The sequence below is a fragment of the Runella sp. genome (genome assembly GCF_965279615.1).
Classification (GTDB): Bacteria; Bacteroidota; Bacteroidia; order Cytophagales; family Spirosomataceae; genus Runella.
Genome location: NZ_OZ257252.1, coordinates 5,856,617 through 5,971,959, shown reverse-complemented (window position 1 = coordinate 5,971,959; position 115,343 = coordinate 5,856,617). Strand labels below are relative to the sequence as shown.

Sequence of the window (115,343 nt, the reverse complement as noted above, 5' to 3'; positions counted from 1 at the left end):
AATGGATGGTGATTTTCAACGGCAAAATGTATGGTTGGGGGGTTGATCTTAATCAAAAAGCCAGTCGGGAAGCTGATGCTGACGTGTTGCAGGTAGAAATTCCTGTGGAATCGTTAAGCAATGTTCAGGAGCAATTTCTGATCTCTTTCGACGAGGCAACTCCCGCTATGGTGCTGGCTTGGGACATGACCAAGATTACTGTTCCCTTCAAATAATCTAATGCAGTAGCTTTATCTTGAGGTGGCAAGGGCCGTTTTCTTTGACTTCAAAGGCGCAATCTTCAAAGTCCGGCCCTGACAATACCGGGTGAAAATTGTTGCTGAACCCATAAGGTTCTTTGGGATAACCCACAATGTTTTTGTCCAGTTTCCAATTATCATTCATGTCGTGATACAGCGCCAACGCGTAGCGGCCCGGTGGTAAGTTCATCACCGTACGCGCTTCTCCCTTGCCTGTTACGGCAACCATCTGCCCAAAATCGGGTTTGGTATACGTGCTTCCAAACGTATTCCCCTGCCGAAATACACCCAACCGCAATGTGCCTTTCGGATGACGAATATTGGTTATTTCAATGGTAAGGGCAATTTCGTCAGCGGGCAGAAAAGAGGTGATAAAGAAAAGAAAAAACAATAGCTTCATAGCAGGCTGTATATTAACAGATTGATACCATTACGATTCGGTTCACAAGGATTAGACAACTGAGGTCGGCGCAACCCTTATTCAAGAACTTATGGCACGCAACTTTTATTACTTTCATCCAAATTTTTCGCTCTTAAATGTAAGATAGAGGGTTTGCAATTCGTAAGTAATTGTCTATACTTGCGATATCAGTTTTCTAATTTAACCTATGTAATGAACGAAAAACCCAAACTATCATTTTGGCAAATCTGGAACATGAGTTTCGGATTTTTAGGGATTCAATATGGCTTTGGATTACAACAAGCAAATATGAGTCCAATTTTTCGCTATCTCGGTGCTGATGAGGCTTCCATTCCGGGCCTTTGGCTCGCCGGCCCGCTTACCGGTTTATTGCTTCAACCTATTATCGGAGCCGTCTCTGACCGCAGTTGGTCGCCAACTTGGGGACGCCGGCGCCCATTTATCCTTGCCGGAGCACTTTTAGGCAGTATTGCCATGATCCTGATGCCTAACTCTTCTGCCGTTTGGATGGCGGCGGGTTTGATGTGGATCTTGGATGCCGGGCTCAATTCAGCCATGGAACCTTTTCGGGCGTTTGTGGGCGATATGTTGAATGAAAAACAACGTCCCGTTGGGTTTGCCGTTCAGTCCTTTTTTGTAGGTTTCGGCCAAACGCTTGCCAATTTAATGCCTTACATTTTGCCGCTTTTAGGCGTTTCGATGGTTTTATCGGATTCTCAGTTGGCCAACGGCATTCCCAATTCCGTTCGGTATCCATTTTATATTGGTGCCGGCTCTATTCTTTTGGCGGTATTTTGGACCATGCGCACCACCAAAGAGTACCCACCGGAAAATGATGATTATAAAAAAGTGCATGTTTTTTCGGAAGAAGAAAAAAAGTCTATCTCCTTTTGGCATTTATCATTGGCCGTTGGAGCCGCCATTTTGGGATTCGGATTTGCTTATTTCTCCGGCGGCCTTGCCAATGGCCTCAAATGGGGCTTGGGAATTTTGATCGGAGGCTACCTGATATTAATGTTGCCTGTTTTCAAAGAGATATTGGCTCCGCTTTCCTCCATGCCTACCGTCATGCGTCAGTTGTGGTGGGTAAAGTTTTTTACGTGGTATGGTTTACCGTTGATGTGGCAATATCTTTCTTTAGCCACTGCCAAATATGCATTCAATGCCCCCGATGCGGTTTCTAATCCAATCGGTTTTGAAGAAGGTACCAAATGGGGCGGGCTTTGTTTTGCCATGTTCAGTATTTCGTGCGCGGTTATTTCATTTTTCATTCCCCGCATTGCCAAAGCCATTGGCAGCAACCGAGGTACTCACGCCCTTTTTATGTGCATCGGCGCCGTTGGCTTTTTTATGACGCTGCTGTCAAATGATAAAATGATTTACCTGGCAGGTATGACAATCATCGGTTTTATGTGGGGGTCCATCATGTCAATGCCTTATCTGATGTTGGCGGCAGCTGTACCTAAAGAGCGTATGGGTGTTTATATGGGCATTTTTAACGGTTTTATCTGCGTTCCGCAGTTTATAGGCATGCTTACCGTTCCGCTTTTCTACAAAACATTGTTAGGCGATGACCCTCGCAATGCCCTTGTTTTGGCAGGCGTTTGTATGCTCTTGGCGGCCGCTTCCTGTTTTTTGGTGAAAGAATCAAAATAATGTAAAATGATAATAACCGTAAAAGCCCCGACAGTTTCGTGCTATCGGGGCTTTTACATAAATTGGGAATAAGCTTCTTCCGTTTACTTTCTTCTGAAATTATACCCTAAGGTTACGAAGAAGAGTTTAGATTCTGTGCCGTTGTAAGGTTTTATTCCACCTTCTGAAAAACCTTGGTTCAGGAAGTCATTTAAATAATACTGCACTTTCAAACCAAATCCGCTTTTAGATTGAAATCCGACAAACACCGCAGGCATAAATTGGTTGGTTCTATCGCTGAACCATTCGTTGAATTTATCTGTCTTCTCACCGTTAATAAAGGTTTTTTGTTTGTAATTGACGGCAAACCCCGCTTCCGCTCCACCATACACGTAAAATTTACGTAAATCGCCGATCTTGATCCCTACCGGAATGCCGATGGCGTACACCCGTTGTTTGAGTTTGAATTTATCGGTTCTGACGGTGCCTACGATTTCTTCCTCCGTAATCATCCCGATATTGGTCAAATTTAATCCTCCAAATACGCCAAAATTATTTCCTAAGTCCAGGTTGGCATTTGTGCCTATGTTAAAAAATAAGGTGAACCGAGGAATACTGTTTACGTCCTTTCCATTGCGACTCACTCTGGAAAGTGATAACAGGGCACCGTTACCTCCATGTGTGTAATAGACCTTTGAAGGTTTTTTGTCTATTGTTTCTTCAACACTGTCTTGGGCAATAGCCGTAATGGATGTCAAAAGGGCGATGGCGAAAATGATCTTTTTCATGGCTGTTGATTTGTTTAGTTAAGAACTGATTCTCGTAAACAAGATGCGTTCAACCCGTCAAAAAGTTACTTGATTGAGGTTAAATGGCTAAAAAAAAGGACAAACGTTCCAAATAAGCTTCCAAACGGCAAAGTACAGGCTGATTGCAAAATAAATACCTGAGTTCTTATTTGTAAAAGCGAGCATTTTGGACTCAACCGGATTAAAATCTAAGATAAACTTTTTTAGACTTGCGAATTTTAATAAATACTGCTAACTTTGCAGCCCATTTTGATAGAAAAGTGAAAGCGCTAACACAGTACGACATAGGCATTTACGGTTTGAAAGACAAACAATATGTCTATAATTTTGAATCAGGCCGCGAATTTTTCGAGGAACTGGAGCAAGATTTAATTCAGAACGGTCATTTTAAAACACATTTGACCATCGATAAGTCTGCTACGATGCTGATCCTAAATTTTCGCATCGAAGGAGTTGTCGAGTTGGTATGTGATCGTAGTTTAGAAAATTTTGAAGAGCCGATCGACCTAACAGAGAAGCTCATTCTGAAATTTGGCGACCACGATGAAATACTGGCCGAAGATATTGAGCTCATTCGTCACGAAACGGTTCGAATCAATGTAGCTCAGTATATTTTCGATTTCATTGCGCTCTCTTTGCCGATGAAAAAACTTCATCCGCGTTTCAGAACCGAAGAGGATGAGGAAGAAGACGGCTTACTGGTCTATCAATCAACGGATGAACCCGAAGAGCAGCAGGACGATGCAGACTCTTCCGATAACGGAGAAGTGGACCCACGTTGGGCTGCTTTACAAAAATTAAAAGGAAAAGAATAAGTATTTTTTAAGAGTAACGATAGATAACGAACAAACAATTAAAGACATAAGGCAATGGCACATCCCAAACGAAGACATTCAAGCACTCGCCGCGATAAGCGCCGTACACACGACGCACTGCAAGGTAAAGCACTTTCAACGGATCCTACAACGGGCGAAGTACACTTGATGCACCGTGCACACGTTTTTGAAGGAAACTTAGTTTACAAAGGTAAAGTAGTGGTAGAAGGCTATAAACAAGTCTAATCCATAACTCTCTGTATGTGAAAGCATTTTATAACAACTTATATATAAAGTTGTTATAAAATGCTTTTTTAGTATCGGTTATCTGCTATTTTTACAGCCTCATTTTGAGTATAACGATACCTTCTTGATACCCAACACCTCTGAAGTATAATGAAAATAGGAATAGACGCAATGGGAGGGGATTTTGCCCCCGATGCTATAATAGAAGGAGCCGTCAATGCCGCGTCCCAATTACCGCCCGAGATTCGTATCGTATTGATTGGTAAACAGGATGTGGTAAATGGTTTGTTGAAAAAATTTGACTATCAAGGCGACCAAATCGAAGTTGTACATGCCGAAGAAGTGGTTGAAATGGGTGAGCACCCCACAAAAGCACTCTCTCAGAAACCCCATTCAAGCATATCGATAGGTTTCAAATTACTAAAAGATAAACAACTGGATATTTTTTGCAGTGCGGGAAATACAGGCGCAATGCACGTAGGAGCACTGTTCAGTATCAAAGCGATCGAAGGAATTATCCGTCCGGCCATTGTAGGGTTTGTGCCTCAGAAAAAAGGAGGTCATGCGGTCATGCTTGATATTGGTGCCAATGCCGACTGCAAGCCGGAAGTATTGGAGCAATTTGGTGTTATAGGCTCTATTTTTGCCCAACAAACCTTTCAGATCGAACGCCCGCGTGTTGCTTTAATGAACATTGGAGAAGAAGAGCAAAAAGGTTCTGTTGTAGCGCAAGCCGCTCACCAATTATTGAAAGACAATACGCGGATTCATTTTGTAGGCAACATGGAAGGCGGCGATCTGTTTGACGACAAAGCCGATGTCATTGTTACGGATGGATTTACCGGAAATGCCCTTTTTAAGTTGGCAGAATCTTTCTATGATGTAGCCAAAGAGCGTGGTATTCAGGATGAGTTCATTGACAAAATGAATTATGAATCGGTCGGAGGAAGCTCCATCATCGGAGTCAATGGCAATGTGATGATCGCGCACGGAATATCGTCGGCCATCGCCATCAAAAATATGATTACCTGGGCGCGTAAACAAGTGGAATCACACGCCTATATTCAGATCGCAAAAGCACTAAGTTAAAACTGCGTTAGCTGTTAACAGTTAGCCGTTGTCCGAGTATAAAAAAGGACCTCGGATAACAGATACGCAGGTAACTAATAACTTTTACAAAGTAAAAATGAGTCAAATTCGAGCTGCTATTACGGGGATACAAGGATACGTACCCGACTATATTTTGACCAATGCGGAATTGGAAAAAATGGTTGATACCAATGACGAATGGATTACCGCCCGCACAGGTATTAAAGAACGTCATATCCTTAAAGGAGAAGGGCTAGGCACCTCTCACATGGCAGTTGAAGCAGTAAAAGGTTTATTAAAAAAGACCAATACCGCTCCTCATGAAGTCGATCTGCTTATTTGTGCAACCACTACTCCTGACTTTATCTTTCCAAGTACGGCCAACCTTATCTGTGATATGGCGGGCATCAAATCCATCGGCAGTTTTGATATCCAAGCGGCCTGTTCAGGATTTGTATATGCCTTAACCGTTGGTTCTCAGTTTATTGAAACGGGAAAATACAAAAAGGTCATCGTTGTGGGAGCCGATAAAATGTCCGCAATTGTTGACTACACCGACCGTACTACCTGTGTGCTTTTCGGCGACGGTGCCGGGGCAGTAATGCTTGAGCCTAATAGTGAAGGCTATGGCGTGTTGGACAGCATTATCCGCTCTGATGGAGCAGGGCAGCCTTTTCTTAACCAAAAAGCAGGAGGAAGCCGCTATCCGCCCACCCACGAAACCATTGATAAGCGTTGGCATTATGCTTACCAAGACGGTCCTTCTGTGTTTAAATTTGCCGTCACAAACATGGCAGATGTGGCCGCCGAAATCATGGAGCGCAATCACCTTACCGGCGATGACGTAGCATGGCTCGTACCGCATCAGGCCAACAAACGCATCATTTCCGCTACTGCCAATCGGATGAAAGTAGGAATGGATAAAGTGATGCTTAATATTCAGAAATACGGCAATACCACCGCTGCTACCATTCCGCTTTGTTTATGGGATTATGAATCCCAACTCAAAAAAGGCGATAACCTCATTCTGGCTGCTTTTGGCGGCGGTTTTACCTGGGGCTCGGTATACGTTAAATGGGGTTATTAATGTATTCAACAGATGTATAACTATTTTTCATTAACCTATATTTTGTAAATAATCGTCAGTTTTAAAGGTATGACTACGTAAGTTTTATTCATTTTATCAACTTACTGCTCAACCGAAAACTGTAACTCAAAAAAGTATGGCAACAACCGCAGACATCCGCAATGGATTAGTCATCAACTTCAACAACGATTTATTCCAAGTCATTGAATTTCAACACGTAAAGCCCGGGAAAGGCGCAGCTTTCGTACGCACAAAGATCAGAAGCCTTACCAGTGGAAAAGTGTTGGATAATACCTTCAACTCGGGAGTAGCTATTTATCCGGTTCGTGTTGAGCGTCGCTCCTTCCAGTATTTGTACAAAGATGAAACCGGTTATAATTTCATGGATAATGAAACATTTGACCAGATTTCGATCCCTGAAAAACTCGTTACGGCCGCTGATCTGATGAAAGAAGGACAAGTAGTGGAAGTACTCATCAACACCGAGAACGACACGCCGCTGACGTGTGAATTGCCCTCTTTTGTAGAGCTTGTTGTAACCTACGCCGAGCCCGGCATCAAAGGTGATACCGCCAATAACCCCCGCAAAGCAATCGAAGTCGAGACCGGAGCCCGTATCATGGTGCCGATGTTCATCGAAGAAGGAGAAAAACTCCGCATCGATACCCGCACGTACGATTACGTAGAACGGGTAAAATAATCGCTTCGAATTAAGGCACAGGGTCGGAATTGAAATAAAAGTGACGATTGCGTACAAACGACTAAAAAAATGGAAATTAAAGACATTCAAAAATTGTTGGACTTCATCGCTAATTCAGGCTTAGATGAAGTTAATATCGAAACCGGAGAATTTAAAGTAAGCGTTAAAAGAAATACAGCAGCTACGTATGTAACTGCGGCGGCACCCGCTCCCGTGGCTCAAATAGCTCAGGCATCAGCACCTCAACCGGCGGCTCCCGCAGCTCAACCTGCCGCCCCTGCCGCTGCAAAAGCCGACGAGTCAAAGTATTTGACCATTAAATCACCAATGATCGGCACATTTTACCGTGCAGGCGGCACTGACAAACCATCGTTTGTTGAAATAGGTGATGATATTACGACGGGCAAAGTAGTATGCATCATTGAAGCGATGAAGCTGTTCAACGAAATTGAGTCAGAAGTGTCAGGCCGTATTGTAAAAGTACTTGTTGAAAATGCCACTCCTGTTGAATACGACCAGCCGTTGTTTCTGGTAGAACCCAATTAAATCATCGGAGTTAGTCAAGTTTTGTTATAAAAAGTCATAAATCGGCAAGCTCTAATCGCTTTCGGATTTTATGGCAATCTCTTGACTATCAATGAATACTCAATGACTCAAAACTATGTTTAAGAAAATACTTATTGCCAATCGCGGGGAAATTGCCTTACGGGTAATTCGGACCTGTCGCGAAATGGGAATTCAGACCGTGGCGGTATATTCAACGGCCGACCGTGAAAGTCTACACGTACGTTTTGCCGACGAAGCGGTTTGTATTGGACCTCCTACGAGCCGTCAGTCATACCTGAATATTCCAAACATCATCTCGGCTGCTGAGATCACCAATGCCGATGCTATTCACCCGGGCTACGGATTTTTGTCGGAAAACGCCGAATTTTCACGGATCTGTGCCGAATACGGCATCAAATTTATCGGCGCTACAGCCGAGCAGATCAATTTCATGGGCGATAAAGCCACGGCCAAAGCGACCATGAGAGCCGCCGGTGTACCCGTTATTCCGGGCTCGGAAGGATTGCTGGAATCGGTAGAGCAGGGCAAAGAATTGTCCAAAAGCATTGGATACCCTGTCATTGTAAAAGCAACGGCCGGTGGCGGTGGACGCGGAATGCGTATCATCAAAGAGGAAAGCGAGTTTCAGAAAGCGTGGGACGATGCCAAAATGGAATCGGGCGCGGCCTTTGGAAACGATGGTCTTTACCTTGAGAAATTTGTAGAAGAACCCCGTCACATTGAAATTCAGGTGGTGGGCGACCAATACGGTAAAGTTTGCCACCTCTCGGAGCGCGACTGTTCTATTCAACGTCGTCACCAAAAATTGGTTGAAGAGACTCCCTCTCCCATCGTTACGCCCGAACTTCGGGAGCGTATGGGACAGGCCGCCATCAAAGGCGCTTCGGCTATCGGCTACGAAGGTGCCGGTACCATTGAATTTTTGGTTGACAAATACGGTGAATTTTATTTCATGGAAATGAATACCCGTATTCAGGTAGAACACCCGATCACGGAGGAAGTAACCAATTTTGATCTTATCAAAGAACAGATAAAAGTAGCTGCCGGTGAGCCTATTTCGGGCCTCAATTACACGCCGCAACGCTACGCGATGGAGTGCCGTATCAATGCCGAAGACCCCGCCAACGGATTTCGGCCAAGCCCCGGTAAAATCACACAATTGCATTTCCCGGGCGGTCATGGCGTGCGTATCGACAGCCACGTTTATGCGGGCTACACCATTCCGCCGAATTACGACTCAATGATCGCGAAGGTCATTGTGAGCGGACAGTCACGCGAGGAAGTGATCACGCGCATGAAGCGGGCTTTGCAGGAATTCGTGATCGAGGGAATCAAAACAACAATTCCGTTCCACATTCGACTCATGGACGATCCCGGATTCAAATCGGGCATATTTACCACTAAGTTCTTGGAGTCGTTTGATTTCAGTGGCTTATAGTAAGAAACTGAAAAATGTAAAACTGAGAAATAATAAATGTAAAAGGGAAATGTAACCTGTTTTGTGTATTTGTATTTCCTTTTGCGGTTTGACATTTTTCAGTTTATCATTTTTCGGTTATACAAACAAAAGAAGCGAGCAGGGATGCTCGCTTCTTTTGTTTGTACTGTGCCTTTTTGGGTAGTTGTGTCTCCGACTTGGTCGCAATTTGAGGCTGTTCTTTCCCAAGATACCCTGTGTTTTAGGTAGCATGATTCTTTTACTGTTTAAAGCACAACATATCTTATTACTTAACTTTAATCATCAAGTCATGAAAACGCAAAACATTAGCCAAGAAATGAAAGAATCGCCTCTTCATCAGTTCTTTGTAGAAGAAATTAAAGACATCTATTGGGCAGAAAAGCATTTGCTGAAAGCACTCCCTAAAATGGCCGAAGCGGCCACCTCTACAGAACTTCGGAAAGCTTTTGAAGACCACTTGGACATTACCCAAATGCACGTAGAACGTTTGGAAAAGGTATTTGAATCATTGGATGAAAAACCTGAAACCAAAACCTGCGAAGCTCTCAAAGGCTTGGTCAAAGAAGCTGAAGAAATCATTGACGATACCGAAGACGGAACCATGGTGCGGGATTGTGGATTGATCTTGGCAGCTCAAAAAGTGGAACATTATGAAATTGCAACATACGGTACATTACGTACATTGGCTGCGATCATGGGACACAAAGATGTACAGGAGCTTTTACAGGCTACGTTGGATGAAGAACATGATGCCGACAAAGGGTTAACCGAGGTAGCAATGTCTTTTGTTAATGAAGAAGCTAAAGCTGAATTCTAAGTACCGATATTCATATGATTATCTGAAAAGCAGAGGCCTGAAAGCCTCTGCTTTTTTATGCTCATTTCATTTCCAATTGGGCAACTATTTCTACGTATTTACTACAATTATATGCATGATTTACCTTGTTTTCCCCAATCTTCTACGTGTGTTTCATGGTATCGTAGTTGTAAATGAATTACCCGTAATAGATAATACTATCTGATTAATATGAAAAAGTCGTCCCAAAAACAGGTTTCAGGGTTCGAGAAGATTTCGATAATTGCCACTAAGGCAGCCGGCAGCACGTCTGCTTTTATTGTTGCTTCTCTTTTAATTGTCGGGTGGTTGGCAAGTGGTCCCCTATTTGATTATTCTGATACTTGGCAACTCGTTATCAATACCTCCACAACCATCGTTACCTTTTTAATGGTATTTTTGATTCAACGCAGTCAAAATAAGGAATCCATGGCAATCCATTTAAAACTGAATGAGTTGATATCTGCCAATCAATTTACGAGCAACCGACTCGTATGCGTTGAAGACCTGACCGAAGATGAATTGAAAGTCCTCCAAAAGTTTTACAATAATCTGGCAGCATTGACCGAAAAAGATGAAAGTATGCAGGAATCTCACTCTATTGAGGAAGCAGAAGATCTGCATAAATTCAAAAAGAAATTAGAAAGAAAAGCTAAAACAGAGCCTGCTTAATCTACCAAAGTTTACGAACAACACAAATGGAAAAAGATGCTGTAGAGCTGCCTGTCTACGCCAAAATGACGTTGGTAATCGTCGGAATTATTGCCTTATTTTACGTTTTATACGTCGGTCAGGACATCCTTGTCCCGCTTATTTTGGCAGCCCTGCTGGCCATGTTGTTAAATCCTGTAGTTAATTTTCTGTCAAATCGAAAAATCAATCGCACACTGGCTATTTTTCTGGCCATTCTGGCGGCGGCTTTATTAGTGGCGGTTTTATTGTACTTTATAGGTTCACAACTGTCGCGATTTGGTGATTCTCTGCCAATATTTAAACAAAAATCGGCGGAGTTGTACAAACAACTGCTTCAATGGGTTGCCGAAACTTTTAATATCCCTCCCGACAAGGTCAGTGGTTGGATAACAAAAACGCAAAAAGAAATCATGAGCCAAGGTACATCGGCCATGAGCCAGACCCTTGGCACCTTAAGCGGTATGTTAGGACTCTTTCTGCTGCTGCCCGTATATATCTTTTTGTTTCTATACTATAAAACACTGCTTTTGACCTTTATCGCGCAACTCTTCGAGAACGCTCCTTCCAAAATGGTCAATGAAGTATTGGCTGAGACAAAATCACTTGTGCAAAGTTATCTGGTCGGCTTGCTGACCGAAGCGGGCATAGTAGCGGTATTAAATTCAGCCGGACTACTGATTATCGGTGTCGAATACGCCATTGTGCTCGGTATTATCGGAGCTTTACTGAATATCATTCCTTACATTGGCGGCTTAATTGCTACCGCATTGCCCATGTTGGTGGCTATTACTACTCAAAGCCCGTCGGCTGCTTTATGGGTTTTGGTCCTTTATCTGGTGGTACAATTTGTAGATAACAATCTGATCGTCCCCAAAATTGTAGGCAGCAAAGTAAAAGTTAATGCGTTGGTTTCCATCGTTGTAGTTTTGATCGGCGGCGCGTTGTGGGGCGTTTCGGGCATGTTCCTTTCTATTCCGTTGGTTGGCATACTTAAAGTGGTCTTTGATCGTATTGATCCCCTCAAGCCCTTCGGATATCTTATCGGCGACGACCAGCCTACCGTTGCAAAATCGCTTACCCGTCGTACTAAAAAGCCCGCAATGGCGAAATAGTAGCAGTGTACTTATTCTGCTTTTTTAAACACCACGCGCTGTAAATTATCGACGGTATAATTAATTAACGATTGATTATCACCTGTTTGCTTTTTACCGGAAGTAACTTCAAAGATGATCTCTTTTGCTTTCAGCTCGTAGGAAGAAGTAAGCGTAACGCCGGATGTTTCAAAAACGCAGTAAAGCTTGTTCCCAAAGAGATAATTTACCAATTCAACTCCGTTGCCTTCATCAATGATATATATTCCTTTAGAGGCATCTTTAAGGCGTAAAACATACTCTTTCGCCATCGGCATTGTAGCCGACAGGTATTCTGTTTTCCATGTCCATGCTTTAATATCAGACGTTTTTGCTACAGTCAATTTTACCGATACACTGTCTTTAAGAGTACCTCGGCTGTAGATATACATCGTTCCTTTCCAATTTCCCGTACATCCTTCAACAAATGCTGTTTGTGCTGATGACGAAATGGAAATTGTCAAAATACAAAAAACAATTAGCCCAATTTTTCTCATTGCAAAAGGTTAATTCAATTCCTCAACTGAGTCAATAAAATAACAATGCGGATGGTGTTTCATCCCTATTCTCGGATAATATTCCACCGCTTTAGGCGCTGACAGCAATATGAGTTTTGCCCGTGGCGCAGCCAACTTTGTTTGTCGAATCAACTCCTTCCCAATACCTTGCTTCTGATACATTTCATCCACGGCTAAATCCGACAAATAGGTACAAAAAGCAAAATCACTGATGGCTCGTGATACGCCGACAATTTTGCCATTATCGCGGGCTGTCACGATCAGGTTGGCGTTTTGAAGCATGGCACCTATTCGCTCAACATCATGTATCGGTCGGCGTTCACCCAAGGTAGAGCGCTCAAGTACTGAAATAAATTCTTCTACAGACAGATCGTTTTCCGTTTGGTACGTAATTGAAAAAGTCATTGAATAATTCGTTTTGAGTTATATGTGAACAGAAAGCAATTATCACTACTTTTTGGCACATTCCGGTAGGAATGGTTAAAATTTCGTTTTTTTATCTATTCAGGACAATTTCAATCCCTCATGAGCGCAATTGCTTTTATTTAGCAACACAATTCCTTTTTTAAAGGTAGGAATCCAATTTTGCTTTCTTTCTCGTTCAATCCCTTAACATACAATTTAACTTTTTAACCCTGATAACCTTTTACCCATGTCACAAAAAAAGCAAAGTCTGGCCGCCATCATCGCCGCCTCTTCGGTAGGTACGATGATCGAATGGTATGACTTCTACATCTTTGGCAGCTTGGCTACTATCATTGCAACCAAATTTTTCCCCGATGGCAACCCCACTGCTGCCTTTCTTTCAACGTTGGCTACCTTTGCGGCAGGTTTTGTAGTGCGTCCTTTTGGCGCTATTTTCTTTGGCCGCCTGGGTGATCTGATCGGGCGTAAATATACCTTCATGGTTACGCTCCTTTTAATGGGTGGAGCCACTTTCATGATCGGTTTGATTCCAAGTTATGAAACCATCGGCTTTTTAGCGCCTACCTTAGTGCTTCTGCTTCGACTTTTGCAGGGGTTGGCCTTGGGCGGTGAATACGGCGGTGCCGCTACTTACGTGGCCGAGCACTCCCCCGCCGACAAACGCGGTTTCTGGACTTCCTGGATTCAGATCACGGCTACGGCGGGTTTGTTTGTATCGCTCATCGTGATTCAATTGACCCAAAACAGCATGTCAAAAGAAGCATTTGCCGAATGGGGTTGGCGCGTGCCTTTTTTGGTTTCCATAATAATGGTCTACGTATCGGTGTTGATCCGTAAAAATATGCATGAGTCGCCGCTGTTTGCCAAAGCAAAAGCTGAAGGAAAAACGTCGACCAATCCCCTGAAAGAATCATTTGGGAATCGTTATAATTTCAAGTTTGTGTTGTTAGCCTTGTTGGGAGCAACAATGGGTCAGGGAGTGATATGGTACACGGGTCAATTTTATGCGTTGAGCTTTCTGCAAAAAGTAATGGCCATTGACCTCCAGCAATCCAACGCTTTGATGACCTACGCGCTGATTTTCGGAACGCCTTTCTTTGTATTTTTTGGTTGGTTATCCGATAAGATAGGCCGTAAAGGCATCATGTTGGCAGGGATGCTGATCGCGATTTTATCGTATCGCATGATCTATGAGAAAATGTATCAAACAACCAACATCAAAAACAAAACCGAGCTTACCGAAAAAACATCCATAACAACAACCCGCGTTTTAGACAAAAAAGACGGAATAGAAACCAAAGATTCGCTCATTACAACCACTACAAAAAAGGAATTCAGCGACGGTACGCAGTACGAAGAAAAGAAGATCGAAAAAATCCATGCAGATGCTTCCATTACAGCCGCCAAACCTGAAATCAAGAAAACAGTCACGATCAACGACAGCGACAAATGGACGTTGATCTGGTTAGTATTTATTCAGGTGATCTTTGTAACCATGGTGTACGGTCCAATTGCGGCTTTTTTGGTTGAGATGTTTCCAACCCGTATTCGCTACACGTCTATGTCGTTGCCTTACCACATCGGAAATGGCGTATTTGGCGGTTTATTACCCACGATTGCAACTGCGTTGGTAGCTTCGGCCGGGAAAGCCAATGAGGTTGCTCAGGAAGCAGGTCAGGTATTGCCCAATGCGGCTCCTTATTTGGAAGGTCTTTGGTATCCAATTGTCATTGCGGGTATATGTTTCCTGATCGGATTGCTGTACATCAATGGTAAAGATCGCAACACCGAAGATTAATTACTTAACTATCAATCAAATAATTGACAGAATTATAAAACGCAATAAAACAATGAATACAATAAAAAGACTGGCGGGAATTCTCTGGCTACTGATAGGAGCCGCTGCCGGTTACTACCTTTTGATCAATCAAGCCATTCCAAAATTTGGTACAGGTAAACCCGAAGATTTGATTCCGGCAGGAATTTATACGTTTATTTTATGCCCGCTTATTGTTGGAAGCTTGGCAACGTTTGGAATTTACGCCCTTAAAGGAGAATACGACAGTAAGGAATAAATGGAAGATGCATTATTCTATCTTCCTTTGCACAATTCTATCTTCTTAATGCTTTACATGTACTTTCCATGATTTTTTCACTCAAACGGGAAAATGTTTTGCTATTTTTAGGCCCTGATTTTATCCACCCGGTTGCCTCTTAAAAACTAAACTCTTTTTGAAAATCATGCGTATCCGTACATTTGAAGATTATCAAACCGCCTATCAGCACAGCGTAGAAGACCCTGAAGGGTTTTGGGCCGAAGTTGCTCAGGAATTTAAATGGCATAAGCCTTGGAAAAAAGTACTGGAATGGAATTTTACAACTCCTGATATAAAGTGGTTTGTAGGAGGAAAAACAAATATTACCGTAAATGCCCTCGACCGCCATTTGCGCGAATTGGGCAATCATCCCGCCATCATTTGGGAACCCAACGACCCTTCTGATCCCAGCGTGACGCTTACCTACAAAATGCTTCACGACCATGTGTGTCGTTTTGCCAATGTGCTCAAACGCAACGGTGTTGTGAAAGGCGACCGTGTCTGTATCTATCTGCCGATGGTTCCCGAAGCTGCCATTGCCATCTTGGCGTGTGCGCGCATCGGCGCGGTTCACTCCGTAGTATTCGGTGGGTTTTCGGCACAATCACTCACCGACCGTATCAATGATTCTAACTGTAAAGTCATTGTTACTTCCGACGGTGCCGCGCGCGGCAATAAGAATATCCCCATGAAAGATACTGTCGACGATGCGCTGATTGCGTGTCCGTCGGTAAAAAAAGTGATTGTATTGACCCATACTCGTACGCCTATTTCTATGATAAAAGGGCGTGATGTATGGTGGGAAAATGAAATGAAACAGGTCACGTCTGATTGTCCTGCCGAAATAATGGACGCCGAAGATCCGCTGTTTATTCTGTATACATCCGGCTCTACAGGCAAACCCAAAGGAGTTGTGCACAGTACGGGAGGTTACATGGTCTATTCGGCCTATACTTTCCAAAATGTTTTCCAGTACGAAAAAGACCAATTGTTTTTCTGTACCGCCGACGTAGGTTGGATCACCGGACACACCTATATCGTTTACGGGCCATTGTTGAGCGGCGCTACTTCTTTGATGTTCGAAGGAATTCCGACTTATCCTGACGCCGGACGCTTTTGGGATATTATTGACAGACACAAAGTAGACATTCTTTACACCGCTCCTACTGCCATTCGCTCTTTAATGGGCTTTGGTCTGAAATACGTTGAAGGAAAAGACCTTAGCTCGCTCAAAGTATTGGGCTCGGTTGGTGAACCCATCAACGAAGAAGCGTGGAATTGGTACAACGAACACATTGGCAAGAATCGCTGTCCAATCGTGGATACTTGGTGGCAAACCGAGACGGGCGGCATTATGATCTCGCCACTTGCGGGCATAACCAAAACCAAACCCACTTATGCTACGCTTCCGCTTCCCGGCGTGCAGCCGATATTGGTAGATGAAAATGGAAAAGAAATAGAAGGAAACGGCGTAAGCGGCAATCTCTGCATCAAATACCCTTGGCCCTCCATTATTCGCACCACATGGGGCGATCATGAACGTTGCCGTCAGGCGTATTTCGCCACTTATCCGGGATTATATTTTACCGGCGATGGCTGCCTGCGCGACGAAGACGGCTACTACCGCATCACCGGACGCGTAGATGATGTACTCAATGTATCGGGGCATCGTATCGGAACCGCCGAAGTTGAAAACGCCATCAACATGCACACCGACGTCATCGAAAGTGCTGTGGTAGGTTATCCGCACGACATTAAGGGGCAGGGTATTTATGCTTTTGTCATTTGTGAAAACACCCTTGATGATACAGATCTTTCACGCCGTGATATTTTAGCCACTGTTACACGTATCATCGGACCCATTGCCAAACCGGATAAAATCCAGTTTGTCAGAGGCTTGCCGAAAACGCGTTCGGGCAAGATCATGCGTCGAATTTTGCGCAAGATCGCCGAAGGAGATACTTCCAATCTGGGCGATACCACTACACTTTTAGATCCATCAGTGGTGGATGATATCAAGGATGGAGCTTTATAAGAAATAATCGTTTGATTAACTAAAAGGCTGCTCACAATGGGCAGCTTTTTTCATTTTTTAGCGTCTAACTTTTGAATCACATAATCAATTTTTTCATGCAGCAGTCTGATTTCCAGTTCGGCACGAAGGTTAATCTCATAATCACTTTTAGCGCGCTCACGGTCTTTTTGCTCCTGACGGTTTTGGCTCATCATAATGACCGGCGCTTGCAGAGCCGCCAAACACGACAGAATTAAGTTTAGCAAAATGAACGGATAAGGGTCAAAACCTTTGTTGACGAATAATAACACGTTAGCCGTTATCCACACAGTTATAAAAAGACCGAAAGAAATAATAAATGTCCAGCTTCCGCCAAATTCGGCGATCTTATCCGCAACTCGTTCGCCAAAAGTTGATTGCTGATTAGAATCATCAAAGTCGCCCGCCATTATAACGCTGGTAATGCGCATTTTTTCCAGGGCTTTTAATTCTTCTTCCGACAGTTCGCTCAAATCCTGTTGAAGAATTCTTTCCAGATGCTTTATTCTTTCATTCTTTAAACTTGTTTTCATCTTTATTGGTTTTATGAGGGTCTTAAACGCTTGATAATAATGCAAAAACGACCTTTAGGAAACAGTTCTCTTACCATTTCCGCGATTGGCTTAGGCTGCATGGGAATGTCTGAATTTTACGGTGCTACCAACGACGCCGAGTCCATTCTCACTCTCAATACCGCACTCGACGAAGGTATTAATTTTCTTGATACTGCCGATGTTTACGGGCCATTTAAAAACGAAGAGTTGGTAGGCAAAGTAGTGCGTAAGCGCCGTGACGAAGTAGTCATTGCTACTAAATTTGGCATTGTGCGTGACCCGAATGAGCCGGCAAAACGCGGTTTCAGCGGCCGTCCGGAATACGTAAAAGCCTGTTGTGATGCCAGCCTCAAACGTCTGGGCATTGACACCATTGATCTGTATTATCAACACCGCGTTGACCCCACTACGCCTATTGAGGAAACGGTGGGAGCCATGAGTGATCTCGTCAAAGAAGGAAAAGTTCGTTATTTAGGACTTTCGGAAGCTTCAGCGCAAACCATTCAACGTGCCCACGCTGTCCATCCCATTTCAGCGGTACAGTCAGAATACTCACTTTGGAGTCGCGACATTGAGGAAGCAGTTATCCCAAAGTGTAAAGAATTAGGCATTACCTTGGTTGCTTACAGTCCCCTGGGTCGAGGTTTTCTGACGGGGCAATTTCAAAAATATGAAGATTTAGCACCCGATGATTTTCGCCGCAACTCACCTCGATTTATGGGTGAAAACTTCGATAAAAACATCGCTATTGTTCAGTTGCTCACCCGTTGGGCCGAAGCGCGCGGGATTACGCCGTCTCAATTGGCGCTGGCGTGGGTTTTGGCGCAGGGCGAAACCATCGTTCCTATTCCGGGCACCAAACGAGTTTCTTATCTAAAACAAAATCTGGAAGCCGTCGACATTATGTTGTCGAAAGAAGAATTAGCCGAACTGGACCGAATCAGCCCTAAGGAAGCCGTTGCCGGTACACGTTATGTTGAGGCGATGATGAAATTTCTGAATGGATAATGGGCATTTTCAAATTCTTGAAAATATCCTAAATTTCACTCAGTATACTCTATATTCGTTTTTTGTATAAAATAGCCACATTTTCGTGTTTTATACTTTTTTATCTTTCATAATATTCCAATATAAATGCTAAAAATTAAAATATATCATTTTTAACTTTTTATATGGAGTAGTAACCGTCTGGCCTTTTTTGTCAAAATTCGTTAAATAATTCAACATTTTTATAACTTTACCACGCAAAAACTAGAATTAATCATGTTTTTTTAAATTTATTTGTAGATACATCAAATTTTATATTAGCTTTGAACATTCAATCATGAACAGAAATGAATTTTATTTGTTTTGTTCTAAATTGAAACACATTTCATCAACCATCAAATAGTGATCACCCCCTTTTTGTGTGAAAGCAAAAAGGGGGTTTTTTGTAGTTTTAAAGCAGAGGTTCACTCTCTTCGTTTTGGTCATCTTCTGTTTTATTAACCGGTGTGTATATTCTTCAAAGATTTCTTTTTAACATAAAAGTCCGATTACGTGTTGAAAGTGAAACATGGCAAACTATTTGCTGCAATCTTAATGATGTATACTTCAATGTTTTGGCAATAAAGCAAAGGAAATACACGTATTTCACGTTTGAATAAGACACTCTACCCTATGTATCCTAACTCATTCATTCAGGCCGCTTGGCTCGGCCGAAACAAATTTGGCATATATGCAGCCGTATTTGTATTGGTATTTATTGCAAATCTGTTAGGCTCCGTTCCGGGCGCCTGGGCGCTGGTTTCCTGGAAAGATAATCCGCAAACATTGCCCGTATACCTCATTACAGCGCTGATGCTCATGGGCTTTGTGGCTTCACTGATCGTGCTCTGGCTAAGTGTAAAACACATTCACAAACGCGATCCGCTAACCATGATCGCTCCCACAGGAGTTGTCAATTGGATGCGTATCCTAAAATCAGCCGGCCTTTGGATGCTTTGCTCCATAGTGGTGGAGACAACGACGTACTTAGCCTTCCCGGACAAATACCAATTTACGCTCAATTTGAAAGATTTTTTGCCGTCGTTGGTAGTTGCCGTCGTTTTGCTTCCTTTACAAACCTCTTTTGAAGAAATCTTTTTTCGAGGCTATCTGTTGCAGGGAATCGGTTCGTGGAATTTTTGGGCAGGAATTATCATCACTTCGACAGTTTTCGGACTTGCTCACAGTTTCAACGACGAAGTTGAGGCTGTAGGTTCGCTGGGTCTGGCGATGGTTTACTATATTGGAGTAGGCTTGTTTTTCGCCTTATTGGCAGTTATTGATAAATCGTTGGAATTGCCGTTGGGAATCCACTTAGCCAATAATATCTATGCATTTCTTCTGGTAGGCTACCCAAGCAGTTCAGTACCCAGTTCTACGATCTGGATGACCACCGAGCTCAACTTTCCGCTGATGGTTGGTCAATGGTTGGTCGTGCTGATCCTGTATTTATTATTAGCCAAAAAAGTGGTCGGACTTCAGTTGACAGAGACGCCTACCAATTGATTCCGTTTTCGCCGAGGCCCAATTTTTTGGTAAACTGAGACGACATTTTTGCCTTACTGGTAATGTAGCGAACACTTGCTCCGATAAAGGGCGCAATGTTGGGTTTTTGGGTAACCAGATTTTCGTGCGCGGAGTTGAACGTACGCAGTTGGCGAAAGGTACCCAAGCCTGCTTCCAATGATACATTAAATACCGTAAACAAATGCGCATTGGCTGCAATGGAAAGCTTAACGTGTTGATAGTTGCTGCGACGAAACATTTTTTCAGTATTCATCACCTGTTGAAAACCGGCGCTATACCCGTCAAACGCACCGATCATGTCTATGTTGAACCATTCGTTGAAACGTCGATTGACATCCACTCGAAAAGGCAATAAAGCCGATACACGCCAATCTTTACCGAGGCGTTTGTTAATCCCGAAGACGGGAATCAGTCTGAATTTCTGACTGTAAATGATGGCCGTACCATAAGCGATCTGGGTATGCAAGCCTAAAATTCGCATGCGCGCAGCTCCTCCCCAAAAGAAAGGTTGTGGGGTAAAAAACGTTTCGTTTGACTCCGTTACACCCAGTCCTCCGCCATAGATCCAGAGCCGGTCGCGCAGGCTGGCCTGAAGCATAAGTACACCTACCGAAGCGGTTTTGTAGCCGTTGTCAGGGGTAATGATGCCGTTTTCGGTGGGTTTAAGCTGGGATACGTTGGCCAGCATCAAAAAATGGCGCGCGCGGAGATCAAACTTTTTACGCAGACTAAAAGACACATCCACTTCACTTCGCAGAGGAATGATCGCGTTGAATGACGTACGCGAAAGACCGTAGCGTTGATTATTACCCATATTCGATTCGGGCATATAATCGGCGCGAAGCGTAGCGTTGGGGTAAAAAAGGCGGCTCAGGGCAAAGTGCTGAGCGCAAAGGGAAGTGGAAATAAGCAGCGAACCAAAGAGTAAAAAACCGGCGCGAAAAAACATATTGTAGCGTATTTGGTGGAATTAACGCGCAAAAATGGCCAATATTGCAGAGAAAAATAGAATCATTCCCTCATTCTGAAATCAGTTTCTAATGAACCTAACCGATAAAGTAGTTTGGATCACAGGTGCCTCTTCGGGCATTGGAGAAGCCCTGGCGCACGAATTTGCCAAAGAAGGCGCGAAATTAGTTCTTTCAGCAAGAAGATTGGAAGAATTGGAACGTGTTAAAAAAAGCCTGAATCTTCCCGATGCTTCCGTGATGGTATTGCCCATTGACATGCTTAAACCGGAAGAATTTGGAGCAAAAACAAAATCAGTACTTCAACATTTTGGCAAAATAGACGTGTTGGTTCCCAATGCCGGCATCAGCCAGCGCGAAAAACTTCTTGATATTGCTCCCGCCGATTTTCAGAAATTAATGGATACCAATTTCACCAGTGTCGTGTTCCTTACCCGCGAAGTACTTCCGCACATGTTGGCCCAAAAATCAGGCGCTATTTTGGTTACGAGCAGTGTAAGCGGTAAGATAGGCACGGCGTATCGAACGTTCTATTGTGCTTCCAAACACGCCATTCAAGGCTTTTTTGATTCATTACGCGGCGAAGTTTGGCGCGATGGTATTCAGGTAACGGTTGCCTGTCCCGGTTATATTAAAACCAATATTTCATTGAATGCCATTGGCAAAGATGGAAAACCGTTTGGCAAAATGGACCAAAACCAAGCCAAAGGAATTGCTGCTGATGTATGCGCCCGTAAAATGGTGAATGCGTTGAAATCAGGAAAACACGAGCTCATTATTGCCGGTTTTAAAGAAACACTTGGTACATATCTCAAACGCTTCGTGCCGGGTCTTTTGTGGCAATTCACTAAAAATTACAGCATTAAAGCAGTGGAAGAATAACTTTTTGGCTTAGTTTTATTTGAGAGGGAGTGCCAATCGCGGTTTTGAGAAACCGCGTTCACATTCGCGTGTGAGCGGTTTCTCAAAACCGCGATTGAACGCAGAAGAATCAGCCTATTTGCATCTTTCAATTGTTGGTCACTAATTTTTTATAGACGGCTAAGTATTGCTTTGCCACTGTTTCATACCGATTCCGTTGATAGATAACATGTAAATTTTTTTGAGCAATCTGCTCATAATCAGCATCTTCTAATACAAATCGAATCCCTTTAGCCAAGTCTTCCGAAGAATATAGTTTGGCAACATAGCCCGTTTGCAGGTGCTCAATTTGTTCGGCAATTCCACCGGAATCAAAACCTACTACGGGCGTACCACAAGCCATTGCTTCAATGACGGTATTGGGATAATTATCTTCCAACGACGGCACCACCATAACATCGGCTGCTTGGTATACGTTGACCACTTCGTGTGCGGGCAGGCTTCCCAACGATTTTACTTCCAGCCCTAAATCTGCAAGAGCTTCCGGTTCGGTTTTTCCAAAAACGACAATTCCCCATTCTTCGCGTCGGTCGCTGAGTAATTGGGTCGCTTCTTTAAAATAAGCAAAGCCTTTGCGCGGATCTTGCGTATTGACCCCCGCGAAAAGAATCCATTTTTTAGTGGGTGTCAGCCCTAAATCCTTTTTGGCAGAGGAAGGTTTGAACACATTCGTATTGATCGGGTTAGGAATAGCGAACGATGTCAAATGTTTGGTTAATGCCGCCCGTTGTGCCAATCCCGCCAACCATTGACTGGGCGATACGAGCGTCAGTGGTGCGTTTTTAAATAACTTTTGTTTTTGTTCAAACACACGGAAAGACAGATCATTATCGCTTGGCCTACATAAATAAGGGCAATGTTGACAATGTGAAAGATACCGTTCGCATTCCCGGCTATAATGACACCCTCCCGTAAAAGTGGACATATCGTGCATTGTCCAAACGACGGGTTTACCCAATGCAAAAAGCTGTTCCAACGAATACAGCGACAAAAATCCAAAATTGATCCAGTGTAAATGAATCACATCTGCCTCCCGGACGAGCGGATGCTTAGATATATCAACGCCCGCCCATAACGGGGAAAAATGGAAGCGAACGCTTTTATCTTTTTCGTGCAATACGAAATAAGCCCGTTCAGTGGCAAAGCGCGCAAAAGCTAATTTCTTACCAATAAAACTGTTCGCAACTCCCTGAACACCTTCTTCCTGCCGTTCAGTTTCCTGCACCAATACCGACGATTTTACGCCTATAGATCGCAATGCATGATGCAGGCGCAACGCGGCAATGGCAGCTCCGCCAAAGGTATGATAAGTGCTTATATGAACAATTTTCATACCCGCCAGGCAGAAATATTGAGTTGCAGATCCATTACGTCATTATTGCGATAACGACGATTCACAAAAGGTGCTTTACGGTGCTGATTGGTATCAATATAATACCGAAAACCCGCTTTCTCAATGACGCCAATGACATCTCCCAACGCCTGCGGCTGAGCGATATAGGCATGAAATTCTACAAACAAATGTTGTACGCGGTCGAGTACATCAGCGCAATCGGGAAGTACATCGGTTTCGGCCCCTTCGATGTCTATTTTTAGAAAATCGACGCGTTCTTCCAATGCCAATTCATCCCGTAAACGTACGGAAGGAATCAGTTTTTTGACTCCTTGGCCATAAATTGAAGCATCATCGGCTTGGCCTTCGCCAAACCACACGCCGGCGTCATCTTTCCAAACGGCTTTTCGAATAACCGTTACATCATTGATTCCGTTGGTTTGAAGGTTTTTGGTAAGATAATCTGCAATGGTCGGTTCCGCTTCGTAAGCTTTGATGCGCGCCTGCGGATAGAGTTCTTTCAGGTAAATAATACTCATTCCCACATTCGCCCCGCAATCGTAAATAACAGGTGCAGGCGTGGAAGCGTTGAATTTATAGAATTCTTCCATGTAGATCTCTTCATACTGCCAAGTCCACGAAAAAGCATCAGGAACTTCCAGTCTGTAACGTCCAAAGGTAACGTTCGTGGGCTGATAACGCGGTTTATCACCATAGCGCCAAAACAGTCGAAGCAGCTCCCTTCCTGCGGGATTGCGAAGAATATGAAAAGGATGCTTGAGTAAATATTTTAATGCCAACATGGGACAAAGTTAGAAAAAACCGGTTGATTCCTGCATCTCAACAACAACGCAGAAATCAACCGGTTTTCTTTCCATTCAGCCTTCGAACTTTGTTGGATTCAGACTCGTGTAACGTCTGAGTTTTTTATTCGGCGGCAGTTCTCATGATGTGAATCACATCAAGCGATGACAATTGCTGAATTTCATTAAAATTGTTTTTGGTCTGAAACGCTGTAATTTGAGTCATCACGGCATTATCATCGTCAAACGCTTCCCGCAAGTCCTTGATGGTAAGCGGGTACAACGGTCCGGAAGCTTCTCTGCTGAAATACATTTCGTTTTGAACCGTAGATGTATTCGTTTTTTCGTAAATAAAGAACCCTTCTTCTTTACCAACCGCGTATTTATCGCCTTTGTAGAATCGATAATCTTTAAAGTTATCGCGGAAACCCCAGTACTCACTTGGATCAACTTTCATTGAATTTCCGGGAGATTTGATCAGAATACCTTTGTAAAAAGTGGGATATTTGACGATTTTCTCTTTCGAATCAGCATCAAATTCGTGCGAAATTCGGCCTGCCGCAAAATCATCGGCTGATTTGTAAAGTCCGTTTTGAGCCACATGTTGTTGGGCACGACTAACGAAGGAAACTGCGACGAGCGCAATCATTACTAACTTTTTCATGGTTTGGATAATTTAAAAAGTGAACGAACTGATTTTTAATAATTTAAATTGTCGCTTCGAAAGCATTGACACAAACATTGGTAGTGATCCTGCGCAAAACGCTCATAACAATAGTTTTTAAGTTCTGCCCGTTCGCTGATCGAAAGAACGGTTATTGCTTTTTCAAGTTCATGCCGAAATAACTCTTTTTGAAAACTTACTTTCTCCAAAATCATTTCAGTATACTCAAGCATCGAAAGATGCGGCATTGGCTCCATGTGGTCTTTGCATTTCACTGCAAGTGTAGGTCCTGTGCATTAAAATAGGATTATAATGAGATTATATTGTGATGAAAATTTATAAAGACGACAAAAACGCTCATATGGGCAGAAATCATTCTGCTGTAAATGAAGTTAGAGGAAACCTTTTTCGGTCATTGGAAGCAGATTTTGCTGTTTCAGTTTTAACCTAAAAACACGACCTTTGGCAAAAACTGCGAACGTATGCTTATTTCTCTCATCGTGGCGGCGGCCCAAAACGGCGTCATTGGGCACGATAATCAACTTATCTGGCACTTGCCCGACGATTTAAAGCAATTTAAACGCCTCACCACGGGTCATCCTATCATCATGGGACGCAAGACCTTTGACTCTATCGGAAAGCCATTGCCCAACCGAACCTCTATCGTCATTACACGCAGTACTGACTGGCAATCTGAAGGCGTGATTGTGGTCAATTCGGTAGAAAAAGCCGTAGAAGCCGCCCGTGAAACAGAAACCAATGAAGCCTTTGTGATCGGTGGAGCCGAAATTTATGCATTGACTCTGCCCGTAGCCGATAAAATTTACTTAACCGAAGTAAAAGCCGATTTTGAAGGAGATGCCCGCTTTATGATTCCCCATAAAGAAGAATGGAAGGAAATAAGTCGAGTACCCCACGCCACCGACGAAAAACACACCATAGCGTTTGATTTTGTAGAATTGGCGCGACAGGACTAAGACACTATCTGTCAAACGGCTACAGCGAACAACTCACTTGTTAAAGTCAAGTATATTTTCGATTTTGCAAAGCACTTTCGCAACCGAAAACCTTCCCGTATGAAAAAAACAGTTAAGTGGCTTGGCATTGCTTTGGCTTTACTGATTAGTATATTATTGATCAACACGTTTCGCATCTCTTCAAAGCAAATACAGGGTGTAGCGCCCGCCCCGGCCTTGGCCATAAACGATTCCGTCATTACCCACTTGTCCAATGCCATTAAAATCCGCACTGTTTCGTTCGAAGATTTATCGCTTATGGATAGTACGCAGTTCGAAAAATTCATTGTTTTTCTGGAACAAACCTATCCCCTGACCCATGCGCGCCTAAAGCTCGAACGCATCAGCAATTATGCTTTGCTATTTGAGTGGAAAGGCAAAAATACATCGCTCAAACCTGCGCTTTTGATGGGTCATTACGACGTTGTCCCCGTGGTTCAGGGCACCGAAAAAATGTGGAAACACCAGCCTTTTGCGGGAGATATTGCCGATGGATTTTTGTACGGACGCGGCACGTTGGACGATAAGGTAACGGTCATTGGCGTACTGGAAGCAGTTGAATATTTACTTAAACAAAACTACCAACCCGAACGCTCATTTTACCTGGCATTTGGTCATGACGAAGAAATATCCGGACGGCTGGGTGCTCAAAAAATAGCCGCATTGCTGGAAAGTCGAAAAGTGCAATTGGAATACGTTATGGATGAAGGCGGCACTGTCAAAATCGACGGGGTTTCAGGCATTACCACCCCTGTTGCGTTGATCGGAATTGCCGAAAAAGGATACACTACGCTCCAATTGACCACGGTCGGCGACGGCGGCCACTCTTCCATGCCACCGCCACAGACCAGCATCGGAATCTTGGCCGAAGCCATTGACAAATTACAGAAAAACCCCTTTCCTGCGCGTTTGGGAGGTGCCGCAAGTTATTTGCAAGACTACCTCGCTCCCGAAATGCCTTTCGGCACAAAGTTGGCAATGGCCAATCGCTGGCTTTTAAAATCGGTGATCATCGACATTTTAACCAAAACAAATGCGGGCAACGCCATGGTGCGAACAAGCATTGCACCCACAGTAATTCATTCGGGAGTGAAAGACAATGTACTTCCTGTGGAAGCTATGGCTAAAATCAACTTCCGCATTTTACCGGGCGACTCGGTCAAAGGAGTGGTAGAATATGTAAAGAAAACCATTGGCAATGATCGTATTACGGTTGAAACCATCAGTCAGTTCGATACTGAGCCCTCTCCGGTATCAGATACGGCTACCATTGGTTTTCGGGCGTTGCACCGCACCATCAAAAGCTGTTTTCCCACTGCGATCGTGGCACCTTATTTGGTATTAGGGGCAACTGATGCCCGTTACTACCGAAATGTTTGCCCGAATATCTACCGTTTTATGCCCGTTCGCATGAATGAAGAAGACCTCAAACGTGCACACGGAACCAACGAACGCATTAGTGTAGAGGATTTTAAGAATGTAGTCAAATTCTATGTTGAATTGGTAAAGGGAAGCTGATTTTTTTTAATATTTACTGAATTTTACGATTTGGTTTCCGGCCAAAATGCCTTGAACCTCTTTCTAAGACTATGATAATTCAGTTAATTTCCCCCTTTATTCTCATATAACCGCAAACTTAATCTACACGTAATATTACCTCAGTGTTAAGTTAAGACAATAAGCTTACTTTTGCAGAATAAATTTATAATGTGATGATTTCAAAATCGTTGCCAAATTTTGATGAAGCTTTTGTTTGGGATTCCTTTAGAGGCGGTGATAAAAAGGCTTTTGCTGAAATCTATGAACGTTTTGTAAAAGTCCTTTATAACTATGCTTACAAGCTTACACACGATCCACAAATCGCCCAAGATGCAGTACAGGAGCTTTTTGTAGAAATATGGGAAGCCCGGGAGCGACTGAGTGCTACCAACTCCATTCGATTTTATTTGTATCGCTCTCTAAGACGTAAGATACACCGGTCCTACCAAAACGAACGGTATAGCGAGCTTACTTCTTTGCAGGATCATGAACTGCCCGATAGCCATTTATGGCCTTCCATTGAAGAGATGACCATTACGGAAGAATCATTGGAAGCAAATGTAAAATGGCTTAAATCCGAACTTGCGCAATTGTCAACCCGCGAATATGAAGCACTTCAACTGCGTTTTTACGACGGGCTGGAATATGACCAAATCGCCGAAATTCTGCAGATAAACGAGCAATCGGCCCGAAATCTGATCACGCGTGCCATTCAGCGTTTGCGCCGAAACCTCCCCGATACCTTGCTCCATATGCTGCTGTATTATGTCTTTCAATCCGCTGTTTAACTATTTTTAAAAAAAATTTCAGAAAAAGTGAGTTACGAAATAAATTTCCTGCTTTTTCTAAATGAGGGGTAAACTTTCGCCGTTTACACACCATTTCACTATAAAAATATGAAACCCCTTTCCGAGTTCTCTGCGCGTGATCTTGCCGAACATCCGGATTTCAGAAACTGGGTCCAAAACCCAACCACTGAATCAAATGTTTTTTGGGAAAATTATCGCCGGACTTATCCACACCAACAATCTCATATACTGAGGGCTAAAGCTTTGGTTAGATCCATTGCTGAAAGCCCTCAGTTTTTTCCTTCCGATTCGCAAATTTCCGATATGTGGCAGTATATTGAAAAAAATACTCCACAAAATGCCGATACTCCCGCACCGATTGTACGTCCGTTAAGAATTTGGTGGGCGGCTGCCGCCTGTATTTTGGTAACGGCTGCTACCTTGGTTTGGTGGCAACAACGTCAGCAAACCCTCACGTATGATTCCATTGTTGCTACTTCTGACAGCCCTTTGGAAGAGCAGAAAAATACCACCGATCAAATTCAGGCCTTTCCGCTTTCCGACGGAAGTCTGGTACGATTGGCACCCAAAAGTCGCTTGAGTTACGGCAAAAAATTCGGAAATCTGAGAGAAGTTTACCTGGATGGAGAAGCTTATTTTGAAGTAAAACGTGACCCCGAACATCCATTTTTGGTATACGCGGCTGAAACAGTTACCAAAGTTCTCGGTACAAGTTTTACCGTCCGCGCCTTTCCCGGCAAACCGAGTGTAAATGTATCGGTAAGGGAAGGGAAAGTTTCGGTATCATCCAGAGAAGATTTATCGAGTGATGTCAGGAATACGGTTTTACTGACAGCAAATCAACAGGTTACCTTTGAAAGAAACGGAGAGAATTCGGTGAAGTCACTCGTAGAAAATCCCGGAACGATTACGCCCGTTATGAAGGAACTGGTGTACAGAGACCGTTCGGCAGCAGATATATTACACGACTTAGAACAACAGTACGGAGTTGAGATAGTATACGATGAAGCAGCCTTAAAAAAATGCTTTGTTACCATAAGCTTTTCCGACGAAGTATTTTATGAGCGTGTACGTTTATTATGCCGTACCATTGGTGCTCAGTACGAAACCGTAGACACTCAAATTGTCATTAAATCAAACGGATGCCAATAAAATTTTTAAATTTGCATTCGAATAGAAATTTCGTATTCACCCTTGCATCTTAAAAGCAAAAAAGGCCGGTGAAGGACCAGTTCACCGACCAAACTCGCTAAGCCCTCAACCTTCTGCAATACGGTTGAAGCCGGGCTATGTTTGTCTTGCCCGTAGCACCGAACAATACAAAGCAAAAGTATAAAATTTTTTCGACAAAAATTGGTTGTACTTAGCCTTGAGAGTTTCTACGAATCAATACATTTTAGTGCTGCTATTGTTCGGCATTTGCTGTGCCCGACAAACCGTAGCTCAAGATTTACTCAACCAGCGGGTCTCGCTTAAGGTTGAGAATCAGTCCTTACGTCAAATCCTCAATAAAATCGAACGGCAGGCCAAAGTTCGATTTTCATATCGCTCCGAGGTTTTAAGGAGTGTACCTTCTGTCAATCTGATCGTAAAAGAAGAGCGCTTGGAAAGCGTTTTTGAGAAACTGTTTCAGCCGTTGCAGATCAACTATGATATTGTAAGCCGCAAACAAGTCATACTCACCAAAAAACCGCAACGAATTACTTTTGCGCCCTTAGAAATTCCAAAACATACCCAAAGTACAGTAGAGGAGATAACCATTTCCGGAACTGTCAAAGGGGAAAGTGATGAGAGCCTTCCGGGCGTCAATGTTTTAGTGAAAGGCACGGTCAAAGGAACGTCTACCGACGCTAACGGTCGTTTTAACCTTTCCTTTGCCAAGCCGGAAGCAATTCTGGTGTTTAGCTATGTAGGATACCTCCGTCAGGAAGTAATAGTGGGAAATCACACAACGCTTGAAATAACGCTGGAGACGGACACTAAATCGTTGTCCGAAATCGTCGTTGTTGGATACGGGACCCAAAAGAAAGTAAATTTGACAGGTGCCGTCGATCAAGTGACCGGCGAAGTATTCGAAAATCGCTCATTGTCCAACCTTACACAGGGTTTGCAAGGCATAATTCCGAATCTAAACCTTCGGATGGGCGACGGAAAGCCCATACAATCTCCAACCTATAATATCCGTGGGACCACTTCCATTGGTCAGGGAGGCAACGCGTTGATTCTGATCGACGGTGTAGAAGGCGATCCGGGCCGCCTCAACCCCAATGACGTAGCCAGTGTGACTGTCTTAAAAGACGCAGCTTCGGCCGCTATTTACGGAGCCAGAGGTGCTTTTGGGGTGGTGCTTATTACTACGAAAAGTCCGGTAAAAGACAAGACCATTATTACGTATTCTGTCAATCATTCGATTAAAAGCCCCACTACAGTTCCTAAATTCGTGACCAATGGCTATGAGTTTGCCCAGTTGTTTAACGAAAGTTGGGCAGCATGGAACGATTATTCACAAACTCCGCAGAACGTCAACAAAACAGTACGGTTCTCGCCCGCTTACCTGACCGAATTGGAACGAAGAAACAATGACCCTTCTTTGCCCAAAACGGATATTGACCCCACCACAGGCGAATACGTGTATTACGGAAATACCGATTGGTACAAAGAATTATATAAGAACAACAACAGTGCCACCGAGCATAATCTTTCGCTTTCGGGCAGCAGCGGCAAAGCGGATTTTTACATAACGGGTCGTTATTATACACAAAGCGGCTTATTTCGTTACAATTCAGACGATTATCGCATCATGAGTATGCGCGCGAAAGGCTCGATCCAACCTTTCCCTTGGCTCAAAGTGAGCAACAACGCCGACTTTTCTTCCATGAAATACCACAATCCGCTCAACGTGGGCGAAGGAGGAAGCATATGGCGTAACATCGAAGACGAAGGGCACATCATGTCACCGATGTTTAATCCTGACGGAACGTTGTCTTATTCAGCCGCTTATACGGTAGGAGATTTTTGGTACGGCAAAAACGGGATTGACATGGACAAACGTATTTTTAGAAATACGACCGATTTTGCAGCTCAATTTTTCAATAATCAATTTAGGGTAAAGGGCAATTTCACATTCCAAAATACCGACAACAATGACTATCGACGCCGGGTCCCGGTGCCTTACAGTCGCAAACCGGGAGTCATTGAGTATGCGGGAACCGGAACCAATGACTTGCAGAACATTTACCGCGAAACACTCTACATCGCTACCAACCTGTATGCAGAGTACGAACCTCAAATTGGCCAAAATCACTACCTGAAAATACTGGCGGGATACAACAATGAGCAATCAACCTACCGCCGTCTTGAAACGGTACGCAATGGTCTCATCTATGAAAATGCTCAAGACATCAATTTGGCCTTGGGACAATCCATCAATACGAGTGGTGGTTGGGAAAGGTGGGCCGTTGTCGGTGGTTTTTATCGGTTAAATTATTCGTTCAAAGAAAAATATTTACTTGAATTGAACGGCCGTTATGATGGTTCATCTAAATTTCCTTCGGGTGAGCGGTACGCTTTTTTCCCTTCGATTTCCGCAGGTTGGCGTGTTTCTCATGAACCTTTCTGGAAAATTTCTCCCAAACTCATCAGCGACCTTAAAATCAGAGGCTCATATGGTTCGCTCGGCAACGGCAGCATTGGATCATACGCCTTTCAGGAACAATTTTCCATTTTACGTTCAGACCGTATTCTGAACGGCGTCCGCCCCCAAAAAACAAGCCAACCAAGCGTTATTCCCGATGGATTGACGTGGGAAACATCCACTACGCAGGATGTGGGAATTGATCTGGGAATGTTCAGTAATCGCCTCACCTTGAACGCCGACGCCTATATTCGCAAAACTACCAATATGTTTACGGTAGGCATGACTTTGCCGGCTGTTTTTGGAACGGATGTACCCAAAGGCAATTACGCCAACCTCACTACCAAAGGTTGGGAAGGGGTGTTGTCGTGGCGGGATAAATTTGCGGCAGGCAACAAGCCTCTTGCTTACGAAGTACGCCTGACCCTATCCGATTACACTTCGACCATCGACAAATTCAATAATCCCAATCAAAAACTAAGTGATTATTATGCCGGTCAAACGATAGGAGAAATATGGGGGTATGTCACCGACGGTTATTTTACCTCCGCAGACGATATCAATAATTCGGCAAAACAAACCCTGTTCAAAGCTTCCAATACAGGGCAATGGCTGCCGGGAGATATTAAGTTTAAGGATCTGAACGGCGATGGAGTGATAAATAATGGCAACAACACCGTTTCAAATTCCGGCGACCGTACCATTATTGGGAATTCCACGCCTCGCTACACGTACGGTATTATGTTCGGCGTCGATTGGAAGAACTTCTTTTTTACGTCATTCTTTCAGGGCGTAGGCAAACAGAATTGGTGGCCCGGTCCGGAAGCAGCCATTTTTTGGGGGCAATACAACCGCCCCTACAATAAAGTACCGGAATGGCAACTGGGCAATACCTGGTCGCCCGAAAACCCTGATGCATACATGCCTCGTTATCGTGGATTTGTTGCACAGAACTTCTCAGGAGAGTTATTTCAAATCCAGACAAAGTACCTCCAGAATGCTGCGTACATTCGGATGAAAAACATTCAGTTTGGGTATAATTTACCTCGGCTGTTTATCAAAAAAATGGGAATGAGTACAGCGCGTATTTTTGTGTCGGGCGAAAACCTCTGGACATGGTCGCCGCTTTATAGAATTACGCATGATTTGGACGTGGAAAACCTCGGTCCGTCTGACAATGTAGTGACGAACGGTTTGAGCGGAAACGGATATAACTACCCTATCCTGAAAAGTGTCACCACGGGACTATCGGTTACTTTTTAATCAAAGAGAATGAGAATTTATTATATAGGACTTTTGGTAGCCTTGATGAGCATTGCCGGCTGTACCGACCCTAATCAGGTACCCGAAGCTACAGCTTCAAAAAACGCCGTTTTCAGCAGTGAAAAAGGATTGGAATTATACACTGTTTCGTTTTACGATAATTTACCCGACGCCGGCGATATCCATCAGGGGGATGCTATGGCAGATTACAGCGCCCGTACTCAAGTCCCTGATTTTCTGCGCGATGGTGCATTTGGTCCTCGCCAAAGTTCCGGTTGGACATGGACAGCTTTACGCAACATCAACTATTTCATTGCCAACAACGTAAACCCTGCCGTTCCGGTCGATGTTCGGAATCATTATAATGGCTTGGCGCGGTTTTTCAGGGCTTGGTTCTATTTTGAAAAAGTAAAACGTTTTGGCGATGTTCCGTGGATCGGTAAACCAATGGAGGTTACCGATGGAGATCTGTTTGCCGGCCGTGATCCACGTACCTTAGTGATGGATTCAGTATTAGCCGATCTGAATTATGCGGGGGAAAATATCCGTACGACCAACGATAACACCCGCAGCATTATTACCAAATACATAGTGTATGGTTTTAAGTCTCGCGTGTGCCTGTTTGAAGGAACTTTCCGTAAATACCAAACCTCCTACAACTTAGCAAATACATCGGAGAAATGGCTCACCGAAGCAGTCAGTGCAGCCGATAAAGTCATGAAAGAAGGCGGATTCAGTCTTAATGAGGCAGGAGGCCCTGAAAAATCTTACCGCCAATTATTCATCAATAAAACGCCCGTTACCTCCGAAATTCTGCTGTCCAACGTAGTAGATCCGCAACTCAGTATCTTTAATGATGCGAACTGGTGGTGGACAAGTTCTACGTACGGCGCCCGGGTAAGTTTGATCAGAACATTTGTGAATACGTATCTGAACATTGACGGAACAGCTTTTACCAATCGTACAGCGTATGAAACCCTCCCATTTATGGAAGAAGTAAAAGGCCGTGACAAACGCCTGCAACAAACCATCCGCTTGGGAAATTATACCCGCATCAATGGCGGAACGACAGAACCGGCGCCTCCTGTTTTTTCTTACACCTATACAGGCTATATGCCCATCAAATGGACCTTAGATGATACGTATTACGACGGCGGCTTCCGCAACGACAACTCTATCAGTATTATGCGTTACGCCGAAATTCTGCTGAATTATGCCGAGGCTAAAGCCGAACTCAACACCCTGACCGACGATGATTGGGCAAAAACAGTAGGCGCGCTGCGTAAACGGGCGGGTATTACGGGCGGTTTGACCGCTAAACCTACGGCCATTGACCCCTATCTTCAAGCCAACTATTTTCCGGGAATTACAGATGCACCTCTTCTCGAAATTCGTCGTGAAAGAGGAATTGAGTTGGTATTTGAAGGATTTCGCTTCAGTGATATTATTCGCTGGAAACGAGGTGAATTGATGGAACAAACGTGGAACGGATTTTACGTGCCTGCGCTTGACCAACCAATGGATCTGAACGAAGATGGCAAGAATGACGTCATTTTTTATAAAATCAAACCTGCCGCTCAACTGCCCGGTGTAACCTATGTTAACGTGTCTGAAAGCATCAATGGCTTGTCTAATCCCCAACGATTGAAGAACAATACGTATGGAGAATTAACTTGGCTAACCAATATTTCTCGAAAATGGAATGAAAAATATTACCTTTATCCTATTCCGGAGACCGACCGCTTGCTTAATCCTGCATTGGGTCAAAATCCGGGTTGGTAGTCCACTCAATTTCTAAACCTAAACCCTTAGTACTCTTTTATGAACAAACGCTTCTTTTTATGGATGTTTTGTGCTTTCATGGCGCAAAACGCTTTCTCCCAAAAAAACACTCCTATTGTAGTCGCTACCTATAACGTAAGGTATAATACGGCAAACGACGGTATCAATGCCTGGCCCAATCGAAAAGAAGATGTGAAGGCACTGATTCGCTTCCACGAATTTGATATTTTCGGTACGCAGGAAGGCCTCAGAATGCAACTTGACGGTATCGCTGAACTACAGGAATTCGCTTTCTTCGGCGCGGGTAGAGATGACGGTCAACAGGCAGGTGAACATTCGGCTATTTTCTACAAAAAAGACCGCTTTAAAGTCCTTGAATCGGGCAATTTTTGGTTGAGCGAAACCCCCGACCAACCCACCAAAGGTTGGGATGCGGTATGTTGCAAACGCATTTGTTCGTGGGTCAAATTCAAAGATGGCACGACCAAAAAGGAATTCTATTTTTTCAGCGTACACTTTGACCACCAAGGCGTAGAAGCCCGCCGTCAATCGGGTAAACTGATGGTGAAGAAAATCAAAGAGATCGCAAAAGATGCACCCACTATTTGCGTTGGTGACTTTAATTCCACTCCCGAAACGGAGCAAATCTTAGAAATGCAAACCATCCTCAGTGATTCAAAAAAAGTATCTGCGATGGCTCCCTACGGCCCTGAAGGCACGTTCAACTCCTTCAAGCTTGATGCGCCGATGAAAAACAGAATCGACTATATCTTTGTAAGCAAGCAATTTTCGGTATTGAAATACGGCGTATTGACCGATTCCAAAGACCAACGCTATCCTTCAGACCACCAGCCGGTAGTGGCAAAGGTGGTGATTAAATAAGGCAATTTTCCTTAAAAAGAAACGCTCAACAGCCGGCTGTTGAGCGTTTCTTTTTAGAATCATATCTACAAATCAGGAAAAAATTTCCTCTAAGTCAATAGTCAAATCAGGGAAAGAAGAAGAAGTAAGTGTAGTTGTGGCAGGCTTTAGACCTATGTAAACTCCCTGTTCATTGAGCACGTAGACAAACACAGCTTCATCGACAGGTTCTACCAACCAATATTCCAACACGCCCGATTCCTGGTACAGCTCATACTTTTGGTCCATTTCCCGTTTGGAATTACCCGGCGATAGAATTTCTATTATCAGATCAGGCGCTCCGATACAGCCCCGCTCGTCCAATTTGGCGTCATCACAAATCACACATAAATCAGGTTGAACTACCGTATAAATATCTTTATTGGCATTCAACGATTTTTGTCGGTTATACAGCCTCACATCAAATGGCGCATAAAACAACTGGTACGGCTTTCTCCGAAAAGCATTGCCTATTTGCAAATGAAAACGAGCTGAAATTCGCTGGTGCCTTACGTTGGGAGCAGGAGACATTTTAAAAATCTTCCCTTTGATAAGCTCTATTCGCTCATCAAATTGCCATTTCAGATAATCAGCGTACGTATAAAAGCCATCTAAATCAAGTTCGTTAATATCGGTTATAATTGCCATAGCTGTGCTTGTTTTCTCAAAACTAACAAAATTTTTGAATGGTTACCCTTGCACTTTCTCCTGATGTCGCCATAAATCCTGAAAAATCGGGCTGTTTTGGCGTAAATGTTCAAAAGTACCTTCATCGGCAATTCGGCCATTTTGAAGGATATATACATAGTCAAATTTAGTCAGAAGATGCAGGCGATGCAGTGAAGACAAAACCGCTTTTCCCCTGAATTCCTCGAATAAACGATCGTATATCTGCACTTCAGTTTTCGGGTCAACACTGCTCGTAGGCTCATCCAACAAAACAATATCGCTGCTTCGCGCGGCCAATACGCCCCGGGACAAGGCTAAGCGTTGTTTTTGTCCTCCCGATAAATTAACACCTTTCTCCTGAATATTGGATTGAAGTCCGTTGGGCAGTTGAGCAATGACTTCCGAAAAATGCGCCGTCCGGCAAACCTCCATAATATCGGACTCTTCAAAAGGCAGTCCAAGGGTAATATTGTATTCGATGGTATTTTCAAATATTTCAGGCTCCTGCGGAAACAGCGTTACGGTATCATTAATGATTTCCAATCCGTCAAAAACCTTACCGTCAACGCTGATTTGTATTCCATTTTCGGCTTCATATAATCCACGCAACAGCGCCAGCAATGTGCTTTTCCCGCTGCCGCTTTCGCCAATGAACGCCACGCGTTGTCCACGCCTGATCGTCAAAGTGAGATCATGTAAACTATGCGCTTTGTGTTGAGCATCATACAGTTCCTGATGCGAAAAGTTCAGGTTTTGAATTTGGATGGTCTGCCAATTTATCGGCAGGGTTTCATCCGACTCGGCCCGATGCTGTTGAGAATACGCTTCGCCGATAGCACGCGCCGTTTGCACATCGGTATTGTACCGAATGATTTCGGTGTATTGCCACGCCACATCCTGAAATACACTTGTAAACAAATTAACATAGCCCAGCAACGTCACTAAGCTCCCTACCAGAAATACTTTATTCGGCTCATAATGTTCATATACAAACCCGACCGCAACCACTACATAGATAACTCCTATCAGCACATACGCCACAAACCATTTCCACTCGTTGATCACCACAGACCTGCGAAAAGACGGAAATACATCCGATACTTTTCCCATCAAACTGTTTTGCATCCGTTTTTCAAGGCGTAGGGTAATTACTGTAATGATGTTGGAGAGACTGTCAAAAAGCGTAGAAGAGACGATGTGCTCTTTTTCGTTGGTTTCGTCCAAGGCTTTAATAAACGGTTTATCAAATTTAAAGATGACCCATACCGTCAATATGCCGATCAGGACGCCAATGCTACCGTAAAAAGGAGAAAAATAAAGAATTGCCAAAAACGAAAACACGAATTTGGAAAAAGCATGCAGGAACATAAAGCCGTTCTGAAAAAAATCCTTCAGGGCTTCGTACGCTTTTCGAATACGGTTGATGGTAGCTCCGCTGTGATGATCCTGGTGCCAACGAACAGGCAGATGCAATGCCTGATGATATAGTTCATCCAGAAAATTGCGGCTGAGGTTAAACGCCAGTTCTCGCTCCATCACACGAGCGGGACCGTGAAAAGCCCATTCCAACAGCATCAAAAACAAATACGCTCCTGCATACATCCATACATGTCTGATGACTTCCGGTCCTTCTTTCTGAATGGATTCGATAAACCAACCATAAAGCAAAGGACTGAGCGCTGCCACAACATTGGCCATTACAAATAGGCCATAGACCAGTAGATACCGACCTTTTTGTTGTTGAGCATAGCGCCAAGCCGTGCGAAGCAGTGAGAAGTAAGGATTGTTCATGGCTTATTTAATTGCAAAACGGGCTTTTCTTCAACCGATGATTTCCCGAAGATAATTTATCCTACTACCGTCACTTTTTTCAGATCATCCCAGAAACCTGGATAGGATTTAGCAACTACATGAGGTTCATCAATTTCAATTGGGAATACCATACCAACCGGCGCAAAAGCCATCGCCATGCGGTGGTCATCATACGTATCAATCATAGGAATTGAGGAACCGGACTCAAACGCCTTTTTCTTTCTGCGGACGATGTATTTGGTATTTTGTTCAAGTTCAACCAATTCTCCACCAATTTTCGGCAACTCTGCCTGAAGCGCTCCCACTCGGTCGGTTTCTTTGATCTTAAGGCTTTCGATACCTGTCATTGTCACTTCAATTCCCGCAGCTACGGCGCAGGCCGCAACGGTTTGGGCCAAATCGGGGCAATTGGTAAAATCCCATTCAAAGGCTTTTTCAGCAGGAACCTTGGTCAATAAAACGCCTTGTTTTGTAAAGACACTTTTTACGCCCATGTGTTCCATGATCTGCACAATGGCGCTATCTCCCTGCAATGAATTTTCTTTCAAACCCAACAGTTCTACCTCTGCATCGTTGGCCAAAGCCACTAAGCTATACCAATAACTGGCACCCGACCAATCTGACTCTATGGCATAGCGGGTCGGAATATACTGTTGAGCAGCCACATGAATGGTCTTTGCCTCCCAATCAGCTTCATGGGTCACTCCAAACGCAACCATTTGCTGAAGCGTCATTTCGATGTAAGGACGAGAGCCCACTTCTCCCGTCAATTCCAATGTAATTCCCTCAGGAAGCATTGGTCCGATCATCAATAATGCAGAGATATATTGACTGCTCACATCCCCGCGAATCTTCAGGTGATTCTGCCCTGAATAATGAAAACCGTTCAGTTCTGTGGGCGGATATCCTTCGTTTTGTTGATACGTAATATCTGCTCCAAGAGTACGCAGGGCATCTACTAATAATCCAATCGGACGCTCACACATCCGGGGAGTTCCTGTCATGATCTTGTGTTGGCCCGTAACGGCAAAATAAGCCGTTAGAAAACGCATGGTTGTGCCGGCATCCAATACATCTGCCACATTATCAGACGATTGTAGGAGCCGCATCATGGTTTGGGTATCACGCGCGGAAGACAGGTTTTCCAATTGGCCTTTAAAACCGGCCAATGCATTAATAATTAAAGCTCTGTTGCTTTCGCTTTTGGAAGAGGCTAACCGGATTTCGGTACGAATGGGCCGGGAAGGTGGGTAAACGATAACTGATTTCATGAAATATAGGACATTGTACATTCGACAATCCGGGCATTGGGCTGAAAAAAGGTAAAATTTCGTATCAAAATCCCAAGTTGTTTTGTCAATTAATATAATAATTTTACAAAGTTAAGGGCATTTTTTTGCTTTTCAACATAAAAAAATACAATTTGCGCCTTGATTTATTCATACCTTATGAATGATGTTTCGGTTATTATTCTGACACACAACGAAGAAAAGCACATTGAGAGGTGTATTCGGAGTTTGCTGCTTTTTACGGATAAGATCTTCATTGTGGATTCCGGCTCTACCGATCGTACTGTAGCAATTGCCGAATCGTTAGGGGCCAACGTAGTGCATAATCCTTGGATCACCTATGCTGTTCAATTCAATTTCGGCATTGACCATACCCCTTTTTCGACCCAATGGTTGATGCGGATGGATGCCGACGAATATGTCACTCCTGAATTAGCCAACGAGATAAAACAGTCGATTGCCGGTTTAGCCAATGAAACGACCGGCATATACGTGAAGCGACGGGTAATGTTTATGAACCAATGGATCAGGCACGGCGATTATTACCCTATCTGGCTTTTGAGATTGTGGCGACGAGAAAAAGGAATATGTGAAGAACTGTGGATGGATGAGCATATTAAACTGTCAGAGGGCCAAACCGTCCAATTCAAAAACGACATTGTTGACCACAATTTGAACAATTTAACGTGGTGGACCCAGAAGCACAATAATTATGCCATTCGTGAAGTAATTGACTTATTAGATATAAAATACAATTTTACCGAAGCGGAACGCGTTATACCTAAGCTTTTTGGAACGCAAGACCAGCGCAAGCGCTTTCTCAAGCTGAAGTACGCTTCTTTACCCCTTTTCACTCGCCCTTTTGCCTATTTTCTGTATCGTTATTTTGTGAAGTTAGGTTTTCTTGATGGCAAAAAAGGCCTGATTTGGCATTTTTTACAAGGACTTTGGTATCGTTTTCTGGTAGATGCCAAAATATATGAAGTATACCATCGAGTTGGAAAAGATAAACAAGACATCATTGAATTTTTCCGAAATGAATACGGGAAAGACCTATCAACGGTCCAAAACCGACCTGTCGAAGTACGACAATAGTTGGTATAAGCAACCGCCTTTATTAAAAAATGTGCTTTGGTTTGTTACAAATGCACTTTTTTTAAATTCGCATTTGCTTGTCCCGGTTTCCTTTAAGCGCCTCATTTTGAAAGCGTTTGGCGCAAAAATAGGCAAAGGATTGATGATAAAGCCAAAAGTAAATATTAAGTACCCATGGTTACTTAGCATAGGAAATGACGTCTGGATAGGAGAAGAAGTATGGATTGATAATCTAACAGAGGTATCGCTGGGGAACAATGTTTGTTTGTCGCAGGGCGCAATGCTCCTCACCGGAAATCATGATTATACGCGGAGTACATTTGATCTGAGTGTTGGAAAAATTGTGATTGAAGAAGGGGTTTGGATTGGCGCTAAATCCATCGTGTGCCCTAACGTAATTTGTCATTCACACGCTGTATTGGCCGTAAATTCAGTAGCAGTCAAGAATTTGGAAGCCTATGGTATCTATCAGGGCAACCCCGCTCAATGGATCAGAGAGCGAAAAATTGAAGCATAATATTGCCTGAAAAGCAAAATAAATTCGTCCCCAAATCAACGTTAAAACCATAAATAATTTACCCTAAAAAGAAGACTACTTAACATTTACACCACTTTGAAAGTAAGCATAATTACGGTCGTTTTTAACGGAGAAAAAACCATAAAAAGTTGCATTGAGTCGGTTTTGAACCAATCCTACAACAACATTGAATATATCATAATTGACGGGAAATCAACCGATAACACATCCGAAATTGTCAAAAGTTACGGCACGAAAATTGCTGTATTCGTATCCGAGAAAGATGCGGGAATATACGATGCCATGAACAAAGGTATCGCTTTGGCAACCGGTGATGTGATAGGAATTTTGAATGCCGACGACTTTTATCATGATCCTTTTGTGATTGAAAAAATCGTTGGTAAACTGAATGAAACTCAAGCAGACAGCATCTATGGAGACTTAATTTACGTAGATGCTGAGAATACCCGCAAAATAAAGCGGTATTGGAAATCAGGTAAGTTTAAAAAGAGAAATTTTTTATTCGGATGGATGCCGCCGCATCCAACGTTTTTCCTTCGAAATTCGTCTTATAAGAAATATGGGACGTATCGATTAGATCTCGGAAGCGCGGCAGACTATGAATTAATGCTGAGAATGTTGTTCAAACACGGAATAAGCGTGGCCTATCACCCGCAAGTAACTACCGTGATGCGAACAGGGGGGGTGAGTAATCAATCCCTTGACAATCGTTTAAAGGCAAATGAAAGTGATCGGATGGCGTGGACTTTAAATGAGCTCACTCCTTATTGGTTTACACTCTGGCTGAAACCCATCCGAAAGATTTTACAGTTTGTTAATAAGCCAAAATATACCGAATAATAAATCGCCCCCTATTTTCGCCTTTGATTTTTGTTCGGTAACCTATTTTTTATAATTTTTGCCTTCAAGTCATGAAGGCAGAATAAGCATAGAATGAATTTATGAATGCAGATATACTTATAGATGTACTCCGGACGCAGTATCAAAATATACTTCAGCACGAAGTATATCAGTGCCTGATCTCTTTTTTGATTGCCTGTGCCGTAGCCGTTACATCTATCCCCGTCATTATTAATATAAGCGGATTGTTGGAGCTTAAAAAGAAGCCCAATTTCCGGAGCGCACACCAACAGGAAACTCCTGAATTTGGCGGAATTGCCATTTATGCATCCCTGTTGATCGCCCATTTCCTTTGGCCTCATACCAACGAAAATACCGACGCTTACCTAACAAGTCTTGCCGTAGTAGGATTGACTATTTTGTTTTTTCTGGGCTTAAAGGATGATATTTTGGTTCTTGACCCCAATAAAAAACTATTGCTTCAGGTTTTGGCCGTTTCTACCCTTATTCTCTTGGGAGGCCTTAAAGTGGATAATTTTTTCGGAATTTTCGGCATTCATCAAATTCCTGATCTAATCAGTATTCCTTTTACCATTTTTATATTTATTGCGCTGATCAACGCCATTAACCTCATTGACGGAGTGGATGGCTTGGCAGGAGGAATCGCATTTATTGCGGGTTTGAGTTTTGGTACCTGGTTCCTGCTTAATCACCATTTTTCGATGGCCTGTATGGCTTTTTCGATGTCAGGTGCTTTATTAGGCTTTCTGAGATTCAATTTCTCTAAAACCAGTAAAATTTTCATGGGCGACACAGGTTCGCTCATTGTAGGCTTTTTATTGGCTTTCTTTGCCGTAAAATTCATCCGCCTTAATGTTACTTATATTCACGATAGCAGTGCATTTTTTAACGCACCTATCCTTGCAGTCGTCCTATTGATCGTTCCTATTTTTGATACACTCCGGGTATTTTTGGTACGTATTCTGAATCGCCGTTCTCCGTTTAGGGCCGACCGCAATCATATGCACCACGTTTTGCTGGACAATGGCATGAACCATTTCCAAACTTCCATTACGCTTTGGAGCGTAACCATCATAAATGTCGTAGGTTACTTTTTGACTTTTAAGTATATTACCAATACGCAGGCGTTCTTCGTGCTGGTCGGCCTTTTTTGTCTCTATCTGCTTGCAGGATATGGTTTGAAAATGCGCGCTGTTAAAATGAAGAAGCAACTCTCCTGGGCGGCGGTATGGAGATCACCGGATATACGCACTCAGCGGTATTCATGGGCAAAGAGATTTATCAAAGGTTTATAAAAAGAAAGAGAGGCCGGAAACCTCTCTTTCTTTATTTGATAGATACTCCGCCGGATATGATCATTTTCATAACATCAGCACTTGACAGATTGTCCAACACTTGAACCTGATCGGCAGAAACAATAAAAAGTTCTCCCGAAAAAGCATAAGAATGGGGACAATAAACCGCCACATAACCTTCCAATTGCAGATTGGGCAAGTCAGTTTGTGTAATAAATCCTAATTTTTTAAGGTTCGACTGCGAATTGACGGTTATCAGAACAGGCTGATTGAACTTCCGTTTGTCACCTACAAAAGCAGTGATCAGGTCTTTGAAGGAATAATAAATGAGACTCACCAAAGGCAATCTTTTTAAGATGCTTTCGCCAAACGAAAAAAAAGATTGCGGGACAAAACGCGAAAAAATAAAACCCAGAAATACAATACTTGAGACAATGATCAGAAGTCCCAGGCCCGGCAAATACAAGTTTTGCTTATCGCTTGTATCAATGTAAATGGGAAGAATACTGTCCAGATAGGTGATTCCTTCTTTGATAATAACAAAGGTAAAATAGGTCGGAGCTACTAAGACAAGACCACGGGCAAAGTAAGCCAGAATGCGCTTAATAATACGATTTTGTAGCATTTTACTGCTGAATAATAGGTTTTCGCTCTTTCAGTTGTTACGAATGCACCAACCGGTCAGAAAGTAATATATACCAATCAACTGCGAATGTTTTGCGTAAGTTCCTTCCATTCGAAGTGCATTGAGGAAAATATTCCCCGAAAACACTTCTTTACAAGCGTTTATAAACAGCCGTAAAACCCGGCATCTTACCTATCTCTTAATTTCTTACTTCTACATTTTTATAAAAAGGATTGGAGTCGAAATGCCCTTTGAAAATCTCGTCTTGCAGGTAATCCATTTTCCGGCAAAAGCGCGGAGCTTCATCGCCGTCTGAGACAATGATCTGGTCATTGGAAGACATTCCCATCAAAACAGATACCGGCAATCCCACTACTTCAGCGAGGTCTTTGGCTACCTGATACTTTCGGACCCCAAAAAACTGCCATGTATGGCTGTTGTTGAGAAGTGTTTGCCAGTTGGGAAAATTACTCTTAAGTTGAGAAAGGTCTTGCCAAAAAGCCCAACAGGCTACCCCATACCCTCTGCATAAGGTAATGAGGGTTTCAAGCAACTTAAAATGCCCCAACTGTGCCGCTTCATCCAACAAAAAGAGGGTCTTGAGTGGAGGAATCTCCTCTCTGCTGATGATCGCTTCAAACAGCGTTCCGATCCACAAACGCAACAAGCCCGCGTGGCTGCTTAATTTATCCGGCGGTATGACAATATAGATGGTGAGCGGTTTTCCGGCTCGTACATCATTCAGATCAAACGACGATGATCCTAAGGTTTTGGCAACCTGTGCACTCATAAACGGTTTAAGGTACCCATTAAGCGTTGCCAATACGGATGGGCGCGTGTCGCGTTCGGGCATCATCATAAACGCGCTGAATTCTTCATAGGCCATTTGGGGCATTTTTTTGCCGATAGTATCCATCTTTACCGCCAAATTATATACTACATCATCATTGATGGCAAGCTCACGAATCGCGTTAAGGTTTTTGCGCTCATCATTCTCGCAGGCAAGCACAAAAGCGATCAAGCCACTGAGCAGACCGCAAGCCGAATTGTCCCAAAAAGGGTCTTTGGTGAAACGGTTGCCCGCAGAGAGCATATCAGCCATGGCCTGAGCGTCTGATTCAACATCTGCATTGGGCAAATGGCGTAGGTCGAGCGGATTCAGGCAGTCAGAATCCGGACCGATACATCGAAAGGGGTCCAGGCACACGATCTGATGCCCCATGCGTTTGCGGGCGCGGGCCGTCACCTTAAAATTTTCCCCTTTGGGATCTATGACAATGGCCGGGCCGGGATACCTGAGCAGGTTGGGAATAATGACGGAGCGGCCTTTTCCGCTTCCCGTTGAAGCAAAGGTCATCTGGTGCATTACATCGGTGCTTTCTACGATGCGCGGAGTATAGGAGGCTGATTGCTGCGGTGCTGAACGAAACCCGATGTTGCGTGCATTGGGTTCTTTTTCCCATCCTAATAAAAGACTTGAAACGGGAACTTTTTTGGGAGGAGTTTGTTGGGAAATCATATCTGTTTTGTCGTAAATGGATACCGCAAACTTCAGCCTCATAACTTTCCTAACCTAAACCAAAAAACCGCTGAAAAACTCTAAAAAAAAGAAATCAACATTTCTTTATTATTATCCGATTTAGTCAGAAGTTTACATTCTCATAATACCCCTACTAATTTACTTGTCTTCCGGGATCGCGACTCGTTGTATGGTGTCATTCTAACTTAATTACCCATATGCCGCGTACCAAAAATAAATTACATTCCCCGTATTATATGGGGGCAATGGCCAAGTACTGTGATTTGGCCATTGGCGGACATCCCTCGGCCCGACCCAGTGGAGAAGAACAGTCTGCGTGGTTTGCGAAACACCTTCGAAAAAAGGGCGAGATGATGGCTGATTCGGAAGTCCCCGGAGTGGAAAGCCTGAAAAAGGTCTATTGTAAAATGCGACGTTCTCCGTGGAATTGCAGTTTCGATGAATCGACGCTCAATAAGGTATGCGGTATGATCGGGAAAGACGTCGATTTTGCGGACTTTTCTACCTACGAAGGGTTCAGAAAATGGATGGGGGAACCGCCCAAAGGCGATGAAAACTGGCTGGCGATCATTGCACGGGAGCGTATTCAACAACTGTTTGAGGAAACGGAAAAGCAAAAATTGTTGCTGCGCAATGCCGAAAATACAGCTCGTTCGCTCACATTCGATGTTGAAAAGATCGAACAATATTTTTCGGTGAACAATCTGTCGGTAGCTGAAGCGAACAAACACACAAAACTTCAAAAGAAACAACTGGAAGAGTTGGAAAGACTGGCCGATTTTGCCATTCAGGAGATCGCTACCGTATCTTTTGTAAAGTCTTTCAATACCGTATTTGTGTACGATTGCAATAAGATCCTGACCGTCTCTCTTACGTCTAAACTTTGGACCGTTGCGTGGAAAATAGACCAATACCTGACGGGAGCAGCCAAACACAGTACAGAAATGCTGCGACACATGCTTGATCTCAAATCCAATTTGATGAAAGCAGCCTGGGCAACGGGCAAAACCGAGATCACAAAGCAACTCAACAACGAACTTTTAGAGCTGATCGATGAAAATAAGCAACGTAATACGCTTGAAATGACGCCTTTGTTTCCGTATTACTTTTCTTATTATTCGTACAGTTGCTGCATCAACCCTGAAAAAACAGCAGAGTTTTGTCGTTTTGCCAGCCAAGTCCAATGCCCGCCGAAAGAGCAGCAGACTTACATTTGGAAGTCATTGAAATGCACCGCCTGTGTTAACATGAGACAGGGGAATTATCAGGAAGCTGAAAATACGCTGGCTCGTATGCGCTCAGAGTGTAATCAGGTGTTTGACGACCATGCTTCTCCAAAACCCATGTTGGCGTATTATTATTATTTGCTTGGCAGTACTCATTATTACCAAGGCCGCCAATTTCACGCAAAGGCTCTTCAAAGTCTGCGTCAGGCGCTTGACCATTGGAGCAAAACCGAGCTTGGAATAAGCGTAGAAGCGGGGCATGCCTATTTTTTATTGAGCGAAATTGAGCGCGAAGCCGGTCATTTAGCTGAATCTATCTCTTTGTCTGAAAAAGCAAACGCTATTTTCCAGCAAACCGCCAAAACCAACGCCTGCTCGTTCAACTATCACGAAACCAAAAAAAATATTGAACAAAGCGTCTACAAAAATCGCCGTTGATTTCTCAACGGCGATCTTAAACAAGGAACTGCACCAAGTGCGGCTCAACTTATACTTTTTTGGTTTGCAGTTTTTTTACGGTATAGACCGCCGCACCTACTGCCAATGCTACTGACAAAAGTTTAACTACCTTTTTCATGGCTTTAACGATGATTTAGAAATGAGTAAAATAAAATACTGAGTGGTAAGGTCTCGGCTTTTTCCTGAAAATACTCAAAAAGGCCTTATTAATAAGACGCTCAAAAGAGGTAAAAAGTTTAAACTACCCGCAGAAAAACAGCAACAAAAGTGCCAATTTTCAGGCAAGTGATATAGCGTAGAAATACGTGTTTTGAGACCGTTTGATAACTTTTCAGAATCTTTTTCCCAATTCTTCCAACTGTTGGTCTGTAAAATCCAGGTGCGTCACAAATCGTACCAAATGCTTTCCGAAAGTGACCGCGCGAATTCCTTTTTGAGCAAGTTGGGCTATATAATCGACGGCAAGAATAGTCTCCGGCAAACGAAAAATGACAATGTTGGTATCAATGGGGAAAATTTCCTCTACCTCGGGAAGCCGTTGGAGCATTTGCCCAATTGCCCGAGCGCGAGCATGATCTTCCCGAAGGCGATCTACGTGGTTATCAAGGGCATAGATACCCGCTGCGGCCAAATAACCGGCCTGCCGCCAGCCGCCGCCCATTACTTTCCGAAAGCGCCGTGCCTGTTTAATAAAATCCTGCGTTCCCAACAGCAATGAACCCACAGGACATCCCAATCCTTTTGAAAGGCAAATGCTGATACTGTCGAAAACTCGACCATACTCCAAGGGACTTTCGTTCGTCTCGACCAAAGCATTGAACAATCGTGCCCCGTCCAAATGCAGCCCCAATCCATGTTCTTTACATACCAAACGAATGGCCTGTATAGCTGATAAATCATAATAACAGCCTCCGCCTTTGTTCATCGTATTTTCGAGCGATACAAGCCGCGATACCGCCGCATGAACATCGTCAGGGTTATTGATGGCATCTCTTACCTGTTGGGCATTGAGACGCCCGCGATCGCCTTCCAATAATTTAACCGAACTGAATGAATTAAGGGCTACTCCTCCCCCTTCGTACAGATAAATATGTGAGTTTTTATCGCAGATCACTTCACTTCCCGGTCGTGTATGCACCCGAATTGCCAATTGATTGGTCATGGTTCCGGAGGCACAAAACAAAGCCGCTTCCATTCCAAACAGTCGAGCTGCTTTTTCTTCCAACGCATTAACGGTAGGGTCATCACCAAAAACATCGTCGCCAACGGAAGCTGCAAACATGGCTTCAAGCATGGGCTGAGTGGGTTTGGTTACGGTATCGGAGCGAAGGTCGATGAGCATTTTCGGTGGTGGTAGTTAGTGATTAAAGAGGTGCAAAAATAGCAAAAGGCGGGCTTATTATTCGTTGGAATAATCAATAAGGCAATAGAAATTCAAATCCTTCCACGTTGCGAACAATGGTGAAGACAAAAAATAAGGTGACTGAAATAATTGTAACATACCGATTACGAATCCATTGCCACGCCTGAGGTGCATTGAACAATTCAGCGTAAAGAACTAAACCTGCCAGCAAAATAACCGGATACACTAATAAATTATTTCGAAAAGCATTTCCAAATTGGCCGTGTAACAACGCATGAAAGGCGCGTTGCCCGCCGCATCCCCAGCAATACAAACCGGTGGTATGCCGCACTAAACAGGGCGGCCCGAAAGACCGAACAGCCGGATCGGCATAAAAATAAAAAACGGTAAGGGCAAGAGCCGTTACCGTAAGTAATATTTTTTTTATCATCAGGCGCTTTTGACTACGTAGCTTTTGATAACCAGATCATGCAATGCCTGTTCTTCGGGGTTGAACAACGGCCACAACCACAACAAAATACACAAATGGCTGCTGATGTATTTTATCAACGAGCGTCCTACTGCCTGTCCAAACGTAAGGCGCTCACCGGCAGGGCCAACCACTTTGATTTTCATAATGATTTTACCGACCGTTGCCTGTTTGGCCGAGCTTATCATGAAGGCTTCATAGATAAAAGGCGCGATCAAGCTAAATAAAACGATACCCAGTACACTTAATCCTGCCAAACCGATCAGTGCAGCGGCGGCTTCATCAGATGAGTCGGAGATGTTGTCGGCATTCATTCCTATCAATGTGGCCATCCCTCCGAAAGGAATCATCAAAAGTGAAAAGGCAATACCTAGAATAATACCATCAATGATTTGGGCGACCAAACGGTTACCAAAACCGGCAAGTTGCGATTTGTCCATAAGTAGAAGATTGTCAGTTAGAGGTTATTAGAGAATTAGAAGAGAGACCTACTGCAAATGAAAGAAAAAGCGCCAAAAAACCAAATTTCTGTTGTTTTTCTTTCCTAAGTTTCTCATTTTGCTTATACAAATTAAGTTCGTACCCTGCACCGTATGTTTTTATTTAAAAAAGGCCTGAAAGACGAAGATATTCTGCATGGAATCCGGGCAGGGGGAACAACGCGGCGGTTGTACGAAAATAAATTTTATGAGAAATACTACTACCTCATAAAACAGGCAACTTTTAAGCATAAAATTTCCGAAGACGATGTCCAAAGTGCCTACTCAGATGCGGTTCTGACCGTGATCGAACACGTAGCGGCGGGTAAATTTGAGGAGAAATCAGGACTGAAAACATATCTGTATCAGGTGTTTATGAATAAGTGTGTTGACACTATTCGAAAAAATACGACTAATAAATCAGGCGTACATCATACCATAGGTTTAGAAGATGCTTTAGGATGGCTACCCGATGAATCGCGCTCGGTGATACGCCAACTTATTGCAGAAAGTGAAATGGGACAATTACGCCAACACCTACGTCAACTCGGTGATAAATGCCGAGACATGATTCTGGCGTGGGGGGAAGGATATTCGGACGAAGAGATAGCGCAAACCATGGGCTATAACACCGCCGCCGTAGCCAAAACCAGTCGACTGCGATGTTTAGAACGATTAAAGGAAAAGTATAAAGGAAAAAGCGGGGAGTAATTCTCCTTTAAGTGAATATAAAAATTCAGTAAAGAGCAACTCCCTTTCCCTCACAGGGTCGGACCGCCGCGCGGAAAGGGTTGGAGATAGAGATTATGACCAATTTGGAACGCATAGAGAACTATTATACCAACGCGCTTTCGGGCGCGGAACGGGCTGATTTTGAGGCTGAACTCAAAAGCAATCCCGCTTTGGCCGAAGACGTAGCGTTTTATGTACAGGCGCGAGCGGCGGCACAGGCAGAAGCACGCGCCCGACGATTACAGGAATTGACCAATCTCGGCCAAAAAACGTCTCCTACACGTATCCGTACGGTTAATTTTCCTTGGACTGCGGCGGCAGCGGTAGTATTATTGTTGAGTTTTGGTACCTATTGGTGGTTTTCGGCTGCGCCGGTTCAGCAGGAAACGGCCACCGCCGAATGGGCAACGCACTACATTGAAAACAATTTCGACACACTTTCGGTGACCATGAGTGGCCGCGGTGATAGTCTTCAAACAGGTATAAATCTATACAATTCCGGAAAGTATGCCGAAGCGCAACAGGTGTTTGAGACGCTCCTCCAACGCGACAGCATAAACGCCGAAGCAGAAAAGTTAGCGGGCATTGTTTCCCTTCAACGCGGGAATTACGACCAAGCGATTAAACATTTTCATCGACTTGGCAACCGCACCGATCTACGCTCTAATCCCGGCAAATTCTACGAAGCCATCGCGCTTCTCAAGAAAAATGTACCGCTTGATAACTATCAGGCAAAAAAGTTGCTGAAGGAAGTAAAGGAGGGTAAATTGGAGGGTTGGAAGGAGGTGGAGTGAGAGGCATCAACTATAAAACTCGCAATCATGGATACTTTTTTCAATTTTAATGAAGGTGATACTAATAACTGGCATCAGCTATTAGTCGACAATAGCTACCCGGTTCTTGATAACTTTATTATCCCCAATCAATTTCTTGTCTCATTTCAAAAAGGTTCTGACTCTAGTTTTGATAAACACCATCAGGAGTGGTTTAAGGATGTTTGGGCCGGCAAACAAGTAACTGCTTTTTTTAAATTAAATAAAAAGAAAGGAAAGAAAATAAATAAAATAAAATTCAAATTAATAAATATATGTAAATGTTGTAATCTTCAACTAGCTATTATTAGTGCAGATTTAGATATACTCCGTTTCCTTGAAGATAATGCAGACATCAGTCCCGGCAATGATAATGATCCCAGAGGAAGCAGTTTTCAAATTGTATGCAATAATTCTTATACTTTTTCATCCGGTATTGATTCAAAGTCTTCCATTAAAACTCAAAATATTGACTTAAAAGACATTTTAAGCCAATATGGTAATTTAAGTAATGAACCCAAAGCAGTAAAGGTCGCTGTTATTGACACCGGCTTTAAATATGAAAATTTAGCAGAACAGGGAATTGAGGTAAATATATGGCAAAATAAACATACTACGAATTCATGTAATATGAGTGTTGATATCGTTGGTTGGAATTTTATCGACGACAATAATAATCCATCAGACGATAACCCTTCTGAACATGGCACAATAATTTCGGCTATAATTTCAAAAACTGCGAATATTCTTGGAGTAGAATACCTTCCTGAAATTATGGTATTAAAAGCCTTCAATTCTAATGGTGTTGGCACTTTATATACCATCATTTGTGCACTTTGTTACTCCAAAGCCCATAGTGCAAACATAATTAATGCCAGTTTTGTGTGCCCTACTTCGGGATTGGGGATTGAGTATTTAAAACGTGTAATAAGAGATTTAGGTAATATAATTCTTATTTGCGCTGCCGGTAATAGAAGATCTATAACGGATAATGTTGGGCTGGGGTTAGGGCTACTTTCTACGACACCTCTTTATCCGGCCTGTTTTAGTGCTGAATTAAACAATGTTATTACTGTTACCTCTTTATGGGAAATGGGCGTTGAGAACTACTCTCCAACTGAACCTATTGTAAACATCTGTGTATATTCCAATGAAAAGGGTTATTTTAATGCACCTTATCTTTGGTTTCGTAATGAAATAGATGCGATAAGAGAAGGTAGAAGGGAAAGGCCAATTGGTGTAGTACAATCTGATATTGACGGAGGTGGCATTAACAGAATTGTTGGAAGTTCATATGCTACAGCTTTTGTAACAGGTTTTATAGTATACACCTTACAAAATGCAGACGGAGTTATGAGCTTAGATTCAGGAAATCTCCGCGAAAGTATATTTACATATTTAAAAAACGAAGGCAAACTTATAGAAAATGGGCGTATGGTATACTGGGTTCAAAGGGGCAATCAAATTAGCCCTCCTTTTTAAGTTAAATTTAATATTAATTAACGAATCATTTGGACAAGGTCAAAGCAAAATACAACTTGAAAACTCTTATAAGAAAGTTATAGAATCTAATAACTTCCCTAAGTATCCTCAACTTGCTTTTATTTGCCAACAATGGGAAGGATTCAATTATGAGAAGGATTCCTGTTTCATAGACTTGCTTTACAGTTTAGCAAAAGATGCAGGATACTACAGAGCAGATTCATTAGCACTTGCAACATCCGAACAACTTATTAAGCTCTCTAATCATAAATCAAATAATAAATATCTGCCTAAAGCGCTGTTCAGAATTGGAAAAATTCATGAACTCACTACCAGTTTCAATACTGCAAAAAAATATTTCCTTCAATGTATAGAAATTGGAAAACAGCAAAAACAATGGCACTGGGCAGCAATGGCAGCCTCAGAAATGGCATTTATCAATTTTACAAGCGGGGACCATTCTGTAAGTATGGAATGGAGCGAGCAAGGTATTGTATGGGCAAAGAAAATAAACGACGAAGAGGCGTTAGCTAATAATGAATATGAGAAAGTTCGCTGGCTTCTTTTAAAAGGGGAAACAGATAATGCTTTAATATTGGCAAGTACTGTATTAGAAAGAGGCTTACGTAACAAAAATCTTGAATTTGATTTACCTCTTTATTATCGTAACATTGCAAATATACTTAAAAGGAAAGGTGACTTTATTACCGCCGAAAGTTATTTTTTAAAATCACTACTACTAACTAAACATTTTAATAATCCGGAAAAGATATCCAGCTGCGAATTAGAACTGGGTTTTTTTTACTATAATATAGAACAATTTGAAAAATCTCTTCTCCACTATTCTAAAGCAATTAAGCTAGCGAAAGATTTTAATAGACGCGCCAGATTATATGATAATATTGGTGCCGTTTATTGGATGAAACATAATTATATTGAAGCAATTGAAAATTATCAATGGGGTTTTATAGAACTAAAAGTATTATCAAAGAACAGCAAGGATATTGATAGAAACCCTACTTCGGGAAGTATGCGTTTATCTTCCTACAAAGAATACCTCCTTACCCTCATCCAAGACAAAGCCGACACGTGGCTCGACTACTTCAAAGCCACCAAAACCAAAAGCCACCTCACCAACGCTCTCAAAACCTATGCCCTCGCCGATAGCATGATCGACTTCATGCGCTACGAACACGCGGGCGAAGGTTCCAAGCTTTTTTGGCGGCAGAAAACACGCGGAATGTACGAACGCGCCATTGAAGCCTGCTATTTGGCGGGAGATATGGAACAGGCATTTCGCTTTTTTGAGAAATCCAAAGCAGTATTGCTGGCTGATAAACTCAACGAATTAGGAGCCAATCAGCAATTGCCCGAAGTAGATAACAAACGCCAAAAATCCCTGCGAGACAGCATCACCGGGCTTCAAAATCAACTCGCTTCGCTCGCAATCAACGATAAAAAAAGGCCGATGCTTCAAAGCCGGCTGGAGCGCTTTAATGATGATTTTGAGGAATTTCGAAAAAATCTTGAAAAAACAAATCCCGCCTATTATCGCTATAAATATGATAACAGTACTCCTACGATAACTGAATTCAAAAAAAACCTTCCTGAGTTAAGTAGTGCGTTCGTCTCCTACTTCGTGGGCGACAGCGCCGTATACGCATTTACCATCCGCGAGCAAGCCACGCTGGTTCGGCTCACCATCAAACCAAATGAGTATCAAACCTTAGCCAATGAGTTTTTAAACCTTTGCGCCAACCGTACTACGCTCAACGCCAATTATCCTCGTTATCGTACGTTGGCGCATAAGCTGTACCAATACCTTTGGCAACCGTTGGGAATCACCGAAAAACGGGTCATTATTTCTTCAGACGGCGAATTTCTACCTTTTGAAGCCCTACTGAGTGCTCCCACTGACGACGCTTTTTTGCTTAAACAACACGCTGTCAGCTATACTTATTCGGCTAATTTTCTGGTCAAAGGCAAACCAACCAATGGTTTTGCTCAAAATTTAACGTCCAATTCATTCGTTGGCTTTGCTCCCGAAACATTTACGGCTTCTTTAAAACAAGTTGCACTTTATGGGTCAAAATCGGCATTGGAGGCTGTTGCCAACACCTTTTCCCTTGGCAAGACATTTACCTATACAGAGGCCACGAAAGCGGCATTTCTAAGTTACGCGCCCAATGCCCGCGTAATTCAACTTTTTACCCACGCTGATGCCGACCCGACCGAAGCAATAGAGCCGATCATCTATTTTCAGGATGCAGCACTGCGCCTTTCCGAACTCAATCAAACGGAAGGTTTCAATGCCCAATTGTTGGTGCTTTCGGCCTGTAAAACAGGCGTTGGACAAAACCAACGGGGTGAAGGCGTTTTCAGCTTGGCGAGAGGCTTTGCCGCCTTAGGAATCGGCAGCACCGTCACTACTCTTTGGAACGTGGAAGACCAACCGACCTACGAGCTTACCAAACTGTTTTATACCTACTTAGAGGAGGGGCTCCCCAAAGATGAAGCCTTGCAACGAGCCAAATTGGAATGGATGCAATCGGGCGGAAAAGCCGAAGCCTTGCCGTCACAATGGGCAGGAATGATTTTGGTTGGTGATGTAAATCCGTTATCCGGTAATCGTTATCCGTTAATCATTGGAGGAATTACCGCCATTTTATTGGTTAGTGGCGGAGTTTGGTGGCGTCGAAAACGAAAACCCGTCACACTATAAGTTTCTGCTCACTAAAAATCAAGCCGTTCCGTTGGAGCGGCTTTTTTGTTTGTATGAACTTTTGGCAAAAAAGGTGTCCACTCCAAAAGCGCAACGGCTCACTTCTTCCTCCCTTTTTAAGCAGAAAGAAAAAGATTCTTAAAAAATGTAAGCATCAATGTTTCCTCCCCCTGCGCAGGTTTCGACTAACAGTATTGAAACAAATCATTCATTTAAAAAAGCTTTACCAAAATGAAAAAACTAAGTTTTCTATCCGCTGCGCTTCTAAGCGCATCCATGTTATGCCTGTTGACGGCCTGTCCAAGTCCTACCGGCGAAGTCGGCCCTAAAGGAGACAAGGGTGATACCGGAGATCAAGGGCCTCAAGGGGTTGCCGGACCTCAAGGTGCTACGGGGACTGCCAATGTGATTTATTCAAGTTGGTTTACAACCACTTCATGGCAAACTCGAACCTCTTTGGGTAATATTCGCCAGTTTTATTACGATAAGAGCGCTGCCGGTATAACTGCTTCTATTCTTACTAATGGAGTTGTGCTTGTCTATGGAAAATTAAACGGATATGTTTCAACTTTAGATTTAAACGAAAAAGTGATACAACTTCCCTATACCGTACTTTATAATTCGACATCAGATGAAGCTGATTTTTGGTCCTTCCGAGCCACCGCAGGAAATTTGCGAATCGTTTTTGAAAACAATAAAAACTCATATACGTCTATCAGTACCGCATATCAATTTCGGTATATAATTATTCCGGGTGGAGTGGCCGGGGGTCGCAAAGCCGCCATCGACTACTCCAACTACGAAGCGGTAAAGAGAGCCTACAATCTCCCTGACTAAATAACAGCAAGCTGAAAACAATTAAAAATAAAAGCAAAATGAAAAAATTAATCATTGTGTTTTTGCTGTTGTCGGCCAATAACCTTTGGGCACAAAGCAAATGGAAAATACAGCTGGGAGTCAGGGGCGGGGTAAATTTAGCACAACTCCATACAGGTAACTTTGTAGCTGAACGACGGGTAAACGGCCGACTGTTGGCTGACAATATCAAAGAAAGTTTCAAGACCCGTACCGGTTACGTGGCCGGAGGGTATGTACGAATCGGCGGTAAATTTTATCTGCAACCGGAGGTAATTCTTTCCGCAAAAGGCGGCAGTATCAATATTCTGCGCGATGCTACCGATCCATCTGACGATGTGATTGAGATAAACTACACCAATATAGACGTACCGTTGCTCTTGGGATACCGTCTTGGTCCCGTTCGGATAAGTGCAGGTCCGTTGGCTTCCTTTAATGTGCGATCAGGGCAATCTCTCAATGAGGCCATCAAATCGTATACCGACACCGGCACGGCCAATGCCTTCAAAAACGCCTATTATGGCTATCAGGCAGGAGCAGGGCTTGACATCGGCAAATTATCATTGGATGTTCGTTACGAAGGAAGTTTGTCTGACGTCTCTTTTGTGGATTTATCCAATCAGGTCAATTTCAGTCAAAAAGCCAACCTATGGCAGATCACGCTGGGGATAAGGCTGTTAAACATTTGATTTACAATATATTAATCAAAACTCAAAACTGTCTTACTACCATGAAAACATATTATATTTCACTAAATCAACGGCCGAAAATTTACCTTCAAGGCATTCTTTTCTTTGTTCTACTGGTAGGCGGTATGCCCGCTTATGCACAGTGGGAGCGTGTACACGGGGGCGTTACACCATCATACGCGCTCCCGGCAGGCAATGAAAACGATGGCTCTCCACTTTACATTGCCAGAATCAGGCACGAGGGCGGGATACACATTGGCAAAGTAAGAGCCAATGCACGAGAGGCATTTATACCCTATGGAGGTAAAGAAATCATAGCTGACAACTTTGAAATTTACACCGGAAAGGGAAGATGGGTAACCGTATCGGGTGGTAATTTTCCGGCCAATGCCATTGTTGGCGGTTATGAAAACGACAATTCACCGCTCTATATCGTAAGAGCTTCTATCGGCGGCGGGTTACACATCGGAAAAGCAAGAGCCAATGCTCGCGAAGCATTTATTCCTTATGGAGGAACGGAAGAGATCGTTTCCAATTTTCAGGTATTAACAAGATAGGACCAAACTCAATTCTCTGCTTCTGCCGGAGGTGACCGATCCTTATTTACCAAAATGTATATCAAAATGAAAATCATACAAAAATTTCAACGCCGCACTCATGTATTGTTACTGGTTGGGATGATGATTACGGTCTCAAGTTGCGGGCTATTCCAAAAAGCAGTAGAGGCAGCCTTCCCTTTGTTGGGAACCTGGACCATGAACAGCCTGGAATTAACATTGGAATACAAAAACCAAATCAACTACCGCTCCGGGCCGTATGCCAACACTGTCATCGCTAATCGACTATTGGATTTTGGCACCGACAATGTAACGATGGGAGGCACATCTTACGGCTATCGTCGCGAAAAGGTGAATGGGGTGAATAAGGTGATCTTTATTGACAAATCTACCAACAAAGATGCCTTTGTATTTATCTATACGCTTTCCGGCAATTCGTTAACGCTTACTTCCGAAAATTTCCTAACGGGCAACACCGCTCAGGAGCGCGTCAGTAATGCCAAAGCCTGGGCTGCTGTTTTCGGTATCGGTCTCAGCAAATTTGCTTATCTCACAAACGCCACCGATGCCTCTTCGGCCATCTTTTCCGTCAAAGCGACCAAAAATTAAGTACTGAAATCCATGAAGAAATTCCTCTATATCAGTTTACTGCTGACGGTAAGTATGTCGGGTTGCCACAAAAATCCGATCTCTCCTACCGAAGAATGTTGCGACTCAGAAGCGGTAGCCATCAACATAAACGCTCAAATGGGTTTGTGGCTTCCCACGGTATTTTCACCTAACGGTGATGGGACAAACGACACATTTACGATCAAATGGCAAAATATATCAACGTTTGGCATGACGGTTTTGCGCAATGGGCTGCCGGTGTTTAAAAGCAATGCTCTCGAAACGGAGTGGGACGGCACCATCAACGGAAGCACCCCTAAAAAGGGCGTATATGTGGTAGCGGTATCGGGAAAATTTGAAACGGGTTTGGCATTTTCGCAACTCACCAAAATTTACCTCGCCACCGACTGTTTACCGACTGACGAAGCACTGCCCAAATGTGTTTTTGGTGATCAACTTACCAATCGTGGGTTGACGGGGGTACCTACCTCAGACCCCGTAGCGAACTGCAATTAGTCACTTCCGTGAAAACAAAACTCCTGCTGCTTGCCATTGCAGTTTTGGTTGAAATTTACCGGGCATTTTCAGCTTCTTCGGTTGAACCCAACGCTTCTTCTACCATTCCTGCATTTATACAGGAAAAAGGTCAGGATAACGCAATAATAGCGGGAGTACTTGGAATAGCTGCTCTTTTGGTCACATTCACAAGCCGGTTTATCCTCACACCCGTCGGAATCATGGTCGGAAGTATGGCTGTTCTACTTGGATTCAGAGTGCTCCGAAAAATACAGGAAGGACACTACTCCTCCAACGGCAGACGATGGGCATGGACCGGCATCATTGTCGGAGGGCTCACCGCATTTTCTATGCTACTGTCGGGTGTCTTTTTTTGTGGTGATGCTCAGTCATTGAGGCCACATTAAATTTTTATTTATTTCTGTTTCCTGCCGGTTCTGCTTTTTCGACTAATCCATCAACTATCTGTTTTTCATCCTTTTATTTTTTAATAACCATGAAATACCCTTCTCTGCTTCTTTGGCTGACCTTAGCCGCTCTTATAGGGGCCTGTGGTCGCCCCGCCACCAAAGGCCCCTTGAAAACCTACGCGATTCTACCCTTTGATGTTACTATCGAAAAGAATCTGCAAGTAAAGAAAACCACGCCCGAAATGCTTCGCGAACAGGAAGAACGCGAAGCGTACCAATACCAAAACGGGGTATTTCAGTACATGATGGAGCGCAAAAAAGACTTTTCGGTCGATTTTCAGGACATTGACGATACCAATACACTCCTCAAACGCCACAACGTCACGTACGACAAAGGCCGCTCCATGACCAAAGCTGAACTCTGCAAATTGTTGGAGGTGGACGGCCTGCTGACGGGTCGCTTTCAGCGCAAAGAAAACCTCGACCGCAACATCTCCCGTGGATTGGACTTAATTGCTTCTAAAACCAACACCTTTGGTTTAGCACCCAAACAGGGCGAAGCCACCCTCAGCCTAACCCTCTACAACTCGGTCGAAAAACGCGTTGTATGGACTTACCAAAACGATGATTGGAACAGCTCCTATCGCAGCCCCGAAGAAATGGCACGCGGACTGATGGGGAGAGCGGCGAAGAAGTTTCCATATAAGAGATAAAACATAAATTGAAATTTTCAACCTTCAAACTATTAAAACTATGTTTATCGGAACCATTGGTTTTGGCATTTTGACAGCCTTCCATCCTTTTTGGAGCGGCACAGATTCTCGGGTACTTGTCGAGATTTTAAGAGACGGACAGTTTATAAAACGATTAAGGCTCGAAGGGGGAAATACCGAACGCTTAGACAGAGGTGAATATAACCTGCTGACCTATACTTTTCATGAGATGTTTTGGGACGGGGCCTCTTTAAATCCGGAGGGTGGCGTAGCAGTAATTCCACCTCCGGCGCCCCAATACGGGCTTGAATTAAGAAGTAGCAACTTCGAAAATCGCCTTTCATTTAGGTTTATTATTGAGGGAGATGACATGTGGAGACCGGAAGAAATTGAAATAGTATACAAAAAGTACCGCGATACAATTGAGGGTGCCATTGACCCTACCGGATGGTACATCGAAGATGAATGGAGTTCTCTTCGAATTTTCTCAACGGATGGAATTGTTTTGAGCAGTGACTCCCGCGAAGGAACATCCACATTCTTTTTATCAGCTTAATGAATAGTATTTTTCGGGCTGATTTTCAAACTGTTTCAATCAATATTGATAAAAGCTTTATCTCAGCTAACAAATCTAAAAACCACTTAACATGTCACTTCCCGCTTTATCCATTTCAACTTGGCGCTATGCTACAGGATCTTCTGCTGAACTTTCAGCAGGTGAAGGCTTTACTGTTGGTGCCAATTATACTGTCTTACAACTTCGAAGAGCAGGTGAACCAAATCCAACTTTGTACTTCAGAGCAGTTGGCGTCTGCTTCGGTCTGGGTGTTTCACCTTTACCCGCTTCTGCCAATTTTTCACTAAGTGATTTTCAAAGTGCAGGCACTAGATTTACAAATAGGTGTCCTGAAAAGCCATTTTGCAGCCGAGATATAAAAAGAGGCAACCTCATAGTTCTAAATACCTTACAAGGAGGAGATCGCGTCGGAGTTTATGGAACTGCATTGTATTTAATTGATCCAAGCATTTCTATCTTCTCTATTGAAAGAGTAAGAGGTGCTTGTTTTTTTGCAGGGGCTAATTTTACTACGCCCGGAGTATCTGCTGATTTTTGCGTTTTAAGAATAATTGACTGTGGACATCCAAGTAATTTATTACAAGGAGGTTTGTAAATCGTAGTATTATAATAACACACATTAGAGTAAACATGTCATATGAATCAGAACGTTTTGAAAATATCAGAGATAGAATAGGAACGTTGCTTTGGAGAGGTAGTTGGCTGGGTTTAGAATTAGCCCGCTACAACTTAGTATACTGGCTAACCGGCTCCGGAGCAGACCGAATAGATTACCCATCGGGGGCCTTCCAGAACTCCTCTGTTATAAGCAATGAGCTGAACACAGCCCATATCAGGCGGTTAAAAACAGGCATTATTAACCGATTACAGGCTGGCCCTGAAACAATGTTTCCATCCGGCGGAAACTCTTCTTCTGTTTCTTTTCTGGACGGGCGCGAATCAATCCCAAGAAGGGCGAATCCATTGAGAAATAATAATTTTGAGGAGTTTTATATAGAGAGTTCAGTCGCCTACCATGATTTCATATTGAGTGGAGAAGGAGATTTAGCTAATGCTTTCGGAGGTTTGACGGTCAGGTCACGAATAGGTATTCGTTTACTTGAAATCAATCTTCAACATCCAGAACGTTCGCGAATACGTTTTGAAAATTGGTTTTGTAAAGTGTATGATGAATACGATTGGAACTATGGTAATCTTACTTTCCTGACCGGAGTGTCAGATGATGAGATGATTTGGTATAGAGATAATAGCGAACGATTTACTGAAAATCATCGTCAAAGGGGTAGAAATTACAAAATTTTCTCAAGAGAATGGGAGCACAATACTCTATATCGTTCGGTGATCGTCAATGATCTTGGCTCTAACGACTATCCTATTCCTATGCTTTAATCGGCAATTTTGCTTCTCAACTCCCCGAAATGTTTCATCTAAACACAGATTCCTTATGTTAGCCTCTTCTCTCACCCTCTCCCCACGCCTCATCGTCTGCCCGGAAAACATTGTTCAGATTCTGGGAGAAAGCAATTACAGCCGCATCATCATGAATGATGGTCAAAACATCATGGTCAGTCAAACGCTGAGTATGATCCAACAAAAACTGCCGTCGGAGTTTATTCGCATTCATAAATCGCACCTGATCAATGTTCGGTATTTAGCCCAAATCCTGCGTCGGCAAAAACTGTTTGTATTAACCAATGGTTTTCGAGTCCCTGTTTCACGTCGGCGCGCAGCCGGGATTCAGGCAAATTTGTTGCAAAGTACCGACTCCCCCACATTGGGGATACCGGGCTTTTCCAAAAAAGCGTATCTTAGTACTCCCCTTCCGCCTACTCTATGAAAACGCTCCTTATTTTTTTGCTTGGCTTCCATTTGGCTTTTATAGCAACTGCTCAAACCGTTACCTTTGCTGAACACAAAGAGCGTGGCGATAAATGCTTTACAAAAGGTGATTACGAATGTGCCCGCAACAGCTACAAACGCGCACTGCTCATTCGCTCCGACGACGCCTATTGCAAAGCGCAACTCAAAAAAATCGGCGAAGCCGAAGAACGCAAAAAACGGGAGCGCATAAAAAAAGAAGAACTTGATCGCTTAAAGAAAGAGCAAACCCTGAAAGAGCAGGAAGCGGAAAAATTGCGCCTCGCTGAACTGGCCCGGCAGGAACAGGAGCGACAGGCTCAACTGAAAGCAGAACAGGAAAAAGCAGCCCAAGCCGCAGAAATAGTTCGACTGGCTTTTTTTCATACCAACCACCCCAAAGCCACCGATGACGATAAAGACGGTATTCCCTGGCCTTTCGACGGCTGCCCTGCCCAAAAAGGCGATATTCGGTATTGGGGCTGTCCGGTGCCTTCGTACCCGGAAAGCAAATGGAGTCAGTATGCCAATGGCGAGGTTGCAACTGATGCGGTAGAACTGGGCAAGACCTCCGAAGGAAAAAAACGCTATTTGGTACGGGCAGGAATGAGTCAGTTAGGCTACATTGAGGAAGGTCAAAAGGAAGCTGTTATCGGCGCAGGAAATATCACCGTCAATGTCTATGATTTGTTGACCAAAGGGACATTCAAATGGGTTAAACCTGCGCCTGAAATATACATTTCGGGCAAGGCAGTGCCGCGTTCGGCCGTATCAACTACCAATTTCATTGCGCGTATTGCGTCCAAAAAACAATTGGCGGTCGGCGTTGCCAATCCCTCCAACAGCCAAGCCCTTTTTTTTGACAGTAAGACCGATTTTCAAAACGATAATTACGAAATACTCATTGATGATAATGTTGCCGTTGGGATTTTACAGGTAAAAAAACACAGATCCATTACTGCAACTTCACTTGCCTTATATATCAATGCCATTAAAACTTCGTACGGTATTCTCGAAGTAAAGCCCGGCAATGTAGAAGTGACGGCTGAATTTAAAGACCGCAGGAAAAAAATAGTTACTACCGATAAAATTGCGTGGGTCATTGAAGCCAATCAAACGTATAAATATGTGTTGGGGCAGCTTCCAAACGGCACCGTCACTTTGGTGGAAGAAGCAAAACAATCCATTTTTGAACTTGCCGCCCATTAATCTTCAAGAAAAAGTAGAAGCTCTCCGGTAGTTATATCTGACACTTTTGATAGAAATACGACATTTTGTCATTATAAAAATAACAAAAATCAACAAATTCGGCCATTTTGTCACTTACATAAAAAAGCTGAAACATAGCACAATTTTTACTTATTTAACTGAAAATCAATCAATTAAATTTGAATATCAGTTTCTAATAACCTTTTTTTAAAGTTGGTGGTACAAAAGTTGATACTATATAACCGTCGCCGTTACGGTGAAAATATCGAAAACTTAAAAACATTAAAACAACAACAACCATGGCAACTTTAGTAAAAACAAACGGTAATTTCCCAACGCTTTTCGGAGGTGTATTCGGTAAAGATTTTAATGACATCTTTGCACCTGCTACTTTAAGCAATTATGGCGTACCTGCGGTCAATATCGTAGAACACGATGGCGGTTTCCGTCTTGAAGTCGCCGCTCCCGGTTTGAAAAAAGAAGATTTTAAGATCAACTTGGAAAACAATGTGTTGACCATCTCGGCACAACAAGAGCAGAAAAACGAAGAAAATACCGAAAAATACACTCGCAAAGAATTCAGTTTCACGAGTTTCCGTCGGGCTTTTACGTTACCAACTACTGTAGACGGCGAGCAGATCAATGCAGCTTATACTGACGGCGTGTTGAAAGTAGAACTTCCTAAGAAAGAAGATGCGAAAAAAACACCTCGCACTATTGAAATTGGCTAATAGCCAACAGTAAAATTTGCCCCGCTTTCCAGACAGAGAGCGGGGCTTTTTGATTTTGGAGTAGATTATTAATGGTTTCTAAAGTGCTGATGGTTTCTCAAAACCATCAGCACAGCTATTAAAGCAGCACAATGTCGTTGGCATTTGCCACTTCAAAGTTTTGAGTTCGAAGATTTTGGGCAATGGATGCCGAAGACTCTTTCGCTTTGGCAACCGCTACGGATGCGCCTTTCTCATCCACAATTTCAACAGCCTCTCCCGTTTCGAAGTCTCCTTCCACTTCTTTGATGCCAACCGCCAGCAAACTCTTTCTGTTTTGAAGCGCCTGAACAGCTCCACTGTCAATTCTGATTCGTCCCGCCACCAAACTGCCACTGCCAAGCCAACGATTTCGGGCCGAAAGCGCACTTTCCTGAGGCGCAAACACCGTTCCCGTTTCTTCGCGAAAGGCTTTTAAAATACCGTCGGAAACGTTCATACCGAAAATAATGGTCCGAATTCCCATACGCATGGCAAGTTTGGCGAACGTCAATTTTGAGGTCATCCCACCTAAACCCACGCTTGATTTATCGGTACGGACGTATTTGAAAACGTCGTTCACCTGCGACACTTTGGGAATGATCTTTCCTTTATCATCCAATAAGCCCCCAACCGACGTGCACAGCATCAACGTCTCGGCCCCAAAACCAACGGCGATGAGCGTAGCAAGTTCATCATTATCCGAAAATTTTAATTCACGACTACTGACCACATCGTTTTCGTTGACAATTGGAATAATGCCGTTGTCCCACAACTCCTGAAACGTTTCTTTCATTTGCAAAAACTGGTCACGATTGGCAAAATGGCCGCGTTCGCAAAGGCTTTGGGCTACGGGAATTTCGTAAGGAGCAAAAAACTGCGCGTACTTGTTCAATAACAGCAAGTTCCCAATGGCCGCTGCCGCTTTACGTTGGGCAATTTCGCCGGCATAATTCCGAATGTATTGCTTACCGGCCGCCACCGCCCCCGACGACACAATGACCAAATGATACTCCGCATACAACTGCGCCACTTGGCGTGCTATCTCTACCATCACCAATTGGTTCAGTTCACCATTGGCTTTTGTAATTGCGGCACTTCCGAATTTCAGTACTAAGATGGGTTTTAACATGAATCATAAACTTTGCGGCAAAGTTACGAAGCATAAGGGGTTACCCAAATTTACCTTTTAGGATGATCGAGTTACCATAGAAAAAGGTCATTTTCGACGTACCAACATTTTGATACGCCGGAAATAGCCTTTTAATTTCTCTGACGGTGCGTATAGTTACACCACAGCTACATCTATTTCATTGTCTTCCTTGGCAGCTTCGTCGGTCTTATTATTATCGTAAGTCTGTTCCGGCGAAATTTCCTGAGGAGTAATGGCTTCTTTTTCAACCTGTTTGTCTTCGCTATATACCCCATACGCATTGATCAGAAACCCTTTATCTCCCTTTGCGGTCTCAATGGCGTAGATGATGGTATTGTCTGAAGGATCAGACATTCCTTCGAGCCGATGTACTTCGCGTACGTAGAGGTCTACCAAATGCGGATCGGTATCTGTGGTAGCGGGCGCATAATGGCGTTTTTCAGCCAACGTTACTTTTTTCATAAATTCCTCCGACGATTCTGTGCCAAAATCGAGCGTATAGCCTCTTTCTTTTAAGTCTTGCAGGATACCTACAAGTGTCTTTTCTTCATATTGATATTTCATAGCTCTTGAAGGTGTTTGTTTCCAATAAAGTAGAAAAAGCTATGCCGGTCATCCTATTTGGGGCACCAATTCCCGATTTCCCCTATCTGCTTTTCCGAAAATTCCCCTCTTTGTTTTTAATTGATAACCTGCGAGTGGACGTCTCTGAGGTTCATTTCAGAAAAAAAATACTGCTTAACAAGCTAATTTTCAATCAATTAACCTATCTGCTTTCTGTTTAGCTTTTCACTGAAATTACGCTTCATTCTTTATTGCCGGTATAATAGTTTAAGCTCTTTAACAATCGGCCGAAAGACGGCTATTCTAATTTAAATCCAAAAATCAATTGTTATGGAAACTAACACAAATGTAAAAGATCGCCATTTGACCGGCCTATTCAAAGATCGCGAAAGTGCCGAAAAAGCGTATGACTCATTGAGCGAACGCGGCTACACAAAAGACGATGTCAACTTGGTTATGTCGGACGATACACGCAAAAAGTATTTTAACGATGATGATTATGACACCGAACTGGGCGACAAGGCCATGGAAAAAGCAGGTGTCGGCTCTGCCATTGGAGGAACAATAGGAGCCATAGCGGGGGCTATTGCGGCAATAGGAACCACCTTGGCAATCCCGGGATTGGGGCTTATAATAGCAGGCCCTGTAGCGGCAGCCTTTGCAGGGGCAGGAGCCGGTGGGTTAGCCGGAGGCCTCGTTGGTGCCCTGGTAGGCTCCGGTATTCCCGAAGATAAAGCTGTAGTGTATGAAAAAGGCATCAAAGACGGTGGAATCTTCATGGGTGTTAAACCCAAAAATGAAGAAGATGCCCGTTATTTGAATGATACCTGGACCCAAAATAAAGGTGAATCAGTTCATTATTAATAATAAGGAACACTCATTTTTAATATATAAAACAACCCGATGGCCTTATGTCATCGGGTTGTTTTTGTTTTGTATTAAATGCAATAAAGCCAGTGTTCATTTTTGAAGCACTAATCATTTTTCAGTTTGTCAGTTTTACATTTTGCAGTTTCTCGGTTCTATATTTTTCAGTTTTACATTCCCAGTTACCCATTTCAAAATAAAAAATCAGGGCTTTTCATCCTTCTTTTGAAGTAAGATGAAAAGCCCTGATCGTATGCGTCAGATACTACCCAAACTGTGGTAAAAAATTCCCCTTTGGGGTTACGTTCAGAAATAGTGCTACTTTGCAGCAGCTGTTTCTTTCTTGACTTTCTTTCCTCTGTTTTCGGCCCATTCCTCTGCTTTGGAAGTAGCAATGGCAATGGCGCTTCCTTCTTCTCTACCATCCTCCAGCAACGCATTCGCGATCTCGATTGCTTTGTCGCGTACGGGCTTTGTCAGGTTTTTCATGGAAGGCGGAAAATCATCTTTTGTCCAAGGCATAGCTGTAGAATTTAAAAGTTGATTATGTACATTCCATCCGGGAGCAATATCACTCCTTTCATTTTTTACATTTTATCGGTCATTTTCTCCGTTTTTTCCGCCATTTCCAAATGGTGTTTCAACGTAGGAAGTGTTTTGGCGGCAAATGCTTTCACATCGGCGTCATTGCACTTTTCAGACGCTTTTTCAAATTTTTTGATGTCCTCTTTATGGTCATCCACCATCATATCTATGTATTTCTTATCAAATTCTTTCCCGGTTTTAGCGGTAAGATCATTGACCATTTTTTGATGTTTTTCCGAAAGCATGGCAGGGATCGTAATGTTCTTTTGGGAAGCCAATGCTTTCAATTCGTTATTGGCCTTGGTATGGTCTGTTACGATCATTTTAGCAAATTTTTTCACATCAGACGATACTGCTTTGTTGGACGCCAATTGCCCCAACTCCACTTCCATCATACCGCCACTGGCAGCTTCCATCATAAAATCGGCATCTTCTTTCATGGCCATTGCGGCGGAATCAGAAGGAGCCATGGCATCAATGCTTGCCTCTGTAGAATCTTTTGCCGCTTCCTGAGATTCACTGTTACTTGAAGAATTACAGGCGGTGAAGCCCCACATCATCACGAGAGCCGACACCCAAATCAATTTTGTTTTCATAATAATTCGTTTTAAAAGGTTGAATAACATGGCTTTCTAAAAAAAATTCGTGCCGGTATTTTTTATGCCCATTATTCCACAAAAAAGCGAACGACTATTGTCGCTCGCTTTTACATTAAAATTTAACCTATTTCTCTACTTATGAAATCTTAATAACATCTCACTTCAAACAACGCAGCCGGGACGTTGGCCGAAGGATGCTCTGCTTCAATTCTGAGTGATTGTGTTTCCACTGCCTGTTCCAAAATGATTGTTCGTATGCTTTGGTGGTTATCGCTGATTTGAGCAATTACTTCATTCTTATCATTCAGAATCCGCACATTTTTTACGCAAAACGGCATTTCGTTTTCGGGATGCGACATAAGCACCGATTCCATGGGATGGTCAAAGTCAGTATCCAAATGCAAAACAATTCTTTTAATAAGCTGTTTTTCAGACCAATTCAGATGTAATGCAGGTTTTTTGTCTTTATAATCAGCCACCCACGCGTTGGGTTGATTGGTTGGTCGTTGAAGTCCGTTACGAATATTCTCTGCTTCAAACACCTGTAAGGCCGGTTCAAACTTCAACGCCGGATTTTTTCCTGCCGGGCGGCGCTGCGGACACCAAAACTCAAACGTATCTACGCCAATATCTTCGACGGGCTCTTGCTTACCATAATTGGAAACGGCTTCGTTTACAGTATTGAAAACCGACAAAATGCCCGTAATTCGTTGATTTGAATAGTGGATTTTCACTTTTGGATTTTTCTGAAGGGTCAGAAAAGCATACCCAAGACTTTCTAAGTCTTGAAGACTTAGAAAGTCTTTCGCCGTAAACTCCAAATGCACGCAATTACGCCCTTTTTGCAACGAAATCGTCCGTTTTGCAAGGATAACGTCGGGGGTATGATTGTCGGATTTGCTCGAAATTCGAAGTTCTACTTCCAGTTCGGTAGGTTCGTCGGCGTACGGGTGAATAATGGTTTTAATTTTAACGTCGGCGAGGCTTTGAGCCTCGCTGACGTTGTGAGCACTTCGAAGCGGTATCATTTGCGCTACCGAAAACTCCAATGGTTGCGGCTCACCGGAGGGCAATAATTCCTCCAAAGCTAATTCACTACTTGCCGAAACGGTAGCTTGTTGCACTAAATCCTCCACATCATGCAAACGTAGATTGGGAATATGCTGTCCTGCCTTAAGTAATTCCAATTGTAGAGACGCAATATGTTGCGTTTCTGAAAGCTGACGAGGCAAGAGCCCTTTTTCAGTGCACAATTTAGCGGCCATGCCCACTGCCTGCCCAACGTGCGCGCTCGTCGCCATCACTCGCGACGACCCAAACGCTACGTGGCTGGCCGAAATAATGCGTCCGGCAATAAAAAGATTACTGATATTTTTGGAATACAGGCACCGATAAGGGATGCCGTAAATTCCTTTGCTATGCCACTGATTACAACTTGACTGACCAATTTCCGAAAAAACGCCGTCTGACGGATGCAAATCAATGGACCAACCGCCAAAGGCAACATCGTCATAATGAGCACGTTGTTCCACAACATCTTGTTGTATCAGCATATAATCTCCTTCAAAACGACGGCTTTCGCGTTTGCCGGGAATATGCCCCACCCATTCCAGAGTGAGGTTTGCCGCTTCGGGAAAATTGCCCGAGTTTTTGATGTAATTCCACACCCCATAGATCACTTTCCACAACTCCCATTTGATGGTTTCGGTATCATGCACCGTATCCAGGCGTCCGCCGTACTCGATCCACCAGAGTTTACAGCCAAATTCCTGCGAATTGAAGGTGCGAAATTTCGGCACTTTTTGGGTCACATCGTGTGCAAAACTCGGTGCTACATACTTGATGGGTTTGCCAACATCTTTGGAATAGAAATAAAGGCTATGCCCCAGCAATTCGCCGTATTCTTTGGAAGGAGCGAATTTCTCTCCAAACTCTTCTTTCGACTCCGCGCCCATGCGAAAAGCGGCTCCCGATAAAAAGCCCAAAATACCATCACCCGATGCGTCGCAAAAAAGCGGTGCTACGAGTTCGTATTGTGTTGAGTTTTGGGAACAGAAAGCATACACTTTTGATATGGTATCAGGCGATGATTTCTCCAAATCGTATACTGAAGTATTGAGCAAAAGCGTAATATTTGGTTCGCTGACTACTCTTTCGAGTAAAATAGTATCGAAGATCAGGGGATTACTGTCGGGATTACGATACATATTTTCGACCAATAATTCATCGATTACTCCTCCTTCACGCGCCCAGCGGTTATTGTTGCCCATGTGAGACGTCGCTCCCAATACCCACAAACGTACTTCGCTTGATGAGTTGCCTCCCAATACGGGGCGGTCGGTAACAAGAACCACTTTGATTCCTGCCCGGGCCGCTGTGATCGCCCCACATAACCCTGATAAGCCTCCTCCTACCACTGCCAAGTCAGCGTTCAGCGTTATGCTTTTAGGTGTTCTTTTGTCTGTTGCTTCTGCTTTAATCATCCCTATCGCTTTCGAAAATTCGTATTAATCGTAGCTTTTATTGCCAAACCTATAATGTTTTGGAAACCGCTCCGGCGGCCCGGCTTATAGGTTTAATTTATTTCAATTCAAACGTTTGTGTTACCACCGAAAAACCTGTTGGTTTCATCACTTCCACCTTTAGATTTTGCTCAAAGCCTCGTACCGACACACTGACCTCGGCGCTTTGTCCCGGCAACAAATCAGGAATCGTCACGGCTGTTCCGTTGCTTTTCAACACATACTTTCTAATGGCATACGCCGGAAAATCATTCCGAGCTTTTACCCGAACCACCAATTGGTGCTGACCCTGTCCTCCTGCGGTATAACTCACTTTTTCCAATGTAACGGGCGACATTTCGCGACGGTGAGCTGCATATAAAAGCCGCTGACCACGCTCCGGCCCTACCAATCCCCACGGACGATAGCCGTTAGGATTTGTTCCCACGTGTCGACTTTGATAATCATTGTAAGACCACCACGACGCCCCAACGATGTATGGTCGTTTTCTAATTTCGGCCATTACACTTTCTAAATGCGTTACTTGTCCCGTTTCTCCCGCAGCATTGTCAGCCCGTGTTCCCCACTCACTGATCAAGATAGGTTTATCAGGATACAGCGCATGAATATGGTCAAATACTTTGGCGTGGTTTCCGTAGGTATTGGTTGATACAAAATCACAGTATTGCGTTGCTTCGTCTTCAGGTTTGGCGGGCAAAATATTGAGCCGCATGGAAGCAAAAGTGTAAAGTCGCGTTGGGTCAAGGCTTCGTCCATACACCATCATGTCTTTGGTCCAACGTTGACCCGACGGTGTTTCCGACAAATACTCATTGCCCACGCTGTACGCGATCACACTTGGGTGATTCCAGTCGCGCTCCATCATTTCCCGAAACTGTTGCTGAAATTTGGTACGAATCGTATCGTTAGCCATTTGAGTTGGTGTGAGCTGCCAGTTGCCCGGCTCTGCAATGATGAGCATTCCGTAACGGTCAGCCCAATCGTAAAAAGTTTCGCTTGGGGTATAATGCGTCAGACGATGAAATTCCATTCCCGCTTCTTTCATCAATCGGAAGTCTTTTTCGACCAACCAATCCGGCTCCAATGAGCCTAACCCGGGATAATCAACGACTCGATTTCCACCCGCCAATCGTATTGGTTGGCCATTAAGCAATAATTGCGCATTTTGCACTTCCACTTTTCGAATGCCGAAATTTGTTGCAAGTGTATCGCCATTGATCACCGCCTGAAGTTGATATAAAGAAGGATCATCAAGATTCCATAATTTCACTTCATTTGGTTTTAGTGAAGTTTCCGCTTCCACTACGGCCGTTTGTCCCGCCGCAATGGACGGTGAAGTTGTTTTCCAAACCGGTTTTAAAGACTGATTTCCCAATAAAATGACAGTACTCAACTTGGGTGAATTAGCCTGTTTTGAAGCATTGCGAATCCGAGCTTTCAGGCGCACTGTAGCTGTCCCTTTGGCTAAATCCGGCGTAGCTTCCACTTTGAGATTTTCCAAATAGACCTCCGATTCAACAGTCAAATACACAGGCCGAATCAGTCCACCATAATTGATCCAACCGGGAAACGGGTCGTTGGCATTTCCGTTGTCTTTCGCGCCGGGAATGGAGCCCGTTTGCCATGTATCGTTGTTAATGGAAATAGCTAAAACGTTATCGCCTGACTTCAGAAAGTCGGTTATATCAAAGTGGAAAGGAGTATACCCGCCTTCGTGCGTACCTACTTTTTGGTTGTTGAGCCAAACTTCCGATTTATAATAAGCTGCATCAAAATGCAAAATGACACGTTTTCCCGTTTGTGGCTGCCAAAGAAATGTTTTCCGATACCAGACCGTTCCGGTATAAAATTGATAGCGCGGGTCAACTGAAAAACAATGTGGAACCGTTACTTTATCCCAACCATTGACGGAGTAATTATCTTTATACCAACCTTTTGCCTCACCTACCTCGCGCGTATCCATCGCAAACGACCATTGTCCGTGCAAGGGAACAGCGTCTGATTGCCGAATAGTATATTGTCCAAAAGCAGTGATAGAGAAGAGAAAGAATAGACCGACTAATTTCATACGCATTTTATCAATTGATTGTCAGGGCTAAAGCCCCTATTAGTTTCGTTTTTGCATTACTCCACGCTAAAGCGGTGGGGTTAATTGAGTTATACATTTACAGTTGGCTCCCCTATTGGAAGTTGAATTTTCTGTGCTGCTCGCCACGGAATTAGGGCCCCCAAAAGAATCACCACTGCAATTCCTGCCGTCACCATCGCTCCTGCTGTGGCGAATGCACTCAATCCAAATAATACCGCTGCCACAAATACCAACGCTCCCGCAATAACTCGCATTCCGAAACGGTTTTGGCGTTTAATTTCGATGGCTTCTTGTTCTGTTTCAGCTAATTTGGCCGCTTTACGTGTTGCTTTGGTGGCAAGGTATTGTTCATATTCTTCGGAAATCAGGCCTTTGGAACGGGCGTACAATTCATAGGTAAGGAGCAATATCAAAGGCAAGCCAATACCGATGATAGTTTCCAATGCCCGACTCAATTTGAAATCTAACAGCCACGGTGACAGCACTTTAAAGAATAGATTGACCGTTAGTCCAATAATGGTAATCCAAAACGTGGTTTTTCCATTGATGCGTTTGGAGAATAATGCCCAAAGTGGCGGCGCTAACAACGGCCCGCCTGAAATGGCCGAAATACTCAGCACTACTTCCACAATCCCACCTGCGGCGGGAACCAATAAAGCAATGACAATCATTCCCAAGCCAAAGCCCCAAGACGAAAGGCGGGCTATCTTAATCAACTGTTTATCAGAGGCTTTCGGATTGATAAATCCTTTGTAAATGTCATTGGTAAACACTGCCGAAACCACATTCAGTGTTGTATTGGCACTGGCCGACGTTGAGAAATACATTCCCGTCAACATCAACCCCAACAAACCGGGCGGCAATACCGCTTTGCAAATCAGCAGGTACGCATTTTCAGTATCCAAACCTACCAAACCGGGATTGAGTGCACGGTAGATCATGGGCGGTAACATCCAAATCATAGGGCTGACAAGGTATAACCCGGCAAACAAAAACGCCACTTTTCGAGCGGATTTAGTGCTGTCAACACTGGTATACCGTTGTACAAATGTCCAGTTACCACCAATGTAAGCAATGTGATACAGCACAAATGCCATCACAAAACCCAAGGTATATTCACCGTGCAACAAGTCAAAAAAATCAGCGGGAACACTTTGAGTGAATTTCTCAAAACCACCCACTTTGGTTAACGAAAGCGGCAACAAAATAAACACCGCAGCCGTCAAAATCACGAATTGCAGAATATCGGTGACCATTACGGCCCACAACCCGCCCACAGCCGTGTACGCAATCATAAACAGCCCCAATACAATGGTGGATTCTACCAACGGAAACCCTAACGAAACGCTCACCAATTTGGCAACGGGATACAGCACCGACCCTTTAATAAAGACCGAAACCAACGTAAAAATGCCGATGTAAGTTTTCTGAACACGTTCACCGAGGCGCTCACGTATGAATTCCGCCGCCGTAAGATTGCCCGTTGCCCGCCAGCGCGGTGACAAAAACAGCCCTGTTACAATGGCTCCCACGCACATGGTCCACTGAATGGTAACTGCTACCCAACCGTGTTTGTACGCAATGGAGCCCCACGCCACAAAGGTTCCGGCCGAGAAAAAAGACATAAAAAGAGACAATCCACCAATGAACCAAGGCACAGCCTCGCCGCCCGCAAAGAAGGATTTGAGGTTGCGTCCTGTTCGGGCAAACAACATCCCAATGGCCAGCACAAAGGCCGAGAAGATGAAGATGACGGCGGTATCAATGGTTGAGTTCAAAACGGTTTTGCTTAGTTTTGTAAAAAATGTATTTGTGAACTACCCGAGTTATTTATTTTATTCAAATCAAAACTCTACTGAGTTTTTCTTCGAAATCATTGGTTCAAAAGGCATTATAAATAAAGTCATTGCTTTTCAGGAAACATCTTTCATGGGTATTTATAATCTTGCTTTGGGAGATGTTAACCCCTTAACAAATGCAGTTGATGATGCCGTGATAACAGATAATGGTGATACTGAAAAAGTTTTAGCTACAACTTTTCAAATTGTGAGCCATTATTTTTCTCTATTTCCTCATCATCAAATCTATTTCTCAGGTAACTCACCCGCTCGCAATCGTCTTTATAGAATTGCAATCAACCATAATTTTTATGCCCTTGATTCTATTTATGAATTGTTTGGTGTTAAGAATAACGAATTAGAGCCTTTTGTTTCAAACCGTCCATACCAAGCTTTCTTGATTAGAAAAAAATAATTCTTTAACTTTATTTTAAAATTCTCTCTCCATGAAAGTCAAGACTATTCCGAAAATTGAAAAAAGAAAGTTAGCAGCTCTCAAATCAAAAGACGGAAAAATTCCATTTTCCGATAAATTGGCAAAGGCTAACGAAATCTTAGCTCAAACAGACTTATCTGTCTTGAAGCGAAAGTAATTTTACTCACTTCTTTTGCTTTAGTCCGTCAAACTCATTTCTCAATCGTTATTACTTCAAACCCAACCGCAGGAAGTTGTTTCTTCATTGTCTTCCCTTTTACAGTTATCTGAAAATCAGTAGCCTGAGCACGATTATTGAGCAATATCACAAAGATTTTATCCTTCTTTTCTGATTCAGCTAAAATATAGTCAATCACAGGGTTGTCTACTTTTACTATATTTTCATTAACCATCAAGTTGGCTTTTTGCCCATTGACCGTCCCCGCCGCAAAACCATAGGCTTGATGCGGGCCTACTTTAGGTGTGACAAATCCACGCGGGAATTTCACTTGCCCGTTGGAACGAAGTTCGGCTTCGGCCATGAGGTAATCGTTGATCCAGCCGATTTGCCACCACGCATGGTGCGGATACGGCCCTGCGCCACGATTCATGGCTTGCCAATAGTAAGAAGCTACGCTCGTTTTGGCATCTACGAATGCATCACGTCCCCACGCCCCGGCCCGTGCCAAATCCGCAAAAATAGGCTCTTTCGTCAATTGGTACATGCGTATAAACATGCCTGCGTGACTTGCCAACTGAATCGGCCCTTGTGAGTTGGAAGAACCGAAAATACCGCCGTGCTCAAAACTCAGACCCGCTTGCGAGATCTCCCAATCTTCGCGTTGGTTACCATTGACAGTTTTGAGCGCATGATTGGGAATCGGGTGCGTATAAATTGAGGCGGTATAAACCTTGGCCGCTGTGATAGCCGCATTTTTGTATTTGGCATCTTTGGTAAAATCATACAAATCCAACAACGCCTGCGCTGACTGCGCCGTGGCAAAATCGGGGGCGTATCGCGCATCACCGCAGACACCCAAAAAACCACCTGTTTCAACGGCATTTTTTACAAACCAATCGGCTCCTTTTTGGGCGGCAGCCAAGTATTTAGGGTCTTTCAGAATGCGATAGGCCACCAGTAAGCCATAGAATGTAGGCCGCACATCCTGAATATCACGGTATATTTCCTGTTCTGTTTTGCGGTCATACGCCACAGCCCAACTTCCATTGGCTTTCTGATTTTTCAACAACCATTCCGTACCTGACTGCAATAGGTTCTTGAGGGGTTGATTATTGGGTTCAAAAAGCAATAGGTTACCAATATCCAACATTGTGTAATAGGTCACGGCAATAGGTTCCACCACTTCCCCCCACTCTTCGGTAAACTTTTTCGGTTTTGACAAATAGTATTGTCCCGCCAACGAGCCTTTGAAAAAACCTTCGTCGGTGATTTGCTGCACTATCTTGAAATTGAGCGCATAAGGCAATACATTTTTGATGAGTAAGGTATCTTTGGTTGCATTGGCCAACATCCACATCGCGCCGTAATCGGAATTTTTCATGGCGTCTTTGTTGGAACCAACTACACCGCCCAAGTACGACTGTGCGCCTATTTTCAACCCTTTGTACTCCTCAATATTCCAAAGCGACGTTTTAGGGTCAGTCAGATAATGGTGCATTTTTTGAATACGGTCGGTCAGCGATTGCTTGCTTTGGCGCAACGAGAGGGCTTCTTTAAGTTGAAAAATGTCATAAGCGGCGTGGTTGATGGCTTTGAACCAGTCTCCGTCGATCAGGCTGTAACGAAACGAGTACGTCACTACATCGCCCGCCTTCAACTCGGATTTGGGTTCACCCAATACGGGGTAATACAGCGTGGGAGACAGTTGTGATTTGCGGTTTTTGTGCGAAAGTCCAATGTTCCAACTTTGATGCGTGTTCTTGTCTTTCTCCCACGGGTCGCGGCAGAGTGTTGGGTCCGGAATGACGGAAATTGTAATGCCATTTTTAGTAGAAACCAACGGACTCAACGTACTTGCCGACCGCTCACGATAGACCGCAGGCAGTACCGGCACGCCATGTCCGTAAGCATAGGCCAACGCGAAATTGGGTTGCATAAAATTCCCCTGAAAATACCCCGGCACCGACGCCCAAGCCATATCTGCTTCATTCACAGGAGCAATCGTGGGCGTAGCCAACGAAAAGTAGCCGGCGGTTTTGGTAGTAATCGTTTGTTTAACAATAATATCGGTAGGAAATTTTGCATCAAAGTTCCACTCAGTTTTTACTTTGGCGGCGTCCGTTTCATGCTCGAAAGTCAAGGTATTAGCAGCAGTTTGCCGGCCGTTTTTGGCAAAAAAATGAAAGGCTGTTCCTGCCGTATTCAGTGAAACAGGATTGATACTTTCGGCCCATTGTTTGGCTTGGTAATGGTAAATATCTTCCGGAAACTTTTCGCCCGTAATGGCTTTAAAAACCGAATCCGGCGTAGTTTTTGGTTTTTCGGTACTGAAAAGCAGGGTGTTTTCGCCCGAAGGCGTTTTTAGATTCGTCCAGGTTTGCCCCTTCTTTACCGATACAGTTTTGAGTTGCCAACCCTGAGAACTGTTTTCCCACCGCATTTTTATGGAAGAACTTTCCAACACCAAAGGTTTGGAAGATTGACTGAAAGTATCAATCCAAAAACCGAAAAAGAAGATAGTTAATAACTTAAATTTCATCTACCATTTATTAGTTAAAAAATGAGGAACAAATCAATGTTCGACCTCTCCGAGGCTTTTTTTTAATTACTTCTATCTATTATTAAAGTTATCTCATAACCAAATCTGCTATTTTAGCAAATCCCAACGTTCCATACGACAATTGGAGTGAACGGCACGACGTTGGAATTTTATACGATGTCCGGAAAATGCCCGTGTTTTCTCCCGTTTCGGTTACCTCAATGGCAGTTGCCGGTTTTCCATTTACGGCCAATAAGACCTGCCCTTTCTCAGCCCGGTTCCAATCCATGTTCAGAGCCGCTTTTAATTCGAGGATAACCGTTTCACCGGCTTTGGCCCGGTTGATTTCTTTTCCTTCCCGACTTAACACTTTCACATGTTGACTTCCAAGTGTTGAGAATGTCAGCGTAGCCTGCCATCCTCGGTTTGATACGCACCAGCCTTCGGTGGCATAGGCATCTTTACTGATTATGTCTTGGCCTTCGTTTCCATTCGTAGTGACTACTTTTACTTTTTGAAAATCTTTATCCAACGGCGAACCGTCGAGCGTGCCACGTACTTTACCCAACATTCCGTAACCGTTGGGATGCGCTCCGGGCCAGCCTTTTTCAACGCCTTCCCAATAGCCGCCGATGTCGACTCGCTCTTTGCTTTTGTTGCTCAAATGTGCCCCTACGGGATTCACGCCAAACACAAAATCTACCTGTGCCCAACCCAAATCGCGTAGCCGTGTATCTTTCAACAAATAGGCTACGGCAAACATCGAACCGCCCAACGCAGGTGCTCCGCCCAGTTCTTTGGTTTTAGAATGCGCCCATTCTGTTTCGCTGTGGACCCGGTATTTCCAAAAATTATTGGTCTTTTGATACATGTGGGTAGCCCAGGCGTTTAATTTTTCTTTGGTTCCTTTGGGCGCGTGCTCAGGAGCGATCAACAGAAAATACGCCAACGCCTGTGGGGTAATATGCTCCGCATTCCGAATCCACCACATGTGGCGCGGATTATTAAAATCCCAGTTTTGAATAATGTCAGTCGCGCTTTCCTGCGCCCATTTCAGGTATTTGCCGGGTTTGCCGTCGGCTTCATTCTTTTCGCACAAATACATAAACAGATTACTGAAAACCGATTGGCCGTAGGCATTGCCCATTTCATTGAATTCCTGAAAACCGGCATCTACCCATTTAACACTGTACGTCCAGTAGCGCACTACTTTATGACGTTCGTATTCCATCCATTTTTCATTGCACACCTGACGGTATTTCAGGTATTTTTCACGGGGCAAATACGGCTTCAGAAAATCATGATAGGCAGCACACACCACCGAAAGTTGATCCAACAAATTCCAATAATCGTACTGCATCCTAGACTGACCTTCATAACCGAGTGAGCCATGGCGATTGGCCACAGGACCTTGGTAGGCCACGTGAGCGTAGGCAAACTCGGCGTGCCAAAGGATAAGCTCTATCAGATCGGGCACATTTTTATCGCCAAATTCTGTTTTCCAACGGTCATAAAGGGCAGGATTGGACGCGTATTGAAGGCATTCAAAAATGGTTTCCAACCCATACGCCCCACCATCCCGCGACGGCCCGCCCCCGTATACTTTGGGCAGGTTGGCATTGATCGGGTCTTCGGAACCTCGTACATCAATAAAAAATTCATAGCCGAGTTTTGACGCTATTTTTTCAAGTAAATGATCGGCAATCCAAAACGGGACAGAAGTACCTACGCCATCCACTTCTACCCGAAATTCATCTTTAGATACAGGATTGAAGCGAGTAAACCAACCTTCCTGATTCAATATTTCACCTTCAAATACTACTTGGTTCGTCGTGTTGTTAATAATTTTAAATTTTGCACCATCTTTGGCACCAACGCACACAAAATGCTTGGATTCACCCAGATTATAACCGGCCTGATTGACCAGAACCTGCGCTTTTTCATTCTGAGCGAATGTCGTAATACAGCAAATGAGTAAAATAAAAAATACGCGCATTGAGCTATCATTTAGTGCGACCGGACTCACCGGCCGGTTCATTACAAATTCTTTAAACCGTCGGTTGAGAATATTTTCAACCGGCCGGCATCATCCGTATAAAGGATATAAACGTCTATATCTTTTCGAGTAACCAAAAACTGTTTGACCGCGTCAATCCCCATGACAAAAAAAGCGGTATCGTATCCATCGGCGGTAATGGCATCTTCTGCAAAAACCGTGACACTCAGGATAGAACTTTGCTCCATTTCTCCCGTTTTGGGGTTGATAATGTGACTGAAAACCTGACCATTGACCTCGTACCGATTTCGGTAGTTTCCCGCTGTGGTCATGGCTCGGTCGTGTAAATTTATTTTGGTCTGCAACTGATTTGGATGGAGCGGATTTTCGATGCCTATGGTCCACGGTTGTCCGTCATTTTTCCGGCCTTTTGTCCGAACTTCTCCGCCAATTTCTACCATATACTGTTTAATATCCTGCGCCTCCAAAAAGCCCGCTACCACATCTACACTGTAACCCTGCGCGATGGAATTAAGGTCTAAACGAATGTTGGCTTTTTGTTTCACCACCGAGATCGAATCAAATACAATATTTTGAAAACCAACGTATTGCAAAAGAGAATCAGCATTCACCAACATTCCTTTCGGCTTTTTTGTCGGCCCAAATCCGTAGGCTTCTACCAAGGGCAGTACGGTCGGGTCAAAAGCCCCTTTTGTATCACGAAACACTTCGGCTGATTTTTTGAGTACGGCGTAGAAATGCGGCAACTGAAAGCGATGACTCATTGACCTGTTAAACTGCGAAATCTCGGAATCAGGCCGATAAATGGATAGAGATTTGTCAATATCCGCCAACAGTGAGTCAATTTGCCGTTGAAACGGACTTTGTCGTTCGTCGCAATACTTGATATGATACGTTGTTCCCTGCGTTTCTCCCGTCAGACTAATCATCAATTCCCCCAAAGACGCATCCATCTGCCCCTGCCCAAAAGCAGGAATGAAAACAAGTAAAAGGAGGAACGTCGGTTTCATATGTGGTAATTTATACTGAAAGTTTCCAAGTTTAGAACTGATTCTCTATTGTAAAACTTGGAAAGTTTTTGCGAGCCACTTTCCAATGAGTTCAGCAGCTTTATCTATGTTTTAAGGTTTGCCCGGCGGGGTTTCGTCTTTAATGATCGCCATCAATTCGGGCAGATACTCCTGATACACGCCACGGGGCGAGGTGTTGTATTTTTTGGTCAGGTAAGCTGCAAAACCGACGACTTCGCCCATCATACCGCAGGTACGCATTACCCGCGTGCTGCCAAAAGCAACGTGCGTTGTGCTGATATTGCGCCCGGCCATGAACAGATTGCTGATGTTTTTGGAGTATAGACAACGATACGGAATGGTATAAGGAGCCACTTTAATGTGCTTTGTGCCGGCAAAGAACTCCTGCCCTTCAAAATACTTTTTGTTGCGTTCATCCGGAAAGTGCAGGTCGATGGTCCAAGTTGCGGTCACGGTGCCGTCGGGGTATTGTTTGCCATCCTGAATGTCCATTTGGGTCAGCACGTGGTCGCCCATCAACCGGCGCGATTCGCGCTTGCCGCCTATGTAAGCCACCCATGCCAGTTCACGTTTGGCGTATTTAGCCGCTTTGTTCTTTTTCAAATACGACCAGTTGCCGAAGATGGCTCGCAGGTTATGATCGCGTATTTTTTCGGCATCGGTAATGGTATTGAAATTTCCAAAGCCTGTTTCCCATTGCCAATCGGCTTTGGCCTCGTCGATGTGGTATTCGTCGGAAAACTGAATTGCCCAGGGTGTTTCCGGAAATGACGACACGGTGTCGCGCTCCAGCGACGCCCAAAGATTGGATGTACCCAGCGTAAAATTATCTGATTTGTCAGCAGCCAAGGATTCGCCGGTCTCGGCTTTGCTTTCGCGGCCCATTCTAAATTCTGCACCTGCCAACTCGCCGATGGTTCCGTCGCCGGTACAATCGGAGAAGAATGTACCCGTAAATCGGGTTTCTTTATTTGTTGCAATGTCGCGACCAACAACGGCCACGATCTTATCTCCGCTTTTTTCCACTTTATACACGTGGGTATTCAAAAACAGCGAGATATTACGTTCTCCTTTTACAATGGCCGTTTTTCGGGCGTCGCCGTATTCTTTGGCATCCGCATTACCGTTGCCGGGGTCACCGTTGTCCATTTCACGTACGATCCGGCCGAGTTTTGGGTAATGGTTTTTGTCAACATCGCCCATCAAATGCACGCGTATTTCTGAACTATTGTTACCTCCCAACACCGGACGATCCTGAATCAAAGCCACTTTCAGACCCATGCGTGAGGCAGAAATAGCGGCGCAGGTTCCGGCAATACCGCCTCCCACAACTACTAAATCAAAGTTGTTGGCTTCGGTTGGTGTATCGGTCAGTTTCAATTGTTGTTTACGAAAAGCGTTCATCGCGTCGAGTTTTTCAGGAGGACTAAACGTTGATGAATTCGTAAACAGAATCGCGTCGCAGCGACCGTTGAAACCGGTCAAATCGTGCAATGCCACGCTCATCTGCTCGTTTTGAACTTCCACTTCACCGCCCGGATACCATTTCCACACGTCAGAACCGCTTTCGCCAAAAACCTGATTGAGGGCTTTGCCATTCAGTACGATCTGAAATTTACCGGGGCCTTTCGGGAACGGTGCCCAATCTTTGGTACGTACCCAAATACGGTATTTTCCTTTTTTCGGAAACTGAACAGTCGTTGCAGCATCTTTGACCGGACGACCCATGCCATGCGCCATGAGGTACGACGAGCCCATGACCACAAACGATTGCTGATCAATAACCCAGCCGCCTTTATCGGTGAAGGATTCCGTTTCCAGAAAAACGTGATCCTGCGCCGATAGCTTCAGCGATATAAACAGTAAGAGGAGCGTTCGGAGTAGCGGTTGCATATTACTTATCGTTTAGGTTGTGTGTGTGTTTGTAGTGGGTCATTTGTTGTTGTATCGTTCGGTTCTTCGGTCGGTGTGATTCCAAAAGCCGATATACCTCGGCGGCAGAATTTTCATTGGTAAGCTGATCGGCAAGTGCCAGTAACGTTCGCTCTGAAAGTTTCGGTTGAGTCGCCAATACTTTCAGCAATAAGCCGGCTTGTTCCTGATTAGCCGCTCCCACCCGTTGCGCCGCTTGATCGGCAAGTGACTCTGTGAGAGGGAGCGCCATCATCTTTTTCAGAATAACGACCTGTAATGGATACGCCGCCGATTGATAGGTTTCCCATAACCATTGCTGCCGGGCGGCGTTGGCAAAGAATGCTTTATTGACTTTTTGCAGAGCATAACGAGCGGCGAAAATGTTCTTACTGCGCATGACTTGCTGTATATCCGATTGAAAATCAGCAGCAACTATACCTTCCGCGTTCATGACCCGTTCCATTGCCCAATATTGATAATAATGATTGTTATCGGTCAGGAATCGGTGCAACAGCGCGTCCGTTTTAAAGGATTCGGTAATTCGTTGCATCTCCGGCACCACCTTTCCGTGGGCAATGTGCCATAGTGTGTAACAAGTATACACCGCCCCGTCGATCACTTCATTTTTCACCGTTTTGAGCGTGGCACCTGCCTTGGCATCCACGGAATCAGCCAAGTTTTCAGTGCCCTTTCCGACCAGATCTTCCATCGAAACCTCTTTCAACAACGAATTCTTATTTGCCAGAATATCCTGTAACTTTTCGTAGTCTTCGGGTTTGAACGGCTTGTGGTCCATGCGGGTCAACACCGCGCCACGCGGAAAGTCAAAGCGGGTGTAATTGCCCAACAAATCCCAGTAAAAGTTAATGTACACCGGTTTGCACTCGCCCGTAAGGCAAACCGGTGTAAATAGATTGCTGAAAAAATAGAGCGGTTGCCCGGCGTCATCAAATGCCAATTGCAACGTGTACTCCGTAGTGTCGTTGATCGTCACCGTGTATTCTTTCGCCTTCGCCGGGGTTTGGGCAAAAACGGTAGTTGTTACCGATAATAAAACACACAGGGTACCTGCAATCCTGCACGCTCTGAGAAAAAACGCACTGAAAAACGAGATGGGTTTTATGTGTTTATATACCTGCACAACTACTTCCGGTGGGGTTTATCAACGTCGGCGAGGGCTGGGTCGCAACGGCGCACCGTACCCCCGTTCCAAACCTCGCCGACGTTATTAGCCGACGTTATTATTTTACTTCCAGTCAGGATTTTGTTCTACGCCGGGATTGGCATTGATCTCGTCTTGCGGAATGGGGAAATAACGGTGTTTAGGCGAAGGAGTCCGTACCGGATACACATCATTGACGGCTTTTGGAATCACGGTCATGAACGTGTTGGTACGGGTAAGATCGTGCCAGCGGTCGCCTTCGGCAAACAACTCCCACGAACGCTCCTGCAACAGGGCCGCAATGAAGGCATCTTTACTCAAGCCCGCTGTTAAATCGGCTAAACCTGCTCTTTTACGCACCTGATTGATGTAGCCGTATGCCGCAGCTGAACCGCCATTGAGACGCGCCTCTGCTTCGGCGGCAATCAACAGAATATCCGCATAGCGTAACAATTGGATATTTACCGCGTGGTTTGCTCCGACAGAGTTAGCATCTTGGTATTTTTTTACCAAAACGCCCTGCTTCGTAATGGGCGTAATGTCTTTCTGAGATACGATCTTGCCTTGGGTATTGAGGTAAGTGGTATCCAACAAACCGCGACGTTTGTCTTTCGGATCAAACGAATTAAAAAACGATTGGTAAGCAAAAATAGACCCAAACCCTGTTTTACCATATTCTACCGCAGCACTGTTTACAGGCGCGTACAAACCCATGATTTGCGAACTGCGGCCGGGCGTAGTGCTTTCTGCTTCAAACGCGAAGATGTTTTCAACCCGTGCGGCATCTTCTTTGGTGACGTTAAAGACATCTTTTATATCGGGCATCAGACTGTGCTTTCCGGAGGTGATCACAGCCTGTGCTTTTTGCAAAGCCAACGCCCAATCTTCCGCATAAAGTGCGGCTTTGGCATGAAGTGCAATGGCTGCTTCTTTGAAAGCACGGCCTTTCACCAACGTAGCTGAATAAGAAGGCAACAACCCTACTGCCTTATCCAAATCTGCAAAAATCTGTTTGTAGACATCGGCTTTGGGGCTCTTTTTCACAACGGCATTTTCCAATGAAGTACTGGCCGTGGTTTTGATAAGTACATCGCCGAAATTTTTGGTCAACATCCAGTGAAAATAGGCGCGCAAAAACAAGGCTTCCCCCACAATTTCATCACGACGTTTGGTGTCCATGGCAATAGCAGGCACTTTCTCAATGACCCAGTTAGACTTTTCAATGCCTTTGTAGCAAGACAACCATGTCTGGATCGGCGACTCAAACGAACGCGTAAAACTCACCGCTGCCGAGTAGGCCGGGTCGTACGTAAAAAGCGTATAGGTGTTACGAGCCACCACGGGGCGCGGATACACTTGATCGGCGCTGAAATCAGAATCCATCAGCGGCGCGGGGCCATTGTACAGATCGCCGATAGCGGCATACGCGGAGGTAATGGCGGCTTCTGCGTCACCCGCTGTTTTGTAAAAGTTTTCCGTAAAAATAGACGAGTACGGAGTTTCCTGAAGCTCGCATGCCGACAAAGCCAAGACCAGCGAGAGCGAAATAAGTATCTTTTTCATTTTGATTTTCAAGGATTATGGAACACTGATTAAAATGAAACCTGCAAACCAACCAAGTACGATTTCGCAACGGGGTACACCAGATTGTCCACGCCGATAATGGTATTGGAATTACCATAAGTGTTCACTTCAGGGTCGAAGCCGGAGTAGTTTGTCAACGTAAATAAGTTGTTCGCACTCACGTAGATACGTGCATTTTGCAATCCTTTGATCTTTGGTAAAGTATAGCCCAGAGTGATATTTTTGCAACGAACAAACGAGCCGTCTTCCATGAACCGATCGGAAAGCGGCAAACGTCCTCCCTGCAATACGCTGGCATATTCATTGTTGGCATTGGTCGGCGTCCAGTGGTTAACTACCGCTTGGTAAAGGTTACGACCGCCGAGTGGGTTTTCAAACGTGTAGCGAATCAAGTTGTACACCTTATTTCCCTGTACCCCCGAGAAGAAAGCACTGAAATCGAAGTTTTTATAACGCAGATCGGTAGAGAAACCAAAGATGAAGTTTGGATTGGCATTGCCCGTCACCACTTGGTCAGCGGCAGAGATAGCACCGTCGCCGTTCACGTCACGTACTTTATGGCCACCCAAGCGGCTGTCAGAACCGGGCAAAATGCTTTCGCCCGTTTGGTACAAACCGTCAAAAATGTAGGTTTTGAAAATTCCCAATGGTTGTCCAACCTGCAATACACTGAAGTTATTGACCGCATATTCCTTAGTTGCTCCTTCAAGCGAAAGCAATTTATTGCGGTTGAAGGTGATATTTCCCGAAACGTTCCATTTCAACTCACCGCTCAAAATGGCCGCATTGGCCGCGATTTCAATCCCTTTGTTTTCCAACGAAGCGAAGTTACCCGTAATGGTTCCATAACCTGATGACAACGGCAGCGATTTTACAAAAAGCAGGTCCTGAGTGCGCTTGTTGTACACATCTACCACCAAACCAATGCGATTGTTCAGCAAACTGACATCCAAACCGATGTTGGCCTGTGTAGATTTTTCCCAACGCAAATCGGGATTAGGAATGCCCGTTGGTGCAATTCCTGTTGTGTAAATATGGTTAAAGCTATAGTCACTTCCTGAACCTACCAACGCCAGAGAGTTATAGGCTCCAATTGCGGCGGCGTTTCCGGTGATACCGTAACTGGCGCGCAGTTTCAAATCAGAAAACAGATTTTGGCCTTTCATAAAAGGCTCTTCTATCACCCGCCATGCCGCAGATACCGCCGGAAAAAATCCGTATTTGTGGTTTTCACCGAACTTGCTCGCACCGTCGAAACGGGCCGTTACGTCCACAAAATATTTGTCTTTAAAACCGTAATTAATACGTCCCATGTACGAATCCAGACGGTCAGCACTGCGACTGCTTGAAACGGTACGGTCAGTAGCCAACTGCACCGCTTCGTTGACGGTGGCATCATTGGGAAACTTGCTCGCCGAGATCGAATTGCTGTTGCTCATTTGTTTTTGCGTGGCAAATACCCCCGTAAATTTCAATGAATGCAGCTCGCCGATTCGTGTAGCATACGTCAGCAAACTTTCGTGTAAAATATTGATACCGTTAGAGTTAGTCTTTCCTGCTGACCCTGCGCCCGCTGCCAGATCTCCCGCACCTACGATTGAGCGAGGCGAGTAGGTATCCGTCAAGCTGTTTGATTGAATCAGGTTCAAATTAGCACGATAGGTTAATCCTTTGGCCAAGGCAAAGTCAAAATAGATATTGCCTAACAAACGGCTCGTTGTGGTTTTGTTGAGAATTTGAGCCAAGCCGAGCGGGTTGGCTGCTTCACGGTAACGTCCGTTGAATTGGTCACCAAAAGGAAGCACAGAACCGTCTTCACGGTACGGCTGCATCGTAGGAGGAGCGCCCAATGCAGCCCCCAAAATGCTGGAAGTTACGGCCGGACCATCAATACTGTTGCTACCCGTTGGAATACGGTCGTTGGTCAAATAAGTGTACAATAAACTGGTTCCTGTTTTGAGCCATTTATTGATCTGGTGGTCGAGGTTCAACCGAAGTGAATAACGGCTGAAATTGGAATTTATAATGACACCATCCTGGTTGAAATAATTGAGCGCCAATGACAATTGTGTTTTTTCAGAGCCGCCCGCGATTGTTAACTGGTGATTTTGAATTTGGGCTTTTCTAAAAATAAGGCTTTGAAAATCAGTTCCTTGCCCCAATGAAGCAGGATCAGCGTAAACGTTGGTTTTGTATACTTCATTTTCCAATGTAGCAAATTCTGTGGCATTCATGACCGACGCCCGTTTGGTCACTTCCTGCGAACCATAGTAGCTTTCGTACGTAACGCGGGTTACTCCTGCTTTACCGCGTTTGGTGGTGATCAATACTACACCGTTGGCGGCGCGTGCCCCATAAATGGCAGCAGCAGAGGCATCTTTGAGGACTTCTACACTTTCGATATCATTCGGGTTGATCTGCGATAAAGGGCTTAATTCGTTTACCCCACCGCCGTTTGAGATCTGAATTCCATCCACTACATACAGCGGCTCAGAAGATCCGTTGATGGAGTTAGTTCCGCGAATACGAACACTGATGTTTCCACCCGGCGCCGATGAGTTTTGCGTGATCTGTACCCCTGATACCCGCGCCTGCAACCCCTGCGCCACGTTAGAAATGGGCGTTTGTACCAGATCAGCAGCTTTGATGGAGGCAATAGAGCCGGTCGTTTCCAGTTTGCGTTGTGTACCATAACCCACCACAACGACTTCGTTGAGGGCTTTGACATCGGCTTGAAGCGATGCATCAATTACCGTGCGATTTTTTACATCAATTTCCTGTTTCAAATAACCAATGAACGAAAACACTAAGGTTGCGTTATTGGGTACTGCTGTCAATTGGTAGTTGCCGTCGCCGTCTGAAACGGCTCCTTTTTGAGTGCCTTTTACCGTCACATTCACTCCGGGCAAAGTGGCTCCCAAGCCATCTGTAATTTTACCTCGTATAGTCAGGTCTTGGGCATACGCGTTGGTGATGAAACCAAACGCCAGTATCCATAATCGTAATTTTACCGGCATAGGATTAGAGGTTTAAAAATAGAAATTATACAATTTTTTAGGGTTTGAAAAACAATGTTTAAAAAGCCTTTAGGGGCGTTCAAATCACGATTTTGATTGAAATTAGGCGCTGTTTTTAAATAATCAACAGAAAAAATTGAATTTTAACCACAAAAACTATCGGGAACTTTCCCGAAACTGGTAGCGATAGTAGTATTTTTGTTTAAACACTGACTTTATTTTCAACAATCCCCTTTTGTAGCCAAAACAGACAAAAAGGCCCGTTAAAACAGAATAGTACAATTTTTATGATCAAATGCACCAAATGTCAGCAGATAGAATTTGTCCAAAAATCAGGAATTGTCCGGGGTAAACAACGCTATTTTTGCAAGTCGTGTGAATACCATTTTACATTGCCTGAACCGTCTGCTCACCACCAAAACAAACGGCATCATCAGGTAACCATCATGGACATTGCCAATCAATTGGGAATATCAAAATCGACCGTCTCGCGCGCCCTGCGCGGGCATACCGATATTCACGAAGGCACACGCAAAATGATTCTGGAACTGGCACAACACCTTGAATACCAACCCAATCCATTGGCCAATGCCTTATTGAAAAGCCGTACTAATATCATCGGTATTCTGGTGCCTGAGTTTCGGCATTATTTCTTTCCGACGGTTATCATGGGTGCGCAGGAAATACTTTCCAAGGCAGGTTATAACGTAATGATCTGCCAATCGGACGAATCGTACGAAACAGAAATGGCTAATGTAAAAGCACTGATGAACAGCCGCGTAGATGGTCTGTTAGTGTCTGTAACAACTCAAACCAATAATTTCGATCATTTTCGGGCAATATTGAGAAAAGAAGTGCCTTTGGTATTTTTCAACCGCGTTTGTCCGGAGTTGGATACTCCTCAAGTCATTGTTGATGATTATAACGGTGCTTTTCAGGCAGTAGAGCATTTGATCGAACAGGGATATCGACGTATTGCCCACTTGGCCGGGCCAACTTCGTTGTTGGTAAGCCGCTTGCGGTTGCAGGGGTATTTGGATGCATTACAAAAACACAACCTTCCGGTAGAAAACGACCTCATCATTCACTATGATCTGACCGAAGAAAAAGCCCGCATTTACGCTAATTACCTGCTGAGTTTGCCCCAACCACCCGACGCTATTTTTGCCATCAATGATCCCACTGCCATTGAGATCATGCTCGTAGCCAAGAGTCGAGGCGTTAAGATTCCGCAGGAATTAGGCATTGTAGGCTTCAGTAACGACCCTATTTCCGCCATTATTGAACCTCCGCTTACGACGGTCGAGCAGCCCGTTTGGGAAATGGGAAGGCAAGCCGCACGGCTGTTATTGGAACAAATGGAAAGCCCTCATAATGTGATACATACGCTTACTACCAAACTCATTGTCCGAAATTCTTCCGTTAATTTAGGGGTTTAAAGGCAACTTTCTTCCGATGATTTGTGTAACCACATAGGAACATAGAACATATAGGCGAAAAAAAACTATGTTTTCTCTATGCCTATGTGGTTACAAATAGGAACAAAAAACTATGTTTTCTCTATACCTATGCGGTTACACAATGTCAGTCACTTAGTTTAGAATACTTTGAAAACTTCCACCAACGACCCATACGCCGCCCTGCGTTACCCCGAATTCGTCCGATTGATCTCGGCCAACAGCCTCATCACGGCTGCTATCATGATTCAGGAAGTCGTGATCGGCTACGAACTTTATAAGATCACCCACGACCCGCTTTCGTTGGGATTTATTGGCTTAGCTGAGGCATTGCCTTATATATCAATCGCCTTATTTGGAGGTCATTATGCCGACCGTAAAGACAAACGTACCATCATGCAAATCAGCCAAAGTGTAATACTTTGTTGCTCGTTGGCTTTGATTTGGGTCATGTATCCTGAACATCGTTCACACTTTTCGACGACTTCCTTACTCTTAACAGTATACGGCATTCTGGCGGCCATTGGTTTTGCCAAAGGTTTTTACTCGCCCGCCTCTTCTTCCATGAAAGCATTTCTGACACCGCGTGAAGTGTACTCCAACGCTGCCACCTGGAGCAGCACGTTTTGGCAGGTAGGCGCGATTGCCGGACCGGGCATTGCCGGTTTTTTGTACGCCTATGCCGGTTTGGTCAATACGTTATGGGTCGTAGTGTCTTTATTTGTAGTGGGTCAAGTACTTCTGGCATTGATCTCTAAAAAGCCTATTCCCGAAGTCACTGACCCTAAAGTAGATGTGTGGCAAAGCATTAAAGAAGGTATCAAATTCGTGTACGAAAAGAAAATTTTGTTTTATGCCACTTCGCTCGATCTGGCGGCGGTTCTTTTTGGGGGCGTCATTGCCATTTTACCCGTTTTTGCCGAAGATATTTTGAAAGTGGGTGCCGAAGGGTTGGGAATCATGCGTGCCGCACCGTCAGTGGGAGCCGTGCTGACCGTTTTTTCGACCGCTTACTTTGCTCCTACCCGTCATGCCTGGCGCAATATGCTCATTGCCGTAGCCGGTTTCGGCTTGGCTACATTGGTTTTCGCCATCTCGACCAACTTCTGGTTATCGGTCTTTATGCTCTTTTTGACGGGTGCCTTTGATGCCATCAGCGTAGTGATTCGTCAAACGATCCTGCAAGTGGTTCCCCCTGACAATATGCGCGGACGGGTAATTTCGGTCAACAGTGTTTTCATTAGTTCTTCCAACGAAATCGGGGCTTTTGAATCAGGATTAGCCGCTAAATTGATGGGAACAGTTCCTTCTGTTTTGTTGGGCGGCGGGCTTACGATGGTGATCGTGACGTGGGTATGGTTGCGTTCCAAAGAGTTGTTCGGCGTGAAGCTGACGTAAGGCAAAGACCGTTAGATCAATTTTTCCAACGTTTTTAAACAATCTATTTCTACACGTTGTTTACCCCCCATTATACAAAATGCATTCATTGCTTTGGACAATCATCGTACACCTTTACCTGACAAACCTCCAACCACCAAACGCCACGGTTTGGAAGAAGAAGATTATTATACTGACCCCAACGGCTTTTTAGTATTTACGGCCACTTACCACCTAAAACGCGGTTATTGTTGCAAGAATGGCTGCCGGCATTGTCCTTATGGGTTTCGGAAGATGGAGAAATAATGTGAGTGTACTGAATTTTAGAAAAGAGCCAAAAAGGCTTTTAGCTCTTCCAAAACGGGAGCATTTAAATTCCAAGCTCCTTTGGTATGTGTATGTGTGAAATTAACGTATTTACTTCCGTTTTCACGTTCTTCAAATTCGCAGACATCCCACCGCATGTAGTATAAAGGCCACGCTTTATCTTTCTCTTTTTGTTTAGCATGTGTATGTGCTTCCAGACAGGAATGTAAGCAGTCTGCCCGTGGCGAAGGTTGAGCCGCAATTTGTTTTAACAAAACATCAAGATTAGGAGAAATGAAATGACAGGCCACTTGTGTATCAAGTTCAACAATGCTCTGAAAATCATTAACTCCTGTTAACGCAACTCCAAAAACTTCTTGGAGAGCTTCATTTAGAAAAGCCAGTTTGCTCTCTTCGTTAAAATCGACGGGGTCCAAATCAAGAAGAATTCCGATTTTTTCAACCGGATTTAAAAGAGCATCGTTTTTGACTCGGTTTAGCGCGATTTTCAAAGGTTTAATGTTATCTTTTCCCAGTCCACCCAGCTCTTGAATCTCAATTTCGCGGACTTCTAAATCGGGAGCAAGCACTTTCACAAAAGCAGCATCTTGCTTTCCCTCAACAATTATTACTTTTCTCATTATTCGCCGCGTATGGTATCTCCGGAAGCCAGTTCATACTCTAATGTTTCCAAATCATGTTTCACCCCTATGATTTGCTGAGTCTTGGGGCTTCTTCCCAATTCAAAATATCCCCCCATTCCCTCAAACTCCTTTTCCGAACACACTTGCTGATACGCTTTGATCATTTCCAAACTATGCGTTGTGGCAAACAACTGAATGTTATAATGTTTACATAATTTCATCAACATTCGCCAAACTTCGGCCTGTGCGGTATAGTGAATGCCATTTTCAATTTCGTCGATAAGGAGTGCCTGATAATCCCTCTTCTCAATAAAGAAGTCAGAAATCACTGCGACATAATTGATTATTTTTTGAATAGCATCTCCATAGCTATGTATGGGTTGATAAACCTTCTCATTTTCTTTACGTAAATATAAAATCTTAGGTTTGCTGGCAAAAGTTCGAATTTCAACTATAGCTGAATCAATAATTTGAATTGCATCAATAAATAATTGTTCATAACCAGCAATAGTAGCTTTATCAAATTGTGAAACAGAATCTGCGATTTCAGGAAAGTTTTCTAAGGAATTTGTTATAAAATGAACGTTTACATGAATATTTTCAGGTCCTCGAAATTTTACAGTTTTTTGGAATTGATAGGTTTTTATCAACTTATAAGATTCCATAGTACCTCTAAATATTAATTCATTATTTATATCTTGGTTGAAAAACAATTCTGCTTCATTTCTATTGGAATCATTTATTCTTCTTATTGACCCTAAACGTATGCTATCGTAATCTGGCGTAACAGAAAAATACAGCGCCTCCAACAACGCCGTTTTTCCCGAATTGTTTTTGCCCGTGATAAGGTTGATTTGTTCAAAGCCGCTGATAGCAGTTTTCTCAAAACAACGAAAGTTTTCTATTTCAATACTTTGCAGCATAAGGTGATGCTTTTTTTCAAAGTTAAGAAAAAACAGGAACAGACCTCAATCCACCAACACACTTTGGGCTTTCATAGCATTGGTCAAGCGACTGATGAGTGCTTTTTGTTCTTTTGGATATTCCAGACTGTCCAACGCCTCTTCAAACAACTGATAACTCCAATTCCTGACTTTTATGTCTTTAGATTTCAGGCGTTTTTCAAACGTTTCCACCTCTTCTTCTCCCGCCTGCTTTTGAGCGATTTGTGCTGTCAGCAGTAAATAATCGGCCAATAATTTTTCGTCGGGCTTAAATTTTGACTTCTCTAAGCCAAACAGGTATTCGTACGCTTTATCCGCTTGGTCGTTCATAAAATAAACTTCCGCAGCACTAAGTTGTACCATAGGAGGCTGATTTTGAACAGATTCGTACATATTAATGGCTTTGTCAAACGTCGCTCCGCTTTTGCCTGCTGTGGGTCGATAACGCTTATACCATACGCCAAGGCGTCCAAACAAATTAGGGGAAAAGATCTTGTAATCTTCCATCAGGAGTTCATAGTCTTTAATAGCACCGAGCGAATCGCCAAGCTTCCATTTGGATTGTCCTCGTAGGTCTACATAAAGTGCTATCGGCATTCCCCGTGGCCGTTCCTGAGGTTTAAGGCGTTCTTTTTCAATCTTGAGATAACGCTCAACGACCACATTGAAGCTATCAATCGCGCGGCGGTATTGATGCGTATGAAAGTAGAATCTACCCCACAGATCCACAAGATACCTCCCTTCCGTCGAGTCAATTCGCTGTGCTTCTTTCATGTATTCCACAAATCGCGGAATATCTCCCGTATTCACCTTCTTGCCTGCCTGATTTAAATACGCCCGTGCCATTTCTTTCGTTTTCGGAAACGGCTTGGGAACATCTATTCCCATTTCTTCGCCCAACAGTAAACGCTCTTCAAATGAACGATATTCCTGATTCATTGGAGGCGGCGTCAATTTATTTCTGATCAACACAATGGATTTGATCCCCTTTGCCTTGTACCAATCGGAGGGAAACTGTGTTATACTGTTGTTTACAAGCTGAAGGTTCCGTATCTCTGTATCCAACCAACCTGTCATCGGAACTGAGCTCAAATTACAGTCTGTCAGATTAACCGTTCCTTCCGGCATATGTAATTGCTGAATCACCGGCCACAATGCGCTTTCATCCCAATATTTATTTCGCGACAGATCCAACATTTTAAGGTTACGACAATCTGCCAATGAGGTTGGCAAAGACCGAAGTTGGTTGTGGTTTTTGGCGGGCAGTTGATCCATCGTACCAACATCCCTATTTCGATTTACGTAAACGAATTCGGCATCGGCGAGGTTAAGATAATTCAACCGCTGTAACTTCCCTATCGAATTCGGCAAGGTCTCCAAGCGGCAATTCGCAAGCACTAAGCTTTCCAAGCTATCGCAGTTTGTCAAGGTTTCCGGCAGCTGAGTCAATGGATTATGAGAAACATCCAACGATTTGAGACTTTTCAATTGACCGATGGAAGCAGGTAGGGACGTTAATTCATTATTACTTAACTGTAGATTCTGCAAACGGCTGCAATTGCCGAGGCTTTTGGGCAATTCAGTAAGCTTATTACCGCTTATGGTCAAACTTTTCAATTTTTCGAGTTTTGAAAAATCTCCCGAAAAACTCACGAGTTTATTGTTTTGCAAAGTAAGATACTCTAACTCGACAGCATTAAATCTGCCCGATGGCAGTTCGCTTAATTGGTTATTATCCAAATTCAGCGTTTTGAGCTTTACTGCTTTTCCTATTGTTTTGGGCAATTCTGTCAGTTGGTTATTATTGACTCTAAGGTTGACCAACTTTGTCATTTTTCCCAAATCGGGCAACTGTGTAAGGCGATTTCCGGAAAGATCCAATGTCTCTAACTGCGTCATTTGCTCCAGGCCTTTCGGCAGCGACCCTGCCAACATTTTTGGAAGGTAAAGCACTTTCAGTTGAGTAGATCTTGAAAAATCAGGCATCCCCGTCAAAGGTTTCCTGTGCAAAGTATCTTCGTATAGGTCTGAAAAAGTCAGCTCTTTCAGGTTGGGCAATTCAAGAACCGCAGCAGACGAAAATGGGGCTAAAACAGTGATTCTCATAGAAATCACCTCCAAATGAGGGCAACGGTTGAGCGACGCCAGTAATTCATCCGACTCTGAAATAACACAGTTGCCCAGTGAAATATAGCGAAGCGATTCACTTACTTTAAAATCACTCCCTTTGATCCTAAAGTTACCAATGTCCAAGCCTTTTAATGAAGTGAGGTCCGACAATCCACTTAACAACAGGGGTTGTCTTAGAGGTAATCTACCGTGAATTGCTAAATATTCGAGCGATTTGAAATCACTTAACGCCGGCAGCAGTTTCATTTCTGTCGGCAAAGTTATATTCAGAGATTTCAGGTTTTTACATTTGTGTAAAATTGGAATAAGGTCGTTCCGGTTATGAGAAAGATCCAATTCCAAAGCCGTCAGGCTGTTTAAATGCGGTAACATATTCCAAACTACCCCAAGGTCAACATTGCCACTGATTTTCAGGTTAAGCTCTTCCAGATTTTTTAACCTGACGAAGCTGTAAGGAATTTTCAGCGTATCCTGTGAGCTACCTGAATAACGGTTCAGGGTAAAAGATTTCAGTTTAGGCAAGCGACCAAGTTGGTCAAAAACTCGTAACAGTTTAATGCTATCCTTTTTTGAAATCGAAACAGAGATCACTTCCAAATCACTGAACTGTTCAAGTGAATCGGCCCAACCCTGTTCATAATCATTTAGAAAGAGGTATTTAACCGGCCGGCCGGCTTTTATTTCCGCCTTCGCAGATATCAAACCCCGGTAGTTACTTACTTTTCGATAAGGATTCTGCGAAGTCTGCGCTTTTAAGCCTTGACTTGTGGTTATTAACCAAAGCAACAGCAATACATAACGAGTTGTTAAGTTCATGATATAAAATGGTGTAATTCTATTCGTCGCAAAAGGGTTTACTCCACCAACCGCCTTAATTCATTCAGTTTCAGTAATGCTTCAATGGGCGAGAGGGTATTTATATCCAAGGCTTTGAGCTTGGTTTTAAGTTCTTCGATCTTAGGGTCCTGTGGCTCAAAAATACTCATTTGATAATTTACTTTGGGCATTTCCTTCACAGCTTTCGTCGTCTCCTGACGCTGATGGCTCTTTTCGAGGCTGTGCAGAATGTCGTTGGAACGCAGCACGATTTCCTGCGGCATCCCGGCCATTTGCGCTACGTGGATTCCGAAACTGTGCTCGCTGCCACCTTCTTTCAGTTTACGTAGGAAAATCACTTTGTTGCCTACTTCTTTTACGGCCACATTATAGTTTTTGATGCGCGGAAAATCGTCGGCCAATTGATTCAATTCATGGTAGTGCGTGGCAAACAGCGTTTTGGCGCGGTGGCGCGGATGGTTGTGCAAAAACTCCGCAATACTCCACGCAATGCTTACCCCATCGTAGGTACTTGTTCCGCGACCGATCTCATCCATCAGTACGAGACTGCGCTCACTGAGATTGTTGAGAATACTCGCTGTTTCGGTCATTTCAACCATAAATGTACTTTCTCCCCGACTCAGGTTATCGGAAGCGCCCACGCGGGTAAATATCTTATCGACCATTCCGATTTCCGCTTCGGAAGCAGGGACGAAACTTCCCATTTGTGCCATCAATACGATAAGGGCCGTTTGGCGCAGCAACGCCGATTTCCCTGCCATGTTAGGCCCGGTAATGATGATGATCTGTTGGGTTTCATCGTCTAAGTACAGGTCATTGGGTACATAACTTTCGCCCAACGGCAGTTGTTGCTCAATCACCGGGTGACGTCCGTCTTTGATGTTCAGTGATTTTTGATCGGTGATCTTAGGTTTGTGATAATTGTTTTTACGAGCAACCCGCGCAAACGACGCCAAGGCATCCAGCACCGATACCACTCGAGCATCCTGTTGCACGGCCGTTACGTAATCATTAGCCGTCATGACCAGATCGTTGAAAATCCGCTGTTCGATCACAAAAATCTTATCTTCCGCACTTAGGATCTTATCTTCGTATTCTTTCAATTCCGGCGTGATGTAACGCTCGGCATTCACAAGCGTCTGCTTCCGAATCCAATCGGCAGGGACCCGATTTTTATGGGAATTGGTCACTTCGAGGTAATACCCAAACACCTTGTTGTAAGCGATCTTCAAAGAAGTAATGCCCGTGCGTTCGATCTCGCGGTTTTGAATCTGAATCAAATAATCCTTACCCGAAAAAGCCAGTTTGTGCAATACATCCAGATCGGCATCAATTCCGCTCTTGATCATGCCTCCCTGATTGGTCACCACGGGAGGATCTTCGCGAAGTTCGGTTTCGATTTTTTCCAGTAAAAACTCACATGGATTGAGCTGATCGGCGTATTTGCGTAATGGCGTAAGAAAGGAAACCGGAGAAACGGCTGCCGGAGTATCCGGCGCGGACTCCTGCTCCTCTTTTTCCTTACTCCCTTCTGCTTTTTGTCCTTGCGTCTTTTCTCCATTCCACGCCTTTTGCAGCAATTCTTTCACCGGCGCAATATGGCTCAATGACTTCTTTAATTGCAATAATTCGCGCGGATTAATACGCCGTGCCGACACTTTTGAAATAAGGCGTTCGAGGTCTCCGATTTGTTTAAGATGTTGTGTGATCTCATCCAAAAGCTCTTCGTTTTGCAGAAAGAATTCCACCGTTTGCAAGCGCTCTTCAATCGGCGCTTTGTCTTTCAGCGGCAATACCAGCCACTTACGCAGCAAACGTGCTCCCATAGGCGTTACGGTCTGGTCCAATATCTGAATCAAGGGCACACCGCCTTCCTGTTGTGGGTAGACCAACTCAAGGTTGCGAATGGTAAAGCGGTCGAGCCACACGTATTTTTCTTCGTCGAGGCGCGTCAGGCGTGTGATGTGTTTGACGTCTTTGTGCTCCGTATCGGCCAAATAACGCAAAATCACGCCTGCCGCAATAATGCCTTCCGTGAGTGCTTCCACTCCAAAACCTTTGAGCGAGGTAGTTTGGAAATGCTTGATAAGGATTTCGTAGCCAAACTCAAGAGTATACGCCCAATCTTCCAGACAAAATGTATGAAATTTATCGCCGAATAATTCACCGAATTCCTGACGGTGTTTTTTGCAGTATAAAACCTCCGACGGAGCAAAACTTTGCAGCAACTTCTCTATGTATTCTTTATTACCTTGCGTCGTTAAAAATTCGCCGGTCGAAATATCTAAAAAGGCAATGCCGTACGTATTTTGTTTACCGAAATGAACCGAAGCTAAATAATTGTTCCTTCTGATATCCAACACATTATCGTTGAACGAAACGCCCGGCGTCACCAACTCCGTTACACCGCGACGAACAATTCCTTTGGCTACAGCGGGGTCTTCCAACTGATCACAAATGGCCACACGCTCACCCGCCCGTACAAGTTTGGGCAAGTAAGTATCCAACGAATGATGCGGAAAACCGGCCAATTCTTCCTGCGCACCGCCGTTGTTACGACGGGTAAGCACAATGCCTAAAATTCGGCTTGCCCGTATGGCGTCTTCGCCGAAGGTTTCGTAAAAATCACCCACCCTGAAGAGCAACATTGCTCCCGGATAGCGTGATTTTATCTGATTATATTGGCGATTAAGCGGAGTTTCTTTAGGTTTAAGCGGTTCAGTCGATGTTTTTCCGGTACGAGCCATGCGTCAATTTTAAGTAAAAATAAAGTACAAAAATAGCCAAAAAATCGCACTTTTGAGTAATACTTATGACTCCTTACCTCTTATAACAGGTTGGAAAACGTCCAACTGTTTTTGTCGGTAAAATCATTACTGTTTATACTTCAACGCCTAAACCTGTTAACGATATGAATGAATCATCCGGTGAACGTCGCGATTTTCTGAAACTAACGGGAACAATAGGACTGGGGCTGGTTTCGGGGAATTTAACCCAATCCTGCACCACTGCCAAACCCGTTTCGTCCCTGAATCATATTCGGCAACAAACCCTCCAAACTCATTCACAGCAATTTAACATGAGTGGGTATGGCGCACCCAAAATAGATACCATTCGGATCGGGTACATCGGTTTGGGTAATCGAGGGTCAGGAGCAATAAATCGCATTGTTTACCTCGAAAATGTAGAAGTAAAAGCACTGTGCGACATTCGTGTTGAAAAAGCGCAGGCTGCCAAAAAACAATTTGAAGGAACGCCTCACAACCCGGCCGTTTATTCAGGCAACGAAAATGAATGGAAAAAACTCTGTGAGCGCAACGATATTGACCTCATCTATATCTGCACTCCGTGGAATCTGCACGCTCCGATGGCGCTGTACGCAATGGAGCATGGCAAGCACGTGGCCGTAGAAATTCCCGCCGCTACAACATTGGAAGATTGTTGGAAACTGGTTGAAACTTCCGAACATACCCGCAAGCACTGCATGATGTTGGAAAATTGCTGTTACGATTTCTTCGAATTGCTCACGCTCAACATGGCGCGCCAAGGGTTTTTCGGGGAGGTCGTTCACGTAGAAGGCGCCTACATTCATGATATTTATGATTCATTTTTCGACAAAAGCAGACGCTACGACCTATGGCGACTGAAAGAAAATCAGCGCAACGGCAACCTCTACCCTACTCACGGTTTAGGACCGGTGTGTCAGATCTTAAACATCAACCGAGGCGATAAAATGGATTACCTTGTTTCAATGGCAAGCAATGATTTCATGCTTGCGTCGAGAGCGCACGAGCTTGCCGCAAGCGATGCCGATTTCAAACAATTTGCCAATGCTTCTTTTCGCGGTAACATGAACACGACCACGATCCGTACCCAAAAAGGCAAAACCATTATGGTACAGCACGATGTATCGTCGCCGCGCCCTTATTCGCGCATTCATCTGGTGAGCGGCACCAAGGCTACGGCACTCAAATATCCGCTACCGGGGCGCATTTCGACGGGGCACGATTGGGTTTCGGAAGAAGAATACAAAAAACTGGAAGAGAAATTTCAACCCGAAATCATCAAACGCATCGGCGAATTGGCCAAGAAAGTCGGCGGGCATGGCGGCATGGATTTTTTGATGGACTGGCGACTGATCGACTGCCTTCGTAACGGCCTTCCGCTTGATCAGGACGTGTACGATGCTGCTTCGTGGAGCGCCATTGCCCCTTTGAGCGAATGGTCGGTGGCAAATCGTTCCGGTTCTATTGATGTACCTGATTTTACCGGCGGTGCTTGGAAAACCAACGCTCCGGTTGACATTTCAATGAACAAAGGCGGCAATACCAAAATAAAAGAACGTTCACTTTAATCACGCAGAGGCGCAGAGTGGCAAAGAAAACACTGCGCCTCTGCTCCTTAGCGCCTTTGCGTGACAATTAAAATAAAAATGAAAAAACATATTTCAAAAACTTCCGCTGACTTAGGCGTTATTTCAGGCGAAACTGCCGCCACATTAATCCGCAATGCCATCGCTGAAAAGGATTTTGCCAACGTTATTTTACCTACGGGCGCAAGCCAGTTTGGTACATTGCAAACCCTTATTGCGGCAAGAGACATCGACTGGAGCAAAGTAACCATGTTTCACCTTGATGAATATATTGAATTGCCTCTTTCCCATCCGGCAAGTTTTCGTAAATACATGCAAGAGCGTTTTTTAGATCAGGTTCCGCCGCTTAAAGCAAGTTATCTGATCAATGGTGAAGTGAATCCCGAAGAAGAATGCGCGCGATTGGGCGCGTTGATTCAACAATTTCCCATTGACGTAGCTTTGGTGGGGATTGGTGAAAATGGTCACTTGGCCTTCAATGATCCACCTGCCGATTTTGAAACAGAACGCCCTTATCTTGTTGTCAATCTGGACGAAGCGTGCCGAAAACAGCAGATGAACGAAGGTTGGTTTGCCACGTTGGAAGATGTTCCCAAGCAAGCCATCAGTATGTCGGTGAAACAAATCATGAAGTCCGCGCACATCGTTTGCTCCGTTCCTGATTTACGCAAAGCACAGGCGGTTAAAGACAGTTTGGAACATGAGGTAAGTAATTTATACCCTGCGAGTATTTTGCAGCAGCACCCCAATTGCATTCTGTTTTTGGATGAGTCTTCTGCGAGTTTGCTTTCGGATGATGGCAAAAGTAAATAGTTGGTGAAAAACACAAAACCGTGGTCTGTGTCCCCACAGACCTTCTGCACTAAAAAAAAGGGTCAAAACCGTGGTCTGTGTCTTCACAGACCTTCTGCACTAAAAAAAAGGTCTGTGAAGACACAGACCACGGAGGAGTTTCTCAAAACCTGACCTGAACCGTTAAACTAAATTGCGTGGCCCGGATTGCACGAGGTTGTGAGCAACCTCTGTGTGCAGGTTTTGAGAAACCTACAGCACTACCTATTAGTACGCCAAGCCGGTCAATGTATTGGATTTTTCTTTGAAAGCCGTTGGCGAAAGGTTCTTTTTCTTTTTAAATATCCGGCAGAAGTACGAAAAGCTGTTAAATCCACTTGCCATAAACGCTTCTTTGATACTTACTTTAGGATTACGCAGCAAGCTTTCGGCCAATTTCAACCTTTCTTCGATGATAAAATCATTCGGTGAAGAGCCCATTTCATGCTTGAAGGTGCGATAAAAATTGGATTCGCTCATATACGCTTTTTCGCTCAGCAACTCAATCGAAAGATTCTCAGTGATATTTTCCCGAATGTATTTCAGGACAAACGAGATGCGGTCATTGTTTGGATTAACGTGCGACTTTTTAAGGTAAAGGCTTTTCGACTCTGTTTGCAGAATCCGTATCACCAATTCCTGAATCAACAGATCTGCGAAAATATCTTTGGAGGGATGGTCTTCCGTAAAAATAAAGATCAGGCGCTGGAGAATTTGATTGATGGCTATATCATTCGTGAAGTGATAATTGTAGTCGGTCATGCTCCACTCTTTGCCATTTTGTTTGAGTCCCCGTTGATTAAGCAGATCGGTTGCCTGCTTCAATTTGGTTTCGCTGAACGCCAGCGCCAAACATTGCGTAGGAGTTTGCTCGGTGGCTTCCGGAAAGTCAATGCACATCAATTCGTTGGCCGGTAAAATGACCGACTCGCCCGGAAGAAAGCCAAAAGAAGGCGAGTCCTGCAAATGCATCACTTTCTTGCCTTTGATCATGCTCGCCAGTACGGGTTCACTAAACTGCAACAGTACCTGCGTTGCTTTCTGATGTGTTTCAAAAATATTCAACTCGGCATTATTCAACGTATGAATGGTCCGATTCTCCACTAAGTTTTCAAGCCGTCTATTCTGAGAATGAAAAGGATGTAACTCTATCATACAGCACACTTTTTACGATTGAAAGCAAGATTTAATAGTATTATTCCTGAGAATTGTACTAAATGTACGTATAATTTATCACATTCGATAGTATAGTGCAATAGTTGATAGAATAGTGCAATCAGTTGATAGGATACTAAAATAAGTGAGTAGGATATGTCAACGATATGTGATTTTTTAAAGGTTCTTTTGTCTTAAATCTTTTTTATAAACAAAATAACCCCTAAAAACCATGTCTGCTGTAACCACCAAACAAAGCAATTTGGTCGAAAAACCAATCTTTAAAACCCACTATGATAATTTCATTGGCGGCAAATGGGTAGCCCCCGTAAGAGGCGAATATTTTGAGACGATCTCACCCGTTGACGGCCAGGTATTTACAAAAGTAGCCAGATCAACCGAGGAAGATATCAATTTAGCCCTTGACGCTGCCTGGGCCGCCGCTCCCCAATGGAACAACAGTTCTGTAACGACACGGAGCAATCTTTTATTGAAAATTGCTGACATCATGGAAGCTAATCTGGACTTATTGGCAGGCATCGAAACATGGGATAACGGCAAGCCCATTCGTGAAACAAAAGCGGCAGATCTGCCTTTGGCCATTGATCATTTTCGTTACTTCGCCGGGGTGATCCGCTCCGAAGAAGGTTCGGCCTCCGAGTTGGATTCAAATACATTATCCCTTGTTATCCATGAGCCGCTCGGCGTGGTGGGCCAGATCATTCCCTGGAATTTTCCGCTTTTGATGGCCACTTGGAAAATCGCTCCCGCCTTGGCTGCCGGAAACTGTGTGGTCTTAAAACCTGCCGAACAAACTCCGGTAGGCATCATGGCATTGGCCGAACTGATTCAGGATCTGCTGCCGGCAGGCGTGTTGAATGTTGTAAACGGATTTGGTATTGAAGCAGGCAAGCCGTTGGCATCCAGTCCGAGAATCAATAAAATAGCTTTCACGGGCGAAACCACCACGGGGCAGTTGATCATGCAATATGCTTCGAAAAACATCATCCCCGTAACGCTCGAATTGGGTGGAAAATCGCCTAATGTTTTCTTTAAAAGCATCATGGATGCCGATGATGAGTTCTTCGATAAATGCCTGGAAGGAGCAACAATGTTTGCGCTCAACCAAGGAGAGATCTGCACGTGCCCATCGCGTATTTTGGTGGAAGAATCTATTTATGATGCTTTTATTGAGCGATTTATCCAACGGGTAGAAGCCATCCAATTAGGCCACCCTCTCGACCCAACTACCATGATGGGCGCTCAGGCTTCCAATGACCAATACGAAAAAATCCTCAATTATATTGAACTTGGAAAAGAAGAAGGTGCCGAAATCCTCACGGGAGGAGAAGCGGCCTACAACGAAGGATTGGAAGGTGGATTTTACATCAAACCAACCGTTTTCAAGGGCAACAATAAAATGAGAATATTTCAGGAAGAGATCTTTGGTCCCGTAGTGTGCATCACGACCTTTAAAGACGAAGCTGAGGCCATCTCCATTGCCAACGATACACTGTACGGTTTAGGAGCGGGTGTATGGACACGCGACACGCACCAAGCATACACGGTTGCCAGAGCTGTGCAAGCGGGCAGAGTGTGGGTCAACTGTTATCATGCGTATCCTGCTCACGCACCTTTTGGTGGCTATAAAAAATCAGGTATTGGCCGCGAAACTCATAAAATGATGCTGAATCATTATCGTCAGGCCAAAAACATGTTGATATCGTACGATAAAAACAAATTAGGATTTTTCTAGGGTATCGAACATAGACTTGGAAAGTTTTAAAAACTTTCCAAGTCTATGTATTCTTAGAGAGAGCCATAAGACTCTTTCTTCTTTTTCCCAAAAATCTCAGATCATGAAAACCGAAAGAATAGCCATTACACCCGCCGCCGAGCAGATCATCGACCAACTTCGGGCTAAGAATGGGGCGTTGATGTTTCACCAAAGCGGCGGATGCTGCGACGGCTCCTCTCCGATGTGTTTTGAGGTAGGAGAATTGATGATCAACGAAACCGACATCCAACTCGGAACACTCCACGGCTGTGATTTTTACATGTCCCGCGATCAGTTCGACTATTGGAAACATACGCATCTTACCTTGGATGTCGTCAAAGGTCGCGGCGCAAGCTTTTCGCTGGAAATTCCGTTGGGTGTGCGTTTTGTGATTAAATCAAGATTACTGACGGATGAAGAATACAAATCACTTGAAGGTGAACACGTTGGATAGTTTCTGAATCGTGCAATGAAGGTAATCGTGGATTGTATCCTCATCAAAGGGCCTCGGAGAGGTCTAACCTTTGCAGTACTTGATTTTGTAATCTAAAATCTAATCCGTGGTCTGTGTCCTCACAGACCTTTTGATCGAAGATTTCGTAGGTCTGTGGAGACACAGACCACGGGTTATGAAAAATTAAGGGGTTAAAAATTAAGAGCTGTTTTGAAACACCTTAATCTTTAACCCCTTAATTTATAAAAAAAAGATATTTTACCCTATGGCTTCATTCAAGTCTACTTTACCGCCAAAACGTTTCAATGTATCAATGTGGGATTGTAAAGCGACCCAGAATGTAGGATTTTCCATATAAACCAATCCAAAATCTTCCGCCGTTTGCTTGACAATAGGTGCGATTTCGGGATAATGCACGTGGCAAATTTTTGGAAAAAGATGGTGTTCAATTTGATAATTCAATCCGCCTACGTACCAAGATAACCATTTATTGCCGGGCGAGAAATTGACCGTTGTTTCCAATTGATGAATGGCCCAATCTTTGGCAACAATGCCTGATTCACTTACTTCCGGGTGACTCGTTCCTTCCACCGTATGAGCCAATTGAAAAATAATCGTCAACACCAGTCCTGCGGTAAAATGCATGACCAGAAAACCGATCAATATTTCTGAAAATGGGATTGAAAAAACCACCACGGGCAACACAAGCAGGATAATCAAATAAATGGATTTGACCAAAATCAAATTCAGAAGAGTCATCGCATTTTCTTGCTTGGTCTGTTTATTCACACCATTGCGGATGTAAGAAACAAACTGGATAAAATCTTTGGCCAACACCCAATACAACGTCAAAATTCCGTAGAAAAAGAAAGCATACATCCACTGAAAACGGTGCACCGCTTTGCTTTCTGCATGAGGTGATAACTTAACAATGCCGCGATCACGAATGTCTTCGTCCATCGGTACGATATTAGTGTACGTGTGGTGCAGAATATTATGCTGTAATTTCCAGTTCAACACGCCGGCTCCCGCCAGGTAAATGGAATAGCCTAACCATTTGTTTACCGAAGAACGGTCTGAATACGCTCCGTGATTGGCATCGTGCATGATGCTCATTCCAATACCGGATATTCCAAATCCCATGATGATCCAAAGTGGTATGGCAACGCCAAGTGAAAGCCGGAAAGCAAGTATAAATACAAAGGGAAGAATGTAAGCGGCTAACAATGCGATCGTTTTGATGACCATTTTTCGGTTAGCGTGTTTGGAGATGTTGTTCTCCTTAAAATAGGCGTCTACTCGTTTTTTTAATGTTGGGAAAAATTGGCTCTTTTCTTGGGCAACAAATTTTACGTTTTCCTTAAGTTTCATTAATGATAAAGGTTAGATAGGATAGAAAGACAAAGTGATGAGCAGGGAAAGAAGAAAAGTTGAGAAGTTTTTTACTTATTGATTAAATCACTTTGTATTAGAACGAAAAAAAACGAATTCACTTATAATTGAGAGTGAAAGAATATTAAATCTACTAATCTACATAGATGATTACAAAAGACAAAGATACTGAAAGTAGTGGAGATTGGGCAGAAAATGTATTTGGCTCATAGACTAAAAGCCAAGAGAAGTAATTGAAAAATGGCAAATAAAGGCATATAAAGTGCTATAAGTGTCATTTTTGGCAAAATTTAAAATTTAAAATTTTTCCGAGTATGGCCATCATTGTTGGAATATTTGCTCTTTTCGGGTGAGATAAATACCCTAAAAATTGATGTAAAATTTATTCCAATCAGCAACGACTGAAAGCTGATTTTGAATTCTTTAAGCGCAATTGCTTCTAAGATCAATGTTGCTTTACTTCTTTGGGAGATTTGGCTTGTGTACGTTGGCAGTCACTATTTCACCGGGTGTGATATTGCTCATGGCTACCTGCATTTTATTGGAGAAGTTCGAAATGACCTTTTTTCAAAAATGCATTCTACACGCGTACGTATGAAATAAACCGCTTAATAAATTCTTGGTAAAATATACAATTTTTGTTTGGGCAACCCTAATGTTTATTCTATCATTGTAAAAGCAGAAAAGCAGAAAAAAAACGTCGCTAAGTCATTGAATTTTAGAACGTTTCTAAATATTGATCGGTAGGACAGATTTATAACACAACATCCCGGTACCGGGTCAAAATAAAGAAAAGGCATGGAAAATGAATTGATATGGATGTTGGTTTCAGAGCTGTTGGAGAGCGGTTATGGATTTTCTGTACGCCTTGGCAAAGTAGACAATAAGGAGACGTGGATATTGGAAAATGGGAAGAAAGAAGAAATTGCTTATCAGTCAGTCAAAGAAGGTGACGCTCCTTTTTACAATGCTCATTGTTTAGTCGAAAAACAAACCCTGGAAGTAATGGCATTTATGATTACAGGCAACTAAAATATACGGGGAACGCTGTTGTGATTCACTACCTTTCCAATTTCGACTCCTCCGCTCCATACTTCATCTACTGCATAGCCACACTGCCACCGACCAGTGCATGAGCAGCCTGCCGGTAGCCCACAGCGGAACTGACATAGTTCCGGTATAGTCTACACTTTTTGCAAGTTTATAATGAATTATGGTTCAAAATTTTCACGCAAGTTTTTGATAATACGTATTTTCAAAAGCTAGTGGATTCAAATAATCTAATCCTGAATGTAGCCGTCCGCATGGGCGTTGCAGATGAATGAACCTTGTGAACCGGAACAGCAACAGTCGCTTAAGCAGGACATTAATCTTTCCAAATAATAAAAATTGAGCTTACCTTCGTGAAGGATTTACCACTTTGGCAGTCCGGTCAGGATATATAACTACCATGCCGGGTTTACCGAGGATACACTGCACCGAATGCTGCCAAACAGGCTGCGCCCTTCGGTATGCCGTAGTAATTTTTTGACGAAAGACCGCTTACTGCTATGGACATCCCCGTGAAGTTACTCGTCGTGGAGGACGACATGATTATTGCCGCCGACATCGCTCTGCACCTCAGCAAACTCGGTTATGAGGTGAGCGGGATTATTTCTCGGGGCGAAGAAGCCATCCGGCACGTCGAAACCAACCGACCTGACCTGATTCTGCTCGACATCACCCTCAAAGGTCCGCTCGACGGCATTGAAACGGCCCATGCTATCCACCGGCAGTGGAACATCCCGATTATTTACGTCACCGCCTATACCGATGAAGCCACCTTTGCCCGCGCCAAAAAGACCCGCCCCTATGCCTACATCTCCAAGCCAATTCGGGCTATTGAATTACAACGGGCTATTGAACTGACCATCAGCCGTCTGGCTGACGAGCACCCATCTACTTCCGACCCGGCTCCAGACGCACCCTTTGTGCTCAGTGACCGGATTTTTGTGCGACACCGAGAAAAGATCATCAAAATCTTCATCGCTGATATCCTCTATGTTGAAGCTGACCGCAGCTATTGCCACCTCTGCACGACAAACAATGAATATCTGCTGACAACGCCCCTAAAAGTAATGGAAGATAAACTCCCGGGAAACTGTTTTGTGCGGGTGCATCGGTCCTTTCTGGTGAATCTGACGCAGGTCGATGAGGTAGGTGAAGGACATATTGGGATTAAAGGCAAAACGATTCCACTTAGCCACAACCTGCGTGAGGCATTACTAAAACGAATACAGACCATTTGAGCCGGGGAAACCGAAGCCTGTCCGTTCGCCCCTTCGGTAAATAATTTCCGACCTTCGGAAAGGAAAAGGGTATGTTCGGCTGAGTGAACTTGTTTTGTGGGCACCTTAGCGGTAGTTTAGACTGATTGTCGACCCTATCGCTTTTTCGAATTGATTGGGCCGTTCATTCCTAAACTGCTCAATCAGCCCCTCAACCATGCAGCTCCATTTTACTCCTGTTCGTTCTCAGGCAATTTTTTGCTTCCTATGGATCATGTCTGCTGCAATGTTGCAGGCTCAGACCACATCCGCCAAACCGCACCTCTTTCACATCCACTTGGAAACCTTCCTACAGGGCTGTGCCATTGTGGTACACGGCGCCGCGCAGGAAACCCTGAATTAATACCTATAAAATTTAAAAATCATTCATGATTTAATGAAAACCAACCCGTTTACTCAAATTATAACCGCTTTTGCCATCCTGCTCCCGGTTGCCTTGGGGTGCAATACATCTGCCAAAGAAAAACCCGCCACGGCCGAAGAACTGTCCCGGATGAACAGAGACTTTGCCGCTGCGCTGAATGCCAAAGACGCGGTGGCGGCTACCAATTGCTATGCTGAAGATGCTACGTTGTATCCGCCCAATGAGCCTGCCGTAACGGGCCGGGAAAACATTCTCAACTACTGGAAAGATGCCATTGAAGCGGGAGCAACCAATGTGACCGTCAAAACGATCGCTACGGGCAGTGAAGGGAACTTGGGGTGGGAAACGGGCCGGTTCCGGATGGATGTACAAACGCCCGATGGGAAAGTCGTTATGGATAATGGCCGGTATACCGAATTGCTCAAACGTACTAAAGACGGAAAGTGGGTATCGATCATGGGTATGTGGAATGCCGATGCACCACCTGTCCCTTAAGGGATGGCGGATAATGGATATGAATAATAATCCGTTTTTCATATCTTGTGCATTACTTATTATAGGCTGTTTCGACATGGGTAAACGTATCGTTCAATGGTGGCTCATCGGCCTGTTGTACCTGCCCGCGCTCTTTGGACAGGCACAATCCACGGTGCTTTATTTCAACGAACCATCCAAAGAGACACTGGGCCGCAACTCCAACCGATTACTGGTTAGACCTATCTTCAACGACCGCGACGGTTTTCTTTGGTTCATCAGCGGTGATTATGGGCTGAGCCGGTACGATGGCCATGAGGTTGTCACTATACGCTCTAATCCGGTCGATTTGAACTCTCTCTCCTCAAAGAGTGCCGTTGCTATGATTCAGGACAAGCAGGGTATCTTTTGGATCACTACACGTGATGCCGGCCTGAATGCCTATAATCAAAAAACCGGTAAGGTCACCCATTTTCATCATATACCTACCAACAAAGCCAGTCTGTCGTCCGATAAGCTCCGATTTATGCAACAGGACGAATTTGGACAAATATGGATTGGAAGTGATTCGGGCATGAATCGGTTCGACCCAAAAACAGGCCGTACAGTCCGTTTTTTGCCTGCACCCGGCGAGATAGGACAGCTACAGGGCAATCCGGTGTCGCCCATTGTGATCGAACCAAACCGGGTGTATGTCAGCACGACCGTAGGGTTTGAAACGTACAACCAGACCACCAAAAAATGGCACTGTTTACCGATTCTTGACAAGCAGGGCCTATCCGTCTCCAACTTCACCATCGGGCTGAATAACCATAACAGCCTATGCAAAGATCGTCTGGGCCTGCTGTGGATGGGCTTCCCGAACCAAGATGGGCTACGTGTATTTGATCCTAAGACGGAAAAAATCACCTCGTTTGATGTGCACACCGCCGACGGAAAACCTATTCCATTTCCGAACGTTATCCTGGAAGATCAATCGGGTCGGCTCTGGCTCTGTTGCGAGAACGACATTTTCCGAATTTCGGCAGATCGAACCACAGTAGAGCAATGTACCCCGATAGCCGTCGAAAATCAGGAACGCATTTCGGGCTTGATGTCGCTTTTCGAGGATCGGCAGGGGCTGATCTGGCTGGAATGCAGTAGCGACAGGAACCCGTACTTTTTCGATGCCCGTCAGGAACGCTATAACAACCTGAAAATGCCACAGCCGAATCCCCGTACCGGACGGTCTCCCGGTGCGATACCGGACAAGCCATTGGCTAACGACATATTTCCCGACGCGAATGGCCTGATCTGGATCAGTACCAGTCAGGGGTTGATTCGCCACGATCCCGGCCGGGACGATACCAGGTTTGTGCTGAAGCTACCCAACGTTTATTCCAGTGTCCCCCTTTCTGACCATCACCTGTTGCTTATTTCGGAAGATGAGGGCTTATTTATTTTTAACAAAAAAACGGGGCGTACTATTCCGGTCAGGTTAGATAATGTGGGAGGTAAATCCATTAAGATCCCGATCTTTTCGTTACTTGACCATGACAGTGACTTGTGGGTATCGACTTGGGGGGATGGGCTTTTTCGAATCCCAAAAGGTAGTTTATCGGTAGAAACGGGTATCGTGAGCAATTATGAACAATGGAAAAATGACCCTGCTAATGCCAACAGCCTGACATCGAACCTACTACAGAAGATTACCGTTGATGCGCAAAATAAGATTTGGGTGTGCGGAGCTTCCGTCGGACTTTGCCGCGTGGACAAACACACCCGGCGTGTACAGCGATTTTTGCTAAGACAAGGTGACCCGTATGGGCTGGCCAACAACTATACCTACGCCCCATTGGTTGATAAACAGGGTGATGTATGGGTTACAAGCGGGTATAGTGCCCCATTACAACGGCTCTCGGTTAAAACGGGGCGATTCAAAAAATACGGTATCGGCAACGGGTTCACGGATGATTATTTTGCCCATATCGCCTTAGACCGTTCCGGTAAAATCTGGCTAAATCAGAATCGCGTGGTTTCCTGTATCGATCCCGTAACGGAGAAAGTAACCACCTTCCCACAGTTTGTAGGTACCTCGCCGTATAGCACGCCCATTGCCGCCCATCCCCTCACCGGCGAGGTTTATTTTATGTGTCAAAATAACCTACGTTGGTTTAGGCCCTCCTCCCTACAGAATGCTCCTCAAGCCCCAACTCCCTTGCGGTTGGTGAGCATAACCTGTTTCGATGCGAACCAAACCGAAACGATGAAGTCCTTGCCCGAAAATCGCCGGCGAGGTAATGAACTGACGTTAACGTACCTGGAAAACACCCTTGAGCTCAAATTTGCGCTCTTAGACTACCGGAACACCGGGAGCCGGGAATATGCTTACGCCCTGACCGGAGCAGATGAGGAGCCACAATGGATCAACATCGCTCTGAAAAACACTGTCGATTTTGCCCGGATGCGGCCGGGGACATATCAGTTCCACCTAAAAGCCCGCAACAGCGACGGGATCTGGACCTTCTTAACACCCCTACAGATCAGAATTACTCCCCCTTGGTGGCAAAGTGCCTGGGCATATGCTGCTTATGGTCTACTGCTTTTGTGTGGTTTTTGGTATTTAATGAAGGCGCGTCTGCGTGAACAGGCCCGCGAACTTGCCCTGCGGGAAGCCGTCGTTATAAAACAGCAACGCGACGAGATTGCCCAGAAAAACACCCAAAATGAACTCCTGCTGAAAGAAATTCATCACCGGGTTAAGAATAATCTGGCACTGGTGTCGAGTTTGTTATCGTTGCAGTTGGCAAAAGTCATCGACCCCAATGTACAGGAAGCTATTGAGGCCACTAAGAGCCGGGTACAGAGCATGGGCATCATCCACCGGAAACTTTACCGGGGCGAGCAATTAGGGGCTATCGAAATGCGTGATTATTTTAACAATCTGAGCGAAAGCATCCTCGATTCGTTCGATGTGGCCGGTCGCATCAACATTGATTGTTCGATGCCCGAACTGGTACTGGATATTGACACAGCGATTTCCGTAGGGTTGATAACGAACGAGTTGCTGACTAACGCACTTAAATATGCGTTTGTCGGCAAAGACCACGGCACCATTCGCATTAGCCTGACGCGGATGGCCGATGATTCATTTCTGCTGCAGGTGGCCGACAATGGGATCGGTAAGCAGCCGGTGGAAACAGTCAATGAAACGGGTTTCGGCACCCAGTTGGTGGACCTGCTTGCCCGCCAGCTTGATGGTATTCTGACCTGCGAAAACCGAAACGGGACACTTGTCGAACTCCGCTTCAGCGTGCCCACCATTACATGAAGCTTACTTAGCTCTGTTTACCATCCTTGCCCGTTTGCTTGTCCGGCAAACAATTCCGGGCTTTACGTTTTTTAGTTAACGTAAAATTCCTTCGGTGAATAAAAGCACTCATTGGGAAAGTTTTAGACCCTGTTCGGCCGGGATCGTTTGGTTCAGATCGTTTGCCGCTGCAACTTTATTCAGTTAGTGGCGAAGAAAAACCAGCTGAATTTTCATGAAAAACCGATCTGCAAATTTCCTTTTAGGCCTCACTGCAACCGGCCTTTTCACTCATTCTCGTAGCGGCTTTGCGCAGTGGACCGCCAATTCAGTGCCGGGTTTATCCTTTTTTAATGATTATTTCCCATTGACCTGCACCGGCGGTGGAAGCAGCCTATGATTTAAAATCAGGCGCACCCTCTTTCATCAGTGACAGCAGCTTTTGATAAAAAGGTAAAATGATCCGATTTTCTGAAGGCAATTAAAACATATTAATAGTGTAATTTCAGTAGTACAAAAAACCATGGCTATATACAACATCCCCAACCCGCATTTGTGGATCAGTTATCAACTTGTCAGAAATCTTAGCTGCATCCCTTTCCGACCATTTACTATCCTAAAAAAACTTTTGATTTTAGTTGGTCTTGTACAGGTTTTTGTGTTGAATGCATCGGCACAGACCACATTGCTCAATGTTACTAATCCAAACACAACCGGGCCAAGGGCAAGTGCCGGCTACTCGGGTACTTATACATTTGCCGAAAGCGGATATTACCATATAACCGTTAAGGGAGCAAGCGGAGGAGATACATGGTACAACATTGGTGTTTTAGGCGAGACGAGAACAGGAGGAAATGGAGATATAGTGGAAGGTGTGTTCTATTTTACAGCCGGTACTACCATTGAATATCGATTGGGTGCCACCGGTGAATCCGGGTATGATTCCAGGAGCTATAGTACCGGTCCGGGCTCTATTAAAGGCGGTGGCGGTGGCGGTGGCGGTGGTACCGGTGTTCGTTTTGTAGATGCCTCTTCGCCACTTATAATCGCCGGTGGCGGAGGTGGTGCGGGGCCATTACAAAATGGATTTAATGCCGTGAAATTTTATAATGGTTCAGGAAACGGTCAGGGAGGAGGTTCAGAATTGGCAAACCTCAATACCAGTAGAGGTAGTGGCGGTGGTGGCTTATATGGGGGTGGATTTAACACCTTATATGACGGGCGTAGTTCTACGGGCTTCTTCGATATAAGATATGTTGTTGTATATGGTGGAGGTTCAGGCTTTGGTGCTTCCGGGGGTTGTTGCGGAGGAACTGTTAACATTGATAATTTTTACAACTACAGATTTATTCATGGCGGTGGAGGCTATGGTGGCGGAGGAGCCGCACTTTTGAATAGTTTTTCGCCGGGTGACATCGAAGGTCTGGGCGGCAGCGGCGGCGGCGGCGGATATACCGGAGGTATCGGTGGGACTAACACCGGAGCAGGCTCCGGAGGCACTTCATACTCCTCCGGTTTAGAGCCATTATTCGTTTCTGAGCTGAATTATCACAATGGAAATGGGGAAATAACCATCAAAACAGCTACAAGGCCTTACAATCTCGAAGCTACCAGATCCTGCACCGGAACTGATGGAACAGTAACCGCCTTTTTTGGGCAATCTTTTTTTCGGAACAATAATGCTCCTTTTACCTATAAATGGTACAAAAATGGGCAACTCGTGGGCACCACTACTTCAAGTTTAGGTTACCAAGGGAATTCTTACGGATATAAAAGCACGCTAACAGGATTGTCTGCCGGAGATTATTCAGTTCAAATTTTTGATAAAAACAATATTCTGCGAAATGCAGGCTCTCCGGATTTTGCTACCGTAACAGGTGGCACACCACTGACAGTTAGTGCCAATGCTTTAAGCAACATTACAAATGTTGGGGAATTGGCAACTATTGAAATTACCGCTAACGGAGGCATCCCGCCTTATAACGGTACCGGCATAAAGCAGGTGCCAAGTGGTTTTCAGACTTTTACGGTTACTGACAATATTGGTTGTAGCAATTCTGTGGGATACACTGTTTGCCCGTCCGGACCGGCCATTACCGGCAGTTCTGCACAGCCTTTGATATGCCCCGGGCAATCGGTCACTTTAAACTCAAACGCAGTGACAAACAAAGCCGTGTCTTTTTCCAAAGCCAACAGTCAATATATCACGGTTCCTCATAGCAGCAGTATCAATCTGGGTTCAACTTTTACCATGGAAGCCTGGGTAAATTACTCCGGTTTAAACAGCACTATCGTGGACAAAGGTGATTATGATTTTTTATGGCAGTTAAATGCAAATACCAATGTAATTGGCAGTACTAACAAAATGGGTTTTTATCAAAAGAATCCTCATACATGGTATTACTCTGATGTGATTGTTCCGCAGAATACCTGGACACACGTGGCCATTACCTTTAATAACGGCACACTTACTTTTTATATCAATGGCATGAATGCAGGAACAGCCTCCTCTGTAACCCACCCACAGGATAATCTGCCCTTGAATATCGGCAGGCAACAACCCACTGCTTGCCAGTGTAATCATTTTAACGGAACAATGGATGAGTTACGATTATGGAATGTGGTAAGAACACAAGCCCAGATTCAGGAGAATATGAATAATACCATACCCAACAACAGCTCCGGCTTGGTAGCGTATTATAAATTTGACGAAGGTACCGGTTCCACCACCGCAGACGCAACCGGCAATGGTAATACCGGCACATTTGTGAACAACCCCACTTGGCAAAGTTTGGGTACTTTTCAATGGTTAGAAGGAGGCCAAACAACACCGAGTCTCAGCGTAAGTACAGCAGGTACCTATACCACCAAGCTAACCAATGCTTACGGATGTGTAAACACGCTGTCGAGCATTAAAGTATCTATTGTTCAGCCTATTGCAAGTATTACAGCCGAAGGTCCAACTACCTTTTGTCAGGGCCAGTCTGTTACTTTAAGCTCAAATTTGAATTCAAATAATGCCTTATCATTCGTGAAAGCGAGTAGCCAATATGTAAACGTACCTCATAGTAGCAGTATCAATCTGGGTTCAACTTTTACCATGGAAGCCTGGGTAAATTACTCCGGTTCAAACAGCACTATCGTGGACAAAGGTGATTATGATTTTTTATGGCAGTTAAATGCAAATACCAATGTAAATGGCAGTGCCAACAAAATGGGGTTTTATGATAAAAATACGGGTTGGTTTTATGCTAATACCATTGTTCCACAAAATACCTGGACACACGTAGCCATTACCTTTAACAACGGCACAATTACTTTTTATATCAATGGCATGAATGCAGGAACAGCTTCCTCCGTGGGCCACCAT

102 protein-coding genes (2 of these 102 running past the window's edge) are annotated in these 115,343 nt (G+C 44.1%); 64 read left to right on the top strand and 38 right to left on the bottom strand.

Annotation, left to right across the window (positions count from 1 at the left end):
- Nucleotides 1-215, top strand: partial view of a DUF2911 domain-containing protein gene (locus ACQY73_RS25090; protein ID WP_428656300.1) — the 3' portion only. The gene continues 331 nt to the left of window position 1, outside the view; only the last 215 of its 546 coding nucleotides appear in the window; the start codon falls outside the window, past its left edge; it ends in the stop codon at nt 213-215.
- Nucleotide 216: 1 nt separating this feature from the next.
- On the opposite strand, the gene ACQY73_RS25085 is transcribed toward ACQY73_RS25090, so the two are convergent.
- Nucleotides 217-639: a DUF2141 domain-containing protein gene (locus ACQY73_RS25085; protein ID WP_428656298.1), complete on the bottom strand. Its 423-nt coding sequence runs from the start codon at nt 637-639 to the stop codon at nt 217-219.
- A 213-nt stretch (nt 640-852) separates the two neighbouring features.
- Between ACQY73_RS25085 and ACQY73_RS25080 the strand changes: the two genes are divergently transcribed.
- Nucleotides 853-2,316, top strand: coding sequence for an MFS transporter (locus tag ACQY73_RS25080; protein ID WP_428656296.1), 1,464 nt, complete (start codon nt 853-855; stop codon nt 2,314-2,316).
- Between the two features lie 83 nt (nt 2,317-2,399).
- Here ACQY73_RS25080 and ACQY73_RS25075 read toward each other — a convergent pair whose 3' ends face one another.
- The gene (locus ACQY73_RS25075) at nt 2,400-3,083 is read right to left on the bottom strand and encodes a hypothetical protein (protein WP_428656294.1); all 684 of its coding nucleotides are present in this window, start codon (nt 3,081-3,083) and stop codon (nt 2,400-2,402) included.
- A gap of 230 nt (nt 3,084-3,313) precedes the next feature.
- Here ACQY73_RS25075 and ACQY73_RS25070 point away from each other — a divergent pair, with 230 nt between their 5' ends.
- From ACQY73_RS25070 to ACQY73_RS25025, 10 genes are all read left to right on the top strand, one after another.
- Entirely contained in the window at nt 3,314-3,919 is a 606-nt protein-coding gene (locus ACQY73_RS25070) for a YceD family protein (protein ID WP_428656292.1), read from the top strand.
- 54 nt (nt 3,920-3,973) lie between these two features.
- Entirely contained in the window at nt 3,974-4,165 is a 192-nt protein-coding gene (gene rpmF / locus ACQY73_RS25065) for a 50S ribosomal protein L32 (RefSeq protein WP_428656289.1), read from the top strand.
- 150 nt (nt 4,166-4,315) lie between these two features.
- Nucleotides 4,316-5,254, top strand: a complete 939-nt coding sequence (gene plsX, locus ACQY73_RS25060; protein ID WP_428656286.1) for a phosphate acyltransferase PlsX — start codon at nt 4,316-4,318, stop codon at nt 5,252-5,254.
- 97 nt (nt 5,255-5,351) lie between these two features.
- Complete coding sequence (locus tag ACQY73_RS25055; RefSeq protein WP_428656284.1) at nt 5,352-6,341, top strand: beta-ketoacyl-ACP synthase III; 990 nt, start codon at nt 5,352-5,354, stop codon at nt 6,339-6,341.
- Nucleotides 6,342-6,477: 136 nt separating this feature from the next.
- Nucleotides 6,478-7,041 (top strand): elongation factor P, encoded by a 564-nt coding sequence (efp, locus tag ACQY73_RS25050; RefSeq protein ID WP_428656281.1) that lies wholly within the window; start codon nt 6,478-6,480, stop codon nt 7,039-7,041.
- A gap of 69 nt (nt 7,042-7,110) precedes the next feature.
- Nucleotides 7,111-7,587, top strand: a complete 477-nt coding sequence (gene accB / locus ACQY73_RS25045; RefSeq protein WP_428656279.1) for an acetyl-CoA carboxylase biotin carboxyl carrier protein — start codon at nt 7,111-7,113, stop codon at nt 7,585-7,587.
- A 115-nt stretch (nt 7,588-7,702) separates the two neighbouring features.
- Nucleotides 7,703-9,046, top strand: a complete 1,344-nt coding sequence (gene accC / locus ACQY73_RS25040; RefSeq protein WP_428656277.1) for an acetyl-CoA carboxylase biotin carboxylase subunit — start codon at nt 7,703-7,705, stop codon at nt 9,044-9,046.
- 310 nt (nt 9,047-9,356) lie between these two features.
- Complete coding sequence (locus tag ACQY73_RS25035; RefSeq protein ID WP_428656275.1) at nt 9,357-9,884, top strand: ferritin-like domain-containing protein; 528 nt, start codon at nt 9,357-9,359, stop codon at nt 9,882-9,884.
- A 210-nt stretch (nt 9,885-10,094) separates the two neighbouring features.
- Nucleotides 10,095-10,574: a low affinity iron permease family protein gene (locus ACQY73_RS25030; RefSeq protein WP_428656273.1), complete on the top strand. Its 480-nt coding sequence runs from the start codon at nt 10,095-10,097 to the stop codon at nt 10,572-10,574.
- 26 nt (nt 10,575-10,600) lie between these two features.
- Complete coding sequence (locus ACQY73_RS25025; RefSeq protein ID WP_428656271.1) at nt 10,601-11,707, top strand: AI-2E family transporter; 1,107 nt, start codon at nt 10,601-10,603, stop codon at nt 11,705-11,707.
- An 11-nt stretch (nt 11,708-11,718) separates the two neighbouring features.
- On the opposite strand, the gene ACQY73_RS25020 is transcribed toward ACQY73_RS25025, so the two are convergent.
- Nucleotides 11,719-12,222, bottom strand: a complete 504-nt coding sequence (locus ACQY73_RS25020) for a hypothetical protein (protein WP_428656269.1) — start codon at nt 12,220-12,222, stop codon at nt 11,719-11,721.
- A 9-nt stretch (nt 12,223-12,231) separates the two neighbouring features.
- Nucleotides 12,232-12,648: a GNAT family N-acetyltransferase gene (locus tag ACQY73_RS25015; protein ID WP_428656267.1), complete on the bottom strand. Its 417-nt coding sequence runs from the start codon at nt 12,646-12,648 to the stop codon at nt 12,232-12,234.
- A 247-nt stretch (nt 12,649-12,895) separates the two neighbouring features.
- On the opposite strand from ACQY73_RS25015, the gene ACQY73_RS25010 reads away from it, so the two are divergent.
- From ACQY73_RS25010 to acs, 3 genes are all read left to right on the top strand, one after another.
- Entirely contained in the window at nt 12,896-14,467 is a 1,572-nt protein-coding gene (locus ACQY73_RS25010; protein ID WP_428656265.1) for an MFS transporter, read from the top strand.
- A 52-nt stretch (nt 14,468-14,519) separates the two neighbouring features.
- On the top strand, nt 14,520-14,744 hold the full coding sequence (locus ACQY73_RS25005; protein ID WP_428656263.1) for a DUF6814 family protein: 225 nt from the start codon (nt 14,520-14,522) through the stop codon (nt 14,742-14,744).
- Nucleotides 14,745-14,910: 166 nt separating this feature from the next.
- A complete protein-coding gene (gene acs / locus ACQY73_RS25000) occupies nt 14,911-16,800 on the top strand; it encodes an acetate--CoA ligase (RefSeq protein ID WP_428656261.1) in 1,890 nt (629 codons plus the stop codon).
- A 50-nt stretch (nt 16,801-16,850) separates the two neighbouring features.
- On the opposite strand, the gene ACQY73_RS24995 is transcribed toward acs, so the two are convergent.
- Nucleotides 16,851-17,351, bottom strand: a complete 501-nt coding sequence (locus tag ACQY73_RS24995; RefSeq protein ID WP_428656259.1) for a DUF1003 domain-containing protein — start codon at nt 17,349-17,351, stop codon at nt 16,851-16,853.
- A gap of 39 nt (nt 17,352-17,390) precedes the next feature.
- Between ACQY73_RS24995 and ACQY73_RS24990 the strand changes: the two genes are divergently transcribed.
- Both ACQY73_RS24990 and ACQY73_RS24985 read left to right on the top strand, forming a co-directional pair.
- Nucleotides 17,391-18,380: an aldo/keto reductase gene (locus ACQY73_RS24990; protein ID WP_428656257.1), complete on the top strand. Its 990-nt coding sequence runs from the start codon at nt 17,391-17,393 to the stop codon at nt 18,378-18,380.
- Nucleotides 18,381-19,010: 630 nt separating this feature from the next.
- Complete coding sequence (locus tag ACQY73_RS24985) at nt 19,011-19,904, top strand: lysostaphin resistance A-like protein (RefSeq protein ID WP_428656255.1); 894 nt, start codon at nt 19,011-19,013, stop codon at nt 19,902-19,904.
- Here the strand turns inward: ACQY73_RS24985 and ACQY73_RS24980 are convergent.
- Nucleotides 19,894-20,874, bottom strand: a complete 981-nt coding sequence (locus ACQY73_RS24980) for a DUF6268 family outer membrane beta-barrel protein (RefSeq protein ID WP_428656253.1) — start codon at nt 20,872-20,874, stop codon at nt 19,894-19,896. The genes ACQY73_RS24985 and ACQY73_RS24980 overlap by 11 nt on opposite strands.
- Nucleotides 20,875-20,965: 91 nt before the next feature.
- Here ACQY73_RS24980 and ACQY73_RS24975 point away from each other — a divergent pair, with 91 nt between their 5' ends.
- Nucleotides 20,966-21,775, top strand: a complete 810-nt coding sequence (locus tag ACQY73_RS24975; RefSeq protein WP_428656250.1) for an SDR family oxidoreductase — start codon at nt 20,966-20,968, stop codon at nt 21,773-21,775.
- A 127-nt stretch (nt 21,776-21,902) separates the two neighbouring features.
- Here the strand turns inward: ACQY73_RS24975 and ACQY73_RS24970 are convergent, their stop codons facing one another.
- The 4 genes from ACQY73_RS24970 to ACQY73_RS24955 all read right to left on the bottom strand — a co-directional run bounded on the left by ACQY73_RS24970 (nt 21,903) and on the right by ACQY73_RS24955 (nt 24,862).
- Complete coding sequence (locus ACQY73_RS24970; protein WP_428656249.1) at nt 21,903-23,147, bottom strand: glycosyltransferase family 4 protein; 1,245 nt, start codon at nt 23,145-23,147, stop codon at nt 21,903-21,905.
- A complete protein-coding gene (locus tag ACQY73_RS24965; protein WP_428656247.1) occupies nt 23,144-23,950 on the bottom strand; it encodes an FkbM family methyltransferase in 807 nt (268 codons plus the stop codon). Before ACQY73_RS24965 ends, ACQY73_RS24970 begins: the two co-directional genes overlap by 4 nt.
- A gap of 124 nt (nt 23,951-24,074) precedes the next feature.
- Nucleotides 24,075-24,614 carry a hypothetical protein gene (locus tag ACQY73_RS24960; RefSeq protein ID WP_428656245.1) on the bottom strand — a complete coding sequence of 180 codons (540 nt, stop codon included), beginning with the start codon at nt 24,612-24,614 and terminating at the stop codon, nt 24,075-24,077.
- Nucleotides 24,615-24,649: 35 nt separating this feature from the next.
- The gene (locus tag ACQY73_RS24955; protein WP_428656243.1) at nt 24,650-24,862 is read right to left on the bottom strand and encodes a hypothetical protein; all 213 of its coding nucleotides are present in this window, start codon (nt 24,860-24,862) and stop codon (nt 24,650-24,652) included.
- A gap of 234 nt (nt 24,863-25,096) precedes the next feature.
- Between ACQY73_RS24955 and ACQY73_RS24950 the strand changes: the two genes are divergently transcribed.
- From ACQY73_RS24950 to ACQY73_RS24920, 7 genes are all read left to right on the top strand, one after another.
- Nucleotides 25,097-25,591, top strand: a complete 495-nt coding sequence (locus tag ACQY73_RS24950) for a dihydrofolate reductase (RefSeq protein WP_428656241.1) — start codon at nt 25,097-25,099, stop codon at nt 25,589-25,591.
- A 99-nt stretch (nt 25,592-25,690) separates the two neighbouring features.
- A complete protein-coding gene (locus ACQY73_RS24945; protein WP_428656239.1) occupies nt 25,691-27,148 on the top strand; it encodes a M20 family peptidase in 1,458 nt (485 codons plus the stop codon).
- 194 nt (nt 27,149-27,342) lie between these two features.
- The gene (locus ACQY73_RS24940) at nt 27,343-27,957 is read left to right on the top strand and encodes an RNA polymerase sigma factor (protein WP_428656237.1); all 615 of its coding nucleotides are present in this window, start codon (nt 27,343-27,345) and stop codon (nt 27,955-27,957) included.
- A gap of 108 nt (nt 27,958-28,065) precedes the next feature.
- Nucleotides 28,066-29,130 carry a FecR family protein gene (locus ACQY73_RS24935; RefSeq protein ID WP_428656235.1) on the top strand — a complete coding sequence of 355 codons (1,065 nt, stop codon included), beginning with the start codon at nt 28,066-28,068 and terminating at the stop codon, nt 29,128-29,130.
- A gap of 217 nt (nt 29,131-29,347) precedes the next feature.
- Nucleotides 29,348-32,875: a SusC/RagA family TonB-linked outer membrane protein gene (locus ACQY73_RS24930; protein ID WP_428656233.1), complete on the top strand. Its 3,528-nt coding sequence runs from the start codon at nt 29,348-29,350 to the stop codon at nt 32,873-32,875.
- A gap of 9 nt (nt 32,876-32,884) precedes the next feature.
- Complete coding sequence (locus ACQY73_RS24925) at nt 32,885-34,657, top strand: RagB/SusD family nutrient uptake outer membrane protein (protein ID WP_428656230.1); 1,773 nt, start codon at nt 32,885-32,887, stop codon at nt 34,655-34,657.
- Nucleotides 34,658-34,696: 39 nt separating this feature from the next.
- Nucleotides 34,697-35,539 (top strand): endonuclease/exonuclease/phosphatase family protein, encoded by an 843-nt coding sequence (locus tag ACQY73_RS24920; RefSeq protein ID WP_428656227.1) that lies wholly within the window; start codon nt 34,697-34,699, stop codon nt 35,537-35,539.
- A gap of 72 nt (nt 35,540-35,611) precedes the next feature.
- Here the strand turns inward: ACQY73_RS24920 and ACQY73_RS24915 are convergent, their stop codons facing one another.
- The 3 genes from ACQY73_RS24915 to ACQY73_RS24905 are packed head-to-tail and all read right to left on the bottom strand — an operon-like array spanning nt 35,612 to nt 39,309.
- Complete coding sequence (locus tag ACQY73_RS24915) at nt 35,612-36,205, bottom strand: Uma2 family endonuclease (protein WP_428656225.1); 594 nt, start codon at nt 36,203-36,205, stop codon at nt 35,612-35,614.
- A 42-nt stretch (nt 36,206-36,247) separates the two neighbouring features.
- Nucleotides 36,248-38,017: an ABC transporter ATP-binding protein gene (locus tag ACQY73_RS24910; protein ID WP_428656222.1), complete on the bottom strand. Its 1,770-nt coding sequence runs from the start codon at nt 38,015-38,017 to the stop codon at nt 36,248-36,250.
- 56 nt (nt 38,018-38,073) lie between these two features.
- A complete protein-coding gene (locus tag ACQY73_RS24905; protein ID WP_428656220.1) occupies nt 38,074-39,309 on the bottom strand; it encodes a 3-phosphoshikimate 1-carboxyvinyltransferase in 1,236 nt (411 codons plus the stop codon).
- A gap of 177 nt (nt 39,310-39,486) precedes the next feature.
- On the opposite strand from ACQY73_RS24905, the gene ACQY73_RS24900 reads away from it, so the two are divergent.
- From ACQY73_RS24900 to ACQY73_RS24885, 4 genes are all read left to right on the top strand, one after another.
- A complete protein-coding gene (locus ACQY73_RS24900) occupies nt 39,487-40,422 on the top strand; it encodes a glycosyltransferase family 2 protein (protein WP_428656217.1) in 936 nt (311 codons plus the stop codon).
- Nucleotides 40,364-40,939 carry a WcaF family extracellular polysaccharide biosynthesis acetyltransferase gene (locus ACQY73_RS24895; protein ID WP_428656214.1) on the top strand — a complete coding sequence of 192 codons (576 nt, stop codon included), beginning with the start codon at nt 40,364-40,366 and terminating at the stop codon, nt 40,937-40,939. Before ACQY73_RS24900 ends, ACQY73_RS24895 begins: the two co-directional genes overlap by 59 nt.
- A gap of 96 nt (nt 40,940-41,035) precedes the next feature.
- Nucleotides 41,036-41,800: a glycosyltransferase family 2 protein gene (locus ACQY73_RS24890; protein ID WP_428656212.1), complete on the top strand. Its 765-nt coding sequence runs from the start codon at nt 41,036-41,038 to the stop codon at nt 41,798-41,800.
- Between the two features lie 101 nt (nt 41,801-41,901).
- Complete coding sequence (locus ACQY73_RS24885; RefSeq protein ID WP_428656210.1) at nt 41,902-43,116, top strand: MraY family glycosyltransferase; 1,215 nt, start codon at nt 41,902-41,904, stop codon at nt 43,114-43,116.
- 31 nt (nt 43,117-43,147) lie between these two features.
- Here the strand turns inward: ACQY73_RS24885 and ACQY73_RS24880 are convergent, their stop codons facing one another.
- Both ACQY73_RS24880 and ACQY73_RS24875 read right to left on the bottom strand, forming a co-directional pair.
- Entirely contained in the window at nt 43,148-43,741 is a 594-nt protein-coding gene (locus ACQY73_RS24880) for a DUF502 domain-containing protein (protein ID WP_428656208.1), read from the bottom strand.
- A 199-nt stretch (nt 43,742-43,940) separates the two neighbouring features.
- Entirely contained in the window at nt 43,941-45,260 is a 1,320-nt protein-coding gene (locus ACQY73_RS24875) for a type IV secretory system conjugative DNA transfer family protein (RefSeq protein WP_428656205.1), read from the bottom strand.
- A 218-nt stretch (nt 45,261-45,478) separates the two neighbouring features.
- Between ACQY73_RS24875 and ACQY73_RS24870 the strand changes: the two genes are divergently transcribed.
- A complete protein-coding gene (locus tag ACQY73_RS24870) occupies nt 45,479-46,945 on the top strand; it encodes a tetratricopeptide repeat protein (protein WP_428656202.1) in 1,467 nt (488 codons plus the stop codon).
- Nucleotides 46,946-47,297: 352 nt separating this feature from the next.
- Here ACQY73_RS24870 and ACQY73_RS24865 read toward each other — a convergent pair whose 3' ends face one another.
- The 3 genes from ACQY73_RS24865 to ACQY73_RS24855 form a co-directional block, all read right to left on the bottom strand.
- Entirely contained in the window at nt 47,298-48,308 is a 1,011-nt protein-coding gene (locus ACQY73_RS24865; protein ID WP_428656199.1) for a threonine aldolase family protein, read from the bottom strand.
- 73 nt (nt 48,309-48,381) lie between these two features.
- A complete protein-coding gene (locus ACQY73_RS24860) occupies nt 48,382-48,759 on the bottom strand; it encodes a DUF2752 domain-containing protein (protein WP_428656197.1) in 378 nt (125 codons plus the stop codon).
- Entirely contained in the window at nt 48,759-49,238 is a 480-nt protein-coding gene (locus ACQY73_RS24855) for an RDD family protein (RefSeq protein ID WP_428656195.1), read from the bottom strand. Before ACQY73_RS24855 ends, ACQY73_RS24860 begins: the two co-directional genes overlap by 1 nt.
- Nucleotides 49,239-49,391: 153 nt before the next feature.
- On the opposite strand from ACQY73_RS24855, the gene ACQY73_RS24850 reads away from it, so the two are divergent.
- The 17 genes from ACQY73_RS24850 (at nt 49,392) to ACQY73_RS24770 (ending at nt 63,748) form a co-directional block, all read left to right on the top strand.
- On the top strand, nt 49,392-49,988 hold the full coding sequence (locus tag ACQY73_RS24850; RefSeq protein WP_428656192.1) for an RNA polymerase sigma factor: 597 nt from the start codon (nt 49,392-49,394) through the stop codon (nt 49,986-49,988).
- Nucleotides 49,989-50,083: 95 nt separating this feature from the next.
- Nucleotides 50,084-50,803, top strand: coding sequence for a tetratricopeptide repeat protein (locus ACQY73_RS24845; RefSeq protein WP_428656190.1), 720 nt, complete (start codon nt 50,084-50,086; stop codon nt 50,801-50,803).
- A 27-nt stretch (nt 50,804-50,830) separates the two neighbouring features.
- Nucleotides 50,831-52,303: a S8 family peptidase gene (locus tag ACQY73_RS24840; protein WP_428656187.1), complete on the top strand. Its 1,473-nt coding sequence runs from the start codon at nt 50,831-50,833 to the stop codon at nt 52,301-52,303.
- Between the two features lie 919 nt (nt 52,304-53,222).
- Nucleotides 53,223-55,025 (top strand): CHAT domain-containing protein, encoded by a 1,803-nt coding sequence (locus tag ACQY73_RS24835; RefSeq protein ID WP_428656184.1) that lies wholly within the window; start codon nt 53,223-53,225, stop codon nt 55,023-55,025.
- A 231-nt stretch (nt 55,026-55,256) separates the two neighbouring features.
- On the top strand, nt 55,257-55,862 hold the full coding sequence (locus tag ACQY73_RS24830) for a collagen-like triple helix repeat-containing protein (RefSeq protein WP_428656182.1): 606 nt from the start codon (nt 55,257-55,259) through the stop codon (nt 55,860-55,862).
- A 38-nt stretch (nt 55,863-55,900) separates the two neighbouring features.
- Nucleotides 55,901-56,569: a porin family protein gene (locus ACQY73_RS24825; protein WP_428656179.1), complete on the top strand. Its 669-nt coding sequence runs from the start codon at nt 55,901-55,903 to the stop codon at nt 56,567-56,569.
- A 41-nt stretch (nt 56,570-56,610) separates the two neighbouring features.
- On the top strand, nt 56,611-57,126 hold the full coding sequence (locus ACQY73_RS24820) for a DUF3421 domain-containing protein (protein WP_428656176.1): 516 nt from the start codon (nt 56,611-56,613) through the stop codon (nt 57,124-57,126).
- A 66-nt stretch (nt 57,127-57,192) separates the two neighbouring features.
- Nucleotides 57,193-57,735 (top strand): hypothetical protein, encoded by a 543-nt coding sequence (locus ACQY73_RS24815; RefSeq protein ID WP_428656174.1) that lies wholly within the window; start codon nt 57,193-57,195, stop codon nt 57,733-57,735.
- 12 nt (nt 57,736-57,747) lie between these two features.
- Entirely contained in the window at nt 57,748-58,251 is a 504-nt protein-coding gene (locus ACQY73_RS24810; protein ID WP_428656172.1) for a gliding motility-associated C-terminal domain-containing protein, read from the top strand.
- 8 nt (nt 58,252-58,259) lie between these two features.
- Nucleotides 58,260-58,658 (top strand): hypothetical protein, encoded by a 399-nt coding sequence (locus ACQY73_RS24805; RefSeq protein ID WP_428656170.1) that lies wholly within the window; start codon nt 58,260-58,262, stop codon nt 58,656-58,658.
- A gap of 89 nt (nt 58,659-58,747) precedes the next feature.
- On the top strand, nt 58,748-59,374 hold the full coding sequence (locus ACQY73_RS24800; RefSeq protein ID WP_428656168.1) for a hypothetical protein: 627 nt from the start codon (nt 58,748-58,750) through the stop codon (nt 59,372-59,374).
- A 40-nt stretch (nt 59,375-59,414) separates the two neighbouring features.
- On the top strand, nt 59,415-59,930 hold the full coding sequence (locus tag ACQY73_RS24795; protein WP_428656167.1) for a hypothetical protein: 516 nt from the start codon (nt 59,415-59,417) through the stop codon (nt 59,928-59,930).
- A gap of 91 nt (nt 59,931-60,021) precedes the next feature.
- A complete protein-coding gene (locus tag ACQY73_RS24790; protein ID WP_428656165.1) occupies nt 60,022-60,546 on the top strand; it encodes a hypothetical protein in 525 nt (174 codons plus the stop codon).
- A gap of 35 nt (nt 60,547-60,581) precedes the next feature.
- Nucleotides 60,582-61,340 (top strand): hypothetical protein, encoded by a 759-nt coding sequence (locus ACQY73_RS24785; protein WP_428656163.1) that lies wholly within the window; start codon nt 60,582-60,584, stop codon nt 61,338-61,340.
- 55 nt (nt 61,341-61,395) lie between these two features.
- Complete coding sequence (locus ACQY73_RS24780) at nt 61,396-61,788, top strand: LytR/AlgR family response regulator transcription factor (protein ID WP_428656161.1); 393 nt, start codon at nt 61,396-61,398, stop codon at nt 61,786-61,788.
- Entirely contained in the window at nt 61,785-63,017 is a 1,233-nt protein-coding gene (locus ACQY73_RS24775; protein WP_428656158.1) for a hypothetical protein, read from the top strand. Before ACQY73_RS24780 ends, ACQY73_RS24775 begins: the two co-directional genes overlap by 4 nt.
- 299 nt (nt 63,018-63,316) lie before the next feature.
- On the top strand, nt 63,317-63,748 hold the full coding sequence (locus ACQY73_RS24770; RefSeq protein WP_428656156.1) for an Hsp20/alpha crystallin family protein: 432 nt from the start codon (nt 63,317-63,319) through the stop codon (nt 63,746-63,748).
- Between the two features lie 118 nt (nt 63,749-63,866).
- Here the strand turns inward: ACQY73_RS24770 and proB are convergent, their stop codons facing one another.
- Nucleotides 63,867-64,898, bottom strand: a complete 1,032-nt coding sequence (gene proB, locus ACQY73_RS24765; RefSeq protein ID WP_428656153.1) for a glutamate 5-kinase — start codon at nt 64,896-64,898, stop codon at nt 63,867-63,869.
- Between the two features lie 156 nt (nt 64,899-65,054).
- Nucleotides 65,055-65,483 (bottom strand): hypothetical protein, encoded by a 429-nt coding sequence (locus ACQY73_RS24760; RefSeq protein ID WP_428656151.1) that lies wholly within the window; start codon nt 65,481-65,483, stop codon nt 65,055-65,057.
- Nucleotides 65,484-65,813: 330 nt separating this feature from the next.
- Here ACQY73_RS24760 and ACQY73_RS24755 point away from each other — a divergent pair, with 330 nt between their 5' ends.
- Nucleotides 65,814-66,347 carry a hypothetical protein gene (locus ACQY73_RS24755; protein ID WP_428656149.1) on the top strand — a complete coding sequence of 178 codons (534 nt, stop codon included), beginning with the start codon at nt 65,814-65,816 and terminating at the stop codon, nt 66,345-66,347.
- A 321-nt stretch (nt 66,348-66,668) separates the two neighbouring features.
- Here the strand turns inward: ACQY73_RS24755 and ACQY73_RS24750 are convergent, their stop codons facing one another.
- The 5 genes from ACQY73_RS24750 to ACQY73_RS24730 all read right to left on the bottom strand — a co-directional run bounded on the left by ACQY73_RS24750 (nt 66,669) and on the right by ACQY73_RS24730 (nt 73,923).
- Complete coding sequence (locus tag ACQY73_RS24750) at nt 66,669-66,872, bottom strand: DUF2188 domain-containing protein (RefSeq protein WP_428656148.1); 204 nt, start codon at nt 66,870-66,872, stop codon at nt 66,669-66,671.
- A 65-nt stretch (nt 66,873-66,937) separates the two neighbouring features.
- Nucleotides 66,938-67,531, bottom strand: coding sequence for a DUF4142 domain-containing protein (locus tag ACQY73_RS24745; protein WP_428656146.1), 594 nt, complete (start codon nt 67,529-67,531; stop codon nt 66,938-66,940).
- A 149-nt stretch (nt 67,532-67,680) separates the two neighbouring features.
- The gene (locus ACQY73_RS24740) at nt 67,681-70,017 is read right to left on the bottom strand and encodes an FAD-dependent oxidoreductase (protein WP_428656144.1); all 2,337 of its coding nucleotides are present in this window, start codon (nt 70,015-70,017) and stop codon (nt 67,681-67,683) included.
- 97 nt (nt 70,018-70,114) lie between these two features.
- Nucleotides 70,115-72,124 carry a glycoside hydrolase family 2 protein gene (locus tag ACQY73_RS24735; protein ID WP_428668536.1) on the bottom strand — a complete coding sequence of 670 codons (2,010 nt, stop codon included), beginning with the start codon at nt 72,122-72,124 and terminating at the stop codon, nt 70,115-70,117.
- Between the two features lie 89 nt (nt 72,125-72,213).
- Nucleotides 72,214-73,923 carry a sodium:solute symporter family protein gene (locus tag ACQY73_RS24730; protein WP_428656141.1) on the bottom strand — a complete coding sequence of 570 codons (1,710 nt, stop codon included), beginning with the start codon at nt 73,921-73,923 and terminating at the stop codon, nt 72,214-72,216.
- Between ACQY73_RS24730 and ACQY73_RS24725 the strand changes: the two genes are divergently transcribed.
- Entirely contained in the window at nt 73,910-74,398 is a 489-nt protein-coding gene (locus ACQY73_RS24725; RefSeq protein WP_428656139.1) for a DUF6934 family protein, read from the top strand. The two genes, ACQY73_RS24730 and ACQY73_RS24725, sit on opposite strands and share 14 nt — an antisense overlap.
- 31 nt (nt 74,399-74,429) lie before the next feature.
- The gene (locus ACQY73_RS24720) at nt 74,430-74,576 is read left to right on the top strand and encodes a hypothetical protein (protein WP_428656138.1); all 147 of its coding nucleotides are present in this window, start codon (nt 74,430-74,432) and stop codon (nt 74,574-74,576) included.
- Nucleotides 74,577-74,610: 34 nt separating this feature from the next.
- Here the strand turns inward: ACQY73_RS24720 and ACQY73_RS24715 are convergent, their stop codons facing one another.
- The 7 genes from ACQY73_RS24715 to ACQY73_RS24685 all read right to left on the bottom strand — a co-directional run bounded on the left by ACQY73_RS24715 (nt 74,611) and on the right by ACQY73_RS24685 (nt 87,843).
- Nucleotides 74,611-77,118: a glycerophosphoryl diester phosphodiesterase gene (locus ACQY73_RS24715; protein WP_428656136.1), complete on the bottom strand. Its 2,508-nt coding sequence runs from the start codon at nt 77,116-77,118 to the stop codon at nt 74,611-74,613.
- Nucleotides 77,119-77,206: 88 nt separating this feature from the next.
- Nucleotides 77,207-79,114: a cellulase N-terminal Ig-like domain-containing protein gene (locus tag ACQY73_RS24710; RefSeq protein ID WP_428656134.1), complete on the bottom strand. Its 1,908-nt coding sequence runs from the start codon at nt 79,112-79,114 to the stop codon at nt 77,207-77,209.
- A 41-nt stretch (nt 79,115-79,155) separates the two neighbouring features.
- On the bottom strand, nt 79,156-80,145 hold the full coding sequence (locus ACQY73_RS24705) for an FAD:protein FMN transferase (protein ID WP_428656132.1): 990 nt from the start codon (nt 80,143-80,145) through the stop codon (nt 79,156-79,158).
- Between the two features lie 111 nt (nt 80,146-80,256).
- Complete coding sequence (locus ACQY73_RS24700; RefSeq protein WP_428656130.1) at nt 80,257-82,059, bottom strand: FAD-dependent oxidoreductase; 1,803 nt, start codon at nt 82,057-82,059, stop codon at nt 80,257-80,259.
- 1 nt (nt 82,060) lies between these two features.
- Nucleotides 82,061-83,221, bottom strand: coding sequence for a hypothetical protein (locus ACQY73_RS24695; protein ID WP_428656128.1), 1,161 nt, complete (start codon nt 83,219-83,221; stop codon nt 82,061-82,063).
- 105 nt (nt 83,222-83,326) lie between these two features.
- Nucleotides 83,327-84,805 carry a RagB/SusD family nutrient uptake outer membrane protein gene (locus ACQY73_RS24690; protein WP_428656126.1) on the bottom strand — a complete coding sequence of 493 codons (1,479 nt, stop codon included), beginning with the start codon at nt 84,803-84,805 and terminating at the stop codon, nt 83,327-83,329.
- Nucleotides 84,806-84,834: 29 nt separating this feature from the next.
- A complete protein-coding gene (locus ACQY73_RS24685; RefSeq protein ID WP_428656124.1) occupies nt 84,835-87,843 on the bottom strand; it encodes a SusC/RagA family TonB-linked outer membrane protein in 3,009 nt (1,002 codons plus the stop codon).
- A gap of 287 nt (nt 87,844-88,130) precedes the next feature.
- Here ACQY73_RS24685 and ACQY73_RS24680 point away from each other — a divergent pair, with 287 nt between their 5' ends.
- The 3 genes from ACQY73_RS24680 to ACQY73_RS24670 all read left to right on the top strand — a co-directional run bounded on the left by ACQY73_RS24680 (nt 88,131) and on the right by ACQY73_RS24670 (nt 90,983).
- Nucleotides 88,131-89,282, top strand: a complete 1,152-nt coding sequence (locus ACQY73_RS24680; RefSeq protein ID WP_428656122.1) for a LacI family DNA-binding transcriptional regulator — start codon at nt 88,131-88,133, stop codon at nt 89,280-89,282.
- 168 nt (nt 89,283-89,450) lie between these two features.
- The gene (locus tag ACQY73_RS24675) at nt 89,451-90,698 is read left to right on the top strand and encodes an MFS transporter (protein ID WP_428656120.1); all 1,248 of its coding nucleotides are present in this window, start codon (nt 89,451-89,453) and stop codon (nt 90,696-90,698) included.
- Between the two features lie 150 nt (nt 90,699-90,848).
- On the top strand, nt 90,849-90,983 hold the full coding sequence (locus ACQY73_RS24670) for a DUF5522 domain-containing protein (protein ID WP_428668534.1): 135 nt from the start codon (nt 90,849-90,851) through the stop codon (nt 90,981-90,983).
- Nucleotides 90,984-91,000: 17 nt separating this feature from the next.
- On the opposite strand, the gene ACQY73_RS24665 is transcribed toward ACQY73_RS24670, so the two are convergent.
- The 4 genes from ACQY73_RS24665 to mutS are packed head-to-tail and all read right to left on the bottom strand — an operon-like array spanning nt 91,001 to nt 98,285.
- A complete protein-coding gene (locus ACQY73_RS24665; protein ID WP_428656118.1) occupies nt 91,001-91,624 on the bottom strand; it encodes a DUF3226 domain-containing protein in 624 nt (207 codons plus the stop codon).
- A complete protein-coding gene (locus ACQY73_RS24660; protein WP_428656116.1) occupies nt 91,624-92,550 on the bottom strand; it encodes an AAA family ATPase in 927 nt (308 codons plus the stop codon). The genes ACQY73_RS24665 and ACQY73_RS24660 overlap by 1 nt, the downstream gene beginning before the upstream one ends.
- A 45-nt stretch (nt 92,551-92,595) precedes the next feature.
- Complete coding sequence (locus ACQY73_RS24655) at nt 92,596-95,517, bottom strand: leucine-rich repeat domain-containing protein (RefSeq protein ID WP_428656114.1); 2,922 nt, start codon at nt 95,515-95,517, stop codon at nt 92,596-92,598.
- 38 nt (nt 95,518-95,555) lie between these two features.
- On the bottom strand, nt 95,556-98,285 hold the full coding sequence (gene mutS / locus ACQY73_RS24650; RefSeq protein WP_428656112.1) for a DNA mismatch repair protein MutS: 2,730 nt from the start codon (nt 98,283-98,285) through the stop codon (nt 95,556-95,558).
- A gap of 164 nt (nt 98,286-98,449) precedes the next feature.
- Here mutS and ACQY73_RS24645 point away from each other — a divergent pair, with 164 nt between their 5' ends.
- Entirely contained in the window at nt 98,450-99,892 is a 1,443-nt protein-coding gene (locus ACQY73_RS24645; protein WP_428656110.1) for a Gfo/Idh/MocA family protein, read from the top strand.
- A 78-nt stretch (nt 99,893-99,970) separates the two neighbouring features.
- The gene (locus ACQY73_RS24640) at nt 99,971-100,723 is read left to right on the top strand and encodes a glucosamine-6-phosphate deaminase (RefSeq protein WP_428656108.1); all 753 of its coding nucleotides are present in this window, start codon (nt 99,971-99,973) and stop codon (nt 100,721-100,723) included.
- A gap of 246 nt (nt 100,724-100,969) precedes the next feature.
- On the opposite strand, the gene ACQY73_RS24635 is transcribed toward ACQY73_RS24640, so the two are convergent.
- Nucleotides 100,970-101,896, bottom strand: coding sequence for an AraC family transcriptional regulator (locus tag ACQY73_RS24635; RefSeq protein WP_428656106.1), 927 nt, complete (start codon nt 101,894-101,896; stop codon nt 100,970-100,972).
- 232 nt (nt 101,897-102,128) lie between these two features.
- On the opposite strand from ACQY73_RS24635, the gene ACQY73_RS24630 reads away from it, so the two are divergent.
- Together ACQY73_RS24630 and ACQY73_RS24625 are read left to right on the top strand one after the other, a co-directional pair.
- A complete protein-coding gene (locus ACQY73_RS24630; RefSeq protein ID WP_428656103.1) occupies nt 102,129-103,652 on the top strand; it encodes an aldehyde dehydrogenase family protein in 1,524 nt (507 codons plus the stop codon).
- 103 nt (nt 103,653-103,755) lie between these two features.
- Entirely contained in the window at nt 103,756-104,127 is a 372-nt protein-coding gene (locus ACQY73_RS24625; protein ID WP_428656101.1) for a DUF779 domain-containing protein, read from the top strand.
- A gap of 258 nt (nt 104,128-104,385) precedes the next feature.
- Here ACQY73_RS24625 and ACQY73_RS24620 read toward each other — a convergent pair whose 3' ends face one another.
- Entirely contained in the window at nt 104,386-105,498 is a 1,113-nt protein-coding gene (locus tag ACQY73_RS24620) for a fatty acid desaturase family protein (RefSeq protein WP_428656098.1), read from the bottom strand.
- Between the two features lie 819 nt (nt 105,499-106,317).
- On the opposite strand from ACQY73_RS24620, the gene ACQY73_RS24615 reads away from it, so the two are divergent.
- From ACQY73_RS24615 to ACQY73_RS24585, 7 genes are all read left to right on the top strand, one after another.
- Nucleotides 106,318-106,551, top strand: a complete 234-nt coding sequence (locus tag ACQY73_RS24615; RefSeq protein ID WP_428656095.1) for a hypothetical protein — start codon at nt 106,318-106,320, stop codon at nt 106,549-106,551.
- A 518-nt stretch (nt 106,552-107,069) separates the two neighbouring features.
- Nucleotides 107,070-107,807 (top strand): LytR/AlgR family response regulator transcription factor, encoded by a 738-nt coding sequence (locus tag ACQY73_RS24610; protein ID WP_428656093.1) that lies wholly within the window; start codon nt 107,070-107,072, stop codon nt 107,805-107,807.
- Between the two features lie 196 nt (nt 107,808-108,003).
- Nucleotides 108,004-108,189: a hypothetical protein gene (locus ACQY73_RS24605; RefSeq protein WP_428656090.1), complete on the top strand. Its 186-nt coding sequence runs from the start codon at nt 108,004-108,006 to the stop codon at nt 108,187-108,189.
- 33 nt (nt 108,190-108,222) lie between these two features.
- A complete protein-coding gene (locus tag ACQY73_RS24600; protein ID WP_428656088.1) occupies nt 108,223-108,705 on the top strand; it encodes a YybH family protein in 483 nt (160 codons plus the stop codon).
- Between the two features lie 76 nt (nt 108,706-108,781).
- Nucleotides 108,782-111,994: a histidine kinase dimerization/phosphoacceptor domain -containing protein gene (locus ACQY73_RS24595; protein WP_428656086.1), complete on the top strand. Its 3,213-nt coding sequence runs from the start codon at nt 108,782-108,784 to the stop codon at nt 111,992-111,994.
- Between the two features lie 214 nt (nt 111,995-112,208).
- Nucleotides 112,209-112,373: a hypothetical protein gene (locus ACQY73_RS24590; RefSeq protein ID WP_428656084.1), complete on the top strand. Its 165-nt coding sequence runs from the start codon at nt 112,209-112,211 to the stop codon at nt 112,371-112,373.
- 123 nt (nt 112,374-112,496) lie between these two features.
- On the top strand, nt 112,497-115,343 hold the 5' portion of the coding sequence (locus tag ACQY73_RS24585; RefSeq protein WP_428656082.1) for a LamG domain-containing protein. Its footprint extends 645 nt past the window's final position; only the first 2,847 of its 3,492 coding nucleotides appear in the window; the start codon lies at nt 112,497-112,499; the stop codon falls past the right edge of the window.

Bases quoted from the DNA above. Each gene is read 5' to 3' on its own strand.
- ACQY73_RS25085 (WP_428656298.1), bottom strand. From the start codon at position 639: ATGAAGCTATTGTTTTTTCTTTTCTTTATCACCTCTTTTCTGCCCGCT.
- ACQY73_RS25080 (WP_428656296.1), top strand. From the start codon at position 853: ATGAACGAAAAACCCAAACTATCATTTTGGCAAATCTGGAACATGAGT.
- ACQY73_RS25075 (WP_428656294.1), bottom strand. From the start codon at position 3,083: ATGAAAAAGATCATTTTCGCCATCGCCCTTTTGACATCCATTACGGCT.
- rpmF (WP_428656289.1), top strand. From the start codon at position 3,974: ATGGCACATCCCAAACGAAGACATTCAAGCACTCGCCGCGATAAGCGC.
- plsX (WP_428656286.1), top strand. From the start codon at position 4,316: ATGAAAATAGGAATAGACGCAATGGGAGGGGATTTTGCCCCCGATGCT.
- ACQY73_RS25055 (WP_428656284.1), top strand. From the start codon at position 5,352: ATGAGTCAAATTCGAGCTGCTATTACGGGGATACAAGGATACGTACCC.
- efp (WP_428656281.1), top strand. From the start codon at position 6,478: ATGGCAACAACCGCAGACATCCGCAATGGATTAGTCATCAACTTCAAC.
- accB (WP_428656279.1), top strand. From the start codon at position 7,111: ATGGAAATTAAAGACATTCAAAAATTGTTGGACTTCATCGCTAATTCA.
- accC (WP_428656277.1), top strand. From the start codon at position 7,703: ATGTTTAAGAAAATACTTATTGCCAATCGCGGGGAAATTGCCTTACGG.
- ACQY73_RS25035 (WP_428656275.1), top strand. From the start codon at position 9,357: ATGAAAACGCAAAACATTAGCCAAGAAATGAAAGAATCGCCTCTTCAT.
- ACQY73_RS25030 (WP_428656273.1), top strand. From the start codon at position 10,095: ATGAAAAAGTCGTCCCAAAAACAGGTTTCAGGGTTCGAGAAGATTTCG.
- ACQY73_RS25025 (WP_428656271.1), top strand. From the start codon at position 10,601: ATGGAAAAAGATGCTGTAGAGCTGCCTGTCTACGCCAAAATGACGTTG.
- ACQY73_RS25020 (WP_428656269.1), bottom strand. From the start codon at position 12,222: ATGAGAAAAATTGGGCTAATTGTTTTTTGTATTTTGACAATTTCCATT.
- ACQY73_RS25015 (WP_428656267.1), bottom strand. From the start codon at position 12,648: ATGACTTTTTCAATTACGTACCAAACGGAAAACGATCTGTCTGTAGAA.
- ACQY73_RS25010 (WP_428656265.1), top strand. From the start codon at position 12,896: ATGTCACAAAAAAAGCAAAGTCTGGCCGCCATCATCGCCGCCTCTTCG.
- ACQY73_RS25005 (WP_428656263.1), top strand. From the start codon at position 14,520: ATGAATACAATAAAAAGACTGGCGGGAATTCTCTGGCTACTGATAGGA.
- acs (WP_428656261.1), top strand. From the start codon at position 14,911: ATGCGTATCCGTACATTTGAAGATTATCAAACCGCCTATCAGCACAGC.
- ACQY73_RS24995 (WP_428656259.1), bottom strand. From the start codon at position 17,351: ATGAAAACAAGTTTAAAGAATGAAAGAATAAAGCATCTGGAAAGAATT.
- ACQY73_RS24990 (WP_428656257.1), top strand. From the start codon at position 17,391: ATGCAAAAACGACCTTTAGGAAACAGTTCTCTTACCATTTCCGCGATT.
- ACQY73_RS24980 (WP_428656253.1), bottom strand. From the start codon at position 20,874: ATGTTTTTTCGCGCCGGTTTTTTACTCTTTGGTTCGCTGCTTATTTCC.
- ACQY73_RS24975 (WP_428656250.1), top strand. From the start codon at position 20,966: ATGAACCTAACCGATAAAGTAGTTTGGATCACAGGTGCCTCTTCGGGC.
- ACQY73_RS24970 (WP_428656249.1), bottom strand. From the start codon at position 23,147: ATGAAAATTGTTCATATAAGCACTTATCATACCTTTGGCGGAGCTGCC.
- ACQY73_RS24965 (WP_428656247.1), bottom strand. From the start codon at position 23,950: ATGTTGGCATTAAAATATTTACTCAAGCATCCTTTTCATATTCTTCGC.
- ACQY73_RS24960 (WP_428656245.1), bottom strand. From the start codon at position 24,614: ATGAAAAAGTTAGTAATGATTGCGCTCGTCGCAGTTTCCTTCGTTAGT.
- ACQY73_RS24955 (WP_428656243.1), bottom strand. From the start codon at position 24,862: ATGCCGCATCTTTCGATGCTTGAGTATACTGAAATGATTTTGGAGAAA.
- ACQY73_RS24950 (WP_428656241.1), top strand. From the start codon at position 25,097: ATGCTTATTTCTCTCATCGTGGCGGCGGCCCAAAACGGCGTCATTGGG.
- ACQY73_RS24945 (WP_428656239.1), top strand. From the start codon at position 25,691: ATGAAAAAAACAGTTAAGTGGCTTGGCATTGCTTTGGCTTTACTGATT.
- ACQY73_RS24940 (WP_428656237.1), top strand. From the start codon at position 27,343: ATGATTTCAAAATCGTTGCCAAATTTTGATGAAGCTTTTGTTTGGGAT.
- ACQY73_RS24935 (WP_428656235.1), top strand. From the start codon at position 28,066: ATGAAACCCCTTTCCGAGTTCTCTGCGCGTGATCTTGCCGAACATCCG.
- ACQY73_RS24925 (WP_428656230.1), top strand. From the start codon at position 32,885: ATGAGAATTTATTATATAGGACTTTTGGTAGCCTTGATGAGCATTGCC.
- ACQY73_RS24920 (WP_428656227.1), top strand. From the start codon at position 34,697: ATGAACAAACGCTTCTTTTTATGGATGTTTTGTGCTTTCATGGCGCAA.
- ACQY73_RS24915 (WP_428656225.1), bottom strand. From the start codon at position 36,205: ATGGCAATTATAACCGATATTAACGAACTTGATTTAGATGGCTTTTAT.
- ACQY73_RS24910 (WP_428656222.1), bottom strand. From the start codon at position 38,017: ATGAACAATCCTTACTTCTCACTGCTTCGCACGGCTTGGCGCTATGCT.
- ACQY73_RS24905 (WP_428656220.1), bottom strand. From the start codon at position 39,309: ATGAAATCAGTTATCGTTTACCCACCTTCCCGGCCCATTCGTACCGAA.
- ACQY73_RS24900 (WP_428656217.1), top strand. From the start codon at position 39,487: ATGAATGATGTTTCGGTTATTATTCTGACACACAACGAAGAAAAGCAC.
- ACQY73_RS24895 (WP_428656214.1), top strand. From the start codon at position 40,364: ATGAATACGGGAAAGACCTATCAACGGTCCAAAACCGACCTGTCGAAG.
- ACQY73_RS24885 (WP_428656210.1), top strand. From the start codon at position 41,902: ATGAATGCAGATATACTTATAGATGTACTCCGGACGCAGTATCAAAAT.
- ACQY73_RS24880 (WP_428656208.1), bottom strand. From the start codon at position 43,741: ATGCTACAAAATCGTATTATTAAGCGCATTCTGGCTTACTTTGCCCGT.
- ACQY73_RS24875 (WP_428656205.1), bottom strand. From the start codon at position 45,260: ATGATTTCCCAACAAACTCCTCCCAAAAAAGTTCCCGTTTCAAGTCTT.
- ACQY73_RS24870 (WP_428656202.1), top strand. From the start codon at position 45,479: ATGCCGCGTACCAAAAATAAATTACATTCCCCGTATTATATGGGGGCA.
- ACQY73_RS24865 (WP_428656199.1), bottom strand. From the start codon at position 48,308: ATGCTCATCGACCTTCGCTCCGATACCGTAACCAAACCCACTCAGCCC.
- ACQY73_RS24860 (WP_428656197.1), bottom strand. From the start codon at position 48,759: ATGATAAAAAAAATATTACTTACGGTAACGGCTCTTGCCCTTACCGTT.
- ACQY73_RS24855 (WP_428656195.1), bottom strand. From the start codon at position 49,238: ATGGACAAATCGCAACTTGCCGGTTTTGGTAACCGTTTGGTCGCCCAA.
- ACQY73_RS24850 (WP_428656192.1), top strand. From the start codon at position 49,392: ATGTTTTTATTTAAAAAAGGCCTGAAAGACGAAGATATTCTGCATGGA.
- ACQY73_RS24845 (WP_428656190.1), top strand. From the start codon at position 50,084: ATGACCAATTTGGAACGCATAGAGAACTATTATACCAACGCGCTTTCG.
- ACQY73_RS24840 (WP_428656187.1), top strand. From the start codon at position 50,831: ATGGATACTTTTTTCAATTTTAATGAAGGTGATACTAATAACTGGCAT.
- ACQY73_RS24835 (WP_428656184.1), top strand. From the start codon at position 53,223: ATGAAACATAATTATATTGAAGCAATTGAAAATTATCAATGGGGTTTT.
- ACQY73_RS24830 (WP_428656182.1), top strand. From the start codon at position 55,257: ATGAAAAAACTAAGTTTTCTATCCGCTGCGCTTCTAAGCGCATCCATG.
- ACQY73_RS24825 (WP_428656179.1), top strand. From the start codon at position 55,901: ATGAAAAAATTAATCATTGTGTTTTTGCTGTTGTCGGCCAATAACCTT.
- ACQY73_RS24820 (WP_428656176.1), top strand. From the start codon at position 56,611: ATGAAAACATATTATATTTCACTAAATCAACGGCCGAAAATTTACCTT.
- ACQY73_RS24815 (WP_428656174.1), top strand. From the start codon at position 57,193: ATGAAAATCATACAAAAATTTCAACGCCGCACTCATGTATTGTTACTG.
- ACQY73_RS24810 (WP_428656172.1), top strand. From the start codon at position 57,748: ATGAAGAAATTCCTCTATATCAGTTTACTGCTGACGGTAAGTATGTCG.
- ACQY73_RS24800 (WP_428656168.1), top strand. From the start codon at position 58,748: ATGAAATACCCTTCTCTGCTTCTTTGGCTGACCTTAGCCGCTCTTATA.
- ACQY73_RS24795 (WP_428656167.1), top strand. From the start codon at position 59,415: ATGTTTATCGGAACCATTGGTTTTGGCATTTTGACAGCCTTCCATCCT.
- ACQY73_RS24790 (WP_428656165.1), top strand. From the start codon at position 60,022: ATGTCACTTCCCGCTTTATCCATTTCAACTTGGCGCTATGCTACAGGA.
- ACQY73_RS24785 (WP_428656163.1), top strand. From the start codon at position 60,582: ATGTCATATGAATCAGAACGTTTTGAAAATATCAGAGATAGAATAGGA.
- ACQY73_RS24780 (WP_428656161.1), top strand. From the start codon at position 61,396: ATGTTAGCCTCTTCTCTCACCCTCTCCCCACGCCTCATCGTCTGCCCG.
- ACQY73_RS24775 (WP_428656158.1), top strand. From the start codon at position 61,785: ATGAAAACGCTCCTTATTTTTTTGCTTGGCTTCCATTTGGCTTTTATA.
- ACQY73_RS24770 (WP_428656156.1), top strand. From the start codon at position 63,317: ATGGCAACTTTAGTAAAAACAAACGGTAATTTCCCAACGCTTTTCGGA.
- proB (WP_428656153.1), bottom strand. From the start codon at position 64,898: ATGTTAAAACCCATCTTAGTACTGAAATTCGGAAGTGCCGCAATTACA.
- ACQY73_RS24760 (WP_428656151.1), bottom strand. From the start codon at position 65,483: ATGAAATATCAATATGAAGAAAAGACACTTGTAGGTATCCTGCAAGAC.
- ACQY73_RS24755 (WP_428656149.1), top strand. From the start codon at position 65,814: ATGGAAACTAACACAAATGTAAAAGATCGCCATTTGACCGGCCTATTC.
- ACQY73_RS24750 (WP_428656148.1), bottom strand. From the start codon at position 66,872: ATGCCTTGGACAAAAGATGATTTTCCGCCTTCCATGAAAAACCTGACA.
- ACQY73_RS24745 (WP_428656146.1), bottom strand. From the start codon at position 67,531: ATGAAAACAAAATTGATTTGGGTGTCGGCTCTCGTGATGATGTGGGGC.
- ACQY73_RS24740 (WP_428656144.1), bottom strand. From the start codon at position 70,017: ATGATTAAAGCAGAAGCAACAGACAAAAGAACACCTAAAAGCATAACG.
- ACQY73_RS24735 (WP_428668536.1), bottom strand. From the start codon at position 72,124: ATGAAATTAGTCGGTCTATTCTTTCTCTTCTCTATCACTGCTTTTGGA.
- ACQY73_RS24725 (WP_428656139.1), top strand. From the start codon at position 73,910: ATGGTTGAGTTCAAAACGGTTTTGCTTAGTTTTGTAAAAAATGTATTT.
- ACQY73_RS24720 (WP_428656138.1), top strand. From the start codon at position 74,430: ATGAAAGTCAAGACTATTCCGAAAATTGAAAAAAGAAAGTTAGCAGCT.
- ACQY73_RS24715 (WP_428656136.1), bottom strand. From the start codon at position 77,118: ATGAAATTTAAGTTATTAACTATCTTCTTTTTCGGTTTTTGGATTGAT.
- ACQY73_RS24710 (WP_428656134.1), bottom strand. From the start codon at position 79,114: ATGCGCGTATTTTTTATTTTACTCATTTGCTGTATTACGACATTCGCT.
- ACQY73_RS24705 (WP_428656132.1), bottom strand. From the start codon at position 80,145: ATGAAACCGACGTTCCTCCTTTTACTTGTTTTCATTCCTGCTTTTGGG.
- ACQY73_RS24700 (WP_428656130.1), bottom strand. From the start codon at position 82,059: ATGCAACCGCTACTCCGAACGCTCCTCTTACTGTTTATATCGCTGAAG.
- ACQY73_RS24690 (WP_428656126.1), bottom strand. From the start codon at position 84,805: ATGAAAAAGATACTTATTTCGCTCTCGCTGGTCTTGGCTTTGTCGGCA.
- ACQY73_RS24685 (WP_428656124.1), bottom strand. From the start codon at position 87,843: ATGCCGGTAAAATTACGATTATGGATACTGGCGTTTGGTTTCATCACC.
- ACQY73_RS24680 (WP_428656122.1), top strand. From the start codon at position 88,131: ATGATCAAATGCACCAAATGTCAGCAGATAGAATTTGTCCAAAAATCA.
- ACQY73_RS24665 (WP_428656118.1), bottom strand. From the start codon at position 91,624: ATGAGAAAAGTAATAATTGTTGAGGGAAAGCAAGATGCTGCTTTTGTG.
- ACQY73_RS24660 (WP_428656116.1), bottom strand. From the start codon at position 92,550: ATGCTGCAAAGTATTGAAATAGAAAACTTTCGTTGTTTTGAGAAAACT.
- ACQY73_RS24655 (WP_428656114.1), bottom strand. From the start codon at position 95,517: ATGAACTTAACAACTCGTTATGTATTGCTGTTGCTTTGGTTAATAACC.
- mutS (WP_428656112.1), bottom strand. From the start codon at position 98,285: ATGGCTCGTACCGGAAAAACATCGACTGAACCGCTTAAACCTAAAGAA.
- ACQY73_RS24645 (WP_428656110.1), top strand. From the start codon at position 98,450: ATGAATGAATCATCCGGTGAACGTCGCGATTTTCTGAAACTAACGGGA.
- ACQY73_RS24640 (WP_428656108.1), top strand. From the start codon at position 99,971: ATGAAAAAACATATTTCAAAAACTTCCGCTGACTTAGGCGTTATTTCA.
- ACQY73_RS24635 (WP_428656106.1), bottom strand. From the start codon at position 101,896: ATGATAGAGTTACATCCTTTTCATTCTCAGAATAGACGGCTTGAAAAC.
- ACQY73_RS24630 (WP_428656103.1), top strand. From the start codon at position 102,129: ATGTCTGCTGTAACCACCAAACAAAGCAATTTGGTCGAAAAACCAATC.
- ACQY73_RS24625 (WP_428656101.1), top strand. From the start codon at position 103,756: ATGAAAACCGAAAGAATAGCCATTACACCCGCCGCCGAGCAGATCATC.
- ACQY73_RS24620 (WP_428656098.1), bottom strand. From the start codon at position 105,498: ATGAAACTTAAGGAAAACGTAAAATTTGTTGCCCAAGAAAAGAGCCAA.
- ACQY73_RS24615 (WP_428656095.1), top strand. From the start codon at position 106,318: ATGGAAAATGAATTGATATGGATGTTGGTTTCAGAGCTGTTGGAGAGC.
- ACQY73_RS24610 (WP_428656093.1), top strand. From the start codon at position 107,070: ATGGACATCCCCGTGAAGTTACTCGTCGTGGAGGACGACATGATTATT.
- ACQY73_RS24605 (WP_428656090.1), top strand. From the start codon at position 108,004: ATGCAGCTCCATTTTACTCCTGTTCGTTCTCAGGCAATTTTTTGCTTC.
- ACQY73_RS24600 (WP_428656088.1), top strand. From the start codon at position 108,223: ATGAAAACCAACCCGTTTACTCAAATTATAACCGCTTTTGCCATCCTG.
- ACQY73_RS24595 (WP_428656086.1), top strand. From the start codon at position 108,782: ATGGGTAAACGTATCGTTCAATGGTGGCTCATCGGCCTGTTGTACCTG.
- ACQY73_RS24590 (WP_428656084.1), top strand. From the start codon at position 112,209: ATGAAAAACCGATCTGCAAATTTCCTTTTAGGCCTCACTGCAACCGGC.